General features: G+C 27.9%; 119 protein-coding genes, 2 pseudogenes and 1 other annotated feature (2 of these 122 only partly in view). Of the genes and pseudogenes, 109 read left to right on the top strand and 12 right to left on the bottom strand.

All coding sequences use genetic code 11. From position 1 onward, the window contains the following. The 19 genes from BN1711_RS04740 to BN1711_RS04830 all read left to right on the top strand — a co-directional run. Window positions 1-8, top strand: partial view of a calcium-translocating P-type ATPase, PMCA-type gene (locus tag BN1711_RS04740; protein ID WP_050607035.1) — the end only. The gene continues 2,542 nt to the left of window position 1, outside the view; 8 of the gene's 2,550 nt are visible here — the last part of the coding sequence; its start codon lies beyond the left edge, outside the window; the stop codon is at window positions 6-8. A gap of 46 nt (window positions 9-54) precedes the next feature. After that, window positions 55-1,254: a PQQ-dependent sugar dehydrogenase family protein gene (locus BN1711_RS04745; RefSeq protein WP_050607036.1), complete on the top strand. Its 1,200-nt coding sequence runs from the start codon at window positions 55-57 to the stop codon at window positions 1,252-1,254. Between the two features lie 21 nt (window positions 1,255-1,275). After that, on the top strand, window positions 1,276-1,992 hold the full coding sequence (locus tag BN1711_RS04750; protein ID WP_050607037.1) for a zinc dependent phospholipase C family protein: 717 nt from the start codon (window positions 1,276-1,278) through the stop codon (window positions 1,990-1,992). Between the two features lie 99 nt (window positions 1,993-2,091). Further along, entirely contained in the window at window positions 2,092-2,631 is a 540-nt protein-coding gene (locus BN1711_RS04755) for a hypothetical protein (protein ID WP_050608437.1), read from the top strand. Next, window positions 2,606-4,282 (top strand): B12-binding domain-containing radical SAM protein, encoded by a 1,677-nt coding sequence (locus tag BN1711_RS04760; RefSeq protein WP_050607038.1) that lies wholly within the window; start codon window positions 2,606-2,608, stop codon window positions 4,280-4,282. The genes BN1711_RS04755 and BN1711_RS04760 overlap by 26 nt, the downstream gene beginning before the upstream one ends. 152 nt (window positions 4,283-4,434) lie before the next feature. Further along, entirely contained in the window at window positions 4,435-4,761 is a 327-nt protein-coding gene (locus BN1711_RS04765) for an ATPase (protein WP_050607039.1), read from the top strand. Next, window positions 4,748-6,709 carry a V-type ATP synthase subunit I gene (locus tag BN1711_RS04770; RefSeq protein WP_050607040.1) on the top strand — a complete coding sequence of 654 codons (1,962 nt, stop codon included), beginning with the start codon at window positions 4,748-4,750 and terminating at the stop codon, window positions 6,707-6,709. Before BN1711_RS04765 ends, BN1711_RS04770 begins: the two co-directional genes overlap by 14 nt. Before the next feature lie 12 nt (window positions 6,710-6,721). Beyond that, window positions 6,722-7,195 carry a V-type ATP synthase subunit K gene (locus BN1711_RS04775; protein ID WP_050607041.1) on the top strand — a complete coding sequence of 158 codons (474 nt, stop codon included), beginning with the start codon at window positions 6,722-6,724 and terminating at the stop codon, window positions 7,193-7,195. A 37-nt stretch (window positions 7,196-7,232) separates the two neighbouring features. Further along, window positions 7,233-7,829, top strand: a complete 597-nt coding sequence (locus BN1711_RS04780; RefSeq protein WP_050607042.1) for a V-type ATP synthase subunit E — start codon at window positions 7,233-7,235, stop codon at window positions 7,827-7,829. Between the two features lie 15 nt (window positions 7,830-7,844). Further along, on the top strand, window positions 7,845-8,846 hold the full coding sequence (locus BN1711_RS04785) for a V-type ATP synthase subunit C (protein WP_050607043.1): 1,002 nt from the start codon (window positions 7,845-7,847) through the stop codon (window positions 8,844-8,846). After that, the gene (locus BN1711_RS04790; RefSeq protein WP_050608438.1) at window positions 8,839-9,147 is read left to right on the top strand and encodes a V-type ATP synthase subunit F; all 309 of its coding nucleotides are present in this window, start codon (window positions 8,839-8,841) and stop codon (window positions 9,145-9,147) included. Before BN1711_RS04785 ends, BN1711_RS04790 begins: the two co-directional genes overlap by 8 nt. 19 nt (window positions 9,148-9,166) lie before the next feature. Further along, on the top strand, window positions 9,167-10,939 hold the full coding sequence (locus tag BN1711_RS04795) for a V-type ATP synthase subunit A (protein ID WP_050608439.1): 1,773 nt from the start codon (window positions 9,167-9,169) through the stop codon (window positions 10,937-10,939). Continuing rightward, complete coding sequence (locus BN1711_RS04800) at window positions 10,932-12,320, top strand: V-type ATP synthase subunit B (RefSeq protein WP_050607044.1); 1,389 nt, start codon at window positions 10,932-10,934, stop codon at window positions 12,318-12,320. The genes BN1711_RS04795 and BN1711_RS04800 overlap by 8 nt, the downstream gene beginning before the upstream one ends. A 27-nt stretch (window positions 12,321-12,347) precedes the next feature. After that, window positions 12,348-12,995: a V-type ATP synthase subunit D gene (locus BN1711_RS04805; protein ID WP_050607045.1), complete on the top strand. Its 648-nt coding sequence runs from the start codon at window positions 12,348-12,350 to the stop codon at window positions 12,993-12,995. 192 nt (window positions 12,996-13,187) lie between these two features. Then, window positions 13,188-13,658, top strand: a complete 471-nt coding sequence (def, locus tag BN1711_RS04810) for a peptide deformylase (RefSeq protein ID WP_050607046.1) — start codon at window positions 13,188-13,190, stop codon at window positions 13,656-13,658. A gap of 47 nt (window positions 13,659-13,705) precedes the next feature. Further along, complete coding sequence (locus BN1711_RS04815; protein WP_050607047.1) at window positions 13,706-14,575, top strand: nucleoside hydrolase; 870 nt, start codon at window positions 13,706-13,708, stop codon at window positions 14,573-14,575. 519 nt (window positions 14,576-15,094) lie between these two features. After that, on the top strand, window positions 15,095-15,601 hold the full coding sequence (locus BN1711_RS04820) for a hypothetical protein (protein ID WP_050607048.1): 507 nt from the start codon (window positions 15,095-15,097) through the stop codon (window positions 15,599-15,601). 145 nt (window positions 15,602-15,746) lie between these two features. Beyond that, complete coding sequence (locus BN1711_RS04825; RefSeq protein WP_050607049.1) at window positions 15,747-16,919, top strand: FprA family A-type flavoprotein; 1,173 nt, start codon at window positions 15,747-15,749, stop codon at window positions 16,917-16,919. Window positions 16,920-17,019: 100 nt separating this feature from the next. Beyond that, window positions 17,020-17,343, top strand: a complete 324-nt coding sequence (locus BN1711_RS04830; RefSeq protein WP_050607050.1) for a hypothetical protein — start codon at window positions 17,020-17,022, stop codon at window positions 17,341-17,343. A 40-nt stretch (window positions 17,344-17,383) separates the two neighbouring features. Here BN1711_RS04830 and BN1711_RS04835 read toward each other — a convergent pair whose 3' ends face one another. After that, window positions 17,384-17,566 carry an aspartyl-phosphate phosphatase Spo0E family protein gene (locus BN1711_RS04835; protein WP_050607051.1) on the bottom strand — a complete coding sequence of 61 codons (183 nt, stop codon included), beginning with the start codon at window positions 17,564-17,566 and terminating at the stop codon, window positions 17,384-17,386. Window positions 17,567-18,016: 450 nt separating this feature from the next. On the opposite strand from BN1711_RS04835, the gene glpX reads away from it, so the two are divergent. The 11 genes from glpX (at window position 18,017) to BN1711_RS04890 (ending at window position 27,621) form a co-directional block, all read left to right on the top strand. Further along, complete coding sequence (glpX, locus tag BN1711_RS04840) at window positions 18,017-18,991, top strand: class II fructose-bisphosphatase (RefSeq protein ID WP_050607052.1); 975 nt, start codon at window positions 18,017-18,019, stop codon at window positions 18,989-18,991. A gap of 226 nt (window positions 18,992-19,217) precedes the next feature. Then, window positions 19,218-19,892 carry a TIGR04283 family arsenosugar biosynthesis glycosyltransferase gene (locus BN1711_RS04845; RefSeq protein WP_050607053.1) on the top strand — a complete coding sequence of 225 codons (675 nt, stop codon included), beginning with the start codon at window positions 19,218-19,220 and terminating at the stop codon, window positions 19,890-19,892. Next, on the top strand, window positions 19,892-20,587 hold the full coding sequence (locus tag BN1711_RS04850; RefSeq protein ID WP_050607054.1) for a TIGR04282 family arsenosugar biosynthesis glycosyltransferase: 696 nt from the start codon (window positions 19,892-19,894) through the stop codon (window positions 20,585-20,587). The genes BN1711_RS04845 and BN1711_RS04850 overlap by 1 nt, the downstream gene beginning before the upstream one ends. Continuing rightward, window positions 20,565-21,563 carry a phosphotransferase gene (locus tag BN1711_RS04855; RefSeq protein ID WP_050607055.1) on the top strand — a complete coding sequence of 333 codons (999 nt, stop codon included), beginning with the start codon at window positions 20,565-20,567 and terminating at the stop codon, window positions 21,561-21,563. Before BN1711_RS04850 ends, BN1711_RS04855 begins: the two co-directional genes overlap by 23 nt. Further along, window positions 21,563-22,702 (top strand): (Fe-S)-binding protein, encoded by a 1,140-nt coding sequence (locus BN1711_RS04860; protein ID WP_050607056.1) that lies wholly within the window; start codon window positions 21,563-21,565, stop codon window positions 22,700-22,702. The genes BN1711_RS04855 and BN1711_RS04860 overlap by 1 nt, the downstream gene beginning before the upstream one ends. Window positions 22,703-22,726: 24 nt before the next feature. Next, window positions 22,727-23,419 (top strand): TVP38/TMEM64 family protein, encoded by a 693-nt coding sequence (locus BN1711_RS12900; protein ID WP_050607057.1) that lies wholly within the window; start codon window positions 22,727-22,729, stop codon window positions 23,417-23,419. Beyond that, on the top strand, window positions 23,412-24,167 hold the full coding sequence (locus BN1711_RS04870; protein ID WP_050607058.1) for a VTT domain-containing protein: 756 nt from the start codon (window positions 23,412-23,414) through the stop codon (window positions 24,165-24,167). Before BN1711_RS12900 ends, BN1711_RS04870 begins: the two co-directional genes overlap by 8 nt. A gap of 236 nt (window positions 24,168-24,403) precedes the next feature. After that, on the top strand, window positions 24,404-24,592 hold the full coding sequence (locus BN1711_RS04875; protein ID WP_050607059.1) for a DUF896 domain-containing protein: 189 nt from the start codon (window positions 24,404-24,406) through the stop codon (window positions 24,590-24,592). Between the two features lie 29 nt (window positions 24,593-24,621). Next, window positions 24,622-25,536, top strand: coding sequence for an HPr(Ser) kinase/phosphatase (gene hprK, locus BN1711_RS04880; protein WP_050607060.1), 915 nt, complete (start codon window positions 24,622-24,624; stop codon window positions 25,534-25,536). A gap of 5 nt (window positions 25,537-25,541) precedes the next feature. Further along, window positions 25,542-26,093, top strand: coding sequence for a 5-formyltetrahydrofolate cyclo-ligase (locus BN1711_RS04885; RefSeq protein WP_050607061.1), 552 nt, complete (start codon window positions 25,542-25,544; stop codon window positions 26,091-26,093). A gap of 124 nt (window positions 26,094-26,217) precedes the next feature. Further along, window positions 26,218-27,621, top strand: coding sequence for an aminopeptidase (locus BN1711_RS04890; protein WP_050608440.1), 1,404 nt, complete (start codon window positions 26,218-26,220; stop codon window positions 27,619-27,621). A gap of 95 nt (window positions 27,622-27,716) precedes the next feature. Here the strand turns inward: BN1711_RS04890 and BN1711_RS04895 are convergent, their stop codons facing one another. Both BN1711_RS04895 and BN1711_RS04900 read right to left on the bottom strand, forming a co-directional pair. Next, a complete protein-coding gene (locus BN1711_RS04895) occupies window positions 27,717-28,556 on the bottom strand; it encodes a PHP domain-containing protein (RefSeq protein ID WP_050607062.1) in 840 nt (279 codons plus the stop codon). 81 nt (window positions 28,557-28,637) lie between these two features. Then, window positions 28,638-29,117 carry a DUF4883 family protein gene (locus BN1711_RS04900; RefSeq protein WP_050607063.1) on the bottom strand — a complete coding sequence of 160 codons (480 nt, stop codon included), beginning with the start codon at window positions 29,115-29,117 and terminating at the stop codon, window positions 28,638-28,640. Window positions 29,118-29,204: 87 nt separating this feature from the next. Here BN1711_RS04900 and BN1711_RS04905 point away from each other — a divergent pair, with 87 nt between their 5' ends. Both BN1711_RS04905 and BN1711_RS04910 read left to right on the top strand, forming a co-directional pair. Beyond that, on the top strand, window positions 29,205-30,029 hold the full coding sequence (locus tag BN1711_RS04905) for a Cof-type HAD-IIB family hydrolase (RefSeq protein ID WP_050607064.1): 825 nt from the start codon (window positions 29,205-29,207) through the stop codon (window positions 30,027-30,029). 74 nt (window positions 30,030-30,103) lie between these two features. Then, window positions 30,104-30,376 (top strand): metal-sensitive transcriptional regulator, encoded by a 273-nt coding sequence (locus BN1711_RS04910; RefSeq protein WP_050607065.1) that lies wholly within the window; start codon window positions 30,104-30,106, stop codon window positions 30,374-30,376. A 27-nt stretch (window positions 30,377-30,403) separates the two neighbouring features. Here BN1711_RS04910 and BN1711_RS12520 read toward each other — a convergent pair whose 3' ends face one another. The 3 genes from BN1711_RS12520 to BN1711_RS04920 form a co-directional block, all read right to left on the bottom strand. Further along, window positions 30,404-30,574: a hypothetical protein gene (locus BN1711_RS12520; RefSeq protein WP_163248302.1), complete on the bottom strand. Its 171-nt coding sequence runs from the start codon at window positions 30,572-30,574 to the stop codon at window positions 30,404-30,406. 81 nt (window positions 30,575-30,655) lie between these two features. Further along, window positions 30,656-31,099 (bottom strand): threonine/serine exporter family protein, encoded by a 444-nt coding sequence (locus BN1711_RS04915; RefSeq protein WP_050607066.1) that lies wholly within the window; start codon window positions 31,097-31,099, stop codon window positions 30,656-30,658. 14 nt (window positions 31,100-31,113) lie between these two features. After that, a complete protein-coding gene (locus tag BN1711_RS04920) occupies window positions 31,114-31,872 on the bottom strand; it encodes a threonine/serine exporter family protein (RefSeq protein WP_050607067.1) in 759 nt (252 codons plus the stop codon). Between the two features lie 165 nt (window positions 31,873-32,037). Between BN1711_RS04920 and BN1711_RS04925 the strand changes: the two genes are divergently transcribed. From BN1711_RS04925 to BN1711_RS04945, 5 genes are all read left to right on the top strand, one after another. Then, window positions 32,038-33,279: a serine hydroxymethyltransferase gene (locus BN1711_RS04925; RefSeq protein ID WP_050607068.1), complete on the top strand. Its 1,242-nt coding sequence runs from the start codon at window positions 32,038-32,040 to the stop codon at window positions 33,277-33,279. A 592-nt stretch (window positions 33,280-33,871) separates the two neighbouring features. Next, window positions 33,872-34,816: a carbamate kinase gene (gene arcC, locus BN1711_RS04930; RefSeq protein ID WP_050607069.1), complete on the top strand. Its 945-nt coding sequence runs from the start codon at window positions 33,872-33,874 to the stop codon at window positions 34,814-34,816. A 76-nt stretch (window positions 34,817-34,892) separates the two neighbouring features. Next, a complete protein-coding gene (gene argF / locus BN1711_RS04935) occupies window positions 34,893-35,894 on the top strand; it encodes an ornithine carbamoyltransferase (protein WP_050607070.1) in 1,002 nt (333 codons plus the stop codon). 139 nt (window positions 35,895-36,033) lie between these two features. After that, complete coding sequence (locus tag BN1711_RS04940; RefSeq protein ID WP_050607071.1) at window positions 36,034-39,789, top strand: phosphoribosylformylglycinamidine synthase; 3,756 nt, start codon at window positions 36,034-36,036, stop codon at window positions 39,787-39,789. Between the two features lie 178 nt (window positions 39,790-39,967). Continuing rightward, window positions 39,968-40,423: a stalk domain-containing protein gene (locus BN1711_RS04945; RefSeq protein WP_129582129.1), complete on the top strand. Its 456-nt coding sequence runs from the start codon at window positions 39,968-39,970 to the stop codon at window positions 40,421-40,423. 64 nt (window positions 40,424-40,487) lie between these two features. Here the strand turns inward: BN1711_RS04945 and BN1711_RS04950 are convergent, their stop codons facing one another. Next, window positions 40,488-41,144 (bottom strand): DUF4397 domain-containing protein, encoded by a 657-nt coding sequence (locus tag BN1711_RS04950; RefSeq protein ID WP_050607073.1) that lies wholly within the window; start codon window positions 41,142-41,144, stop codon window positions 40,488-40,490. 292 nt (window positions 41,145-41,436) lie between these two features. Here BN1711_RS04950 and BN1711_RS04955 point away from each other — a divergent pair, with 292 nt between their 5' ends. Then, window positions 41,437-42,426: an ornithine cyclodeaminase family protein gene (locus BN1711_RS04955; RefSeq protein WP_050607074.1), complete on the top strand. Its 990-nt coding sequence runs from the start codon at window positions 41,437-41,439 to the stop codon at window positions 42,424-42,426. 82 nt (window positions 42,427-42,508) lie between these two features. Here the strand turns inward: BN1711_RS04955 and yedF are convergent, their stop codons facing one another. Then, complete coding sequence (gene yedF, locus BN1711_RS04960; RefSeq protein ID WP_050607075.1) at window positions 42,509-43,093, bottom strand: sulfurtransferase-like selenium metabolism protein YedF; 585 nt, start codon at window positions 43,091-43,093, stop codon at window positions 42,509-42,511. A gap of 336 nt (window positions 43,094-43,429) precedes the next feature. Between yedF and BN1711_RS04965 the strand changes: the two genes are divergently transcribed. The 24 genes from BN1711_RS04965 to BN1711_RS05080 all read left to right on the top strand — a co-directional run bounded on the left by BN1711_RS04965 (window position 43,430) and on the right by BN1711_RS05080 (window position 67,959). Next, complete coding sequence (locus BN1711_RS04965; protein WP_050607076.1) at window positions 43,430-44,296, top strand: DegV family protein; 867 nt, start codon at window positions 43,430-43,432, stop codon at window positions 44,294-44,296. Between the two features lie 93 nt (window positions 44,297-44,389). Then, window positions 44,390-45,298, top strand: a complete 909-nt coding sequence (locus BN1711_RS04970) for an AEC family transporter (protein WP_050607077.1) — start codon at window positions 44,390-44,392, stop codon at window positions 45,296-45,298. A gap of 24 nt (window positions 45,299-45,322) precedes the next feature. Continuing rightward, window positions 45,323-46,096 carry a histidinol phosphate phosphatase gene (locus BN1711_RS04975; protein ID WP_050607078.1) on the top strand — a complete coding sequence of 258 codons (774 nt, stop codon included), beginning with the start codon at window positions 45,323-45,325 and terminating at the stop codon, window positions 46,094-46,096. A gap of 14 nt (window positions 46,097-46,110) precedes the next feature. Continuing rightward, window positions 46,111-47,382 carry a replication-associated recombination protein A gene (locus BN1711_RS04980; RefSeq protein ID WP_050607079.1) on the top strand — a complete coding sequence of 424 codons (1,272 nt, stop codon included), beginning with the start codon at window positions 46,111-46,113 and terminating at the stop codon, window positions 47,380-47,382. 170 nt (window positions 47,383-47,552) lie between these two features. Continuing rightward, window positions 47,553-47,999, top strand: coding sequence for an RrF2 family transcriptional regulator (locus BN1711_RS04985; protein WP_050607080.1), 447 nt, complete (start codon window positions 47,553-47,555; stop codon window positions 47,997-47,999). Next, window positions 47,992-49,185: a cysteine desulfurase NifS gene (nifS, locus tag BN1711_RS04990; protein WP_050607081.1), complete on the top strand. Its 1,194-nt coding sequence runs from the start codon at window positions 47,992-47,994 to the stop codon at window positions 49,183-49,185. Before BN1711_RS04985 ends, nifS begins: the two co-directional genes overlap by 8 nt. Window positions 49,186-49,188: 3 nt before the next feature. Beyond that, window positions 49,189-49,617: a Fe-S cluster assembly scaffold protein NifU gene (gene nifU, locus BN1711_RS04995; protein WP_050607082.1), complete on the top strand. Its 429-nt coding sequence runs from the start codon at window positions 49,189-49,191 to the stop codon at window positions 49,615-49,617. Window positions 49,618-49,693: 76 nt separating this feature from the next. Continuing rightward, on the top strand, window positions 49,694-50,212 hold the full coding sequence (locus BN1711_RS05000; RefSeq protein ID WP_050607083.1) for a PRC-barrel domain-containing protein: 519 nt from the start codon (window positions 49,694-49,696) through the stop codon (window positions 50,210-50,212). Further along, entirely contained in the window at window positions 50,196-51,224 is a 1,029-nt protein-coding gene (locus BN1711_RS05005) for an AI-2E family transporter (protein WP_050607084.1), read from the top strand. The genes BN1711_RS05000 and BN1711_RS05005 overlap by 17 nt, the downstream gene beginning before the upstream one ends. A 108-nt stretch (window positions 51,225-51,332) precedes the next feature. Continuing rightward, window positions 51,333-51,507, top strand: a binding site (T-box leader). Window positions 51,508-51,557: 50 nt separating this feature from the next. Beyond that, window positions 51,558-54,197, top strand: a complete 2,640-nt coding sequence (alaS, locus tag BN1711_RS05010) for an alanine--tRNA ligase (protein WP_050607085.1) — start codon at window positions 51,558-51,560, stop codon at window positions 54,195-54,197. Window positions 54,198-54,303: 106 nt separating this feature from the next. Then, a complete protein-coding gene (locus tag BN1711_RS05015; protein ID WP_050607086.1) occupies window positions 54,304-54,555 on the top strand; it encodes an IreB family regulatory phosphoprotein in 252 nt (83 codons plus the stop codon). Between the two features lie 100 nt (window positions 54,556-54,655). Further along, window positions 54,656-55,063 carry a Holliday junction resolvase RuvX gene (gene ruvX, locus BN1711_RS05020; protein ID WP_050607087.1) on the top strand — a complete coding sequence of 136 codons (408 nt, stop codon included), beginning with the start codon at window positions 54,656-54,658 and terminating at the stop codon, window positions 55,061-55,063. 42 nt (window positions 55,064-55,105) lie between these two features. Continuing rightward, on the top strand, window positions 55,106-55,360 hold the full coding sequence (locus BN1711_RS05025; RefSeq protein WP_050607088.1) for a DUF1292 domain-containing protein: 255 nt from the start codon (window positions 55,106-55,108) through the stop codon (window positions 55,358-55,360). Between the two features lie 142 nt (window positions 55,361-55,502). Continuing rightward, window positions 55,503-55,940, top strand: a complete 438-nt coding sequence (locus BN1711_RS05030; RefSeq protein ID WP_050608441.1) for a Fur family transcriptional regulator — start codon at window positions 55,503-55,505, stop codon at window positions 55,938-55,940. Window positions 55,941-55,956: 16 nt separating this feature from the next. After that, the gene (locus BN1711_RS05035) at window positions 55,957-57,651 is read left to right on the top strand and encodes a ribonuclease J (protein WP_050607089.1); all 1,695 of its coding nucleotides are present in this window, start codon (window positions 55,957-55,959) and stop codon (window positions 57,649-57,651) included. A gap of 333 nt (window positions 57,652-57,984) precedes the next feature. Further along, the gene (gene typA / locus BN1711_RS05040) at window positions 57,985-59,814 is read left to right on the top strand and encodes a translational GTPase TypA (protein WP_050607090.1); all 1,830 of its coding nucleotides are present in this window, start codon (window positions 57,985-57,987) and stop codon (window positions 59,812-59,814) included. Between the two features lie 72 nt (window positions 59,815-59,886). Continuing rightward, window positions 59,887-60,903 carry an endolytic transglycosylase MltG gene (gene mltG, locus BN1711_RS05045; RefSeq protein WP_050607091.1) on the top strand — a complete coding sequence of 339 codons (1,017 nt, stop codon included), beginning with the start codon at window positions 59,887-59,889 and terminating at the stop codon, window positions 60,901-60,903. A gap of 73 nt (window positions 60,904-60,976) precedes the next feature. Continuing rightward, on the top strand, window positions 60,977-61,636 hold the full coding sequence (locus BN1711_RS05050) for an O-methyltransferase (RefSeq protein WP_050607092.1): 660 nt from the start codon (window positions 60,977-60,979) through the stop codon (window positions 61,634-61,636). Continuing rightward, window positions 61,626-62,852 (top strand): peptidase U32 family protein, encoded by a 1,227-nt coding sequence (locus BN1711_RS05055; RefSeq protein ID WP_050607093.1) that lies wholly within the window; start codon window positions 61,626-61,628, stop codon window positions 62,850-62,852. Before BN1711_RS05050 ends, BN1711_RS05055 begins: the two co-directional genes overlap by 11 nt. Before the next feature lie 16 nt (window positions 62,853-62,868). Continuing rightward, window positions 62,869-63,492: a uridine kinase gene (udk, locus tag BN1711_RS05060; RefSeq protein ID WP_050607094.1), complete on the top strand. Its 624-nt coding sequence runs from the start codon at window positions 62,869-62,871 to the stop codon at window positions 63,490-63,492. Window positions 63,493-63,554: 62 nt separating this feature from the next. Then, complete coding sequence (locus BN1711_RS05065) at window positions 63,555-65,225, top strand: penicillin-binding transpeptidase domain-containing protein (RefSeq protein WP_082174128.1); 1,671 nt, start codon at window positions 63,555-63,557, stop codon at window positions 65,223-65,225. Window positions 65,226-65,310: 85 nt separating this feature from the next. Continuing rightward, window positions 65,311-66,018 carry an RNA polymerase sporulation sigma factor SigK gene (gene sigK / locus BN1711_RS05070; RefSeq protein WP_050607096.1) on the top strand — a complete coding sequence of 236 codons (708 nt, stop codon included), beginning with the start codon at window positions 65,311-65,313 and terminating at the stop codon, window positions 66,016-66,018. 107 nt (window positions 66,019-66,125) lie between these two features. Continuing rightward, complete coding sequence (gene aroE, locus BN1711_RS05075; protein WP_050607097.1) at window positions 66,126-66,920, top strand: shikimate dehydrogenase; 795 nt, start codon at window positions 66,126-66,128, stop codon at window positions 66,918-66,920. After that, window positions 66,880-67,959, top strand: a complete 1,080-nt coding sequence (locus tag BN1711_RS05080; RefSeq protein ID WP_129582131.1) for a type IV pilus twitching motility protein PilT — start codon at window positions 66,880-66,882, stop codon at window positions 67,957-67,959. The genes aroE and BN1711_RS05080 overlap by 41 nt, the downstream gene beginning before the upstream one ends. 24 nt (window positions 67,960-67,983) lie before the next feature. Here the strand turns inward: BN1711_RS05080 and BN1711_RS12810 are convergent, their stop codons facing one another. Further along, entirely contained in the window at window positions 67,984-68,115 is a 132-nt protein-coding gene (locus tag BN1711_RS12810; RefSeq protein ID WP_279233058.1) for a hypothetical protein, read from the bottom strand. Between the two features lie 421 nt (window positions 68,116-68,536). On the opposite strand from BN1711_RS12810, the gene BN1711_RS05085 reads away from it, so the two are divergent. The 37 genes and pseudogenes from BN1711_RS05085 (at window position 68,537) to spoVM (ending at window position 102,136) form a co-directional block, all read left to right on the top strand. Then, complete coding sequence (locus BN1711_RS05085) at window positions 68,537-69,811, top strand: glycosyltransferase family 2 protein (RefSeq protein WP_050607099.1); 1,275 nt, start codon at window positions 68,537-68,539, stop codon at window positions 69,809-69,811. 154 nt (window positions 69,812-69,965) lie between these two features. Then, window positions 69,966-71,222, top strand: coding sequence for a cell division protein FtsA (gene ftsA / locus BN1711_RS05090; protein WP_050607100.1), 1,257 nt, complete (start codon window positions 69,966-69,968; stop codon window positions 71,220-71,222). A 23-nt stretch (window positions 71,223-71,245) separates the two neighbouring features. Beyond that, on the top strand, window positions 71,246-72,358 hold the full coding sequence (gene ftsZ, locus BN1711_RS05095; protein ID WP_050607101.1) for a cell division protein FtsZ: 1,113 nt from the start codon (window positions 71,246-71,248) through the stop codon (window positions 72,356-72,358). Between the two features lie 190 nt (window positions 72,359-72,548). Beyond that, a complete protein-coding gene (gene spoIIGA, locus BN1711_RS05100; protein WP_050607102.1) occupies window positions 72,549-73,346 on the top strand; it encodes a sigma-E processing peptidase SpoIIGA in 798 nt (265 codons plus the stop codon). Window positions 73,347-73,360: 14 nt separating this feature from the next. Continuing rightward, entirely contained in the window at window positions 73,361-74,068 is a 708-nt protein-coding gene (gene sigE / locus BN1711_RS05105) for an RNA polymerase sporulation sigma factor SigE (RefSeq protein ID WP_050607103.1), read from the top strand. Window positions 74,069-74,142: 74 nt separating this feature from the next. Next, window positions 74,143-74,916, top strand: coding sequence for an RNA polymerase sporulation sigma factor SigG (gene sigG / locus BN1711_RS05110; protein ID WP_050607104.1), 774 nt, complete (start codon window positions 74,143-74,145; stop codon window positions 74,914-74,916). 122 nt (window positions 74,917-75,038) lie between these two features. Further along, window positions 75,039-75,302, top strand: coding sequence for a YlmC/YmxH family sporulation protein (locus BN1711_RS05115; RefSeq protein WP_050607105.1), 264 nt, complete (start codon window positions 75,039-75,041; stop codon window positions 75,300-75,302). Window positions 75,303-75,402: 100 nt separating this feature from the next. Next, window positions 75,403-75,864, top strand: a complete 462-nt coding sequence (gene nrdR / locus BN1711_RS05120) for a transcriptional regulator NrdR (protein ID WP_050607106.1) — start codon at window positions 75,403-75,405, stop codon at window positions 75,862-75,864. A 112-nt stretch (window positions 75,865-75,976) separates the two neighbouring features. Beyond that, window positions 75,977-76,696: a peptidoglycan editing factor PgeF gene (pgeF, locus tag BN1711_RS05125; RefSeq protein WP_050607107.1), complete on the top strand. Its 720-nt coding sequence runs from the start codon at window positions 75,977-75,979 to the stop codon at window positions 76,694-76,696. A 16-nt stretch (window positions 76,697-76,712) separates the two neighbouring features. After that, complete coding sequence (locus BN1711_RS05130) at window positions 76,713-77,411, top strand: response regulator transcription factor (protein ID WP_050607108.1); 699 nt, start codon at window positions 76,713-76,715, stop codon at window positions 77,409-77,411. 11 nt (window positions 77,412-77,422) lie between these two features. Continuing rightward, window positions 77,423-79,051: a two-component system histidine kinase PnpS gene (gene pnpS / locus BN1711_RS05135; RefSeq protein ID WP_050607109.1), complete on the top strand. Its 1,629-nt coding sequence runs from the start codon at window positions 77,423-77,425 to the stop codon at window positions 79,049-79,051. 160 nt (window positions 79,052-79,211) lie between these two features. Next, window positions 79,212-79,475, top strand: coding sequence for a hypothetical protein (locus tag BN1711_RS05140; protein ID WP_050607110.1), 264 nt, complete (start codon window positions 79,212-79,214; stop codon window positions 79,473-79,475). Between the two features lie 4 nt (window positions 79,476-79,479). Next, entirely contained in the window at window positions 79,480-79,662 is a 183-nt protein-coding gene (locus tag BN1711_RS05145; protein ID WP_050607111.1) for a hypothetical protein, read from the top strand. Window positions 79,663-79,674: 12 nt separating this feature from the next. Beyond that, window positions 79,675-80,319: pseudogene (locus BN1711_RS05150) on the top strand (phosphate ABC transporter ATP-binding protein). A 119-nt stretch (window positions 80,320-80,438) separates the two neighbouring features. After that, complete coding sequence (locus BN1711_RS05155; RefSeq protein WP_050607112.1) at window positions 80,439-81,773, top strand: DUF512 domain-containing protein; 1,335 nt, start codon at window positions 80,439-80,441, stop codon at window positions 81,771-81,773. 2 nt (window positions 81,774-81,775) lie between these two features. Further along, entirely contained in the window at window positions 81,776-83,092 is a 1,317-nt protein-coding gene (gene der / locus BN1711_RS05160) for a ribosome biogenesis GTPase Der (protein WP_050607113.1), read from the top strand. Between the two features lies 1 nt (window position 83,093). Next, window positions 83,094-84,092: an NAD(P)H-dependent glycerol-3-phosphate dehydrogenase gene (locus tag BN1711_RS05165; RefSeq protein WP_050607114.1), complete on the top strand. Its 999-nt coding sequence runs from the start codon at window positions 83,094-83,096 to the stop codon at window positions 84,090-84,092. A gap of 89 nt (window positions 84,093-84,181) precedes the next feature. Then, window positions 84,182-85,663 (top strand): stage IV sporulation protein A, encoded by a 1,482-nt coding sequence (gene spoIVA, locus BN1711_RS05170; protein ID WP_050607115.1) that lies wholly within the window; start codon window positions 84,182-84,184, stop codon window positions 85,661-85,663. 103 nt (window positions 85,664-85,766) lie between these two features. After that, window positions 85,767-86,768 (top strand): asparaginase, encoded by a 1,002-nt coding sequence (locus BN1711_RS05175; protein ID WP_050607116.1) that lies wholly within the window; start codon window positions 85,767-85,769, stop codon window positions 86,766-86,768. Between the two features lie 175 nt (window positions 86,769-86,943). Further along, entirely contained in the window at window positions 86,944-87,822 is an 879-nt protein-coding gene (locus BN1711_RS05180; protein WP_050607117.1) for a YicC/YloC family endoribonuclease, read from the top strand. Window positions 87,823-87,840: 18 nt separating this feature from the next. Next, window positions 87,841-88,113, top strand: coding sequence for an extracellular matrix/biofilm regulator RemA (remA, locus tag BN1711_RS05185; protein WP_050607118.1), 273 nt, complete (start codon window positions 87,841-87,843; stop codon window positions 88,111-88,113). Beyond that, window positions 88,113-88,742: a guanylate kinase gene (gene gmk, locus BN1711_RS05190; RefSeq protein WP_050607119.1), complete on the top strand. Its 630-nt coding sequence runs from the start codon at window positions 88,113-88,115 to the stop codon at window positions 88,740-88,742. The genes remA and gmk overlap by 1 nt, the downstream gene beginning before the upstream one ends. Then, window positions 88,723-88,941, top strand: a complete 219-nt coding sequence (rpoZ, locus tag BN1711_RS05195) for a DNA-directed RNA polymerase subunit omega (RefSeq protein WP_050607120.1) — start codon at window positions 88,723-88,725, stop codon at window positions 88,939-88,941. Before gmk ends, rpoZ begins: the two co-directional genes overlap by 20 nt. Window position 88,942: 1 nt before the next feature. Then, window positions 88,943-90,130: a bifunctional phosphopantothenoylcysteine decarboxylase/phosphopantothenate--cysteine ligase CoaBC gene (gene coaBC / locus BN1711_RS05200; protein WP_050607121.1), complete on the top strand. Its 1,188-nt coding sequence runs from the start codon at window positions 88,943-88,945 to the stop codon at window positions 90,128-90,130. A gap of 83 nt (window positions 90,131-90,213) precedes the next feature. Beyond that, window positions 90,214-92,415, top strand: coding sequence for a primosomal protein N' (gene priA / locus BN1711_RS05205; protein ID WP_050607122.1), 2,202 nt, complete (start codon window positions 90,214-90,216; stop codon window positions 92,413-92,415). Between the two features lie 20 nt (window positions 92,416-92,435). Beyond that, window positions 92,436-92,876, top strand: coding sequence for a peptide deformylase (gene def, locus BN1711_RS05210; protein WP_050607123.1), 441 nt, complete (start codon window positions 92,436-92,438; stop codon window positions 92,874-92,876). 39 nt (window positions 92,877-92,915) lie between these two features. Beyond that, window positions 92,916-93,830 (top strand): methionyl-tRNA formyltransferase, encoded by a 915-nt coding sequence (gene fmt / locus BN1711_RS05215; protein ID WP_050608442.1) that lies wholly within the window; start codon window positions 92,916-92,918, stop codon window positions 93,828-93,830. Window positions 93,831-93,861: 31 nt separating this feature from the next. Next, window positions 93,862-94,542 carry a zinc metallopeptidase gene (locus BN1711_RS05220; protein WP_050607124.1) on the top strand — a complete coding sequence of 227 codons (681 nt, stop codon included), beginning with the start codon at window positions 93,862-93,864 and terminating at the stop codon, window positions 94,540-94,542. A gap of 17 nt (window positions 94,543-94,559) precedes the next feature. After that, entirely contained in the window at window positions 94,560-95,888 is a 1,329-nt protein-coding gene (rsmB, locus tag BN1711_RS05225) for a 16S rRNA (cytosine(967)-C(5))-methyltransferase RsmB (RefSeq protein WP_050607125.1), read from the top strand. A 15-nt stretch (window positions 95,889-95,903) separates the two neighbouring features. Beyond that, window positions 95,904-96,932: a dual-specificity RNA methyltransferase RlmN gene (rlmN, locus tag BN1711_RS05230; RefSeq protein ID WP_050607126.1), complete on the top strand. Its 1,029-nt coding sequence runs from the start codon at window positions 95,904-95,906 to the stop codon at window positions 96,930-96,932. A 20-nt stretch (window positions 96,933-96,952) separates the two neighbouring features. Next, window positions 96,953-97,702 (top strand): Stp1/IreP family PP2C-type Ser/Thr phosphatase, encoded by a 750-nt coding sequence (locus tag BN1711_RS05235; protein ID WP_050607127.1) that lies wholly within the window; start codon window positions 96,953-96,955, stop codon window positions 97,700-97,702. Further along, on the top strand, window positions 97,680-99,572 hold the full coding sequence (gene pknB / locus BN1711_RS05240; RefSeq protein WP_050607128.1) for a Stk1 family PASTA domain-containing Ser/Thr kinase: 1,893 nt from the start codon (window positions 97,680-97,682) through the stop codon (window positions 99,570-99,572). Before BN1711_RS05235 ends, pknB begins: the two co-directional genes overlap by 23 nt. 36 nt (window positions 99,573-99,608) lie before the next feature. Further along, complete coding sequence (rsgA, locus tag BN1711_RS05245) at window positions 99,609-100,484, top strand: ribosome small subunit-dependent GTPase A (RefSeq protein ID WP_050607129.1); 876 nt, start codon at window positions 99,609-99,611, stop codon at window positions 100,482-100,484. Continuing rightward, window positions 100,478-101,128 carry a ribulose-phosphate 3-epimerase gene (gene rpe, locus BN1711_RS05250; protein WP_050607130.1) on the top strand — a complete coding sequence of 217 codons (651 nt, stop codon included), beginning with the start codon at window positions 100,478-100,480 and terminating at the stop codon, window positions 101,126-101,128. The genes rsgA and rpe overlap by 7 nt, the downstream gene beginning before the upstream one ends. A gap of 1 nt (window position 101,129) precedes the next feature. Further along, the gene (locus tag BN1711_RS05255; protein WP_050607131.1) at window positions 101,130-101,765 is read left to right on the top strand and encodes a thiamine diphosphokinase; all 636 of its coding nucleotides are present in this window, start codon (window positions 101,130-101,132) and stop codon (window positions 101,763-101,765) included. A gap of 120 nt (window positions 101,766-101,885) precedes the next feature. Beyond that, entirely contained in the window at window positions 101,886-102,041 is a 156-nt protein-coding gene (locus BN1711_RS12525) for a hypothetical protein (RefSeq protein WP_163248323.1), read from the top strand. 23 nt (window positions 102,042-102,064) lie between these two features. After that, window positions 102,065-102,136 (top strand): stage V sporulation protein SpoVM, encoded by a 72-nt coding sequence (gene spoVM / locus BN1711_RS12930; RefSeq protein WP_129582174.1) that lies wholly within the window; start codon window positions 102,065-102,067, stop codon window positions 102,134-102,136. A 44-nt stretch (window positions 102,137-102,180) separates the two neighbouring features. Here the strand turns inward: spoVM and rpmB are convergent, their stop codons facing one another. Next, window positions 102,181-102,372, bottom strand: a complete 192-nt coding sequence (gene rpmB, locus BN1711_RS05260; RefSeq protein WP_050607132.1) for a 50S ribosomal protein L28 — start codon at window positions 102,370-102,372, stop codon at window positions 102,181-102,183. A gap of 199 nt (window positions 102,373-102,571) precedes the next feature. On the opposite strand from rpmB, the gene BN1711_RS05265 reads away from it, so the two are divergent. The 6 genes from BN1711_RS05265 (at window position 102,572) to BN1711_RS05290 (ending at window position 108,383) form a co-directional block, all read left to right on the top strand. Beyond that, on the top strand, window positions 102,572-102,925 hold the full coding sequence (locus tag BN1711_RS05265; protein WP_050607133.1) for an Asp23/Gls24 family envelope stress response protein: 354 nt from the start codon (window positions 102,572-102,574) through the stop codon (window positions 102,923-102,925). Window positions 102,926-102,940: 15 nt separating this feature from the next. Further along, window positions 102,941-104,572, top strand: coding sequence for a DAK2 domain-containing protein (locus BN1711_RS05270; protein ID WP_050607134.1), 1,632 nt, complete (start codon window positions 102,941-102,943; stop codon window positions 104,570-104,572). A 54-nt stretch (window positions 104,573-104,626) separates the two neighbouring features. After that, window positions 104,627-106,666, top strand: a complete 2,040-nt coding sequence (gene recG, locus BN1711_RS05275) for an ATP-dependent DNA helicase RecG (RefSeq protein WP_050607135.1) — start codon at window positions 104,627-104,629, stop codon at window positions 106,664-106,666. Window positions 106,667-106,796: 130 nt separating this feature from the next. Then, window positions 106,797-107,354, top strand: coding sequence for a 16S rRNA (guanine(966)-N(2))-methyltransferase RsmD (gene rsmD, locus BN1711_RS05280; RefSeq protein ID WP_050607136.1), 558 nt, complete (start codon window positions 106,797-106,799; stop codon window positions 107,352-107,354). A gap of 1 nt (window position 107,355) precedes the next feature. Next, on the top strand, window positions 107,356-107,841 hold the full coding sequence (gene coaD, locus BN1711_RS05285) for a pantetheine-phosphate adenylyltransferase (RefSeq protein ID WP_050607137.1): 486 nt from the start codon (window positions 107,356-107,358) through the stop codon (window positions 107,839-107,841). 17 nt (window positions 107,842-107,858) lie between these two features. Beyond that, on the top strand, window positions 107,859-108,383 hold the full coding sequence (locus BN1711_RS05290; protein WP_050607138.1) for a hypothetical protein: 525 nt from the start codon (window positions 107,859-107,861) through the stop codon (window positions 108,381-108,383). Here the strand turns inward: BN1711_RS05290 and ylbJ are convergent, their stop codons facing one another. Next, on the bottom strand, window positions 108,384-109,547 hold the full coding sequence (ylbJ, locus tag BN1711_RS05295; RefSeq protein ID WP_050607139.1) for a sporulation integral membrane protein YlbJ: 1,164 nt from the start codon (window positions 109,545-109,547) through the stop codon (window positions 108,384-108,386). A 59-nt stretch (window positions 109,548-109,606) separates the two neighbouring features. Next, the gene (locus BN1711_RS05300) at window positions 109,607-110,827 is read right to left on the bottom strand and encodes a nucleotidyltransferase (RefSeq protein WP_050607140.1); all 1,221 of its coding nucleotides are present in this window, start codon (window positions 110,825-110,827) and stop codon (window positions 109,607-109,609) included. 132 nt (window positions 110,828-110,959) lie between these two features. Between BN1711_RS05300 and prdR the strand changes: the two genes are divergently transcribed. The 4 genes and pseudogenes from prdR to prdC (BN1711_RS05320) all read left to right on the top strand — a co-directional run. Continuing rightward, window positions 110,960-112,717 carry a sigma-54 dependent transcriptional regulator PrdR gene (prdR, locus tag BN1711_RS05305; protein ID WP_050607141.1) on the top strand — a complete coding sequence of 586 codons (1,758 nt, stop codon included), beginning with the start codon at window positions 110,960-110,962 and terminating at the stop codon, window positions 112,715-112,717. Between the two features lie 164 nt (window positions 112,718-112,881). Further along, window positions 112,882-114,195, top strand: coding sequence for a proline reductase-associated electron transfer protein PrdC (gene prdC, locus BN1711_RS05310; protein ID WP_050607142.1), 1,314 nt, complete (start codon window positions 112,882-112,884; stop codon window positions 114,193-114,195). A 38-nt stretch (window positions 114,196-114,233) separates the two neighbouring features. After that, window positions 114,234-114,653: pseudogene (locus BN1711_RS05315) on the top strand (sugar transporter); the annotation flags it as partial. 221 nt (window positions 114,654-114,874) lie between these two features. Then, a protein-coding gene (prdC, locus tag BN1711_RS05320; protein ID WP_050607144.1) for a proline reductase-associated electron transfer protein PrdC crosses the window boundary here: on the top strand, window positions 114,875-115,343 show its beginning. Its footprint extends 836 nt past the window's final position; 469 of the gene's 1,305 nt are visible here — the first part of the coding sequence; its start codon is at window positions 114,875-114,877; the stop codon falls past the right edge of the window.

The raw sequence follows: 115,343 nt of genomic DNA on the forward strand, positions 1-115,343 counted from the left end.
AAAGATAAAATTTAATAGAATTTCTTTTGTTTAGTATTCCTTTTGGAGGGTATTATGAAAAATATAATAAAAAGTATACTTTCAATTGGTATAATTGTAGTGATAAGTTTTTTAGTAACCAAAAGTTATTATAAAAATACAGAAGTTAATATATTAAATGAAAATATTAATTGTAAACTTAAATATAAAGGGCTTAAAAATGCAAGAGATTTTACTGTGGATTCTAGAGGAAACTACTATATAGCATATAAAAATACCATACAGGTTATAGAAAATAGCGGAAAAAGTTACGATGTGTTAAAGAAAAAAGACCTAAACATAAGTAGTATTGAGTATTATAAAGATTACTTATATATTGCATCTTCAGATAAAATTTATTCTTATAATTTAAGGAACAAAAGAATAAAAGTTATAGTAGAAGATATTCCGAATTTAGGGGATTATCCTCATAGTTTAATTAAGATAAAAAATGATTATTTATTTGTAACTATAGGATCCGCTACTAACTCTTCTGTAGTAGGTTCAGACAATTTATGGCTCAAGAAAACGCCTTTTTTCTGCGATGTTTCTCCTAAAAGATTAGTTTTATCTGGTCTTAATTTTGGGGATAAAAAAACAGCTCCATTTAGTAGCTATGGTACAAGAAATATAAGAGGTCAAGTAGTACCAGAGCATTTCCCAGGAAACTCCTCCATAGTTATTTATAATTTAAAGACAGGTAATACTGAGACCTTTGCTTATGGAATAAGAAATTTTAAGGGTATAGATTTTAATAGTAAGGGAAAAGTAATAGTATCTATAGGCGGTATGGAAGATAGAGGGGATAGACCTGTAAAAGGTGATACAGATTATATATATGAAATAAGTAAAGATAGATGGTATGGCTTTCCAGACTATTCTGGAGGTGATCCCGTAACATCTCCAAGATTTAAAGGTAAAAACAATAAACCTTTAAGTTTTGTATTAGATAAACATCCATCTACTAATCCTCCAGCACCTTTATATCAGCATAAAAAAATTAATAATCTTGGAACTCTAGCTGTGGATAAAAAAGGTGCTATATTAAGTAAGGATACTATATTTTTCTATGACAAATGTAAAAATAGTCTATATTCTTTAGATTTGTCTGGTGTATTAAAAGAAGAAATTAATTTTAATAAGGGAAATATAAAAAATGTTAAAATTGTTGGAAAAAATTTAATAGTACTAGACAACAACCAAGGATATTTATATATTATAAATAGAAGAATTTAATTTTTAGAAAGAGGGTCTCAAATGGTAAAAGCATTTGAAAAAACTTATGGTGGAGCTTTAAAGGGTATATTTTTCGCAGTTAATCCTTTAAAGAAAAGGATACTTAAGACTAATTGTACTGTACACAAGTATATAAATATGAAGGCTTTAGATCTTTTGAAAATTCAGGGATATAATGAAGAATATGAATTTTTTAAAAAATATATAAAAGAATTAAACGAAGGAGTTACTTGGGCAGATCAAGATTTTAAGAGCTCTAATCACTTTTTTCATGTTACTAAAGGAAGAGGGCTTTACGGATTTTCTAATGCATTAATTGAATGTACTAAGTATTCTAATATAGCAGCTAAAAGTTTTTCGTTAAATAGGACAAAAAAAGGTGTGTTTTATCTTGGGGCAGCTTGTCATTTGATTCAAGATGTTACAGTCCCTCAACATGTTAATAATAAGCTTTTAAGAAGTCATAGGAAATTCGAACTTTGGATAATAAGCAAACTTTTGTCAGATTTTTCTTTTGAAGCAAAGGATGGAATAGTTAAGTACAAAACTATAGAAGAATTTATAAAAAATAATGCTACTATGGCCAATAATACTTATTTAAAAAATATGAATATAAAAAATAAAGAACAGAGATATTACTCTATTGCTTCTACTATTATAAAGGAAGCTGAAAGAACTACAGCAGGATTTTTAATATTATTTTATAATAGTATGAAAATAAAAAAAATTCTTCCTTAATAAGGAGGAATTTTTTTTGAATTGTAGAATTTTTTTAAGTAGGGAATTATAATTTATTGTTATACAGAGGTGATAGATATTAAAGAAATTTTTATAAATATGGAAAAGGAAATTTTTAGGGGAAATTTGTTAGATATAGGTAGGGATAACTACGGTATAATATATAATATATACAAAAAATATAATGATGATATAAATTTAGAATATGTAACAGGAGAACAAGAAAAAGAAAATATAAAAGAAAACTATTATGATAATTGTATTTTACTCTTTTCTTTTAGCAATATTTTTCTAAAAAAGAATAAGACAAAAATTTTAGAAGATATTTATAAGTTTTTAAAGAAAGATGGATGTATTTATATTTGGGATATAGATAAAGGTATTAATAAAACTTTTAATTCTAAAGTAAAAATAGTAATACCAGATGGAAAAATTAAAGAAATCTTTATAAAAGATTTAAATTTATTTAAGGATAGTTCTAGTGATACTTGTGTTAAATTATTAGAAACTTATTTTAAAATAGAAGAATTTAAGAAATCTGATGGTATATATTACATAAAAGCAAGAAAAATAAACAACAATAAAGATATGACAGTAAGAAAGGAAGAAAAACATGAAAATAATTTTAGCTGCAATTAATTCTAAGTTTATTCATAGTAATTTAGCTGTAAGGTATTTAAAATCTTATACAGAGGATTTAAATTGTGTATCTGTTATAAAGGAATTTACTATAAATGATAGGGTAGATAATATATTAGAACAAATTATAGAAGAAAAAGCTCAAATAGTAGCTTTTTCTTGTTATATATGGAATATAGAATATGTAGTGGCCTTATCTAACTTAATAAAGCTTGTAGATCCATCTATAGAAATATTATATGGTGGTCCAGAAGTTACCTATGATTCTATAGAATTTCTAAAAAGCAATAAAGGAGAATATGTTATAGAAGGTGAGGGGGAAGAGACCTATAGAGAATTTGTTCAATGTAAGTTAAATAATTTAGATTTAACAAATGTAAAAGGTTTATATATTAAGACTTCTGAAGGTATATTATATGGAGGAAAAAGAAATAATATGGATATGGAAAAAATAGTTTTTCCATATACTAAAGGTGAGAGTCTTAAGAATAAGATAGTGTATTATGAGGCTTCAAGAGGATGTCCTTTTAATTGTAAGTATTGTCTATCTTCTACTTTGCATGGTGTTAGATTTCAAAATATAGATAGAGTAAAAAAAGAACTACAATTTTTAGTAGATAAAGGTGTAAAACTTATTAAATTTGTTGATAGAACTTTTAATTGTAGTCATAACTTTGCTATGGAGATATGGAGTTTTATTATAAATCTTAATACAGATGCTACCTTTCACTTTGAAATATCAGCAGATCTTTTAAAAAAGGAAGAAATTGAACTTTTAAAAAGGTCTCCTAAAGGAAGAATTCAATTTGAAGTAGGGGTACAAACTACTAATGATGAAGTTTTACAAAATATTAACAGATTCGTAAATTTTGAAGATATAAAACAAAAGGTTTTAGAGCTTAAAAGTATAAAAAATATAAAACAGCATTTAGATTTAATAGCAGGACTTCCTGGTGAAGATTATAACTCCTTTAAAAATTCTTTCAATGATGTGTATAGTATAGAACCAGAAGAAATTCAACTAGGATTTCTAAAGCTTTTAAAAGGCTCATCTATGAGGTATGAAGCACCTAAGTGGGGAATGGTGTATTCACCTTATCCACCATATGAAATTTTAAAAACGAAAGATATAAGTTATGATAAACTCTTAATCTTAAAAAAAGTAGAAGCTATGGTGGATAAATATTATAATTCAGGAAAGTTTAATAATATATTAAAATATTTTATAGATAAATTTCCTACTCCTTATGATTTTTATTACAAATTGGCTATGTTTGTTGATAGTAAGGGATATTTTAAGAGAAGTATATCTTCTTCTGAATATTATAAAATATTTTTAGACTTTCAGGAGGAATTCCTAAATAAAAATAGTAAATTTTTAAAGGAAATAATTAAATTTGATTATTTAAAATTTAATAAGAGACAATGGCTACCACCTTTTTTAAAAAGAGATATGGATAAAAAGGCTAAAAGAAAGTTAAAAGAAAATTTATTAGATAATAATTTTAATATATCTAATAATAGTCATATAGAGAAATTTTATGTGGATATAGAAGGGTTTATTAAGAATGGAGAAGAAAAAGAAAAAATATGTTATGCGATATTTGATGAAAAAGAGAGGGAACATATAGTTTTCTTAGAAAATGAATAATAACTACTATTTTTAAATATAAATTGTTTATAATAGCCAAATAATAACCATTGATATTTTGGTATAAATAATATTATACTTAAATAACAGTAAATATTGTATTTAATACTATATTAAATAGTATTAGAGATAAATGAATAGGGGGTGATTTTTTGGCAATAGAAGCTATAGAAAGTATAAGAATAGCAGAAAATAGGGCTAGCACTATTTTAAAACAGGCTAAAGACAAAAGTAAGGATATAGTTAAGAATTCTAATGAAGAAGCTAGGAAAAAATATGAAAAAATAATTAAAGATGCAGAAAAAGAAGCTAAGGATATCATTGAGAAAAGTATAGAAACAGCTAAAAAAGATTCAATACCTATATTAGATAAAGGTATTGAATCTGTAAAAAACATTCGTAATGTTTCACAGGATAATTTAAACAAAGCAATAAATATAGTGATTGAGAGGATAGTGAAGGTTAATGGGAATAGCTAAAATGAAAAAATTTACTTTATTAACCCTTGAATCACATAAGGAATCTCTTCTTGAAAATATTCAAAGTTTTCAGGAGGTACAGTTTGTTAGCCTTCAAGAAAAAAAGTCTGAAAATTTGGAATTTATGGAAAAGGATACTCAGTCTAATTTGGTATCAGATTTAGAAGGTAAACAAGCTAAGCTTAAATTTGCTTTAGAAGTTTTAGACAATCATATGGAAAAGGAAAAAGGATTAAAGGCCCTTATGAAGGGTAAAAAATCTATGAGCTATAATGAGTTAAAAAGATTAAGTAGTGATATAGATTGGAGTAGCATATATACGTATTTAAAAGAAAAGGATATGAAATTAAATTCTTTAAAAAATGATGTATCTAAACCTAAAGCAGAAATAAAAGCTTTAGAATCTTGGGTGAATTTTGACGCTAAACTTAGTGAAATGAAATTTAATAGTTCTGTTGCTTATTTAGGAATAATACCTTTAAATTTAAAAGATGATTTTAGAGAGGATTTTGATTCAAATATAAAAGCTTCTTATGTAGAGACTATTGGTGAATCTAAAGATGGTGTTAATCTATTTATAGTATTTCATAAAGATTATTTTGATGAGGCTACAGAAATTCTTAAAAAGTATGGATTCTCTAAAGTGGAATTTTTATATAACAATTCTCCGAAAGAATCCATAGAAAGTTTAAATAAAAATATAATCAATATAAAAAATCAACAAGAAAAAACAATAGAAAAAATAAAAGAATATATAAATAGGGTTGAAGATTTACAGATAGTATATGAATATATTAGCTTACAATTAAATAAAGCTAAAGCATCAGAAAATTTTTTAAGAAGCAATAAAATATTAGCTATAGAAGGATGGGTACCAGAGTATTCTATGGAGGATCTTGAAAAAGTAATTAGATCTTCAGAAGGGAATTATTATTACTTAGAATTTAATGATCCTATAGATGATGAGGAGGAAGAAGTGCCTATACTTTTAAAAAATAATGCTTTAGTAACACCATTTGAATCTATTACTTCAATGTACAGTCTTCCTAAATATAAGGAAATAGATCCTACACCAGCATTAGTACCTTTTTACTTAATATTTTTTGGTATGATGTTATCTGATGTTGGATATGGATTAATGATGCTCGTAGCAACGGGTTTGGCTTTAATAATTATTCCTTTGGATGAGGATAAACGTCAATTTGTTAAACTTTTATTTTATTTGAGTTTTCCGACTATATTTTGGGGAGTTATGTATGGTAGTTTCTTTACAGGGGCTATAGATATATCTCCTATATGGATGAAACCAGAAAATAGTGTAACAACGATATTAATTACATCTATGATTTTTGGTATAATACATCTTTATGTAGGATTAGGGGTAAAAGCTTATATTCTTATAAAACATAAGAAGTATTTAGAAGCTTTTTATGATGTAGGATTGTGGTATATAACTTTAACTACAGCAATGATATTATTAACAGCATCCTTTGCTCATATAAGTGCTTTAGAACCATATATATCTGTAAGCAAGTATTTAATGATTGCAGGCATGATAGGACTTGTATTAACACAAGGCAGAGAGAATAAATCTATAGGTGCAAAACTTGCAGCAGGATTATATGGATTATATGGTATAACAGGTTATGTTGGTGATATAGTATCGTATTCTAGACTTATGGCTTTAGGTCTTGCTACAGGATTTATTGGAGGAGCCTTTAATAAAATGATAGGTCTTTTGGGTAGTGGAGCTAAGGTGTGGATTTTTGGAACCCTAATATTCGTTATAGGTCATGTATTTAACTTACTTATAAATGCATTAGGTGCATATGTTCATACTTGTAGATTACAATATGTAGAATATTTTGGTAAGTTTTATGAAGGAGGAGGGAAACCATTTACTCCTTTCAAACCAGAAAATAAATATATAAACATCATAAAGGATTAGGAGGAATATATTATGGAAAATACATTTACTAACTTTTTAATACAAAATGGGGGTACTGTATTTGCAGCTATTGGTGTAGCTTTAGCTGCTATAATGCCAGGAATTGGCTCAGCAAGAGGTGTTGGTTTAGTTGGTGAAACTGCTTCAGGTCTTATTACAGAACAACCAGAAAAATTTGCAAAGGCCCTTATTCTTGAATTATTACCAGGTACTCAAGGTTTATATGGATTTATCATAGCATTAATGGCTTCAGGAAAAATAACTTCAGGATTAGATTTAAAAACTGGTATGTATATTTTTGCAGCGTGTCTTCCAATAGCTTTTACAGGTTGGAAATCAGCTATAGCACAAGCTAAGGTAGCTGCATCATCTATTTCAATACTTGCTAAAAGACCGGAACACAATACTAAAGGTATTATATTAACAGTTATGGTTGAAACTTATGCATTATTAGGATTCGTTATGTCAATTCTTATGTTAATATAATATCCCTATAAGATTATTACTAAGGGAGTGGTATATTGTGTCTAATTTAGATAATTTGACTTCGAAAATAATAGATGATGCTAATAAGAGAGCAGAAACTATAATTAAAGAAGCAAAACAAGAACAAGATAAAATTATAGGAAAACAAATAGAAAAGGCAAATAATGAAAAAATAAATATAATAGAAAGGGCTAAGTTAACTGCTAGGAGTAAGGCTGATAGAGTTATTTCTAATGCTCATTTAACTGTCAGAAATAAAAACTTAGAGGCTAAGCAAGAAGTTATGGATAAAGTTTTTACAGAAGCGTTATTAAAACTTGAAAGCCTTACAAAGGAACAATATTTAGAGTTTGTAAAGAATTCTATAATGAATATGAAAATAGATGGAGATGAGGAAATAATAGTTCCATCAAATGAAGAAAGAATAAATGAAGATTTTATAAATTCTTTAAATAAAGAGTTAAAAAGTTTAGGGAGAAGGGGAGAGTTAAAGTTATCATCAGAAAAAAGAGATATAAAAACTGGTTTTATAATTTATAAAAATGGTATAGAAATAAACAATTCTTTTGAAGCTTTAGTATCTTCCTTAAGGGATGAACTAGAACAAGATATTATAGGAGCTTTATTTGGGTAAACAAGGAGGATAGGTATGGATAATTTAAATTATGCTCATGCTGTAGGAAGACTTAGAGTACTTGAAACAAGACTCCTTGATAAAACAAAAATAGATAGGATGATAGATAGTTCATCTTCAAAAGATGTATTAAAGGTATTAGAAGAGACTGAGTATTCTAATTTTATGGCACATGTTAATAGACCGGAAGATTATGAAATTATGTTAAAACAGGCTTTAAATAATTTATATAAACTTATGTATGAAATAACTCCAGAAAAATTAGTAGTAGATGTTATGAGCGTGAGATATGATTATCATAATATAAAGGTGCTTATGAAGGCCAAGATTTTGGAGAAAAATTTAGATAGTTTATTAATACCTTTAGGAACTGTAAGTATAGGTGAAATCAAGGAGTACTTGTCTTCAAAGAAGGGTAATTATATAAATCCTATAATGGAAGAAGGAATAACAAAGGCACTAGGAGGTTTTGAGAAAGATAAGGATCCTCAAAAAATTGATATAGTATTGGATGCTTATATGTATAAAGATATGCTTTCAAAATGTATGAAATTAGATTATCAATTCTTGAAAGATTATATAACTATACAAATAGATCTTACTAATATTAAAACCTTAATTCGTGCTAAAAAACAAGAAAAGCAAAGAAGTTTTCTATATGACATAATTATAGATGGAGGAAATATAGATAAAGAAAAATATGTTCAATTATTAAATGAGCCTTATGAAAATGTTTGGAAAAAGTTAACGGGAAATCCTTATGAAGAAATCTTAAAAGAAGGTATTGAGGATTATATAAATACGGGCAAACTAAGTTATTTAGAAAAACTTTCAGATAACTTCCTTATGGAATATGTTAAGAAATCTAAATATGTAGCCTTTGGATTAGAACCTATTATAGGGTTTATTCTTGCAAAAGAAACCGAGATAAAAATATTAAGAATAATAATGGTAGGAAAACTAAATAAAGTATCACCGGAAGTTATAAGAGAAAGGCTGCGTGATATATATGTATAAAATAGGAGTTGTAGGAGATAAGGATTCTATTTTGGCATTTAAAGCTTTAGGCATAGATGTATATCCAGTAGTTGGTCCAGAAGAGGGAAGAAAATCTATAGATAAAATGGCTGCTAATCATTATGCGGTAATATTTGTTACAGAACAAATAGCGAAGGATTTAGATGAAACTATTGAAAGATATAATAAGGAAATACTTCCTGCCGTTATACTTATTCCAAGTAATCAAGGCTCTCTAAATATAGGCTTAAAGAGGATAAATGATAACGTGGAAAAAGCAGTTGGTGTTAATATTTTATAAGGAAGGTAGGTAGGTGAACTTGAAGACAGGACGTGTATTAAAAATATCTGGACCTTTAGTTGTAGCTGAAGGAATGGATGAAGCTAATATATATGACGTTGTAAAAGTTGGTGAAAAACGATTAATAGGTGAAATAATAGAAATGAGGGAAGATAGAGCTTCAATTCAGGTTTATGAAGAGACATCAGGACTTGCTCCAGGAGATCCGGTAGTAACTACAGGAGAACCTTTAAGTGTTGAGCTAGGTCCAGGGTTAATTGAGGCTATGTTCGATGGAATACAAAGACCTTTAAATGCTATAAAAGCTAAAGCTGGAGCTTTTATTACAAAGGGTGTAGAAGTCTTTTCTTTAGATAGAGAGAAAATTTGGCATTTTACTCCAACAAAAAAGGTTGGGGATGAAGTAAAACCAGGAGATACTATAGGTATAGTACAAGAAACTTCCATAGTAGAACACAAGATCATGGTGCCTTATGGAATAAAAGGTATAATAACATCTATTACAGAAGGAGATTATACCATAGTAGATAAAATTGGTGAAATTAAAGATGGAAATAAAACTCATGATTTAATTATGATGCAAAAATGGCCAGTAAGAAAAGGAAGACCTTATAGTAGAAAACTTAATCCAATAGAGCCTATGATAACAGGTCAAAGAGTTATAGATACATTTTTCCCAGTAGCTAAAGGTGGTACAGCTTGTGTTCCAGGCCCTTTTGGAAGTGGAAAAACTGTTGTTCAACACCAGCTTGCAAAATGGGCAGATGCAGAAATTGTTGTTTATATAGGTTGCGGGGAACGTGGTAATGAGATGACAGATGTTTTAAATGAATTCCCAGAACTTAAAGATCCTAAAACAGGAGAACCTTTAATGAAAAGAACAGTACTTATTGCTAATACATCTAATATGCCTGTTGCGGCAAGAGAAGCATCTATATATACTGGAATAAGTATAGGTGAATACTTTAGAGATATGGGATATTCAGTAGCTTTAATGGCAGATTCCACTTCTCGTTGGGCAGAAGCACTTCGTGAAATGTCTGGAAGACTTGAGGAAATGCCGGGTGATGAAGGTTATCCAGCTTACTTAGGTTCTAGGGCTGCAGACTTTTATGAAAGGGCAGGTAAGGTTATTTGTCTAGGGGATGAAGAAAGACAAGGAGCTTTAACTGTTATAGGTGCAGTATCTCCTCCAGGTGGAGATTTGTCAGAACCTGTAACACAAGCTACTTTAAGAATAGTTAAGGTGTTTTGGGGATTAGATGCTCAGCTTGCGTATAGAAGACATTTCCCAGCCATCAATTGGTTAAATTCCTATTCACTATATTTAGATAAAATAGGCACTTGGATGGATGAAAATGTGTCTAGAGATTGGACTAAACTTAGAACAAGGGCTATGTCCATTCTTCAAGAAGAAGCTAACTTACAAGAAATAGTAAGACTTGTAGGTATAGATGCTTTATCTGAAAATGACAGGTTAAAACTAGAAGTTGCAAAGTCTATAAGAGAAGATTATCTTCAACAAAATGCCTTCCATGATGTGGATACTTATGCATCTTTAAATAAACAATACAAAATGTTAAAGCTAGTTTTATACTTTTATGATGAAGGTATAAGAGCATTGGATGCGGGTGTATATTTAAAAGATATATTAAATTTGGAAGTTAGAGATAAAATTGCAAGATCTAAATATATAAATGAAAAAGAAATAGAAAAAGTTGATAGTATATTTAAAGAATTAGAAGAAGATATAGATAAGTTAATCAGCAAGGGAGGTATAATAGATGCTTAAAGAATATAGAACTGTTAAAGAAGTAGTAGGCCCACTTATGCTGGTTGATCAAGTTGAAGACATTAGTTTCGATGAATTAGTTGAAATAGAACTTCATAATGGAGAAAAAAGACGTGGAAGAGTGCTTGAAATTAATAAAGATAAAGCTTTAGTTCAATTATTTGAAGGTTCTTCTGGTATAAACATTAAAGGAGCTAAGGTTAAATTTTTAGGAAAACCTCTAGAGTTAGGGGTATCTGAAGATATGTTAGGAAGGGTATTTGATGGCCTTGGAAATCCTAAAGATGGAGGCCCTAAGATTATACCAGATAGAAAATTAGATATAAATGGTGTTCCTATAAATCCTGTAGCTAGAAATTATCCAGAGGAATTTATACAAACAGGAATTTCGGCTATAGATGGACTTAATACATTAGTTAGAGGACAAAAGCTACCTGTGTTTTCAGGATCAGGTCTTCCACATGCAGAGCTTGCAGCGCAAATTGCAAGGCAGGCAAAGGTCTTAAATTCTGATTCTAAGTTTGCTGTTGTATTTGCAGCTATAGGAACTACTTTCGAAGAAGCCCAATATTTTATTGATGACTTTACAAAAACTGGTGCTATAGATAGAGCTGTTTTATTTATAAATTTAGCCAATGATCCTGCAATAGAGAGAATTGCAACACCTAGAATGGCTCTTACAGCTGCTGAATATTTAGCTTTTCAAAAGGGAATGCACGTACTTGTTATAATGACAGATATGACTAACTATGCAGAAGCGCTTCGTGAGGTATCAGCAGCAAGAAAAGAAGTTCCAGGAAGACGTGGATACCCAGGATATTTATATACAGATCTTTCAACTATATATGAAAGAGCTGGAAGAATATTAGGAAGAGAGGGTTCTATAACTCAAATTCCTATACTTACAATGCCAGAGGATGATAAAACTCATCCAATTCCAGACTTAACAGGATATATTACAGAAGGTCAGATAATATTAAGTAGAGAATTATATAAAAAGGGTATAATGCCCCCAATAGACGTACTACCTTCATTATCAAGACTTAAAGATAAGGGTATTGGTAAGGATAAAACAAGAGAAGACCATGCAGACACTATGAATCAGTTGTTTTCAGCTTATGCTCAAGGTAAGCAGGCGAAAGAATTAGCTGTAATTCTTGGAGAATCTGCATTATCCGATACTGATAAATTATACGCAAAATTTGCAGAAGCTTTTGAGAATAAATATATAGCTCAAGGTTTTACTACAAATAGAAGTATAGAGGAAACTTTAAACCTTGGATGGGAATTGTTAACTATATTACCTAAAACAGAGCTCAAGAGAATTAGAGATGAGTATTTAGAAAAGTATTTGACCAAATTTAAAGAAAGTGAACAATAAGGTATTAAAAAGGATGAGTGATTCTTTATGAGATTAAATGTAAATCCTACTAGAATGGAGCTCACTAAATTAAAAAAGAGGTTAACAACAGCCACCAGGGGTCATAAGCTTTTAAAAGATAAGCAAGATGAGCTCATGAGAAGATTCATAGAACTTATCAAAGAGAATAATGAACTTAGAAAAGAAGTAGAGAAGGAACTAGAAGGTTCTTTTAAAGACTTTCTTATGGCAAGTGCTGTTATGTCACCAGAGTTTTTAGAAGAAGCAGTAGCTTATCCAAAAGAAAGTATATCTGTAGATGTAAAAAAGAAGAATATAATGAGTGTTAATGTTCCTATATTTGATTTTAAAAGAGAACTAGGAGGGGATAAAGGTAGTATATTTCCTTATGGTTTTGCCAATACATCTGCAGAATTAGATGAAGCTATAGAAAAGTTATATGGTATACTTCCAAAACTTTTAGAACTTGCTAAGGTGGAGAAGTCCTGCCAACTTATGGCTGATGAAATTGAAAAGACAAGAAGGAGAGTTAATGCTCTTGAATATATGACTATACCTCAATTACAAGAAACTATAAAATATATTCAAATGAAGTTAGACGAAAATGAAAGAGGTACAGTAACAAGACTTATGAAAATAAAGAGCATTATGAAAGAAAAAGAAAACATGGACTAAATGAAGATAAGGAGTAGTAGTGTCTACTCCTTTCTTTATTTTGAAAAGTTATTTATAAATAAATAATAAGGCTTATACATATTAATTATAGTATAGTAGAATGAAATTGAAGTATGTTATTATATTATGTATAATTTAGTTATACTATAATAAAGGAGGGACATTTAAAGTCTTTAGGCTTTAATAAGAAATATGGCAGTTAGAAGAATATTACAAGTAGGAGAAAAAGATTTAAAAAAGGTTAGCAAAAGAGTAGTTTCAATAGACGAAAATATTAGAAATTTAATTCAAGATTTAAAAGATACTTTATATGCTGGTTCAGGTATAGGACTTGCAGCACCTCAAATTGGAGTGTTAAAAAGAATTTTTATAATAGATTTTAAAGAAAATGAAAAAAAGAATCCTATAATTCTTATAAATCCTAAAATAATAAAAAAGGTAGGTAGAGATAAAAGTGTAGAAGGTTGTTTAAGCTACCCCGGTTATGAGGGAATAGTAATAAGACCAAGGAGAATAATAATAAGAGGATTAAATGAAAATGGAGAGGAAGTTACATACGAAGCCTCGGGACTTTTAAAAAATGCCTTTTGTCATGAAAATGATCATTTGGATGGGGTAGTTTATATAGATAAGGCTAAGAAAATCTATAAGGTAGATGAATAATATAAATGAATGATATAGTATTTTAATTAAAAAGGGGGAATTTGTCTATGTATAAGGTTCTATATGATTGTGATAATACTATGGGAATGTTAAATAAAGATGTAGACGACGGTTTAACGCTTATGTATCTTTTAGGCAGTAAGGAAGTAGAACTTATGGGTGTTACTTCTACTCATGGTAATAGTTCAGTAGAAAAAACTCATAGCAATACTTTAAAAATGATGAGCTATTTAGGTTTTGAAAATAGGCCTATTTTTAAAGGAGGAGACCTTAAAGTAGGCAGAGTTAGTGAGGCATCAAAGTTTTTAGCACTTACTACCAGCAGGTATCCTAAAGAAGTAACAGTTATAGCTACAGGTTCACTTACTAATTTATATGGAGCATATTTATGCGACGAAAATTTTTATGATAATATAGGTAAAATCATCATTATGGGAGGTATAACAAAACCATTAATTATAAATGGAGTTAAAATAAATGAACTTAATCTCTCTTGTGATTTTGAAGCATCTTATAGTGTTTTGACTTCGAACGCAGATATAACTATATTTAATGGTCATACTTCTCTACAAGCTTTATTTACGGAAAAAGAAATTAATAAATTAAAAAATAATAATGAAAAGATATACAGATATATTAATGAAAAAATTAAACCTTGGTATGAATTAATGGAAAAGGATATAGGGATAAAAGGATTTTGCAATTGGGATGCAACTACAGCCTTATATTTAACTCATAAAGAACTTTTTGAAGATGATTATATAAATATATGTCCTAACATAGAAAATTTAAAAAATGGTATAATAGATTTATGTGATGATAATAAAGGATATAAAGTGAATATGCCGACAAAAATAAAAGATTTAAATAGATTTAATGATATACTTATTAGTACTTGGGGAAATCTTTTTAGCTAATAAAAAACTGTCTTATAAATATAAGGCAGTTTTTTATTATGCAATTTAAGGTTAAATAAGAATGCCTTTTGATCCATAGATAGGACCTATAAAAGGTATTCTTAATTTTTGATATATAAGTATATCTTCTTTTAGTTTTAAGGATTTACTTATATATGCTTTTACACCATTATATTCAAGGAGTATAAAGTTTTTTTCATTAGGAACTTTATTTGAAATCTCAATACTAAGATTTTGAACTTCTTTGCTCCCGCCAACTCACCCACCACAGGTTGTTGTTAAAATGCTAACTATAAAATTTGAATTTCTTTTTTTACATTCTTTTAATGCTTTTTCTTCAATTTTAAAAATTTGAAACACCTCCATATACCCATATGGGGTATAATTTATATTAATATATTTTATAGGTTATGTCAATAAATATTAATTATAAATATAAAAATAATTTCTGTATTTACAAATAAAAAAAAGTTATATATACTAGTGTATATACACTAGTATATATAAGGGGATGTTTATATGAATAATTTAAAAAAATTAACCTATACAGGATTGTTAATTGCATTATCTATTACAATACCTTTAGTTTTTGGATTTTTAAAAATACAAATAGGACCTTTTAGTGCTACTTTAGCTTCTCATGTACCGCTATTTGTATCTATGTTTTTAAGCCCAGTATGTGCAGCTATGGTAGGATTAGGATCTGCTCTAGGATTTTTAATATCAACTCCACTAGTGGTAGCTTCAAGGGCTTTCATGCACACTTTTGTAGGTTTTATAGGTGGGTATTTAATAAAAAAAGGAGTTAGCTTTAAAAAAGTTATAATTGTAACTGCACCAGTACATGGACTTTTAGAAGCTATAGCTGTGATACCTTTTGGATTTACAGTATATAAAATACTTATAGTAGTGGGATTAGGTTCTATACTTCATCATATAACTGATGGAGTTATTACCTTAGTATTAATAAAAGCCCTGTCTAAAAATTCAAATAAAAATTTTAATAAATTATTTTTTCCAAAATAATTATGAATTTTTAATTAAGGATATCAAAGTTGGTAATAATAATGATAAAAATCATTTAAGATGGAAATTAAGTATGATAGAATAATTTAATAGAGAGTTTTTATTTTATAAAAATAAAAATTAATAAAGAGTAGGAGGGTGTTTTATGGGAAGTGTTAAGTTAAAAAATAATGTATATTGGGTAGGAGTAAAAGATTCAGAGTTAGAAGTTTTTGATATAATAATGAGAACAAAAAAAGGTACTACGTATAATGCATACCTTATAGATGATGAGAAGATAGCACTTATAGATTGTGTTAAAGATGGATTTTTTGAAGAATATATATCAAATATACAGGAAATAATTGGTGATAGAAAAGTTGACTATATAATAGTACAGCATACAGAACTTGATCATAGTGGTTCCCTGAAAAAATTATTAGAAATTTATCCAGAGGCTACAGTTATAGGTTCAAAAGCAGCTATTATATATAGCAGAGAAATAGTTAACAAAGACTTTAAAAATAAAACAGTAACTACAAGTTTAAGTCTTGGAAAGACTCAGCTTAAATTTATATCTGCTCCTAATCTACATTGGCCAGATACTATGTTCACTTATGTAGAAACAGAAAAAATATTATTTACTTGTGATTTTTTAGGATGTCACTATTGTCCCAAAGAATGTATTACAGATAGTTGTGGTGATGATTATTTAGAAGAAATGAAGTATTATTTTGATGTAATTATGGGACCTTTTAAAAAGTTTGTAATTATGGGATTAGACAAAATAAAGGATTTAGATATTGATATGATAGGTACTAGTCATGGACCTATTCATGTGAATGATATAGATAAGTATTTAAATTTATATAGAAAGTGGTCTAGTGTAGAAAGTGCAAAACAGAAGAATGTTCAGATATTTTACGTGTCTGCTTATGGAAATACAGAAAAAATGGCCAAATATTTAGAAGCAAAAATAAACCAGCAAGGTATTAAGGCAGAAAGTCATGAGATTACTTCTATGAATATAGATAATATTTTAGATTTGGTAGAGAATTGTAGTGGATTAATTATGGGATCGCCAACCATAAATCAAGATGCAGTTAAACCAGTTTGGGATGTTATGTCACAGGTATGTGTTATTACAAATAGAGGAAAAGCAGGAGCAGCTTTTGGATCTTATGGTTGGAGTGGGGAAGGTGTACCACTTATGACAGAAAGATTAAAGGGATTAAAGTTTAAAGTTCTTGAAAAGGGATTAAGGTTTAAATTTGTACCTAATGAAGAGAATTTTAAAATTGCTGATAATTTTATAGATGAATTTATTAAAATTATTTAAAAAGTTAATAAGTATTTCTATCCATTAAGTTCTTTATTGTATAATTTGCAGGTAAAAATAAATAATATATATAAAATATTAAAGTTATGGGAGGATAAAAGTGGATAGAGAAGAAATAATTAATTACTTAAATGATAATGGAATAGAACATATAGATGCTATACAGTATGATGAGGAAGTAGTATGTTTAAAGTTATATTACTATTTTAATGAAGAAGGTGAAGATAAACCATATTCTATTGATAAGGCAAGAGAGAGTATGGAAGAAATTATACAAGATATAAAGGAAGAATTCAATTTGGAGGCACAGTATATGTGCTATGATGATAAAATTTGTGAAGAAGGATTTGTTGAATTTATTATAGCTTTTTATGAGAAAGGAATTATATTAGATTTAGATCATATAATAAGTAGTGTAATGTAAAAATGAGCCACAGCAAAATTAATGCTGTGGCTTTATAAAATTATAAATAATAAATATTTTTTTCATTATGTTGATATTCATATTCTACAATAAGTTTATCTAATTCTTTACTACAGTTGACTACTTTAATATTTGTTAAATCATAATAGTCCATTAACCTATATAAATATTCTTTCATATAATAAATTTTAGTGTTTAATTTTTTTAAATTTTTGTTTTCCATTTTATCAACTCCAAATGTAGTTAAAATATTTAGTAAGGACTAATCACTTACTTTATTTTAACAAATTATAGAAAAAATATCATATTTTTCGTAAGTCAACTTTATACATGTATTAACATAAATAATCAAAAGAACTGTTGATAAGTTGTGCACTACTTTGTGGACAATGTGTGTAAAGTGTGTGGAGGGAATGTGGAAAAACATGGCAAATGTTGACATATAAAGGCTATAAGTAGATGGTAAAAATTGTATTTTAAGAAAAAAATGTCGTAAAGTTTTTAATTTTTTATTTAAAATGACAAAATCATTATAGTACTTGTCATATTTTTTTCATATGATATAATATTTATTATTAAAATATATAATATACTATATATATATATGTACTATTTAAATTCTATATTAAATACAAGTTATACATATTAATTAATATTTTAGGGGGAATAATATATGCTAAATACAGATATTGCTATGGGACTTACAAGAGTAACAGAAGCAGCAGCTTTAACTTCTGCAAAACTTATGGGTAGAGGAGATAAGATGGCCGCAGATCAAGCTGCAGTAGATGGTATGCATAAAGCTTTCGAGATGCTACCTATAAAGGGAAAGGTTGTTATTGGAGAAGGCGAATTGGATGAAGCCCCAATGCTTTATATAGGAGAAGAATTAGGAATAAGACAAGACAACATGCAAGAGATGGACATAGCAGTAGATCCATTGGATGGTACTAAGCTAATAGCTAAGGGATTGGATAATGCTATATCTGTAATAGCTATGGGACCTAAAGGAAGTTTATTTCATGCACCAGACATGTATATGAAAAAAATAGCAGTAGGTAAAGAAGCTAAAGGAGCTATAGACATAAATAAATCTCCAGAAGAGAACATATTAAATGTAGCTAAGGCTCTAAATAAAGACATATCAGAACTTACAGTTATAGTACAAGAAAGAGAGAGACATGATTACATAGTACAAGCGGCTATAAAAGTGGGAGCAAGGGTAAAACTTTTTGGCGAAGGAGATGTTGCTGCAGTGCTTGCTTGTGGTTTTGAAGATACTGGTGTAGATATAATGATGGGAATAGGTGGAGCACCAGAAGGAGTAATAGCTGCAGCAGCTATAAAATGTATGGGAGGAGAAATGCAAGGACAGCTTATACCTCATACAAAAGAGGAAAAAGAAAGATGTAAGTCTATGGGAATAGAAGATGTAAATAAAATTTTAACTATAGATGATTTAGTAAAAGGTGATGACGTATATTTTGCAGCTACTGCAGTAACAGATTGTGATTTACTAAAAGGAGTACTTTATAAGAAAAACGATAAGGCTATAACTAATTCTGTAGTTATGAGATCTAAAACAGAAACTATAAGATTTGTTAATACATATCACGATTTAAAAAAGAGTAGTCTAGTTATTAAATAATAATTTAAAATATAAAATAAAGACCTCAGGTATATGAGGTCTTTATTTTATATTTTTTATATTTAATCTATTATATAATTTATTTCTATAATAAATCAAAATAACTAAAAATTATAGGTTAAATTATATCTATAATAAATAATTATACATATGAAATTATTTATTATCATGTATTATAATAAAATAGAATTCTTATATAACATTATAAATAAATTGGAGAAATGAAATGGTATCTATAATTATTCCAGTATTAAATGAAGAAAAAACTATAGAAAATTTATTGAAAAATCTACAAAGATTAAAGGGAAATAAGGAAATAATAATAGTAGATGGGGGAAGCATAGATAATACCTTTTTTATTTGCCAAAAATATGGCAAACTTTTAAAAAGTAAAAAAGGAAGATCAAATCAGATGAATGTAGGAGCTAAAGTTGCTAAAGGAGATATTTTATGGTTTGTACATTCAGATTCCATAGTTAATAAAAATAGTATAGATATTATAGAGAAAACTATAAAATTAGGTTATATAGGAGGGGGATTTAATTTATACTTTTACGATTTAGGTAGCAAATTTATGGACTATATAAGAAAAACATCTAATTTAAGGGCTAAAAAATTAAAAATTTTTTATGGAGATCAAGGGATTTTTATAAAAAAGGAAGTTTTTCAAAGAATTGAAGGATATTCTAATTTAGAAATAATGGAGGATTTAGACTTATCAATAAGACTTAGAAAGATAGGAAATATGAAATTAGTATCGTGTACTATAGGCACATCAGCTAGAAGATTTAAAAACTATGGTGAATTTAAAACTCATATTTTAATGCATAAGTTAAGAATTCTATATTTTTTAGGAGTTTCTACAAAAAAATTGAGTAGAATTTACAGGGAGGCACGATGATGAATGCGCTAATAATTATGACTAGAATTCCTGTGGCTGGAAAAACAAAAACAAGACTTATGAAGATATTAACGGGAGAACAATGTGCATCTATACATAAAAGTTTTTTAATGGATATATTAAATACTACAAATTTTATGAAAAAAAATATGGATATATATTTAACCTATAGTGATGAAGGTCCTTTTTCTATTATAGAATCACTAATTCCAGAGTATATTAAGGCGTTTCCTCAAAGTGGTAAAATCCTTGGAGAAAAAATGAGAAATGCTATAGAAAATCTATTAGATAATGGATATGATAAGGTTGTTCTTATAGGTTCTGATATACCTGAAGTTCAGCCTAATAATATAGAAAAGGCATTTGAAATATTGGATGAAAAAGATGTATGTTTTGGTCCTACTATGGATGGAGGATATTATTTGGTAGGTATGAAAAAAATGCATCCAATAGTTTTTGAAAGTGATATAAAGTGGGGAAGTAAATATGTCTTTGATAATACCATGGGAATTTTAAATAAAGCTAATTTACAAGTAGGGTTTGTAGATAAATACGAAGATATAGACACAGAAGAAGATTTAAAAAAATTAATTAATAGAATTAATAATAAAAATTATACTGTAGAACCCGAAAGAACTAAAGATTTTTTAAATAATTGGTGGAGGAAGGTCTATGTTGAAAGATACACTAAGTAAACAAATAAAGAATTATATAAGTGAAACTGATGTACGTAAACATATTTCTTTAAATAAGGATTTTAAGATTAGTTTTTTAGCACAAGGAGAATATAATATAAATTTTATAGTAGAAGATTTTGAAAATAAGTATGTATTTAGGGTTAATACTAAAAGTCAGTTGGGACTTCAAAAACAAATAGAATATGAATACAATGCTTTAAGAAGATTAGAAAAAAGTGGAGTAACATCTAAGGTTTATTATGTGGATGGTAGCAAAAAGAATTTAGAATATGGTGTTCTTATAATGCAATACCTAAAGGGAAATCCATTAAATTATAGTAAGGATTTATATAAAGCTGCAAATATATTTGGGAAAATACATTCTATAGAAACTACGAAAGAAGATTTAAAAAATTTTATAGTAGAAGATAAATTATTTTCTTCAAGAATAGAAGAAGCATCTAAGTTACTAAGTAATTTCTGGGAAAATCCATTAATAGATAAACCAACAAAAGATTTTTTCTATAAGTTTATGAATTGGTGTAAAAAAAATTCCTATAAGGAGAAATATTTCATTGAAAATCCTTTAATGGTTATAAACAACACAGAGGTTAATTCTCATAATTTTATAATTGGAGAAAAAGATTACTATTTAATAGATTGGGAAAAGCCTGTGATAAGTGATCCTTGTCAGGATCTTACTCAATTTTTAGTACCTACTACTACATTATGGAAGACGGATTACGTATTAAATCAGGAAGAAATAAACAAGTTTTTTCATACTTATGAGAAGGTATTTCCAGGGAAAAATGTACGAGAAAGAGTAGATATGTATACACCTTATATATATTTAAGGGCATTAGGATGGTGTGCATATGCTTATTTAGAATATCAAAATCCTAATAAAGAAATTAAAAATGAAGATACTTATAAAAAAATAAAGCAGTATTTAGATATAGATTTTATGAAGAAATTATTAAATAGGTGGTTTTAATGAAGAATAAAAGTTTTTTAATAAATAATAAAGTTACTAAAGAAAAGATGGAATATATAATAAACAATTGTATAGAATGTAATTTATGTGTTAAGAATTGTGAAATGCTAAAATATTTTAAGGGGAATCCAAAAAGAATTTTTACAAGTATATTGGAAGAAGGAAAAGTAAACCCTATACTTCCTTATTCATGTACTTTATGCAAAAAATGTACAGAAGTTTGTCCTAAAAATTTAAAAACAGAAGAAGTTTTTATGGATATGAGGTGTGATATAGCAAGGGAAAATAATGGACAATCTCCTTTAAAAGGACATAATGCTATTCATATACATCAAAAATGGGGATTTTCTAAGTTGTTTACTAAATATGTTAAAAATCAAGACATTACTAAGGTTAAAAGGATATTTTTCCCAGGATGTAATGTTGCAGCCTATAGTCCAGAACTAGTTATAAAAACTTATGAGCATTTAAAAAATAATTTAGATGGTACAGCAATTCTTTTAGAGTGTTGTGGTAAGCCTACAGAATCTTTAGGGGAGAAAGAAAAGTTTAACAAATTATTTTCTAAGGTGGAAAATGATATAAAAGGTACTGGAGCTATTGAGGTAATAACAGCCTGCCAAAATTGTTATACTACCATGAAAAAATATAGCAGTAATTTAAAAGTTAGGTCTTTATGGGAGGTTTTAAGGGAAATAGGATTACCTAAAGAAGCTATAGGTATAGGAAATGATAGTGATGTAGTATTTTCTATACATGATTCTTGTCCAACACGATATGAAAAAGAAATACAAGAAAGCGTTAGATGGATAGTAGATGAGCTTGGCTATAAGATTGAAGAAAAGGATGAAATAATGGATAAAACCAATTGTTGCGGTACTGGTGGAATGATACATGTTGTAAATTCAGAGATTTCTAATAAATTTATAAGGAAAGCTACAAGTGCTATTAAAGGAGATTATATTATAACTTATTGTGCAGGATGTAGAGAGTCTATGATAAAAGGTGGAGTAAAATCACTACATATATTGGAACTTATATTTGGTGAAAAAATTATGGATAAGAATAAAGCTACTAATATAAATTCTTCTTTAAAATCTTGGGGAAATAGGTTTAAGCTTAAAGGTTTAATAAAATAGTTTAAGTTAAGTGGAGGAAAATCATTGAATAAATCTAAAAAGAAATTATTAAAAAATATGTTATTGATATTTGGATTATTGTGTTTAATTATAATTTTTAAAAAATCTTCAATATTTAAAAATTATAGTGCAACTTATATCAAAGATTACATCAATAGTTATGGTGCTATAGCGCCTATTGTTTATATAATAATATTTACTTTGGTAGCCCTTGTTATAATACCTAATTCTGTGGTAGCTATAGCAGGAGGAATGGCATTTGGTATTGTAAAAGGAACATTTTATACTGTTTTAGGAGCTTTAGGAGCTGCATCTTTGGCTTTTTTTGTAGCTAGATTTTTAGGAAGGTCTGTAGTAGAAAAATTAATGAAAGGTAAAGGAAAGTTATTTGAAGATGGTATAGAAAAAAACGGATTCTTAGTTATATTAATTCTAAGACTTATACCGTTAATTCCTTTTGACATTATAAGCTATGGAGCAGGACTTTCTAAAATTAAGTTCAAAGATCTTGTATTAGGTACACTTATAGGTGTAATTCCAGGTGTGTTGGTTTTTGTGAATATAGGTGATAAATCTTTAAATATAAAATCTAAAGGATTTATTATTTCTATATTACTTTTAATTGTTTTAATAATAGTTTCATGCATATTGAAGAAAAATATATCTTTTGATAAACTTCAAAAGGATATGATAAGGAATGGGGATAATAATGGATAATAAGAAAAAGAAAAGTTTGTTAATTAAATTAGGGGTACTTCTTGGATTTATACTATTATATTTTTCATTACCGGGATTTAGAAAAAGTATAAATAATATAGCATCTATGCTAGCAAGACTTGATATTGAAGAAGTGAAAAATTACATAAAGTCTTTTGGAGGATGGGCGCCTATAATTTCAATATTGCTTATGATGTTTCAGTCTATTGCGGCTCCGCTTCCAGCCTTTGTAATTACTTTTGCTAATGCGTGGATATTTGGTTGGGCTTTTGGTGCTTTTATATCTTGGACTGGCGCTATGTTTGGTGCAGCTATGTGCTTTTATATAAGCAAGTTTTATGGAAGACCAGTAGCAGAAAAAATAATTGGTAAGAAAGCATTGAATATGACAGATAAATTTTTTAAAAAATACGGAAACTACGCTATTTTAATTGCAAGATTATTACCATTTATATCTTTTGATGCTATAAGTTATGCTGCAGGTCTTACGGAAATGTCATTTTGGTCATTTTTTTGGGCTACAGGAATAGGACAATTGCCTGCAACTATAGTATATTCAATTCTAGGGCAAAATATAGGAAAGGTAGCTAAGTTAGGATTATGGGTAGTATGTGGAGTAGCAGCTTTAATTGTTTTAGCTATAGCTGTTAAAAAGTATGTTATAGATAAAAAGAAAAAAGAAGAAAATAATATTAAGGAATCTTTAAAGGAAGAAATTATGAAAGAAACTAGTATAGAGAATAAATAGATAAATACTAAAATAATAAATTAAAATGTATATTATATTAAAATGTATATTATATTAAAATAGGGTATTACAAAATTTTATTTTGCAATACCCTATTTTAAAAGGCATGAAGAGAATAAAAATAGGCAATATTTTTATTTATTGTTTTAATTTTTATAAATATAATGTAAAATAAAATATAAAATATATATAGAAAAAATACAGCAAAAAGTAGTAAAGAGGAGTTGTAGATTTATATGGATATGAAGAAATTAATAGAAAGAATAAATGCTTTATATAAGAAAAGTAAAGAAGAGGGACTTACTGAAAAAGAAAAATTAGAACAAGATAAATTAAGAAAAGAATATATAGATATAATAAAAGGTAATGTAAAAACTCAACTTAAGGGTGTCAAATATGAAGGAAATAAAAATATAAAACATTAGTATTTTAAATAATAGTTAAGGAGGGCTATATGCATAAAGTGGTTACTGTAGGGGATTTAATAAAAGATATGAATTTAGAAGTTCTAGTTGAGGGGATGGAAAATAATAAAATAGAATTAAGTGATATAAATAGACCAGGGCTTCAGTTTTCAGGATTTTATAATTATTTTGCAAATGAAAGAGTGCAGGTAGTTGGAAAGACTGAATGGAGTTTCTTAGATGTAATGAAAAGAGAAATTAGACTTAAAAGACTTAAAAAATTTTTTGAGTTTAAAACTCCTTGTATTATAGTAACCAGAAATCTTAACCCACATAAAGAATTTATAGAATGTGCCAAGGAAAAAGGTAGATGGATTCTTAGAACCGATGAAATATCTACAAGGTTTATAAGTTCTTTAATGAGTTATTTAGATGGGAAGTTAGCACCAGAGACAAGACTTCATGGCGTGCTTTTAGATGTATATGGTATTGGTATACTGATTACAGGAGAAAGTGGTATAGGTAAGACAGAAACAGCTTTAGAGCTTATAAAAAGAGGGCACAGATTAGTAGCAGATGATGCAGTGGATATAAAAGAAATAAATAGAGTGCTTAAAGGTTCCTCACCTTACATAACTTCAGGTATGATGGAAGTTAGAGGAATGGGCATAATAAATGTGGCTGCTTTATATGGATTAAGTTCTATATTGTGTGAGAAAAATATAGATTTAGTGGTTTATTTAGAGCAGTGGAGGCCAGATAAAAATTATGATAGGTTAGGAACAGATAAACAATATATAGATATATTAAATATTCCTGTACGAAAGATAGTACTTCCTATAAGACCTGGAAGAAATTTAGCTGTTATAATAGAAGCTGCTGCAGCAAATTATAGATATAATTTAAATTCAGATCATACAGCAGTAGATATAATAAATGAAAGAATTAGTAAGGGAGATATGTAATAGAAATGGATGTTAAAAAAGCTTTAAGAAAGAAAATGAAAGGAAAAAGGGCTTTTTTAAATGAATTAGATAAATTAAATAAGGATAATATAATAAAAGATAAATTTTTAAGTAGTGATTTTTATAAAAATTCTATAGGTATATTTATATATGTAAGTTTACAAAAAGAAGTTGATACACACAGCATAATAAAACAAGCTTTAAAGGATGAAAAAAGAGTTTTTGTTCCTAAAGTTATATCTTTAAATCAGGGAATGGTGGCAGTTGAGATAAAAGATTTTTCATGTCTTAAACAGTGTGGAACATATAAAATATTAGAACCTGTAGATTTTAATAAAAAGATAAACAAAGAGGATATAGATCTAGCTGTAGTTCCAGGAATTGCTTTTGACAGAAAAGGTGGTAGGCTTGGATATGGTGGTGGTTTTTATGATAGATTTTTTGTAGGATTAAATAAAAATGTACCTAAAATAGCTCTGGCCTATGATTTTCAAATAGTAGATGATGTACCTAAAAATAATCATGATATATGCGTACACAAAATTATAACAGACTAAAATAATATATAAACACAAACTATTATGACTAATTATACATGAAGTGTGATACTATATAATATATATAATAAGACTTGTTGGGAGGTGAATAAACTTAAGTTTTTAAGTGCTTAAGTTTTGTATTATGGGAAAAGATTTAGTAAAAAAATATGAATCAGCTTGGGAGAAATATTCTAAAGATGATTTAAAGGCGGTTTTTGATTTATCAGAAAGATATAAGAAATTTATTTCTAAATGTAAAACGGAAAGACAATGTGTAAATGAATTTATAAAGCTAGCAGAAGAAAATGGTTATAGAGATTTAGAAGAAATTATAAAAAACAATGAAAAATTAAAACCAGGTGAAAAAGTTTATGCAAACAATATGGGTAAAACTTTAGCTTTATTTATTATAGGAAAAGAATCAATGGATAAAGGCTTAAAAATCTTAGGAGCTCATATAGATTCACCAAGATTAGATTTAAAACAAAACCCATTATATGAAGATACAGATCTAGCTTTATTAGATACTCATTATTATGGAGGAATAAAAAAATATCAATGGGTTACTATTCCCTTAGCTATTCATGGGGTTATAGTTAAAAAGAATGGAATTAAAATTAATATATCCATAGGAGATGAAAAGGATGATCCTGTATTTGGTATATCTGATTTATTAATTCATCTAGCAGGAAATCAAATGGATAAAAAACTATCTAAGGGTATAGAAGGAGAAGACTTAAATATACTAGTAGGCAGTATTCCTATAGAGGATAAAGATGCTAAAGATAGAGTTAAGAGAAATATATTAAAGATTTTAAATGAAAAATATAATATAAAAGAAGAAGATTTTGTATCTGCTGAACTAGAAGTAGTTCCAGCAGGAGATGCAAGGGATTATGGTTTTGATAGGAGTATGGTTATGGCTTATGGACAAGATGATAGGGTTTGTTCATATACATCTTTTGAAGCTATGATGCAATTAAAAGAGTGCGATAAAACTTGTGTTACACTTCTTGTGGATAAAGAAGAAATAGGTAGTGTAGGAGCTACTGGAATGCAGTCAAAATTCTTTGAAAATACAGTAGCTGAAATTATAAATTTATCAGAGGATAGTTATAATGACTTAAAATTAAGAAGATGTCTTACAAATTCAAAAATGTTATCATCTGATGTATCGGCAGCTTTTGATCCTAATTACCCATCTGTTATGGAAAAGAAAAATTCAGCATATTTTGGGCATGGAATTGTATTTAATAAATACACAGGTTCAAGAGGAAAAGGTGGATCCAATGATGCTAGTGCAGAGTACATGGCAGAAATAAGAGCTATTATGGATAAACATAATGTAACTTGGCAAACAGCAGAGCTTGGTAAAGTAGACCAAGGTGGTGGAGGTACTATAGCATATATACTTGCTGAATATGGTATGAATGTTATAGATTGTGGAGTGGCTCTTCTAAATATGCATGCACCATGGGAAATAGCTAGTAAAGCAGATATTTATGAAACTATGAAAGGTTACTATGCTTTTTTACAAGAAGCTTAAATTTGAAAAAATATAATTAAAAGGGAATTTAGAATCAAAGATGATTGAGTAAATTTGATTCTAAATTCCTCTTTTTATTAGCTCATGAAGTTTATTTAAAGTGAATTTATTTTTTGTAATAGTATGTTTATATTTTCTCTATCTAATGTGGTTGCACCTATTTTTAGGGGATGACTTCCATCGGTTTTAGTGATGCCATGAAAATCTGAACCACCTGTTATAATTTTATTGTATTTTGAGGCTAACTTTTTAAATTTTAAAGTATCTTCTTTCTTGTTCATATAATAAACTGCTTCTATTCCTTTAAAGGGAAGCTTTAATAGTTTTTCTATATTTATATTCTTTATTAATATAGGATGGGCAAGAACAGGTAGGGCACCGGAATGTTCTAATAGTTTTATACCATCTTCTGTAGTTAATTTTTTATTAGGAACATAGGCTTTGCAATTTGATCCTATAAGGTTTTTAAATATATATTCCCAACTATAATTATATCCGGAATCTATTATAGCCTTAGCTATATGAGGTCTTGATATAATTCCCTTAGATTCTTTAACTATTTTGTCAAAGCTTATATGTATATTGTGTATATTATACAGGTTTTTTACTATTTTTTTTGCTCTTTCTAGTCTGCATTCTTTTTTTTCCTTTTCAAATATCTTTAGTTCTTTGTTGTTATAGTTTTTATCTTTAAAGTAACCTAATACATGGACATTGCTATCATTATATACTGTAGATAATTCTATGCCAGGAATTACTTTTACATTATATTGTTCTCCATAATGTATGGCTTCTTCTAGGGACTTAGTAGTATCATGATCAGTTATAGATATTATGGGTAAATTTTCGGATTTTGCTAATTTTATGATTTCTTTTGGAGAATATTTTCCATCAGAAGCATTGGTATGAACATGAAAGTCTCCTTTTATATAAATAAAATCACCTCCTCTATTTATAGGGTTGTTTTAAGTATATTTTACAGTACATTGTAAAAAAATAAAATATTAATGTTGATTTTAATAATTTTTGAATATATAGTTACAAAGGTTAAGTAAATTGTAAGCTGCAGGTATATCATATATATATATATAATCCATAGGATACTTTCCATCAAAGGGATATATAGATATATATTTTTCATTATATATGTTTATTATGTATTTATTATCTTTAAATTTAAAAAATATTTTATAAATAGGGTTTTTAGGTAAATCTTTTGGTTTATTTATAAAGTTTTTTTTGTTTAAGAGTTTTAAAAATTTTTCTATAATTATTTTATTTTCGTTTGAAAGCTCCTTTTCTTTGAAAAAATTACTCTCCATTGCAATACATTTATAATTTTTCTCTAATGTTATATTTTTTGCTAAAATATTGGTATAATAAAAATTATTAGGTTTATTTTTATTTAATAGCTCTAAAGGTATTTGTTTAACACATCCTATTAACATAAAACAACATATTAATATAATAAAAAATGAGCTTAATAGTTTTCTCATTTAACCACCCTTATTAAAATTATTATTTATAACTAAGATTATGATTTTAACATATGATTTATTACAATATTTATTGGAGGTTTTTATATGAAATATAAATTGATAGCAATAGACATGGATGGAACTTTGTTAAATGATGAAAAGGCTATTACAGATAAAAATTTATTTATGATAAATAAGGCAAAAGAGAATAATGTAAAAATAGTAATAGCTTCAGGTAGAGTTCCTGGAGGATTAAAATTTTATGAAAATACTATAGCCAAAGGGGAATCTATGATTTGCTCTAATGGTGGCATAGTACTTGATGATAATAAGAAAACCATTTTTAACAATGGAATTCCTAAAGATAAGCTTTTTAAAATTATAGATATTTTAAGAGAAAAGAAAGATACATATTATCATTTTTATCATAATGATATAATGTGTACTGAAAAATTAGAATTTGGTTCTTGTAAGTTTTATAATTTTAATAAAAATATAGATAGAAAATATAGAATGGAAATTAGAATAGTTCCTAATAGTAAGGAATATGTAAAAAAAATAGAGGAACCTATAAGTAAGATAGTTATAATGGATGAAGATTTTAATTATTTAAAAGAGCTAGAAGAAATGATAAATAGAGTATGCTCTGTAAGTATTACAAGATCTGATTTAAATAATTTAGAAATTACTAATGAAGGTATAGATAAGGGTCAGGGTCTTAGTATATTATCAGATTATTATAAAATTCCATTAAGTGAGTGTATAGCTATTGGTAATGATGAAAATGATATAAGTATGATTAAAAAAGCAGGTATAGGAGTAGTTATGAAAAATGCTAGGGATTATGTTAAGTCTTTTGGGGATTATACAACATTAAGGGATAATAATGAAGATGGTATAGCGGAAGTAATAGAAAAGTTTATATTTTAAGGTTCGTTGAATGCAATTTAAAAGGATGTTATAATATCTTGGATGAGTATTAAATAATTTAAGGAGCTTAATCTATGAAGAAAGATAAAGAAAAAGTCAAAAGGGATATACAAACAAGATTAAGAAAAATTGAAGGACAAGTAAAAGGTATAGAAAAGATGGTAGAAGGTGAATCCTGTTGTAGGGATATACTTATACAAATAGCAGCTATACGTTCAGCTACAAGTAAAGTAGGGGGAATTATTTTAGAGAACTATGCTAAAGAATGCCTTTTAAAAAATAAAGAAGAGTTAGATGATGAATCTATTGAAAAATTAGTTTCTACTTTTACTATGTTTATGAAATAAACTAAAAGCAGCTTTTTAAGCTGCTTTTTATTTAAATAATACATTTCCAAGGGAATTTCCCAATTCATATCCACAATTAAATATAGAGTTAACTATATTTCCTCCAGTATTTAATAGTAATAAAATAAATAATGCCGTAGTTAAAAAAATAAGAGTTTTTAGTAATTTATTCTGATCTAATATTTTTTTCCATTGCATATACAATATCTCCTCCAAGTTGAAAATTTTATTAAATGATTTACTTTTATTTAAATATTTAACTAAAAAATTTTGTATTAATTAGATTTTGATAAAAAGTTTTTCTTTAAATTTAAATATAATTTTAGTTATAGAAGATATGATAACTATACCTAAGGCTATGGAACCTGCTATAGATAGTGTATTTATACCCATATTTAAAGCACCATTTACATCACCTTCTATGCATTTTTGCATAGTGTAATACATTCCTCCACCAGGCACTAATGGGATTAATCCACATATAACAAAAGTTGTTACTGGGGTTTTTAAAAGTCTAGCTAAAATTTCTGAATAAATTCCTATAGCCAAAGATGCTGCAAAAAAACTAAGTACATTGGAATAGTTTAAGTGTAAAAATATTAAATAAACAGTCCAACTTAAACTTCCACACAAAGAGGCGTAGAAAAATTTTTTCCCTCTTATGTTAAAGATTCCTGCAAATCCAAGAGTGGCTATAAAAGCATATATAGAATTTAATATCATAAATCTTATACCTCCTATAAATGAGGAAACCATAATTTAAGAATTAAGCCAGTACCAACAGCTATAGCAATCGCAATTAGGAAAGCTTCTACTGCTCGCACTGTACCTGAAATTAAATCTCCTGCTATAGTATCACGTATAGCATTTACTATTGCTATACCAGGAACTAAAATCATGATAGAACCTATTATGATTTTGTCAATATTAATATTTTTTACAAATAAAGAGCTTAATATAGTTAGGGAGGCTACTGTAACTCCTCCTAACAAATTAGTGAAAAATGTATTAACACTTAAATAATTAGAAAAATTTAATACTAATTTTAAAGCGGCACCTATAACAAAAGCAATTAAGAAATCATTGAAGTTACCACCAAATAATAAGGTGAAAAAGGATGAAATAAAGCAAGAAAATAATATTCCTAGTTTATCATTATAATTTTCTCCTTTTTTAATTAAAGCTATTTCTTCTTCCACTTCATTAATAGATAAATTATAGGCTTTTATACTTCTAGATAAATTATTGATTTTATCAATTTTATCAAGATCTACAGTTCTATATTTAATTCTTCTGGACAAAGAAACAGGTTTTCCTGAATCATCGGTGGCAGATATCATTATTACAGTAGGAGTTACGTAATTATCCGAATCCTTAATATTATAAGTACTACAAATTTTAGACATGGTTTCTTCTGCTCTATAGGTTTCCCCGCCATTTTCTAGTATTACTTTTCCTGCCTCTAGGGCTACTCGTATAATTTTATTAACTTCCATATTATCACCGCTACTTTAAATTTTAAATAACCAAAAGTATTATAACATTAAATTTACCAATATTAAATATAAATTTGTTATGTTTATAACAGATTTATATTTGATATTGAATAATTATATTTTTAAACGTATAATTTATTATAAGATTTTTTTAGGAGTGATGATATGGATTTTAAAAGCTTAAGAAAAAACGATGAATCTGTATTTAATATCATTAAGAGAGAAGAGGAAAGACAAGAAAATAATATAGAACTTATTGCATCAGAAAACTTTACTAGCGAGTCAGTTATGGAGGCTATGGGTTCACTACTAACTAATAAATATGCAGAGGGATATCCTTCTAAAAGATATTATGGCGGATGTTATATAGTAGATGAAATAGAAAATCTAGCAATAGAAAGATTAAAAAAATTATTTAAAGCAGAACATGCAAATGTTCAACCTCATTCAGGATCACAAGCTAATATGGCAGTTTATATGTCAGTGTTAGAACCAGGTGATACTATACTCGGAATGGATTTGTCACATGGAGGACACTTAACACATGGAAGTCCTGTTAATTTCTCTGGTAAGCTGTATAAATTTCAGTCTTATGGTATAGATAAGAAAACAGAAAAAATTGACTATGAAATATTAAGAAACATAGCTTTAAGTGTAAAACCTAAAATGATAGTTTCTGGAGCTAGTGCCTATCCAAGAATAATAGATTTTAAAACTATAAGAGAAATATGTGATGAAGTAGGAGCTTATATGATGGTAGATATGGCACATATTGCAGGAATTGTAGCTGTTGGATCTCATCCATCACCAGTACCTTATGCAGACTTTGTAACAACTACTACTCATAAAACTTTAAGAGGTCCTAGGGGCGGTGCTATATTGTGTAAAGAAAAGTATAAAAAAGCAATAGATAAGAGTGTATTTCCCGGAATGCAAGGTGGTCCACTTATGCACATAATAGCTGCTAAGGCAGTATGTTTTGGAGAGGCACTTAAAGATGATTTTAAAGAATATATAAAACAAGTATTAATCAATGCTAAAGTGTTATCAGAAGAATTAATGAAATATAATTTTAAACTAATATCAAATGGTACAGATACTCACTTGATATTAATAGATTTAACTAACAAAAATATAACAGGAAAAGATGCAGAAAAACTTTTAGATTCTGTAGGTATTACTGTAAATAAAAATACTATACCATTTGAAACTTTAAGTCCTTTTATAACTAGTGGAATAAGAATAGGAACTCCTGCCGTAACTACTAGAGGATTTAAAACAGAAGAAATGAAGAAGATAGCATACTTCATAAATTATGTTATAGATCATAGAGAAGAGGACCTTTCAAAAATAAAAGAAGAAGTAATTAATTTATGCAGAAAATATAGCCTTTACAATGAGATATAATTTTTATTTAAAGTAAATAGCTAAGTTAAAAATGCAATAAAAATTCTAATGCGATCTTATAAGGAAAAAAACAAGTATAAGCTCGCATTGTTATAATATATGCAAAGAAAGCAAAAAAAAGTAGGAAAATCGTACTTTTATGGGGAAATAATAGGTAGACAAATTTCAAATTATTATGTAAAATAATAATGATGTTGTGAAAACGTTTTTAAAACATTTGTAAGATAAAATGTTGACAATTAAAATTAAATGGTGGATATTATTGTTATTTTTAAAAAAATAATAATATTTTGCATCTTTTAGAAGGAATTTTAAATAAAATATAGAATAGTAAAATATAGGTCAGTGTACACTTAAAAATTACTTATAATTTTTTATTATATTATTAATATTAAGGCTATTTAAATTTTTAAATAGCGTTTTATTATGAATGTGTTTGTTACAAGTTTAACTAATATTTTACATTAATAATGGATAATAAGTAACTATTTACCTTAAGATAAATGAGTATAAATTATTGTAAATAAACTAAGCTAAGTATAATAGGAAAAATATTTTAATATAAATTATAATAATTTCTGGAGGTGCTTTTATGAAAATAGTATTAGCTTTAGGAGGAAATGCCCTACAATCAGATCCAAAGGACAAAACACCAGAAAGCCAACTTAAAACTTGTAAAGAAACAGCAAAATCTATTGTAGATTTAATACAAGAAGGTCATACAGTTTCAATAGTTCATGGTAATGGACCACAAGTAGGCCAAATATTGGCTTCAGTTGAAGCAGGATATAAAGCAAACCCATCAAATGTATTATTTCCATTTGATGTTTGTGGAGCATTTTCACAAGGATACATAGGATATCATCTTCAAAATGCTATAGAAGAAGAATTAAAAAATAGAAATATAACTAAAACAGTAGGAACAGTAGTTACACAAGTTTTAGTTAATAAAGATGATGAAGGATTTAAAAATCCTACAAAACCAATAGGGTCTTTCTATAGTGAAGAAGAAGCTAAAAAGTTAGAAGAAGAAAAAGGTTATGTAATGAAAGAGGATGCAGGAAGAGGATATAGAAGAGTGGTTGCATCACCAAAGCCAATAGATGTTATAGAAAAAGATATGATAAAACAATTAGTTGACTCAGGTGCTATAGTAATTTCTTGTGGTGGTGGAGGAATACCAGTTATCAATGAAAATGGAATGGTAAAAGGTGTTCCAGCAGTTATAGACAAAGATTTTGCTGCTGAAAAATTAGCTGAAATAATAGATGCAGATATGCTTTTAATTCTTACAGCTGTAGATAAGGTTGCTATAAACTTTAATAAACCAGATCAAAAAGAATTAGATAAAGTTACTTTAGAAGAAGTTGATAAATACATAGCAGAAGGTCAATTTGCTCCAGGTAGTATGCTTCCAAAAGTTGAAGCTTGCAAAAAATTTGTTATGAACAATAACGACAAAACTGCTTTAATAGCTTCTCTTAAAAAAGCTAAAGAAGCTATAGCTGGAACTTCAGGTACTAGAATAGTTAAATAATTATTCAATAGCTTGATATGATTACAATAAATGTAATCTTAAATATAAAATAAGATGCACAATAGGAGGAATACTTATGTTTAACTTAAAAAACAGAAACTTTTTAACTTTAATGGATTTTTCACCAAAGGAAATTAATTATTTCTTAGATTTAGCTAGAGATTTAAAGAGAGCTAAATATACAGGAACAGAAGTTCAAAGATTAAAAGGAAAGAATATAGCATTAATATTTGAAAAAGCATCAACTAGAACAAGATGCGCATTTGAAGTAGGAGCAAAAGATCAAGGTGCTCATGTAACATACTTAGGACCTACAGGAAGCCATATTGGTAAGAAAGAATCAGCTGCTGATACAGCTAGAGTTTTAGGAAGAATGTATGATGGTATAGAATATAGAGGATTCTCACAAAAGATAGTTGAAACATTAGCTGAATATTCAGGAGTACCAGTTTGGAACGGATTAACTGATGAAGATCATCCAACTCAAATATTAGCTGACTTTTTAACAATAAGAGAACATTTCAATAAGCCATTAAATGAAATAAAATTTGCATATGTTGGAGACGGTGCTAACAATATGGCTAATGCTCTTATGATAGGTGCTGCTAAAATGGGAATGGACTTTAGAATAGTTTCTCCAAAAGAAATACCAACTGATGCTGCATTAGTTGAAAAATGCAAGGAAATAGCAAAATCTACAGGCGCTAAAATAACTATAACTGATAATATAGATGAAGGCGTTAAAGGTTGTGACGTTTTATATACAGATGTTTGGGTATCTATGGGAGAACCAGATGAAGTATGGGCAAGCAGAATAAAATTATTAGCTCCATATCAAGTAAACATGGATATGATAAAGAAGACTGGAAATCCAGATGTTAAATTCATGCACTGCTTACCAGCATTCCATGATGAAGAAACTAAAGTAGGCAAAGAAATAAAGGAAAAATTCGGAATAGGGGAAATGGAAGTTTCTCATGAATTATTCGAAAGCGAATATTCAATAGTATTTGATGAAGCTGAAAACAGAATGCATACTATAAAAGCTGTTATGGTTGCTACATTAGGAGATCAATAAAATTTAAAAAAAGAGCGCTATTTAAGCGCTCTTTTTATTTTGCTTTAGTTTCCCTATAAATTTTTTAAATATTATGTTATAATATAAATACGAATTATATTTATAAATTAAATAAAAATATTCGGAAAGAGGGATAATAGTGGGGAAAAATATAAAAAGAATATTCGTTGAAAAAAAAGGGGAATTTGCAGTAGAAAGAAAAAAATTATTGCAAGATTTAAAGTTAAGTTTAAATATTAAGAACATAGAAGATTTAAGACTTATAAATAGGTATGACATAGAAGGATTAACAGAAGAAGAACTTAATAGAGCAAAATATACTATATTTTCTGAACCAACAGTAGATAATTTATATGAAAATGAATTATCTATAGATACAGGGGATATAGTTTTTGCTGTTGAATATTTGCCAGGACAATACGATCAAAGAGCAGATTCTGCCAAACAATGTATAGAAATACTTACAGGAAAAGAAAATTGCTTTATTAATTTTTCAAAGGTATTTGTGATAAAAGGTAATGTTTCAAAAGAGGAAATAAATAAAATAAAGAATTATTGTATTAATAAGGTGGATTCAAGAGAAGCATTACTTGAAAAACCTACTACTTTATTAAAGTCTCAATTAAATCCTGAAAATGTAGAGGAAATAAAAGATTTTATAAACTTTAAAGATAGGGAGCTAAAAGAATTTTTAAGTTATAGAAATTTAGCTATGACTTTAGAAGATTTAAAGTTTTGTAGAGATTATTTTAAAAATGAAGAAAAAAGAAATCCTACTATAACAGAAATAAAGGTTATAGATACTTATTGGTCAGATCATTGTAGACATACTACTTTTATGACAGAAATTACAGATGTTATTATAGAAAAAGGAAAGTATTCAAAAGCTATTGAAGAAACTTATAAGGATTACATAGATTTAAAGAAATTTGTTTATGCAAAGGAAAGAGCAACTTGTCTTATGGATTTAGCTACCATTGCATCTAAAGAATTAAGAAAGAAGGGATTGTTGCAAGATTTAGATATATCTAAGGAGATAAATGCTTGTAGTATTGTAGTTGATGTAGATATAAATGGAACATTAGAGAAATGGTTAGTAATGTTTAAAAATGAAACGCATAATCATCCCACTGAAATAGAACCTTTTGGAGGAGCGGCAACTTGTCTTGGAGGAGCTATAAGGGATCCTCTATCTGGAAGAGTATATGTATACCAAGCAATGAGAGTTACGGGTAGTGCAGATCCAAGAAGAAAAATAGAGGATACCTTAGAAGGAAAACTTTCTCAAAAGAAAATTACAAAGAAGGCAGCATTAGGTTATAGTTCTTATGGAAATCAAATAGGATTAGCTACAGGTCAAGTAGCGGAGATATATGACGAAGGTTATATGGCAAAAAGACTGGAAATAGGAGCAGTTGTAGGTGCAGCTCCTATGGAAAATGTAATAAGGGATGAACCTAAGGCATCAGATGTTATTATATTATTAGGTGGTAGAACTGGAAGAGACGGTATAGGTGGAGCTACAGGGTCTTCTAAAAAACACACTGAAAATTCCATAGAAGATTGTGGTTCAGAAGTTCAAAAGGGCAATCCTCCCATAGAAAGAAAAATGCAAAGATTATTTAGAAATAAAGAAGTTACTACTATGATAAAAAGATGTAATGATTTTGGGGCTGGTGGAGTTTCTGTAGCTATAGGTGAGCTTACACAAGGTCTTTTTATAGACTTAAATAAAGTTCCTAAAAAATATGAGGGATTAGATGGAACAGAGATTGCCATTTCGGAATCTCAAGAAAGAATGGCAGTAGTTTTATCAAAGGAAAATGCAGAAAAATTTATAAGGTTATCTAAAGAAGAAAATTTAGAAGCTACAATTGTGGCGGAAGTTACAGAAGAAAAAAGACTTAAAATGTTTTGGAAAGACAAAATCATTGTAGACTTAAGCAGAGATTTTTTAAATACCAATGGAGTTGTACAAAAAAATAAAGTTTATATAAATGCACCTAAAGAAAAAAGTTATTTTGATATTAATAACAGTTGTGAAAATATTAGGGAAGGGTGGGTAAATAATTTAAAGGATTTAAATATATGCAGTCAAAAAGGACTTATAGAAATGTTTGACAGTACTGTAGGAGCTGGTACTGTAATTATGCCTTTAGGTGGTAAATACCAAAGTTCACCACAAGAAGGGATGGCCGCTAAATTGCCGGTTATGACTCAAAACACTAAAACAGCTACAGTTATGACTTATGGATTTAATCCTAATATATCTAAATGGAGTCCATATCATGGAGCTTTATATGCAGTATTAGAATCTGTTACAAAGGCTGTAGCTATGGGGGTAGACTATAGAAAAATCAGATTAACTTTTCAAGAATATTTTGAAAGGTTAGAAAAAAATCCAGAAAAGTGGGGAAAACCTTTTTCAGCATTATTAGGAGCTTTAAAAGTTCAAAAAGAATTTAATATTGCAGCTATTGGAGGAAAAGATAGCATGTCTGGAACTTTTAAAGATATGAATGTACCTCCAACTCTAGTATCTTTTGCTTTAGGTGTTACAGATGTAGATAGAATAATAAGTGCAGAGTTTAAAAAATATAATAGTCATATAGTATATATAAAGGCTTTAAAGGATCAAAATAATATACCATGTTTTAATAAAATAAAAGAGAATTTTGCAAGAATCTATGAAGCTATAAGTACGGGAGAAGTTTTATCATCTTCTACAGTAAAACAAGGCGGACTAGCTGAAAGTATAAGTAAGATGTGTTTTGGAAATAGAGTAGGTGTTACTTTAGATAATATAAAAAGAGAAGAGATTTTTTCCAAAGATTATGGTTCTGTAATATTAGAAGTTTCTCCTGATTTTGATTTTAGTATATTAAAGGGAATAGATTATAAAATAATAGGTAAGACTAAAAAAGATTATTATGTAGATGTATTAGGAGAAACTATAAGTATTCAAGAATGTTTTGAAGTTTTTGAAAAGCCCCTAGAGGATACATTTGAAACAAAATTAAAGGTTGATGATAAAAAGCATATAGATATACCTTATTATAATGGGAAAAAAAGAAAATCCCTATCCGTAAAATTACCAAAACCAAGAGTGCTTATACCAGTTTTCCCTGGTACTAACTGTGAATATGATTCTAAAAGAGCTTTTGAAAGAGCAGGGGCTTTAGTAGATCTTATGGTGTTTAATAATATGTCATCTAATAATATAAAAGATTCTATTAATTTGTTAGAAAAAAAAATAAAGGATTCTAATATAGTTATGCTTCCAGGTGGTTTTAGTGCAGGAGATGAACCAGAAGGTTCTGGAAAATTTATAGCTACTATATTTAGGAATGATAAAATTAAAGAATCAGTAATGGAATTTTTAAAGAATGAAGATGGATTAATGCTAGGCATATGCAATGGATTCCAGGCTTTGATAAAATTAGGACTTGTTCCTTTTGGAGAAATAATAAATATAAATGAAAATTGTCCAACACTTACTTATAATGATATAGGAAGACATCAATCTAAAATAGTATATACAAAAGTTGTATCTAATTTATCTCCATGGTTTAATAATGTAAGTTTAGGGGATATTCATGCAATTCCAATATCTCATGGAGAAGGTAAGTTTTATGCATCTAATAAAATTATGGATGATCTAATTAAAAATGGTCAAATAGCTACCCAATATGTAGATGAAGTGGGAAAAGCAACTTTGGACATAAATTATAACCCTAATGGTTCAATCTGGGCAGTAGAATCTATATGCAGTAAAGACGGAAGAATACTTGGAAAAATGGCTCATTCAGAAAGAATAGGAGAGGGAACTTTAAAAAATATTCCAGGATGTAAGGATCAAAAAATATTTGAAGCAGGAGTTAAATACTTTAAATAAATATATTTTAAAATTGTAAATTTTCTTAAAATATAAAATTTTTTTGCTTTAAGATTGACAAAACAATAACTAAAATATTATAATTAATATATGGAGAAATAGTTTTTAATACTATTTTATGAGTTATATTTCATTATAATTATGAGGTGATAGGGTGAAAATATTGATTCATATATTAATGTTATTTATAGTATTTGCTATAGTAACTTTTTCTGTCACTGTAATAAAGTTTATATATCATCATAGGTATGGAAAAGCAGTTTTTAAGATAAGTTCTAATAAATTTAGAAAAAGCAGTATATCAAAGAAAGAATATAATATGAATGTAGAGCCTTTTAAAGATCAGTTTGAAAATATATACTTACCTTTAAAATATGTGGTTTATTCTTTGGGCGGAAATTTTTATTCTAGTGAAGGTTATAAATTAGCAATAAAAATTTTAGATAAAGACATAAAAATAAATAATAAAAATTCTATATTAGTTAAAAGTAAATCTTTAGGAAGTTTTTATAGACTGGAAAATAAAATTAAAATAGTTAATGATGAAATTATGCTATCTCATAAATATATAAAAGATATCTTTGAGGTAGCAGTGGATTGGAATAAAGATACTGGAGAAATTATATTAAGATAGAGTTATTTATAAAATTTAACAAAGCAAAAGAGTGATAAAAGTTATTTATCACTCTTTTGCTTTATTAAAATTTTATATATGAGTTTCCATCTAATGGAATTAATAACTGAAGACCGGGATTTCTATTTGCAAAACCTACTAGATAAACAGAATAGTATCTATTAGGAGTTAGGTTTGCATTTGGCACTGTAAGTATTGTTTTATTAGTACCAGCTAATTTTAAGTCTATAGTGTAGTTATTAGGAGGTATTGATAAATATTGTGTAATATTTTCATAACTTATATTTCTAAAAGCTATTTGATCATTAAAGTAAACATCTATTGTTGGGGTATTGGGGGATAAATGAATAACTTTAACATAAACCTTTGTAGGATTAGTATAGTCAAGTCTCTTATCTAATATAGGCATTAAGCCAATGTCTTCTAAAAGTCCATATATAGCTATTGTATATATACCTTTTGGTGGAAAAAATAAATTTTCATTTATAACTGGAGTTGTAGTATTACCAGTAGGAAATACTTTTAGGTTATAAGTTCCTGAATTTAAAGGCATATATTCTGTAAATTCTTTATAAGTTATATTTTTAGCTTTAGGTTCATTATTTATATATACATCCACATTAGGTGCATTGGGGGATGCGTGGAGTATTCTTATATAAGATTGATCATTAATAGTTCTAAATTTAACACCGTTTTCATCAAAACTTGGTAAATCAAACATAAAAAACCTCTTAAAAATTTTTACACTATTATTATATAAATATATAGTGCTATTTGTTACAAAATAATCTTACATATTATATGAGATTATTATAGTAGAAGTTAAACATTCAGTACAATAAGAATTTCTAGCTATATTTAGTGTACTTAGATACTCTATGTATGTTAGGAGATTTGCTGATTTATAATATATATGTTGAATTTATAAAGTTATATAAAAACTATTTAAATATATTCCATAATGTAATAATATATATATAAAGTTTATATTACATTATGGAGGTATTTTATTTATGCTTGTTTTAAATAAAGAACATATAAAAAAGGTATTTACTATGAGGGAAGCTATTGAGGCAGATAAGGAAGCATTTTCTTTTTATTCGCAAAAAAAAGCTGTAGTTCCATTAAGAACTAATATAAATGTGCCAAAATATAATGCATCTAGTCTTTTTATGCCTGGGTATATAGAGGAATTAGATACTTTAGGAATAAAAATAGTTTCTGTGTTTCCAGAAAATTTAAAATTAGGGAAGCCAGTAGTACCTGCACAAATGTTACTTTTGGATGGAAATACAGGAGAGGTTTGCTGCATTATGGATGGAACTTATTTAACTCAATTAAGAACAGGAGCAGCTTCTGGGGCAGCTACAGATTTATTAGCAGTAGAAAATGCTAAATTAGGAGCTTTAATAGGCACAGGAGGACAGGCAATGTGTCAATTAGAAGCTATGCTAGCTTCAAGAAATTTAGAAATCGTGAAAGTGTATAGTAGAAATGAAAAAAACGTAACAGATTTTGTAGAGAAAGCTAAGTGTACATTAAAACACTATAAAACAGAAATAGTGGCATCTAAAAGTTCTGATGAAGCCATAGAAAATGCAGATGTAATAACTGTAGCAACCACTTCTACAAAGCCTGTATTTGATGGTAGAAAAGTTAAAAAAGGGGTACATATAAATGGAGTAGGATCTTATATGCCACATATGCAAGAAATAGATGAATATACTATGGCTAATGCAGATAAGATTTTTGTAGATTCAAAAGAGGCAGTGTTAAGTGAAGCTGGCGACTTTATAATTCCACTAGAGAAAAATATTATAGATGAAAATAAAATAACTGGGGAATTAGGAGACGTAGTTTCTCAAAAAATAAAAGGAAGAGAAAATTGTGATGATATAACAGTATTTAAATCTGTAGGTATATCTGTTCAAGATGTAACTACAGCTTATAAAATATATAAGAAAGCTATAGAATTAGGTATAGGTACTGAAGTTAAGATATAAAAAAACACCTGCGTTAGCAGGTGTTTTGTATAACACTTATAACTGAGAGTGTGGGTTTAATTATAAGTTATACAAATCTTTATTATAGGAATATAGTATTATTTCCTGAAGTCATTTTTTCTACTATAGTATACATATTTGTTATTTCTCCAACTTTAAGCTTGTCCTTTATACCGTAAAAATCAAGACAAGTTCCGCAACTTAATATGTTAACTCCTTTATTTTTAAGAGTTTGTATAGTTTCTAAACAATCAGAACCTTCTACAGTAAGTTTAACACCACCATTTAAGAATAATAAATCTGATGGGATTTTATCACTTTCAGATAAGGCATATAAATAACTTTTCATTAAAGCTGATCCTAATTTATCATCTCCTGATCCAAGAGTGTTTTTAGAAATAACCATAACTAGTTTTTTTTCATCTAAATTTATATCTTGGCAACAAGAACATGCTTCTTTTGTTATTTCTATATAATGTAGGGAATCTTTTTCCTCAGATTTTACATTATAACCATTATTTTCAGAAAACTTACAAATATTATTTTTAGCTACTTCATTATCTACAATAACAATAGCTTGACCTTCCTCTATAGAGTCAAAATATTTTTTAGTATTTATAACGGGTTGAGGACATTTCAGTCCTTTGCAATCAATTATATTAGACATTGTTAAAGCCTCCCAACAAATAAAATAAATGTTTGTTACAATTTAAATTATATCATAAATAATACTTCCTACCTATAAGTAATAATAATAATTAAATAAACGTCTATATATATTATTAATAAATAATATAGTTTTAAAAATATTAAGAATTTTAAAAACAGGTTTTTATGGATAATTAGCCATATACAAGAATAGTATAATGATGATATAATTAATAAGAATTTAATGTAACGTGTAAATTTATGCTATTTAGAGGAATTCTATATAATTTATAGAACTATAAGTATATTGGATTCCTTATAAAAGTTATGAAAATAACCATAAAGGAGTGATAGAATGCGTCCAATTATTTTTACTGATGCCAGTTGTGACATGCCGAGAAGTTTTATAGAGGAAAATAACATTCCATTTTTAGGACTTATGTGTCATTTTCAAGAAAGAGATTATGAAGATGACTTCGGTAAGACATTACCATATAAGCAGTTTTATGATACTTTAAAAGAAGGTGAGATGCCTTATACAAGTCAGATAAACGAATATAGATTTGTAGAAAAATTTAAGGAGCTTATAAAAGAAAAAAGACCTATAATATATATAGCTATGTCCTCAGGATTAAGTGGTACAGTAAATAGTGCTAAGCTTGCAAGGAAGGAAATAATTTCACAAAATAAAGATGCGGATATAACGATAATAGATACAAAATGTTCTTCTATAGGACAAGGACTATTGGTTTACGAAGCGGTGGAGATGGTTAAATCAGGCGCATCTAAAGAAGACATAGTAAATTGGTTAAATGAAAATAAAGATAAAATGAATCACTGGTTTATAGTGGAGAACTTAAGTCATCTAAGAAGAGGTGGAAGGATATCAGGAACTTCTGCTACAATTGGAACTTTATTAAATATAAAACCAATTATTCATATAGAAAATGATGGAACACTAAAGAATATAGCCAATATTAGAGGAAAAAAGAAAGCTATGAAATATCTTTTAGACAAATTTAAAGAAAATGCAATTAATTATGAGGATACTGTAGTAGGAATAACTCATGCGGATTGTTTAGAAGACGCTGAACATCTAAAAGATATGGTTATAGAGGAATTCAATGTTAAGAAAGTTATAATAAGTGAGCTAGGTATAGGAATGGGAACTCATTGTGGTGATGGTATGCTTGCACTATGTTTTTTAGGAAAGAAAAAATAAAAAATAATTAATTTATTTTAAACTTTCTCCTCTTTTATATTATAATTTGAAAGAGGGGAATTTTATTTTGTTAAATTTATAGGGAGGTTTATTTTGGAGAATAATATTATCAATCAAGTTTTAATTCTTTTTATAATAATGCTAGTAGGAGTTGTTTGTAGAAAAAAAGAAATTTTAAATAACAGTATTAATAAAAAACTTTCTGAGTTCCTAGTTAAAGTTACATTACCATGTCTTATAGTTTCTTCATTTAATTATAAATTTACTAATGATATGATAGATAAATGTAAAATGATTTTATTTTACTCTATTATGATACATATTATTATTATTCCACTTAGTAATTTGATTTTTAGAAGATTTAATGATAAATCTAATAAAGTTTTAAGATTTGCAAGTGTATTTTCTAATAGCGCTTTTATGGGATATCCCGTATTACAAGCTTTGTACGGAAATTTAGGTGTGTTTTATGGATCTATTTTTGGAATACCATATAATATAATTATGTTATCTGTAGGAATCGAAATTTATACGGGAAAAAGAAGTAAAGAAAGCTTTAAAAATATATTAAAGCAACCAGGAATTATAGCTACACTAGTGGGTATTTTAATTATAACGTTTTCTATAAGAATTCCTATGCCATTAAGTAAAGCATTGAATTCTATAGGTTCCATGACTACCCCTTTATCTATGATAGTATTAGGAGTTATGTTATCGGATATAAATGTAAAGAGTATGTTTTCTACCTTAGAGCCTTACTATGCTTCTTTAGTAAGACTTATGATTATGCCTTTTGTTACTTATTTATTACTTTATTTATTAAAGGCAGATCAATTTCTATTAGAAATTTGCGTTATACTAGAAGCTATGCCCACTGCTGTTTTATGTTCAGTATTAGCAGAGGAATATGATGCTGATTCAGTATTAGCAGCAAAATGTGTTTTTATGACTACATTATTGTCTATAATTACTATACCTATAATAGTTTCTGTAATTACATAATATTTAATTATAAGGAGTGATACTATGTTTGATACTCATTTACATACAAAATTTTCAACAGATTCAAAAATGTCTATAGATGAGGCTTTAAAAGCATCTATAGAAAATAATATGGGAATAATAATTACAGAACATATGGATTTAGCTTTTAAATCCGAAGGGAAATTTTGTTTCGATCCAAAATCTTACTTTGAAAAATATATGAGTTATAGAAATGAAAATTTGTTATTAGGAATAGAATTAGGTATGGAAAAAGAAAGAGTTAAAGAGGCAGAGGAGATAATTAAGAATAATCCCTTTGACTATGTTATAGGTTCTATACATACTATTTTAGAAATGGATTTATATTTTGATAAATTTTATGATGGTAAGACTAAAGAGGAAAGTTATAGGGAATATTTTAATCATATGATTTATAATTTAGGTAAATATGATTTTATAGATAGTTTAGCTCATATAGATTATGTTGCTAGATATAATAAATATACGGATAGTGAAATATATTATGAAGAATTTAGTTACATGATAGATGAAGTTTTAAGGATTTTAGCTAAAAAGGAAAAATCTATGGAGATAAATACAAGAAGATTAAAAGATAAAAAGGCTTTGAAAAATTTAGTAAAAATATATAAAAGGTTTTATGAGTTAGGTGGCAAAACTGTAACTATAGGTTCAGATGCACATAACCCATCAGATATAGGAAAAAATTTTAAGACAGCAAAAGAAATAGCTGAATTTTGCAAATTAAAAGTTGTTTATTATAAAGATAGAAAAGTATTCTATGATAAAAATATTTAAGGAAGGTGTGTTTTATGAACAAACCTTTATCAGAATTATTAAGACCTACTACCGTAGATGAGGTGGTAGGTCAAGAACATCTTATAGGTAAAGGGAAAATATTATATAATGTAATAAAAAGTAATAATATACCCAATATGATATTTTATGGTCCACCAGGAGTGGGAAAGACTACTTTAGCTAATATTATTGCTAGAAATACAGATAAACAATTTTATAAATTAAATGCTACAAATGCATCTATAAATGATATAAAAAATATAATAGAAAATTCAAATGGACTTTTAGGAATTAAGGGCATAGTGCTTTATTTAGATGAAATACAAAATTTTAATAAAAAACAACAACAGTGTTTATTAGAGTATACAGAGAATGGAAGGATAACATTGATTTCTAGTACTACGGAAAATCCTTATTTTTATGTATATAACGCTCTTTTAAGTAGGTGTATGGTTTTTGAATTTAAACCTATAAGTTTAAAGTGTATGATATTAGGTATAAAAAATGCTATAAAAACCATAGAAAATAAATTCAACTTAGATATAGATATAAATGAAAATATTATTAAGTATATTGCAGAAACCTCAATGGGGGATTTAAGAAGGGCCTTAAATGTATTAGAGCTTATAGTTTTAACTACGCCTAAAAATCAATTAGGTCATATAGTTGTTTCCCAAGATATAGTTAGTCAATGTATAAATAAAGGTAATATAAAATATGATAAAAATGGAGATAATCATTATGATATTTTAAGTGCTTTTCAAAAGTCTATAAGAGGTAGTGATGTAAATGCAGCACTTCATTATTTAGCGAGGCTTGTAAAAGTAGGAGATTTGATTTCTATTTGTAGAAGGCTTTTGGTTATAGCTTCAGAGGATATAGGACTTGCGTACCCCAATGCTATAACTATAGTTAAAAGTTGTGTGGATTCTGCTATGCAGCTTGGATTCCCAGAGGCAAGAATACCACTTTCAGAGGCAACAATACTTCTTTCAAACTCTCCTAAATCTAATTCTGCCTATAAGGCTATAGAAAAAGCACTTTTTGAGCTTGATAGCAAGGATGTAGGGGAGATACCAAGCTGTATAAGAGATGGTCATTATAATGGGGCCGAAAAATTAGGTAGAATGCTGGATTATAAATATCCTCATGACTATAAGAATAATTATGTAAGTCAACAATACATGCCTAATAATATAAAAAATTCTATATATTACATACCACAAAACAATAAGATGGAAAGGTCTATGAGTAATTATATAGATACTATAAAGAATAATAAATAATTAGCCTGATAAAATTAATTATACAGCTTTAAAGATAAAATATATAAATAAGATAAAATTTCAAAATTTTAGACATAAATTTTACAATTTATACTTGACAGCTTTACTCGGGTTTGCTATTATAAAAATAAATCATAGTAAAGTGGTCAACATTAAAAGGATGTGATTAAATGAAGCTGTCAACTAAGGGTAGATACGGAGTAAAAGCTATGGTAGATTTGGCTATTAACTATGGTAATGAACCGGTTTCTATAAAGAGCATATCAGAAAGACAACATATATCAGAATATTATTTGGAGCAGTTATTTGCACCTCTTAGGAAGGCTAAATTAATAAAAAGCATAAGAGGAGCTCAAGGGGGATACATCTTAAATAAAAGTCCTGAAGATATAACAGTATTAGACATAATGGAAGTTTTAGAAGGACCTATAGAAATATCCGATTGTGTAGAAGAAGAAAATAGCTGTAGCAATATAGGTTGTTGTGCTACTAGAATTTTATGGGTTCGTATAAAGGAATGTTTAGATGAAATAATGCAATCAACTACGCTTAAAGACATGGTAGATGATTATGAAACAATAAACTCGGCAAATAAAAGGAGTGAAAATAATGAGTAAAAAAATTTATATGGATTATGCAGCTACAACATATACAAAACCAGAAGTGTTAGAGGAAATGATACCATATTTTACTGAAGGTTTTGGTAATCCATCTTCACTTTATTCATTGTCTAATGATACTAAGAAAGCAATAGATTCAAGTAGAGAAAAAGTAGCAAAGGCTATAGGTGCTGACAAAAGTGAAATATTTTTCACAAGTGGTGGTTCAGAGTCTGATAACTGGGCACTAAAAGGAATTGCTTTTGCTAATAAAAATAAAGGAAATCATATAATAACTACTAAAATAGAGCATCATGCTATACTTCATACTACTAAGTTTTTAGAAAAACAAGGTTTTGAAGTAACGTATTTACCAGTAGATGAAGAAGGTTTTATAAGCTTAGAAGATTTAAAAAATGCTATAACAGATAAAACTATATTGGTATCAGTAATGTTTGCAAATAATGAAATAGGAACTATAGAGCCAATAAAGGAAATAGGTAAGATATGTAGAGAACGTAACATATATTTTCATACTGATGCAGTTCAAGCTGTAGGTCATGTTCCAATAGATGTAAAAGAAATGAATATAGATTTACTTTCTATGTCAGCTCATAAATTCTATGGTCCTAAAGGTATAGGAGCATTATATATTAGAAAAGGTGTAAGAATAGAAAACTTGATACACGGTGGTGGACAAGAAAAAGGAAGAAGAGCTAGTACAGAAAATATAGCAGGTATAGTTGGTATTGGAAAAGCTATAGAATTAGCTATAGATAATTTAGAAGAACATAATAAAAAACTTTGCAATATTAGAGAATTGCTTATGAAAGGTATAGAAGAAAGAATACCGGATGCTAAGCTAAATGGTCCTAAAGACTTGAGCAAAAGACTTCCTGGGAATGTTAATTTTAGTTTTATAGGAATAGAGGGGGAAACTCTTTTATTAGATTTAGATATGGATGGAATTTATGCATCTACAGGCAGTGCCTGTGCATCAGCATCTTTAGATCCATCCCATGTACTTTTATCAATAGGTCTTCCTCATGAAGTTGCTCATGGTTCACTAAGACTAAGTTTAGGAGAAGGAAACAGTAAAGAGGATGTAGCTTACGTTTTGGAAGTACTTCCTAAAATCGTAAAAACAAGAAGAGAAATGTCACCCCTTTGGGAAGATTATTTAAAAAACAAGGAGGAGAAGTAGTTTATGTATAGTGAAAAAGTAATGGATCATTTTAGAAATCCAAGAAACGTGGGAGAATTAGAAGATGCAAATGGTGTAGGAGAAGTTGGAAATCCTAAGTGTGGAGACATAATGAAGATTTATATAAAAGTTGAAGATAACATAATAAAAGATGTAACATTTAAAACTTTTGGATGTGCATCTGCCATAGCTTCATCTAGCATGGCTACAGAACTTATAAAAGGAAAAACTCTAGAAGAAGCATGGGATCTTACAAATAAAGCAGTAGCAGATGCCCTAGAAGGACTTCCACCAGTTAAAATGCATTGTTCAGTGCTTGCAGAAGAGGGAATCCATAAGGCAATAAATGATTATAGAAAATCTGTAGGACTAGAACCTTGGGAAATAAAAAATCATTCTGAAACAATTCATGAACATGTTCATGGTCATTAAAAATTACCCCTTTGGGGTAATTTTTTTTTGCTTTTTAGGGAAAATAAGTAGTATATACTTAAGGAAGGGAGAAAATATGTATAGAAGCAAGGATTTTCAGTATATGGATGTATTTAACATAAAGGGCAAAAAAATAGGCTTTGTAAAAGATATAGTTTTGGATTTTCATAAAGGAAACATGCTAGGATTTTATGTAAATAGTTATAAAATATTTAATAAAAATAATAATGTACTTTTAAAAGATATTGTATATCTAAATAAGAATATTGTAATTAAAAAAAATTCCAAGGGAAATTTTTTAAGATTTAAAGACATAAAACATATGGATGTTATAGATTTAGAAAATAATATATTAGGAATTTTAGATGACTTAATAATAGATGAAAAAACTTTTAAAATAACTGCAATAGTAGTATCTACAGGCTTCTTAAATAATTTTATACAAGGTAAAAAAATTATAGCTTTAGATGATGTTATATTAGGAGAGGATAACCTATTATATTTTAATAACAAAAATAACAATATTAATTTGGTAATGAAAGTAAGAAATATAGATTATTATAATCAGGAGAATAAAAATGAAAATAGAAAATAAATTTAAGAATTATAAATATATTATTATAATACCTTTAATATTAATATTATTATATTTAATATTAAAAAATGAAATAGTAGCTAGCATACTGAATTTAATATTTATTTCTTTTTTTATTTATTATTTTATAAAACCCATACATAGATTTTTAAAAAATAAAGGAGTAGGGAACAAATTAGGAGCTATTATTTTGATACTATCTTTAATTTCATTAATAACTTTAATAGTAACCTCTTTTGTTCCTGCTGTATTTAAAGAAAGTTTAAATATAAATAAAGTTATTATCAATATAGAACAATATATAGAGAAGTTTTATGATGAAGTTAAAATTTTAAAAAATAATAAAAGTAGCTATGTAATTTTAGACAAATTAGGTGAGAAGTTTAATAGTTCTGTTATTGAATTTGAAAATAAATTTTTTAAATCTCTATTAAATATAGGGGCAAATATATTAGATATAGCAGTGGTACCTATTATAGTTTATTATTTTTTAGCAGAAGGTGAAAGCATAAGAAATAAAATACTTATAGTGTTTCCTGTAAAATTTAGAGAGTTAGTTAAAAATATATTTGAAGATATTGATAAAGTTATTGGAAGATATATAGTAAGTCAAGTTTTATTATCTTTAATAATAGGTGTGGCTACTTTTATAATATTGGTAATTTTAAAAATAGACTTTCCTATATTACTGTCTTTTTTAAATGCATTTTTTAATATAATACCTTATTTTGGACCTATAATAGGTTCGCTACCAGCTATATTAATAGCACTTATGAAATCTTATAAAAGCGCATTATGGACTTTATGTTTACTATATTTACTTCAACAAATAGAGGGAAACATAATAGCACCTAAAGTTACAGGAGATAGCATAGATATGCACCCTTTAACAATCATATTTCTTTTAACAATAGGGGGAAAATTATATGGATTTATCGGTATGGTAATAGCTATACCAATAGGAGTAGTTTTAAAAGTAATTTATGAAGATTTAAATTATTACTTGTTTTAAGTATGGCTAATTCTATAGAGTATAATATGTTTTATAATTAGAATATAAAACTTTTATTTATTGACATAAATGAAAATTTTGCTTATAATTTGAACATAATAATATATAACTATAGCAATGATTAAAAGGAGTAAGCATAATTATTTTATAAAGAGAGGAAGTGGTAGGTGAAAACTTCTTAAAATGTGTGCTGAAGCTGTTTAGGAGCTATATTTTTAGAGCGTAAATGTAACTTTACATTTAAATTAGGGTGGTACCGCGGAATATGACTTTCGTCCCTTTGGGGATTGAGAGTTTTTTTTATTGAAATAAATATTAAAAGGAGAGATACATATGGATAAAATGGGATTGAATGATATTAGAGAAGCATATCTTAAATTTTTTGAAAGTAAGGAACATTTGAGATTACCTAGCTTTTCATTAGTTCCTAAAAACGATAAAAGTTTACTTTTAATTAATGCAGGTATGGCGCCTTTAAAGCCATATTTTACAGGACTTCAAACTCCACCAAGTAAAAGAGTTACTACTTGTCAAAAGTGTGTAAGAACTGGAGATATAGAGAATGTAGGTAAAACATCAAGACATGGTACCTTCTTTGAAATGCTTGGTAATTTTTCTTTTGGAGATTATTTTAAAAATGAAGTTATTCCATGGGCTTGGGAATTTACTACAGAAGTTTTAAAGTTACCTAAAGATAAGCTATATGTAACTATTTATTTAGATGATGATGAAGCTTATAATATATGGACAAATAAAACAGATATAAATCCAGAAAGAATATTTAGATTAGGAAAAGAAGATAATTTTTGGGAACATGGAGCAGGTCCTTGTGGTCCTTGTTCTGAAATACATTTTGATAAAGCAGGTGTTAATGCTAAAACTGCAGAAGAGTTTGTAAAATTTAGTGATGAAGATAAGATAGTAGAATTTTGGAACTTAGTTTTTACACAATTTGATAAGGATGAAGAAGAAAATTATTCTAAATTAGATCATCCTAATATAGACACAGGTATGGGTCTTGAAAGAATGGCAACAATACTTCAGGGAGTAGATAGTATATTTGAAGTAGATACTATAAAGGCCATTTTAAATGAGGTTTCAAAGAAGTCTAATGTAGAGTACAAAAAAGATAAGAACGTAGATATATCTTTAAGAATAATTACAGATCATATAAGAAGTATTACATTTATGATAAGTGATGGAATATTACCTTCTAATGAAGGGAGAGGTTATGTTTTAAGAAGACTTCTAAGAAGAGCTGCAAGGCATGGAAAAACTTTAGGAATAAAAAAATCATTCTTATGTGATCTTGCAGATATAGTTATAGAAAATTCTTATAGAGGTTATCCTGAACTTAAAGAAAAAAGCGATTATATAAAAAAAGTTATAAAACTTGAAGAAGAGAGATTTGATGAAACTATAGATTCTGGTATACAAATATTAAATGAATATATAGATGAAATTAAGAAAGAAAATAAAAATATGCTTTCAGGAGAAAAAGCATTTAAATTATATGATACTTATGGATTCCCAGTAGAGCTTACAGAGGAAATATTAGAGGAAAAGGGAATAAAAGTTAATAAAGAAGATTTTAATAAGGAAATGAAAAAACAAAGAGAAAGAGCAAGAGCAGCAAGAGAAGAAACCAATTATATGGGAGCTGAAGATACTATCTTAAATAAAATAGATTTAAGTATAAATACTGAATTTGATGGTTATGATAAATTACAGCTAGATTCAAAAATAGAAGTTTTAGTTAAGGATGAGGAATTTAAAAATAGTTTAGAAAAAGGCGATGAAGGTGTTATAGTAGTTTCAAAAACTCCATTTTATGCAGAAATGGGCGGACAAATAGGAGACAATGGAATTATATATAATAGTAGTTTTAAAGCAAAAGTTTTAGATTGTAAGAAGAATATATCGGGAAAAGTACTTCATTTTGTAAAAATGATAGAAGGAAAAGTTTCTATGAATGAAGAAGTTACTTTAAAAGTAGATGAAGAAAGAAGAAATAATATAAGAAAAAATCATACAGCTACTCATATACTTCATGAAGCATTAAGAAAGGTATTAGGAGAACATGTACATCAATCTGGTTCTTATGTAGATGAAGAAAGATTAAGATTTGACTTTAATCATTTTGAATCTGTAAGTGAAGAAGATTTAAAACAAATTGAAATGATTGTAAATAGGGAAATAATGAAAGCCAATACTGTAAATACAAAAGTTATGGATATTGAAGAGGCAAGAAAAGAAGGAGCCATAGCTTTATTTGATAATAAATATAAAGATGATGTTAGAGTAGTAGCAATAGGTGATTTTAGTAAAGAACTATGTGGAGGAACTCATGCATTTAATACTGGAGAAATAGGAATATTTAAGATAATATCTGAAACAGGTATAGCAGCAGGAATAAGAAGAATAGAAGCAGTTACAGGTATTAAGGCTATAGAATATATAGAGTACAAAAATAACATATTAAAAGAAGTAGCTAAAACATTAAAATGTAATGAAAAAGATGTAATAGCTAGATTAGATAATCAAGTATTAGAATTAAGGGAAAAAGAGAGGGAAATAGAATCCTTAAAATCTAAATTAGCTAGTGGCGCGGAAGACGAAATATTAAATAATTTAAAAGAAATAAAAGGTATTAAAGTAGTATCTGGAAAATTAAAAGACGTAGATGGAAATGCCTTAAGAGATCTAGGAGATAAAATAAAAAATAAGATACAAGAAGGATTAGTAGTTTTAGGTAGTGAATGTAATGGTAAGGTTTTATTTGTAGCCATGGCTACTAAAGAAACTGTAGAAAAGGGAGTTCATTGTGGAAAGATAATTAAAGAAGTATCAAAGATCGCTGACGGTGGTGGCGGTGGAAGACCAGACATGGCTCAAGCAGGAGGAAAGAATCCTGAGATGTTAGATGAGGCATTAAAAGCAGTTGGAAACATTATTGAAACTTTAGTAAAGTAGTATACTTTTTATTAAATATGTTCTATAATATATATATATAACATCGCTTACTTAAACTACTTGAGATATTACAAGTCTCAGAAGGATTATAAGTGAGGTGAATAAAATGAGTGATGATAAAACAATACAATTCAATCCAGTAGAAAATAAGAAGGCCTTAACTAAAGAGATATTAAGTAAAGTTTATGATGCATTGTTAAAAAAAGGCTATAATCCAGTAAATCAGTTAGTAGGATATTTAATTTCAGGAGATCCTACATATATTACCAATTATAATGGAGCAAGAGCTTTACTTAGAAAATTAGAAAGAGATGAGATTTTAGAGGAAGTTTTAAAATCCTATTTAGGGATAAATTAAAAAATAAAAATGCCCTTTAGGGCATTTTTATTTTAAATATGGAAATAATATAAGTATAATCTTATAATTTATAATAAATTACATATCTAGGAGATTTTTTATGAGAATATTAGGACTTGATATAGGAGATAGAACTATAGGAGTAGCTATAAGTGATCCTTTAGGATTTACAGCGCAAGGTGTTACCACTATAAAAAGAACAAGTGAAGAAAGGGATATAGAAGAATTAAAAAAAATATGTGAAGAATATAAAGTTGATACTATAGTATCAGGACTTCCTAAAAATATGAACGGAACTTTGGGACCACAGAGTGAAAAGGTTATTAGTTTTTGTGATTTAATTAAAAGTCATATAGATATACCTATAAAAATGTGGGATGAAAGATTAACTACTGTAGCAGCTACAAGAGCTATGTTAGAAGCAGACTTATCAAGAGCTAAAAGAAAGAAAATAGTTGATAAAGTAGCAGCTACATACATATTACAAGGATATTTAGATAGTATATAATTTACATAAGCTAAAAAAATGCATTGAAAAGGAGTATGTATTATGGATAATTATTTAGAGGCAATAACTTTAACAGATGAAGAAGGAAAAGAAACAGAATTTGAAGTGATAACAAAATTAGACATAGAAGAAAATGAATATGTTATAGTGGTACCTAAGAATGAAGAAGTAGATGAAGCTATAGCTCTTAAGATAGATAAAAATCAAGAAGGGGAAAATTTATTTATTCCTGTAGATGATGAAGAAGAATTCAATATGGTAGCTGAAGCATACGAATTATTATTTTCAGAGGAATAATAATTCATGAATTTTACTTGATTTCTATGAGGTTTTTATTTAAATAAAATTTATCAATTGATAATCAAATGATTGAACATTAAATAAAAGTAAAAAGTAGTTAAAGGTGGAATGAAAAGTGTTAGGTTTTATACAACAAGAAATGAATAACTTAAAGGAAAATCTTAAAGCTAAAGGTTACAAATTAACCCCTCAAAGAAGGGCTATTTTAAACATAATAGTAAAAAATGAAGGCAGCCATCTAACTACAGAGGAATTATATGATTTAGTAAAAATAGAATGTCCAGAAATAGGTCTTGCTACAGTGTATAGAACAGTACAACTTCTAGAAGAAATGGGTGTAGTATCGAAAATAGATTTGGATGATGGTTGTAGTAGATATGAGCTAGTAAATAGAGATGAAAATCATCAACATCATCATTTAATTTGTAGTGAATGTAGTAAGATTATAGAAGTTAAAGATGATCTTTTAGAAGAGTTGGAGCAAAATATAGAAAAAGAATATAATTTTAAAATAAAGAACCATAGTTTAAAGTTCTATGGTATATGTGATCAGTGCCAAAAGAAAAATAAATCATAATTTAAAAGGAGGGAAAATGTTGCGCAAAGAAATAGACAAGGTAAAAGATAGAGAAAAAGATAAAGTAAAAATTATTCCATTAGGCGGCGTAAATGAAATAGGTAAAAATCTAACTGCTATAGAGTACAAAAATGATATAGTTGTAATAGACTGTGGACTTAAATTTCCAGATGAAGACATGTTAGGTATAGATGTGGTAATACCGGATATTACTTATTTAAAGAAAAATATAGATAAAGTTAGGGGAATATTTTTAACTCATGGGCATGAAGACCATATAGGTGCACTGCCTTATGTGTTAAAAGAAATAAATGTACCTGTATATGGAACGAAACTTACCCTTGGTATAGTAGAAACAAAGCTAAAAGAACATGGACTTTTAAGTTCTGTTGCTTTAAAGCGCATAAAGCCAAGAGATGTAATACGACTTAAAGATGTTTCAGTAGAATTTATAAGAACTAGCCATAGTATAGCTGATGCAGTAGCAATAGCTATACATACACCAATAGGTATTGTTCTTCATACAGGAGATTTTAAAATAGATTATACACCTATAGATGGACATGTGGCAGATTTGGCGAGGTTTACAGAGCTTGGTAAACGTGGTGTAATTGTAATGATGGCAGATAGCACTAACGTAGAAAGACCGGGCTATACTATGTCAGAAAGTACTGTAGGAGAAGCATTTTTAAATATTTTTGCTAATGCTAAAGGAAGAATTGTTATAGCTACTTTTGCTTCTAATATACACAGAATACAACAAGTAGTTAGGGCAGCAGAGAAGTATGGAAGAAAAGTTGCAGTTTCAGGAAGAAGCATGGAAAATATATTAGAGGTAGCTATGAAACTTGGATATATAAAGGCTGGAAAAGATGTATTTATAGGTATTGATGCTGTAGATAAGTATCCTAATGATAAGGTTGTTATCGTAACTACAGGCAGCCAAGGAGAACCTATGTCAGCTCTTTCAAGAATGGCAGCTTCAGAACATAAAAAGGTTAATATAATACCTGGTGATACAGTAGTTATTTCAGCTACACCTATACCAGGAAATGAAAAGTTAGTTTCAAGAGTAATAAATCAATTATTTAAAAAAGGCGCTGATGTTATATATGAGGCACTAGCAGATATTCATGTATCTGGTCATGCGTGCCAAGAAGAACTTAAACTTATGCATACATTAGTAAAACCAAAATTCTTTATGCCAGTTCATGGGGAATATAGACACTTAAAACAACATGCAGAACTTGCTTGTAAATTAGGACTTTCACATAATAATGTAGTAATATCTGATATAGGAGATATAGTAGAAGTAACTAGAGATAACATAAGAAAAAGTGGATCTGTAATTTCAGGTCAAGTATTTGTAGATGGACTTGGTGTAGGAGATGTAGGGAATATTGTATTGAGAGATAGAAAACACTTATCTCAAGATGGTATACTTACAGTAGTAGTTACTATAGAAAAAGATACAGGAGCAGTAATAGCTGGACCTGATATAATTTCAAGAGGTTTTGTATATGTAAGGGAATCAGAAGATTTAATGGAAGAAGCTAAAGAGCTTGTAAGAGAAGCACTTCAAAAATGTGAAGAAAAACATATAACAGAGTGGGCAACTATAAAGTCTAATATAAAAGATGTACTTCGTGGTTTCCTTTATGAAAAAACTAAGAGAAAACCAATGATATTGCCGATTATAATGGAAATATAATATTAATGGAGGACATTAAACTAAGAAAATAGTTTAATGTTCTCTTTTAAAATTAACGGAATAAAGTAGAGTATTCAAAAAATTAATTTAAATGTTATAAAGTTACATATGAATAATTTTTAAAACATAAGTTATAATTAATATTACATAAGTTGACTTTTTATGAGTATAATATTAAAATAATATGGTGAACTTAATTGGATACTATATGAGTATCCAATTTTTTTGAGGAATTAGATTTTATTTTAGTTTAGTAATTTTAGTATTATAATTATTAAATTTTACATAAAATAGTTAACTAATTTTTTAATTTAATAAATTGGAGGAAATAGTATGGGTTTATTTGTAAGAAATGACATAAGGAATGTGGCTATAATAGCGCACGTTGACCATGGTAAAACAACCTTAGTAGATGCTTTGCTTAGACAAAGCCATGTATTTAGAGATAATGAAAAGGTGCAAGAAAGAGTCATGGATTCTAATGATATAGAAAAAGAAAGAGGAATAACTATATTGTCTAAAAACACTGCAGTAAATTATAATGGTGTTAAAATAAATATAGTAGATACTCCAGGACATGCGGATTTTGGTGGAGAAGTTGAGCGTGTACTTAAAATGGTAGATAGTGTTATATTAGTTGTGGATTCTTATGAAGGTCCTATGCCACAAACTAAGTTTGTTACTAAAAAGGCATTAGAATTAAATTTACAACCAATAGTAGTTATAAACAAGATAGATAAGCCAGATGCAAGACCAGAAGAAGTTTTAGATGAAGTATTTGATTTATTTGTAGAACTTGGAGCAAATGACGAACAATTAGATTTCCCAGTAATTTATGCTTCAGCTAGAGATGGCGTAGCTAAAAGAGAAGTAGAAGATGAAGCTGTAGATATGGAACCTTTATTTGATGCTATAGTAAAAAATGTTAAAGCACCAGAAGGAGAATTGGATATGCCTCTTCAAATGCTTGTAACTACTATAGATTACAATGAATATGTAGGTAAAATAGGTATAGGTAAGATAGAAAGAGGAACGATTAAAAAGAATCAACAAGTAGCATTAATAAGAAAAGGTGGGGAAATAGATAACGTAAAAATTTCTTCATTATATGTTTATGATGGACTTAATAAAGTAGAAACTGAAGAAGCTAAACTTGGAGATATTATAGCTGTAGCAGGTATACCAGATATAAATATAGGGGAAACTGTAGCAGATTCAGCTAATCCAGAAGCACTTCCTTTTGTAGAAATAGACGAACCTACACTAAGCATGAACTTCATGGTTAATAATTCACCTTTTGCAGGTAAGGATGGAAAATTTGTTACATCTAGACACTTAAGAGACAGACTTATAAAAGAATTAGAAACAAACGTAAGTTTAAAAGTAGAAGAAACAGATTCTGCAGAGTGTTTTAAGGTAAGCGGAAGAGGAGAACTACATCTTTCTGTTTTAATAGAAACTATGAGAAGACAAGGATATGAGTTCCAAGTTTCAAAACCAATGGTTATATTTAAAGAAGAAAATGGTAAAAAATTAGAGCCTATTGAAAGATTAACTATAGATGTACCAGAAGAATTTATGGGAGTAGTTATGGAAAAGTTAGGACCTAGAAAAGCAGAAATGGTTAATATGACTTCTGCTATAAATGGTTATACTAGATTAGAATTTAAAATACCAGCAAGAGGACTAATAGGATTTAGAAATGAGTTCATGACAGATACAAAAGGTAATGGAATCATGAATCATGTGCTTGAAGACTATGAAGCATATAAAGGAGAAATACCTGAAAGATCAAGAGGATCTTTAGTTGCTTTTGAATCGGGTGATGCTATAACTTATGGTTTATTTAATGCTCAAGAAAGAGGTATATTGTTTATAGAAGCAGGTACTCCAGTTTATGAAGGAATGATAGTAGGACAATGTTCTAGAACTGGTGATATAGATGTAAATGTATGTAAGAAGAAACATTTATCAAATACAAGATCTTCAGGTGCAGATGATGCATTAAAATTAGTACCTATAACTCAAATGACATTAGAGCAATGTCTTGAATTTATAGCTTCTGATGAGTTAGTAGAAGTTACACCTAATAATATAAGAATGAGAAAGAAAATATTAGATTCAGATTTAAGAAGAAAAGCTACTATAAGAAAAAATAAATAACAAAAGATTAATTTAAACAACTGGCTTTCGCTAGTTGTTTATCTATATAATAAACCACTGGTGGTGATTTGTGTGAAGAAAAAAAGTATAATTATTTCAAGTATTTCTATTGTATTAATAATTATTATAGGTTCTTTATTTGTACAAAGAAGAACTATAATAAAACCATTAAAAAGTAGTGAGAAAAAGGTACAGGTTGTAGTTAATAAAAATGAAAATTTAAATGATATAGTAGATAAATTAAGTTCGGAAAAAAAGCTTAGAGGCAAGATTTTTATAAAAAAATATATAGCTAAAAAAAATATTTCTCAAAAAACAGTAGCAGGAAAGTATACTTTTTCTAACAAAATTTCATTAAATAACTTTCTATTAGATTTAAATAAAGGTATATTTGATGAAACACCAGTAAGAGTTACTATTCCTGAGGGATATAGTATAGAACAAATAGGAAATAAATTAGAGCAGCAGGGTATAATAAAAAAAGAAGATTTTATAGAAACGGTAAAAAAATATAAAACACCTTCTTATATAAAAAAAGATTCTAAAAGGAAATATTCTTTAGAAGGCTATTTATTCCCAGATACTTATGAATTTTTTAAAGGTATGGAAGGAAAAGTTATTGTGGATAAGATGTTGAGTAGATTTCAATATGTAATTTCCCAAATAGAGAAAGAGAAGAATCTAAAAATAGATGAAAATGATATGGATAATATTATTAATATGGCATCAGTTATAGAAAAAGAAGCCCAAAAATCTATTGAAAGGGATAAGATATCTTCTGTTTTTTATAATAGATTAGAAAAAAATATGAAATTAGAATCTTGTGCTACAGTTCTTTATGCTTTAGGACAACATAAAAATAAATTATATTATAAGGATTTAAAAACAAAATCAGATTATAATACTTATCTACATAAAGGCTTGCCTATAGGGCCTATATGTTCTCCAGGAAAAAACTCTATAGTAGCAGCGTTAAAACCAGAAAAAACTAATTATTTGTATTTTGTGTCTAAAAATGATGGTACCCATTTTTTTACTAATAATTATAATGAATTTTTAAAGGTCAAAAAAGAGACTCAAGGAGATTAATAAATTTAAAGATGACCTAATATTTAAGGTCATCTTTTGTTATAATGTTATTATTCTATAAATGGAGGAGATTATGAGTAAAATAGCCTATGATTATATGGAAGATTATATAAGATCTTTAATACCTGAACATACAGGAGAGATAAAGGAATTAGAAAACTATGCAAAGGAAAATTTGGTACCTATAGTACATAAAGAAGTAGCTAATTTTTTAGAGTTAATGATAAATATAAAAAAACCTTCTAAAATTCTTGAGTTAGGTACAGCTATTGGATATTCATCTATATTAATGAATATGAGTTCTAAAGGTGAAAGTAACATTGTAACCATTGAAAGAGATAAAAATATGGTGAATATAGCAAAGGAAAACTTTAAGAAGTTTAAAGTAGAAGAAAAAATACGTATAATAGAAGGAGATTGTATTGAAATTCTTAAAAGTTTAGATGATAAATATGATTTAATATTTATGGATGCAGGAAAGGGGCATTATAATGAGTTTTTACCTTATTGTTTAAATCTTTTAAGTAAAGATGGAATTATAATAGCAGATAATGTACTTTTTAGAGGCATGGTAGCTTGTGATGAATTAGTTATAAGAAGAAAAATAACTATTGTAAAAAGAATGAGAAAATATATGGATATGATAAGTGATAAAGATAAGTTTATCACCTCTGTTATACCTATGGGAGATGGTATAGCCATAACCAAAAGGAGGAAAGAATATGATCTTTAAGAAAAAACCGGAACTTTTAGCTCCAGCGGGGAATTTAGAAAAATTAAAAACTGCTATAAACTTTGGAGCGGACGCAGTATATTTAGGAGGAAGTAAATTAAACCTAAGGGCTTTTGCAGATAATTTTACAGATGAGGATTTAAAAGAAGGAATAGAATACGCTCATAATAGAGGGAAAAAGGTTCATGTAACAGTAAATGTTTTTCCTCATAATGGGGATTTAGATGGATTAGAGGATTACTTAAAAAAATTATATGAATTAAAAGTTGATGCTATTATAGTATCAGATCCAGGAATTATTATGACAGCTAGAGAGGTAGTTCCAGATTTAGAGTTACATATAAGTACACAAGCTAGCACAGTTAATTGGAAAAGTGCTATGTTTTGGCACAAACAAGGTGCCCAAAGAGTTGTTTTAGCAAGAGAATTATCTTTAGATGAGATTAAAGATATAAAAAAGAAAGTGTCTAAAGATTGTGAAATAGAAGCTTTTATTCATGGATCTATGTGTATGTCTTATTCAGGTAGATGTGTACTATCTAATTATATGACAGGAAGAGATTCTAATAGAGGAGCTTGTGCTCAACCTTGTAGATATAAATATTATTTAATGGAAGAAAAAAGACCAGGTCAATACTTCCCAGTATTTGAAGATGAAAGAGGAGCTTATATAATGAACTCTAAGGATTTATGTATGATACACCATATACCAGAACTTATGGAAAGCGGAATAGATTCTTTTAAAATAGAAGGAAGAATGAAAAGTTCCTTTTATGTAGCTACTGTAGTTAAAGCATATAGAGAAGCTATAGATTCATATTTTGAAAAAGGCCAAGATTATAAATTTCAAGATAGATGGATGGATTATCTATCAAAGGCAAGTCATAGAGAATATTGTACAGGATTTTATTTTAATGAAGAGAATAAACAATGTTTTCAGTCTTCAGCTTATATAAGAAATTGTGATATTATAGGGATAGTTAAATCTTTTGATGAGAAAACTAATATAGCAGTAGTAGAACAAAAAAATAAAGTACTAGATAATGATGAAATAGAAGTTTTAACTCCAGATGAGGAAATCTTTAAAATAACTATTAAAAATATGGTAGATCATAATGATAAAAAGATAGAATCCGCTCCAAGGGCTCAAATGATATTTAAATTTATAAGTGATAAGAAATTAAAAGTAAATGATATTTTAGTAAAAAACAAATAAATTAGGGGGGAAATAAATGAAGCGCCCAGTATTAATAGGAATAACAGGAGGAACGGGTTCTGGAAAAAGTACCGTTGCAAAAGAAATTTATAAAAAATTTGATGAGGATTGTATTGCTATGATTGAACAAGATTCTTATTATAAGGATCAAAGTAATACACCTATAGAAGATAGAAGTAAGAAAAATTATGATCATCCAGATGCTTTTGATAATGATTTACTTATAGAGCATTTAAATGATTTATTAAATCTTAAAACTATAAAAAAGCCTATATATGATTTTGAAATACATAATAGAAAAGAAGAAACTATAAAAGTAGAGCCTAGAGATATAATAATAGTTGAGGGTATATTAGTTCTTCAAGATGAAAAGTTAAGAGATTTACTAGATATAAAGATATATGTAGATACAGATGCAGACGTTAGAATAATAAGAAGACTTGTAAGGGATATAAATGAAAGAGGAAGAACTGTAGATTCTGTTATAAACCAATACTTAAATGTAGTAAGACCTATGCATATGCAATTTATAGAACCAACTAAAAGATATGCAGATATTATTATACCTGAAGGTGGACATAATAAGGTAGCTATTGATATGATGGTGGCTAATATAAAACATTTATTAAAAACATATTAATTTTCGAATAAAATACTTCATTTTGGCTATAATTTTAGCTAAGATGAGGTGTTTTTTTTATGATAAAATATGGAAACAAAAAAAGAATTTATAACTTATTTATATTATTTGTAATTATATTTGTAATTTTAATATACAGAATTTTTAAGTTTCAATTTTTTGATGCTAAAAAGCTTAGTGTAATGGCAGAATCTCAGTATACTTATATGGAATCTACAAGAGAGAATAAATGGTTGCTTTTAGATTCTAAGGGAAGAGATCTTTTAAAATATAAGGATAAATATTATGCTGTTATAGTACCAGATTCTTTTAAAGAAAATCAACAAGATAAAAATGAAGAAAAAATTTTATCTATAATATACACTTTAAGAAATTATAATAAAGATTATGATATAACTAAGATGCAATCTTTAGATAAAAGTGGGAAAATATATTATGAAATAGATAAAAATACTTATGAAAAGTTAGAAAAAATGAAAGATATAAAGGGATTTTATGTCTATAAAAAAAAGGTTGTAGATAAAGGTAATACTGAAAAAAAGGAATATTGGAAATTAGAAAATATGTTATTAAATCCTTATAAAAATGACGGTAAAACTTTAAAGGATAAAAATACTTTAGAAATGAATATATATGATAAGGTAAAAAATAATGAAAACCCTAAAATTATATATAAAAAGGATTTATCAGGTAAAATTATATCTGCTGAAATGAAAAATACTAAAAATAATATAAATCCAAAACTAACATTAGATTATGATATTCAAGAAAAAATAAAAAAAGTTTTATTAAAGGATGAATATAAATCTTTTGATCAAATAGGTGTTATATTAATGGAAAGTAACACAGGTAAGATAAAATCTATGATACAAAAGGATGAAACTCTACCTAATATAAATATTGCAGCAGCTACTAAAAATGGTTTTCCTCCAGGATCTATTTTTAAAGTTTTGGTAGAGGAGGCAGGTATTGAAAAAGATATAATATCTACTAATGATAAATTTACTTGTACATCAGAATTTGAAAAAAATCATAAAAGTAATCACGGAACTTTATCTGTAAGAGATGCGTTTATAGTTTCTTGTAATCATATATTTTCTCAAATAGGAATGAAAGTGGGATTTGAAAATATAAACTCTATGATAAAAAAACATGGACTATATGACAAGGTGTTGAATTTACAACAGGAACAAAAAGGTAATCTAGAATTAAAAGGGAATAAACAGCCTAATATATCTGATGGAACATTACCTTTATTATCTTTTGGCCAGTTAATAAGAATTACTCCTATAGAATCTATAGCTATGGTGAATACAGTGGTTAATGATGGGATATATGTAAAACCGTATATATTAGAAGGATATGTTAATGACAATAATGAAGTTATAGAAAAATTAAATACAGAAGAAGAAAGAATTATCACAAGAAATACAGCTAATATTATGAAAAATCAAATGTTAGATGTAGTTAAACATGGTACAGCTAAAGGAACTTATGACAATAATATGGAGATTGGTGGCAAAACTGGTACTAATCAAAGAAGTCAAGTAAATAAGGATAATAAATTACAAAATTATTCTGATGGATGGTTCATAGGTTTTTTTAACAGTCGTGGGGTGTATTATTCTATGGTAGTTTTTGTACCTAATATTAATGCAAAGGAGCAAAGCGCAGGTTCTACAGCAGTACCTATTTTTTATGACATAGTAAAAAATATAAAAGATTCAATTTAAATTAAGGATATTTTATATGTACATGCACTTTTTATTTAATAAGCACATAGTATATTAATAAGCACTATTAGGAGGGACTAGAAGATTGTTTTTAGTAGGTGGCTTATTGGATATATTAAGTAGCATGATATTTTTAACAGGTTATGTTACTGGAAATAATTCTTTCCCAAAACCTTTAAATGAAAAAGAGGAAAAGTATTATTTAGAAAAATTAAAACAGGGAGATAAATCAGCTAAAAACATATTAGTGGAAAGGAATTTAAGATTAGTAGCTCATATTGTAAAAAAATATTCCTATCCTGGTAAAGACATAGATGATTTAATATCCATAGGCACAGTAGGGCTTATAAAAGCAATAGATTCCTTTGATAATTCAAAAGGAACGAGACTTGCAACCTATGCAGCTAAGTGTATAGAAAATGAAATATTAATGCTTATAAGGAACAACAAAAAAACTAAGGGAGAGGTATATCTTCAAGATCCTATAGGGGTTGATAAGGAAGGTAATGAAATTTCCCTTATAGATATACTAAGTAGTGATGAAGATTCAGTAATAGAAATAGTAGAAAATAAAATACAAGTGAAAAAATTGTATTCTAAAATTGATGTTTGTTTAAAGGGAAGAGAAAAAAGTGTAATTCAAATGAGATATGGGTTAAAAGATGGAAGTCCTAAAACCCAAAGGGAAATAGCAGGAATTTTAAATATATCAAGATCTTATGTATCAAGAATAGAGAAAAAAGCTCTGAAAAAATTAAATAAGGAATTAAATAAAGAAGTTAAAAGTAAATAATTTAGTAAAGAATTAAGAATTTGTAATACATAAACCATAATTCTTAATTCTTTTTAGTTTATATACAAGTTATAGAGTATAATATACTTGATGGGAGGTAGTATTGTATGTACTTTACAGGTTTATTAGGAAGAAATATAGGTTACTCTAGATCACCAGAAATACACAATACATATTATAAAAAACATAACATTCCATTTTTATATAAAATATATGATATACAAGAGAAAGACTTGGAGATTTTTATAAAAAATTTAAATTTAAATAATATAGTAGGATTTAATGTAACTATACCTTATAAAGAAACTATAATTAAATATTTAGATGAGTTAGCTTATCCAGCAAATAAAATAGGAGCAGTAAACACAGTAGTAGTTAAGGATAATAAACTTATAGGATATAATACAGATTACATAGGATTTAAGGAAAGTTTAGAATGCAATAATATAAATATAGAGGGTGCTAGTATATTAATAATAGGTACTGGAGGAGCAGCAAAGTGTGTTTATAGAGTTTTAAAAGATTTAAATGCTGGTACTATAGATGTTTTGAGTAGAAATCCAGAAAAAGCAAAAGTAAAATTTACCCAGAATATTAAGATTTTAAACATAGGTAACGAAAATAACTTTAAGGAGTATGATATTATTATAAATTGTACTCCTTTAGGGGGAGCAAATTATAAAGATATGACTCCCATTAAGTTACAAGATATTAGAAAGGAATGTATAGTATATGATTTAAACTATGAACCTAAGGAATCGAAGTTTTTAAAGAAATCAAAGCTTTTAGGAGCCGTTACAATAAATGGAGAAGATATGTTGAAGTTGCAGGCGTATGCATCTATAAATTTATGGAAAATACATGTTTTTGAAAGGGGAAAAAAAATTGATATTACTAAATAATTTACTGGAATCAACTATTAAGCATAACGCATCAGATTTACATTTATCAGTAGGTGTACCACCTACTGTAAGAATAAATGGTCAGCTTACAAGAATTTTTACAGAAAAACTCAATCCACAAGATACAGAAAGTTATGCTAAAGAAATATTAAAAGATTTATACGAGGAATATTTACAAAAAGGAGAAATTGATACTTCTTTTTCAGCATCAGGTATAGGAAGATTTAGAGTAAATGTATTTAAACAAAGAGGAAGTACTTCTATATCTTTAAGAGTTGTAAATTTAAAAACCCCTACTTTAAATTCGTTAAAGTTTCCAGAAGTAATTAAGGATCTTACTAATAAAAAAAGAGGACTAGTATTAGTAACTGGCGCTACGGGATCGGGTAAAAGTACTACTTTAGCTGCTATGATTAATGAAATTAACTTAACTCATGCAAGTCATGTAATCACTTTGGAAGATCCTATAGAATTTTTACATAAGCATAATAAATCTATTATAGATCAAAGGGAAATCGGAAGAGATACTTTGAACTATAAAAGTGCATTAAAAGCAGCTCTAAGAGAGGATCCAGATGTCATACTAGTTGGAGAAATTAGAGATTTAGAGAGTATTTCTATAGCTCTTACAGCTGCAGAAACAGGACATTTAGTCTTATCTACATTACATACTATAAGTGCAGCAAAGACCATAGAGAGAATAATAAATGTTTTTCCACCACACCAACAACAACAAATTAGAATGCAACTTGCAACGGTAACGGAAGGAATAATAAGTCAACAATTAATACCAAGAGTTGATGGTGAAGGTAGAATAGCAGCATTAGAAGTAATGATAGGAACTAATGCAGTAAAGAACTTAATTAGAGAAGGAAAAACGTATCAAATAGAATCTTGTATGCAAACTGGAGCAAAATATGGTATGAAAACTATGGATATGTCTTTATCGGAGCTTTATAAGAAAGGATTAATTTCTTATGAGTCAGCTATAAATTATGCAGTAGATAAAGAATTATTATCAAAAATTATAAATCTATAAAAAAAGAACCCCAAAGGGTTCTTTTTAAAATATCATATAATCTGTTATTTTTATAGAAATTTTATTCTCATTTTTATTTATCCTCTTAGAATTTATGTTAGTGTTTTTCTTTTCACTTAAATCTGTAGAACTTAGTTTAATGGTTGTTTTTTTCATATTAAATCCTCCCAATAATATTAAATTTAATCTAATTAAATTATAATCTGAGAGAACTTATCCAAATGACTCATCTTTTTTGTGAAGCCTACTAAGGTTTAGAAAAAAGATTTTTTCGTAGCGCCACATGAGGCTAACTACCTCCCTTTTAAAACAATATTAATTGTTATTATTTTTAATTGTATGATATCATATATATAGTTTAAACTCAAATTTAAAAAAATAGAGCATATACTTAATATAGATATTAAATATTTATACATGAAAATTATATTGAAGTATTGTTTTTATGCTTTTATTTTCTTACAAAGATATTTAGATTCAATACAATTTTAATAATTTTACTACAAAAATATATATTATTCTAGTAATTAAGTTTTATTTATGCTAAAATATCTTTGAACTTTAAGGGGGGAGACAAGTGGATTTTATAAATGGAATAATACATTGTAGCTCAAAAGTTATAACATATATGGTATATTTTATATCCATGTATTATCTGATAATATCCTTTTTTGGAATTTATAGAAAGAAAGATAATGAAAATTTTGAAGATAAAACTAAATTTGCGCTTGTAGTAGCTGCACATAATGAAGAAAGAGTTATTGCTAATATAGTAAAAAATTTGAAAAATATAAACTATGATAGTAGCTTATATGATATATTTGTTATTGCAGATAACTGTACGGATAAAACTGCTGAAATAGCAAAAAAAGAAGGCGCTCTTGTATATGAAAGATTTAATAAAGATAAAAGAGGAAAAGGATATGCACTAGAATGGATGTTTAGTAAATTATTTAAGATGAGAACTAAATATAATGCAGTAACAGTGTTTGATGCAGATAATTTGGTTCATAAAAATTTCTTAAAAGAAATGAATAAAAAGATGTGTAAGGGATACAAAGTTGTTCAAGGATATCTAGATAGTAAAAATCCAGAAGATACGTGGATAACAGGAAGTTATTCTATAGCCTTTTGGAGTTGTAATAGAATGTTTCAACTTGCAAGATATAATTTAGGTTTATCAAGCCAACTTGGTGGTACAGGATTTTGTATAGATATGGATATACTTAAGAAGTTAGGTTGGGGAGCTACTTGTCTTACAGAAGACTTAGAATTTTCCTGTAAGTTAGTTTTGAACGGATATAAAGTAGGTTGGGCTCATAATGCTATAATATATGATGAGAAGCCTCTAACTTTAGCCCAATCTTGGAATCAAAGAAAAAGGTGGATGCAGGGATTTGCGGATGTGGCATCTAGATACTTTTTTAAACTTATGAAAAGGGCTATTACAAAACTCGATTTTACTGCATTTGACTGTGCTTTATATAGCATACAGCCTATAGCAGCCATATTATTAGGGGTTTCTGCTATAGTTAGTTTTGTACAATACATTATGAAAGCTGCTAATATAATAAATAATATTAATGGTGTAGTATATTCAATAAACTTTAATTGGGTTACACTACTTATAGCTGCTTTTTCACTATTTCAAATGATTTATATCCCATTAATACTTTTAATTGAAAAAAAACTAAATTTAAAAGTATTGTTATACTATATAGTTTATCCACTTTATGCCATAACATGGTTTCCTATTTCTATACAAGGGATAATACATAAGGATTCTAAAGAATGGAACCATACAGTACACACAAGGGATATAAATATAGAAGAATTAGAAAAAGTAAATTAATGTTAAATATTAGATGGATTAGTCTTTCTAAATTTACTTCTTATAAATTTAGAAAGACTCTGTTTTTTTATTAAATTGAATAAAAATAAAAGGAAATAAGACATTTTTGTTGAATATATATTTTAATGGTTGTGTATAGGGGGGAAAGATCTAAATGGATGACTACATAGTAGGCTTGGATATAGGTTCCTCAAAAATATGTGCCTCAGTAGGAAAATACAATAAATATGGTCAATTACAGATAAAAGGTGTTACATCTGTAACTTGTAATGGAATGAAAAATGGCATAATAATAGATATAGATTCTACAGCTAAAGCCATAAAAGAGTGTATAACTAGATTAGAGACTATGGTAGATATAAGTATAAGTGGTTTTTATATATCTATACCTAATAGGATAGCTTCTTTAGTTTCTAGTGAAGGTATAGTGGCAGTAGCTTCAGAAAATGGAGAAATAACAAAAAAAGATGTAAAAAGAGTAATAAACGCTTCTAAAATAATGAAGGTGCCATCTGATAAAGAAATCATAGGTGTTATACCTAAACAATATATAATAGATGGTTATGATAAAATAAAAGATCCTGTAGGAATGAGTGCTTCAAGATTAGAAGTGGAAGCGTATGTAATACTTGCAGAAAGTGCAGTAATAAATAATTTACTAAAATCTGTAGAAAAGTCAGGATATAAAATATTAGGCATGGTTTTTCAACCTATAGCAGATGCTAAGGCAGTATTGATAACTGAGGAAATGGATTTAGGTTGTGCTTTAATTAATGTAGGTGGAGATTCTATAGATATGTCTATATATAGGGGAGGAAAAATAACCCATATAGATTATATACCTTTAGGGGGTAATAATATAACCAATGATATATCTATATGTCTTAAGATACCTTTTTCTGAAGCAGAAAAACTTAAAATTAAATATGCTGCTGTAGGAAAAAATAAATTTTCTTTAGAAGAACAAATAAAAGTAAATTTAGGTCATAGTGAAACTATAAAATTAGATTCAAATATACTAATGGAGGTAATAGAGGCTAGAGTAGAGGAATTATTATTATTATTAAAAAGGAAATTAAAAGAAAGTGGACATTATGAAGAAATATCAAGTATAGTCATAGTTGGTGGAGGACTTTCATTAATAAAAGGTATAGAAGACTTTGGTAGAGAAGTATTTAGTAAGCCTTTTAGAGTAGGAACTCCTGAATATGTAGGTGCAGCTAATCCTATATATGTATCTTCAGTAGGTGTAGTAAAAGATGTGTTTAGTACTATGCAAAATAAGAGTTTTGATTTAAAACAGAAGGAGACAGCCATGACTTATGAAGATATATTAGATAATGATAATGAAGAGAAACAAGAAAAAGGAGTATTGTCTAAAATAAAAGAATTTTTAACAGAATTTTTCTAAATAATAGGTAAGGAGGTATTATTGTGCTAGATTTCGATGTAGATGTTCAGCAATTCGCTCAAATAAAGGTTATTGGATGTGGCGGCGGAGGAAATAATGCTGTAAATAGAATGATTGTGGAAGGTTTAAAAAACGTAGAATTTATCGCTATAAATACAGATAAACAAGCTTTAATGTTATCTCAAGCATCACAAAAAATACAAATAGGAGATAAATTAACAAAAGGTTTAGGAGCAGGTGCAAATCCTGAAATAGGAAAAAAAGCCGCTGAAGAAAGTAAAGAGGAAATTTCTCAAGCTATAAAAGGTGCTGATATGGTATTTATAACAGCAGGAATGGGTGGAGGAACTGGTACAGGTGCAGCTCCAGTAATTGCAGAAATAGCTAAATCTATGGGAATACTTACAGTAGGAGTAGTTACAAAGCCGTTTCCTTTTGAAGGAAGAAAAAGAATGCTTCATGCAGAAATGGGTATAAATACCTTGAAGGAAAGAGTAGATACACTAGTTACAATACCAAATGAGAGATTATTAAGTATTGTAGATAAAAAAACAACTTTAATGGATTCCTTTAAGCTTGCGGATGATGTACTAAGACAAGGTGTACAAGGTATTTCCGACCTTATAACAATACCAGGTCTTGTTAACTTAGACTTTGCTGATGTAAGAACTATAATGATAGATAAAGGATTAGCGCATATGGGTGTAGGTAGAGGCAGTGGAGATAATAGAGCACAAGAAGCTGCAAAACAAGCTATTTCAAGTCCACTACTTGAAACTTCCATTGTAGGTGCTACAGGTGTTTTATTAAATATAACTGGTGGAGATGACTTAGGATTATTAGAAATAAATGAAGCAGCAGAAATAGTTCAAGAAGCAGCAGATCCAGATGCTAACATAATTTTTGGTGCGGTAATAGATGAAAGCTTAAAAGAGGAATTAAGAATTACTGTTATAGCAACAGGTTTTGAAACTGATAGAATACAAAAGAGAGAACAAGAAGAATCTGATGTAGAAAAGCCTTTAAGAGAAAATTTAACACAAAATGAAGATGAAGCAGCAGTGGCTTCAGAGTATGATAGTGTTAATAGAAATGATTTAGAAATACCGGCCTTCCTTAGAAGACAAAGAAAGTAAAGTTATATGGCGTATTGCCATGTAGCTTTTTTTTATGCTTAAATACTGTATTTAAAAGATTTCTACTCAGAAAATGGAATATTTTAAAATATAAAAACATAATTTCAATATAAGATGTGACAAAATTTTAAAGCAAAAAGTTGTATAATAGTAAATAAATGTAAGTGATAATAAGTTTGGGGTGGTTCTATTGGTGGTATATATAGATTTAGTTATTTTAGAGAATTTTATAGTTAATTTTTTTCTCCTGTTTTTAACGTCTCAAAGTTTAAAAATAAGTACAAGAATTATAAGAAATGTTATAGCAGCATTTTTAGGTAGTTTATATGTTATGGTGTTTATTTATCCTTCTTTAAGATTTTTAAATAATATTATAGTTAAAATCTTTATAGCATTTATTATGGAATATATAGCTTTTGGACAAAAAGATATAGTATTTAATATAAAAGCTACTGTTATGTATATAGTATATTCTATGGTTGTGGCAGGAATTTGTATGTTTATGGAATGCAATATTAATAATTTTAGTAGTGAGTTATATATTAAAAATTTTTCTTATAAAAAGCTTATGATAGCTATGATGATAATTTATATTATTGGGAATAGACTTGTATGGTATATAAAGGACAGAAAAGAAATAAAAAATTTTATATATGATGTGGATATAGTAGTAGGAGATCATTGTACCAAGGTTAGGGGATTTTTAGATACAGGTAATGAACTTGTAGAGCCTGTTACTAATTTACCAGTACTTATAGTAGAAGAGGAGATATTTAGAAGTGTAAATTTAAAACAACAAGATAAGTATTATATACCCTATAAGGTCATAAATGGATCCTTAGGAAATCTTAAGGGGTTCAGACCTAATTATATTCAAATATATAATGGAGATAAAAAAGAAAGAAAAGAAGCAATAATAGCATTTTCAAAACAAAAATTAAGCAATCTAAAAGATTATGAGGCACTGTTATCTAGAGGAATTATATAGTAGGGAGGAGTTATATGTTTAATTTAAAAGTACTACTTAACAGGTTACTAATAAAATTTAAATTTTTATTCAATAACCTTTATTACATAGGGGGTAGTGATGCACTTCCACCGCCACTTTCTAAGGAAGAAGAGGAAAATTTAGTAACACGGCTTATTGAAGGGGACGAAAATGTAAGGTCAATTTTAATAGAAAGAAATTTAAGGCTGGTTGTTTATATAGCAAGAAAATTTGAAAATACAGGCATATGTATAGAAGATTTAGTATCTGTAGGTACTATAGGATTAATTAAAGCTGTAAATACTTTTAAACCAGATAAAAAAATAAAATTAGCTACGTATGCATCTAGATGTATAGAAAATGAAATATTAATGTATTTAAGAAGAAACAGTAAGGTGAAATCTGAAATATCTTTTTATGAACCTTTAAATATTGATTGGGATGGAAATGAACTGTTATTATCAGATATATTAGGTACAGATAATGATGTAGTATATAATTTAATAGAAGATGAGGTGGACAAACAATTATTACTATTAGCTATGAAAAAATTAAGTGAAAGAGAAAAGGAAATAGTAAAACTAAGGTTTGGACTTAATGGAAAAGGAGAAAAGACTCAAAAGGAGGTAGCAGATATGTTAGGAATATCTCAATCATATATATCAAGGCTAGAAAAAAGAATAATTAAGAGATTAAAAAAAGAAATAAATAAAATGGTATAGTTTGTCTGTAGTATAAAAAAAAGCTCCTTTGGGTACAATTAAAATGCAATCATTCTAAAGGGGCTGATGACTTTATGATTACTAATAAAGTTGAAATTTGTGGAGTAAATACCGCTAAATTACCTGTATTAAAAGAAGCAACTATGAAGGATCTATTAACGAGAATGAGAGAAGGAGAAGAAGGTTGTAGAGAAAAAATCATAAAGGGTAATTTAAGACTTGTTCTAAGTGTAATAAAAAGATTTAACAATCGTGGAGAAAACGTAGATGACCTTTTTCAAGTAGGATGTGTAGGGTTAATTAAAGCTATTGATAATTTTGACTTAAGTCAAAATGTAAAGTTTTCAACTTATGCAGTACCTATGATTATAGGGGAAATAAGGAGATATTTAAGAGATAACAATTCCATAAGAGTTAGTAGATCTTTAAGAGATATCGCCTATAAAGCCCTTCAGGTAAGGGATAAGTTAGTAAACAAAAATAATAAAGAACCTACATTATCTCAAATAGCTAAAGAATTAGATATACCAAGAGAGGAAGTAGTATTTGCATTAGATGCTATACAAGATCCAGTATCTTTATTTGAACCTATATATCATGATGGTGGAGATGCTATATATGTAATGGATCAAATAAGTGATAATAAAAATGTGGATGAAAACTGGATAGAAAATATATCTATAAAAGAGGCTATGAAGAAATTGAATAATAGGGAAAAGCTAATTCTTAATTTAAGATTCTTTGATGGAAGAACACAAATGGAGGTAGCAGATGAGATAGGTATATCTCAAGCACAAGTTTCACGATTGGAAAAAACAGCATTAAAACATATGAGAAAATATATATAATTAATAAAAACTGAGAATAAAAAGTATTCTCAGTTTTTATTAATTATATAATAGATATGTTATCATATAGTATTTTTAATAACATATAATTTAATAATTATATATGTATAGGGGGATTTAAAATGGAAGAAATGGGATTATACTCTATAGGAAACTTAAGAAGTATGGAGGTTATAGACATAAATACAGGAAGCAAGCTTGGATACATAAAGGATTTAGTTATAGATTGTGATGAATATAAAATAGTTTCTATAATAATTCCTTCAAAAAAACTTTCCTTGTTTAGTAAAAAAGATGATATAGAAATAGGATGGGACAAAATAAAAAAATTAGGGGTAGATGTAATCTTAGTAGAAGGCGATGAGTACATGATGGGAGATAATTAATTATTAAATAAATTTAAGATTTTAATAAGATAAATATAGAAAAGCTGTTAAAACAGTGTATAATATAATATATATTATAAGGAAAAGGGTGTGTGTAGCATTGAGATGCCCATATTGTGCATATGAAGAAAGTAAAGTAGTAGACTCCAGATCAACAGAAGATGGAGAAGCTATAAGAAGAAGAAGAGAATGTTTAAAATGCAATAAAAGATATACTACTTATGAAAAAGTAGAAAATATTCCTGTTTTAGTTATTAAAAAGAACATGAGTAGGGAATATTTTGATAGATCTAAAATAATAAATGGACTTATAAAGGCATGTCAAAAAAGACCAGTATCTCGAAAACAAATTGAATTTGTAGCAGATGAGGTAGAAAGAAAAATAAGTAATACAATGGTTACAGAAATAAAATCAGAAGATATAGGAGAGCTTATAATGGAGAAGTTAAAGGAAATAGATGAGGTATCCTATGTAAGATTTGCTTCTGTATATAGACAGTTTAAGGATATAAATACCTTTATGGAAGAAATTAAAAATTTAATGGAGAAAAGTAATAGCTGACGCGATTAGCCGTCAGTTTTTTTATAATAATATTAAATTAAAGACATGTAATATTTAATGTTAAAAATAAATTAATCTGATGGTAAAATAGTAAAGAGAGGAGAATGATAATATGAATTTTGAAAAAATTAATATCGGACAGTATACTTTTTTAAAATTTAACTATAAAAGAGCTTCTTTTGTTTTTTCTACTGGTGAAGGTAATTTAAAATTTAATAGAGGTACAAAAGAAGGATTAGATAATTTACGCAATATTAAAGAATGGTTTAATTTAAAAAATGTGGGGTATTTAAATCAAATACATAGTAATATAATTTGTGAATTTAAAGAAGATATACATGAAGAAGGGGACGGAATTATGACGGATAAATCTTCTACAGCTATAGGTGTCTTTACAGCAGATTGTGTTCCAATTCTTTTATATGATAGTATAAACAATGCTATAGCATCAGTGCATAGTGGTTGGAGAGGTACTTATAATCATATAGTTATAGAGTCTTTAAAGAACATGAATAAAAAATATAATACTAATGCTGAGGATGTAGTTGTATGTATAGGTCCCCATATTGGTCAATGTTGCTATGAGGTTAGTTACGATTTAATACAAAAATTTAAAGAAGATAAGACTTATGGACATTATAAAATATCTAATGAGAAAAATTATTTGAATTTACAAGAATGTATAAAGGCTCAGTTGTTAAAATCAGGTGTAAGGAAAGAAAATATATTAACTATAAATATGTGTACATTTTGTAGTAAGGGGTATAAATTTAATTCCTATAGAAAAACAAAAAATACTGCAGGCCAATTTTCCTTTGTATATATAAATTAATATGGGGAGGGATAATATGACAAAGGGAAAAGTACTTATAGTAGATGATGAGGAGCATATCTGTGAATTAATAAAGTTTAATTTACAAAAAGATGGATATGAATGTATATGTGTATTTAATGGATTAGATGCTTTAAAAAAAGCTAGAGAAGAAAAACCAGATATTATATTGTTAGATTTAATGTTACCTGGATTAGATGGATATGATGTTTGTAGGAAAATAAGAAAAGATGAAGTAATACATTCTATACCTATAATAATGCTTACAGCCAAAGGAGAAGAATTAGATAAAATTTTAGGTCTGGAATTAGGAGCAGATGATTATATAACAAAGCCTTTTTCTGTACGAGAAATGGTGGCGAGAGTAAAAGCTATTCTTAGAAGGACTGTTTCAATCCATAAAGACGATAATTATTATAAATTTGGAAATATAGAAATTAATTTTGAAAAGCATAGCATAAAAAAATCTGGTGAGAAGGTAGAGCTTACTTTAAAGGAGTTTGAACTTTTAGAAGTATTAATTAGAAATAAGGGTAATGTAATGACTAGAGATTTTCTTTTGGACAATATATGGGGTTATGAATATGTAGGAGAAACCAGAACAGTAGATGTCCATATAAGACATTTAAGAAAAAAAATAGAGGAAGATGATAAAAACCCGAAATATATTGAAACTATAAGAGGTATAGGTTATAGATTTACTACAGATTTATAAGAGGAGAATATATGAGAAAAAAATTAATTATTTCTAGTTTAATAATTTTAATCTTTACGTTAACTATAGTTTCATCTTTATTTTTTATAATTATTAATTATCAATATCAAGAAAATGAGGAAAATAAATTAAAAAATAATAATACTACTATAGTTAATATAATAAATAATGAAAATATAAAAGATATACCTAGTTTTATAAAAAGAAATTTTTATAATGGAGATATTAAAGTAACACTATTAGATAAAAATAGAAATTTAGTAATAGAATCTAAAAAAAAAGAAGAAAATTTAGGATGTATATATTATGAAACAAAAATAAAACAGGGTTATATAATTAGAAGTTCTATAGATATTACAAAAGCATCTGTATTGGATAAAAAATATTATAGATATTATATATATATAATTTTATTTTCCTTTTTAATATCTTTTTTACTTTCTTCAAGACTATCTCAAGCTATGATAAAGCCTATTAAGGATTTAGAGTTTGTAACTTCTAGAATAGCTCAGGGAGAATTTGATATAAGGGTTAGGATTACGTCGGAAGACGAAATAGGTGAACTTGGAAAAACCTTTAATAATATGGGAAATAAGCTTGAAGATATGTTAAAAGAAGTCAAAGATAAACAAAATAAATTAGAATCTATATTAAAAAGTATGGATAGTGGAGTTATAGCAGTAGATAAAGAGTTTAAGATTATAATGATAAATCCTTATGCAAAGAAATTGTTTCAAATTGAAAAAGATATTATAGGAGAAAATTTAAAGGATAGTATAGGAGATTTTCACCTAGAAACCTTATTTAAACATAAAAAGAATGAATATAATGAAATTACTATTTGTTGTCCTGAAAAAAAGATTTTAAGGGTAAAGACTGCAAATATAATAAGCAAATATGATTTAATAGGAACTGTGGCTGTAGTTCAAGATGTAACAGATATTAAAAAATTAGAAAATATGAGGGCACAGTTTGTAGCAAATGTATCTCATGAGCTTAAAACACCATTAACGTCTATAAAAGGTTTTGCAGAAACTTTAAAGTATGTAGATGATATTGAAACTAGAAATAAATTTCTAAAGATAATAGATGATGAAGCTGAAAGACTTACAAGACTTATAAATGATATCTTAGTTCTTTCTGACATAGAAAAGGATAAAAAAGATATTGTAATGCAGAGCATCAATTTAAATAAAACTATAGAAGATGTGTGTTATTTGGTAAATAAATCAGCTATAGATAAGAATATTATTATATCTGTAATAGGTGATAAGATTCCTAATATAAAAGGTGTAGAAGATTTATATAAACAAATGATTATAAATTTAGTAGATAATGCTATAAAGTATACAGAACCTAAAGGTAAAGTAACTATAGGTACAAAGCTTAAAGATAATAAAATAATTTTATGGATAGAAGATACTGGTGTAGGTATGGAAAGAGAACATTTAGATAGAATATTTGAGAGGTTTTATAGAGTGGATAAGGCCAGATCTAGAGCTGAGGGAGGCACAGGTTTAGGGCTTGCTATAGTGAAGCATATTGTAATAGGCATAAAAGGTAAGATAGATGTGCAAAGCAAAGTAGGGGAAGGTAGCAAGTTTATTATAGAAATTCCATTAAAACAAGATATGTTATAAAAGGTTTTCGTTAAAATACGAAAACTTTTTATTTTTATAACCTATATTATTATTAATGTTAAATAGAATTAACCTTAATATAATAAAGTTTTAACCTAAATAGGTTATTGTAATAACTATAATAGATAAAAATTCACTTTTGGGGTTAGGGTCAATAGTAATGGGAAAACATATATTAAAATCTATTATGATAAGCATGGTTATAATTATCACTATAGTGTTAATTATAGGATGTGATGATAAATCTACAGAAGATTCTAAAAAAGGAATATTACTTTCTGTTAGTTTGGAGATATTAACAGATATAATTTTAGCGGTAGGTAGAATATTGGGTGAAACAGCAACTCTTTTATATACAGCAGGTATGAGTGCAACTCCCTTAAAGTTTACAGCTAATATAACATCAAAATTTTTTTCCATTTAACTTAATGAGACCTACAGAAAGATTATCAGTATACATATGGCAGATAAATTCAGAATCTACCGTAAAGGATGCATCTAGGATAGCTGATGGTGCTGTTGCTATGCTTATAATAATGGTAATTTTATTTAATATATTGACAAGAGTAATAGGAAAGAACATATATAGAATATATACCGGAACTAATTAGGGAGGTAAGGATATGGGAAGGATAAGAACCGAAAATTTAAATTTATACTATGGTAGTAGAAAAGTATTAAAAAACATAAATATATTCATAAATGAAAATGCGGTCACAGCATTTATAGGACCTTCTGGTTGTGAAAAACCTTCATTTTTAAAAACTTTAAATAGAATGAATGATTTTGTAGGTTTAGTTAAAATATATGGAAATATATATTTTGAAAGTAAAAATATATACAAGGAATTTGATGAAATCGAACTTAGAAAAAGGATTGGTATGGTGTTTCAAAGTCTTAACCCTTTTCCTATGTCTATATATGATAATATAGCCTATGATCCTAAGATTCACGGAATAAAAAGCAAAAGTAGGTTAGATGAAATTAATTAAAAAAAGTTTGAGAGGAGCTGCTCTTTGGGAAGAGGTAAAAGATAGATTAAAAAAGAATGATTTAGGTTTGTCTGGTGGTTAGCACCAAAGACTTTGCATAGCTAGAACTTTATCTGTAGAGCCAAAGGTAGTTTTAATGGATGAACCTACTTCTGCATTAGGTCCCATATCTACATTAAAAATAGAGAAATAATAGAGTATAATAATACAAAAGGTATATTGAATAACCCAATTGATAAAAGAACTATGGATTATATAAATGGACAATTTGGTTAAAATATATTTTCATTAAAAGCCTTGTAATACAAGGTTTTCTTTACATTATATTATTGACTAAATAATTATATTAATGTATTATAACATAATGATACAACTATAAAATTGGAGTTGAAATTATGAAAAAGGAAATAATAAAGGTAGAGAGAGGGAGCATAGCAGAAGAATTAGAAATAGAGCCAGGAGATTTTTTAGTTAATATAAATGGTAAAGAAGTAAAGGATATTATAGATTATAAATTTTTGATTGTTGATGAATATTTGGAAGTGGAAATAGAAAAGAAAAACGGAGAAATATGGGAACTTGAAATAGAGAAAGAGTATGATGAGAATTTAGGTATAGAATTTAAAGAAGCAATATTAGATAAACCCCAAAGTTGTCATAATAAATGTTTATTTTGTTTTATAGATCAACTTCCTAAAGGTATGAGAAAAACTTTATATTTTAAAGATGATGATTCTAGATTATCTTTTCTTCAAGGTAATTTTCTTACATTAACTAATATGAGTGATGAGGATATAGACAGAATAATAAAGTATAGAATAAGTCCTATAAATATATCTGTACATACTACTAATCCAGAACTTAGAGTTAAGCTTTTAAACAATAGATTTGCAGGCAATCTATATAAAAGAATGCAAAAACTTGCTAAAGCAGGTATTAAAATGGACTGTCAGGTAGTTTTATGTCCAGAACTTAATAATGGAGAGGAATTAAAAAGAACTATAGAGGATTTATACAAATTATATCCTGCTGTAGAAAATTTAGCAGTGGTTCCCATAGGAGTTACTAAATTTAGAAAGGGACTTTATCAATTTACTTTATTTAATAAAAAAACTGCAAGAGAAGAACTTAATATGGTAGAAGTTTATCAAAAAAAGTTTATGAATGAAATAGGTAAACCTTTTGTAAGAATGTCCGATGAGTTTTATGTTATAGCGGATAGAGATGTTCCTACAGAGGAATTTTATCAAGGCTTTAAACAATTAGAAGATGGTGTTGGAGTTATAAGAATGTTTAGGAATAACATAGAAAATAATTTATATAAAATTCCTAAAGATATACACAAAAGTTTTACATTTTTAACTGGTGCATCTGCTTATAATGAAATACTAAAAGCTGGGAATAAAATTATGGATTATAATCCAAAACTACATATAGATGTAATTAAAATATTTAATGAATTTTTTGGTACTACAATTACTGTAGCGGGTCTTATTACAGGTCATGATATAATAAATCAAACTAAAGAAAAAAAACTTGGGGATTATGTTATAATTCCTGATGTAATGCTTAGAAAAGGTTATGAGCCAGCTAATGATGATGAAAAAATATTTTTAGATGATATAACTTTAGAACAATTGGAAAAAGCTATTAATAGAAAAATTCTAGTATGTGATTATACAGGAGAAGATTTAATAGATATAATAATTGAGTACAGTAAGGAGGAATAAAAATGGGAAAACCAGTAGTTGCAATAGTGGGAAGACCTAATGTAGGAAAATCAACATTGTTTAATAAATTAGCAGGAAAGAGGATTTCAATAGTACAGGATACTCCAGGAGTTACAAGAGATAGAATTTATGCGGAGGCAGAGTGGTTAAAGTATAATTTTACTATAATAGATACTGGTGGTATAGAGCCTAAAAGTGATGATATAATATTATCTCAGATGAGAAGGCAAGCCAAAATGGCTATAGAAATGGCTACAGTAATTATATTTTTAGTAGATGGGAAGGAAGGTATAACACCAGCAGATAGAGAAGTAGCTCAAATGCTTAGAAAAAGCAAAAAACCTGTGGTTTTAGTGGTAAATAAAGTAGACAGAGTAAAAGAAGAAGATAATGCTTATGAATTTTATAATTTAGGAATAGGAGATCCTATAACTATATCAGCATCTCAAGCTTTAGGACTTGGTGATATGTTAGATAGAGTTGTAGAATATTTTAAAGATGATAAGGATGCATTAGAGAAAGAAGAAAGAATAAATATTGCTTTTGTAGGTAAACCAAATGTAGGAAAATCTTCTCTTATAAATAAGTTATTAGGGGAGAATAGGGTTATAGTAAGTGATATTCCAGGAACTACAAGAGATTCTATAGACAGCTATTTAGACACAGATGAAGGAAAATTTGTTCTTATAGATACAGCAGGTCTTAGAAGAAAAAGCAAAGTAAAAGAAGAAATTGAAAGATATAGTGTAATAAGAACCTATGCGTCTATCGAGAGAGCGGATATATGTATATTAATGATAGATGCTACAGAAGGGATTTCCGAGCAAGATGAAAAAATAATAGGATATGCTCATGATTTAAATAAAGCAATATTAGTCATAGTAAATAAATGGGATCTTATAGAAAAAGATGATAAGACCATGAGTGAGTTTAAAAAGGACTTAGGTTTTAATCTTTCTTTTATGCCTTATGCTAAATATTTATTTATTTCAGCTAGAACAGGTCAAAGAGTTCATAAAGTTTTAAGTTTAGCTAAAGAATGTTATGATAATTATACAAAGAGAGTAAAAACAGGGGTTTTAAATGATGTAGTAAGCAATGCTATAATGATGACAGAACCACCTATAATAGGTACTAAGAGATTAAAAGTATATTATGTAACTCAAATAGGAGTTAAACCACCAACTTTTATATTTTTTGTAAATGATCCAGCTTGTGTGCATTTTTCTTATAGAAGATATTTAGAAAATCAATTAAGACAAAATTTTGATTTTACGGGAACAGGTATAAAATTAGAGTTTAGGGAAAGGAAGGAATAAAATGAGTTCATGTGTAGCCTTCATAGGAGCAGGAAGTTTTGGAACTTCATTAGCTATAATGCTTTCCAAAAAAGGATTAAATGTTAATATATGGGCAAGAAAACATGAAATTGTAGAAGATATAAATGTAAAAAGAGAAAACATAAAATATTTACCTAAAGTAGTTATTCCGTCAGGAATAACTGCTTATACTGATATGAATAAGTCCATAGAAAATTGTGATTTTATAGTTTTAGCAGTACCATCTCATGTAATAAGAAAGATTTGTAAGGACATAAAACCTTTCATAAGAGAGAATCAGGTAATAATTAATATAGCAAAAGGTATTGAAGAAGATACAGGAAAAATATTATCTGAAGTTATACAAGAAGAGCTTCCATTAAATAAAGTAGTAGTACTTTCAGGGCCTAGTCATGCAGAAGAAGTAGCTTTAGATATTCCAACTACCGTAGTAGTTTCTTCTAAAGATATGAAATGCGCACAAAAGGTCCAAGATTTATTTATGACCAATAAATTTAGAGTATATACTAATGGGGATTTACTAGGTGTGGAAATAGGAGGAGCTGTAAAAAATATTATAGCTCTTGCAGCTGGTGTATCCGATGGTATAGGTTATGGAGATAATACTAAAGCTGCACTTATGACAAGAGGTATGAGTGAAATTAAGAGAATAGGTATAAAATTAGGTGGCAAAAATGAAACTTTTTCAGGACTTACAGGTATGGGAGATTTAATTGTTACTTGTACTAGTATGCATAGTAGAAATAGAAGAGCAGGTATACTTATAGGTAAAGGACATTCTACAGAAAAGGTTATAGATGAAATAGGTATGGTAGTAGAAGGTATAAAGGCTTGTAGAGCTTTTTATAATTTAAAGGAAAGACTAAATGTGGAAATGCCTATAACAGATATATTATATAAGGTGTTATTTCAAGGTAAAGATCCTAAATATGGAGTATATGAGCTAATGACAAGAGACAAAAAAAGTGAAATATATTAATTAATTTTATTAAGTAAATATTTAGTAATAATTTTTATACCCACTAAATATATATATATTGTTAATATTATATAGCTGGGGGGTATACTTTGGATAACTTTGATATATATAAAGATATAGCAGAAAGAACCCAAGGAGACATTTATGTCGGCGTAGTAGGTCCTGTTAGAACAGGAAAATCTACTTTTATAAAAAAATTTATGGAGATTATGGTCATACCTAAGATAGAGAACTCCTATAAGAAACAAAGGGCAAAAGATGAGCTTCCACAAAGCTCTTCAGGAAAGTCTATCCATACTACAGAACCTAAATTTGTTCCAAACGAAGCCATAGAAGTAAATTTAGGAGAGGATATTAAATTTAAAGTAAGAATGGTAGATTGTGTAGGTTATATTGTACAACAAGCTTTGGGATATATGGAGGACGAAGGTAAACCTAAAATGGTTACAACTCCATGGTATGATTATGAAATACCTTTCGAAGAAGCTGCAGAGATAGGAACTAAAAAAGTTATAAATGAGCATTCTACTATAGGACTTTTGATTACTACAGATGGCTCCATTACAGATATTGATAGACAAGAATATGTAAAGGTAGAGGAAAGGGTTGTAGGTGAGTTAAAATCTATAAATAAGCCTTTTATAATAGTTTTAAATTCAGCTCATCCTTATGCACCAGAAACCATAGAATTAAAAAAGAATTTAGAAGAAAAATATGATGTACCTGTACAAATTATGGATGTAATTAATATGAAGGAAGAAGACATAACTGATGTATTTCATAGAGTACTTAAAGAGTTCCCTATAAAGGAAATAAATATTTTTATGCCAACTTGGATAGAACAACTAAAAAGAGAACATTGGTTAAAGACAGATTTTCTAAATGTAGTAAAAGATATAGCAAAGGATATATATAAAGTAAGGGATATAAAAGGTATTGTAGATGGAATGGATGAATATGAATTTTTAGAAAACTGTGATTTGGATGAAATGAATATGGGGGAAGGTACTGCCAAGGTAAAACTAATGCCTAAAGAGGGATTGTTTTACAAAATTATAGGTGAAGTATGCAGTGAAGATATATCAAATGAAAATGACTTATTAAAAATAGTAGAACAGATGCATAAGGCTAAGTTAGAGTATGACAAGGTTGCTAAGGCATTAGAGGATGTAAAGGAAACGGGATATGGTCTTGTGGCACCTCAACTTACCGAAATGAAATTAGAGGAGCCTGAAATAGTTAAACAAGGTAATCGCTACGGTGTTAAATTAAAGGCTAGTGCACCATCTCTACACTTTATAAAGGCAGATATTGAAACAGAAGTGTCACCTATAATGGGCACTGAAAAAGAAAGTGAAGAAATGTTAAAATCTCTTTTAGAAGAATTTGAGAATGATCCTTCGAAAATATGGCAAAGTAATATGTTTGGAAAATCTTTAGAGGTTTTAGTTAAGGAAGGGTTACAAAACAAATTATATAGAATGCCAGAAGATGTACAGATTAAGATTCAAAAAACTCTGCAGAAAATTATAAACGAAGGTAATGGCGGATTAATTTGTATTATATTGTAATAAATCTAAAATCCTATTAGATAACCTAATAGGATTTTATTTTACCTATAAATAAAATAATGATATATTTAAATAAGAAAATAATATAAAGGGGACAGGTAGTATGAAAAAAGTTGCAGTAGTATTTAATGGTGGTACTATATCTATGAAAGTAGATCCAAGAATAAAGGCGGCGGTGCCAAGCCTTTCAGGTGAGGAAATAATGGCTATGGTTACAGGTATAGAAAAGTATGCGCAAATAGAATGTCATGACTTTTCTAACGTTCCAAGTCCATATGTAACTCCTGAAGATATGATGAATTTATCAGAATATATAAAAAAGTTATTAAAAAAAGAGGACATATGTGGGGTAGTAGTAACTCATGGAACAGATTCTTTAGAAGAAACTGCTTACTTATTAGATTTAACTATAAAATCTAATAAACCTATAATAGTTACTGGAGCTATGAGAAGTAGTTCAGAATTAGGTTATGATGGCCCAGCTAATTTATCTGCATCTATTTGCACAGCTATATCTAACGAGGCCATAGGAAAAGGTGTATTAGTTTGTTTAAATGATGAGCTAAATTGTGCAAGTGAGGTTACAAAATCTAATTCTACAGCATTAAATGCTTTTAGAAGCCCTGTATTTGGACCTATAGGTATAGTGGATAATAATCAAGTCATATTCTATAGAGAAAAATTAAAAAAACAACATATAGAAGTTGAAAAAATAGAAAATAATGTAAGTCTAATAAAATGCGTTTCTGGAATGAATTCAGGTTTAATAGACTTTTGTATAGATAAAGGAGATAAAGGTATAGTTATAGAAGCCATGGGAAGAGGCAATATACCACCTCAAATGGTAGATGGAGTTAAAAGGGCTATAGATAAAGGAGTAGCAGTAGTTGTAGTTTCAAGATGTTTTGAAGGAAGAGTATTAGATACTTATGGTTATTATGGTGGTGGAAAAAAACTTAGAGAAATGGGAGTTATATTTGGAGATTGTCTACCAGGACAAAAGGCGAGAATAAAGTTGATGCTAGCTCTAAAGAAATCAGAATATAATATAGATAAAATAAGACGAATTTTTGAAGAAGGACTTTATAATTATATTACTTATTAATAGTGATTTTAAAGAATTTAAATTAATGTGATAAAAGTTTGTTTATAGGGTTAATTTTATGATATAATTTTTTTAATAAAACTAAGCAAGTTTAAGAAAATACGGCTTGTGTTGTAAAGTTTATTTAATTTATGTATAATTATCATATCTGAGGGTATGTGGAAGGATGAAAATAATGATTAAAAGTATGACAGGGTTTGGTAGGGGCACTATTGAACAACAAAATAAAGTTTTTACGGTAGAAATAAGAAGTGTTAATCACAGATATTGTGATATAAATATCAAGATGCCTAAATCATTTATGCCTTTAGAAGAACATATAAGAAAGATTCTTCGTACAAAAGTTCATAGAGGTAAAATAGATGTATACATAACTTTTAATACATATGATAAAGATGATGTAGAACTTATATTCAATGAAACTTTAGCAGATAGTTATCATAAATGTCTCAAAAATATAAGTAAGAGATATGAAGTTAAAAATGATATGTCAGTATCTTTAATTGCTAGATTTCCTGAAGTAATATCTATGAAGCCTAAAAAGGAAGATTTAGATGAAATATGGAATATGTTAAATAATCCATTAAATGAAGCAGTAAATGATTTGGTAAATATGAGGGAAAGGGAGGGCAGTAAGCTTTACCAAGATATAAACACTAAATGTGAAAATATAAAAGTCATGGTAGGGAAAATCGAGAAAAGGCTTCCTTTAGTAGTTAAAGATTATAATAAAAAGGTTAATGAAAGAGTAAGAGAACTTTTAGAAAACTCAGAAGTTGATGAAAATAGAATTGCTATGGAAGTTGCCTTATTTGTAGATAAGTCTTCTATAGATGAAGAAATAGTAAGGCTTAATAGTCATATAAATCAGCTAAAAGAAACTTTAAATTTACAAGAGCCAATAGGAAGAAAACTCGATTTTATAGTTCAAGAGATGAATAGAGAAGCTAACACTATAGCATCTAAAACCACAGATCTTGAAACAGTAAACTTAATATTAAATATAAAAAACGAAATAGAAAAAATTAGAGAACAAGTACAAAACATAGAATAAAATATTAGGAGGATTTTTATGGGTATAAAATTAATAAATATAGGTTTTGGAAATATAGTATCAGCAAATAGATTGGTAGCTATAGTAAGCCCAGAGTCAGCACCTATAAAAAGAATAATTCAGGAAGCAAGAGATAGAGGAATGCTTATAGATGCAACTTATGGAAGAAGAACAAGAGCAGTTATTATAACAGATAGTGACCATGTTATACTTTCAGCGGTACAACCGGAAACAGTGGCGCATAGATTATCATCAAAAGATGAAGAAATGGCAAATGAGGTTGATGAATAATGGCTAAAAAGGGACTACTTATAGTAATATCAGGACCATCTGGTGCTGGTAAAGGAACTATATGTAAAGAACTTATAATGCGAGAAAAATTATGGGTTTCAGTATCTGCTACTACGAGATCTCCGAGACAAGGTGAAGAGCATGGAATAAATTATTACTTTTTGACTAGAGAAGATTTTGAAGAAAAAATAGAATCAGGAGATTTTTTAGAGCATGCTGAGGTTTATGGAAATTTATACGGAACTCCTAAATCTAAAGTATTAGAAAAAATAAATAATGGGCATAATGTAATATTAGAAATAGATATTCAAGGTGCCTTAAAAGTGAAAGAAACTTATCCAGAAGGTGTGTTTATATTTGTATTGCCTCCTTCAATGGAAGAACTTAAAAGAAGAATAATAGGTAGAGGTAGTGAAACAGCAGAATCTTTAATGACAAGATTTAAATCTGCTTATAAAGAAATAAATTATGTGTCAAAATATAATTATGCTGTAGTAAATGATGAAGTTGAAAAGGCAGTAAAAAAAATAAAAGGTATAATTGTAGCAGAAAGCTGCAGAGTAGATAGAATTAAAGATACAATATTAGCTTCAAAGGAGGAATTTATTCATGAGCAGTTCTATGATTAATCCATCAATAGTAGATTTAATGGAAAAGGTAGATAATAGATACGCATTAATAGTTATAACATCAAAAAGAGCAAGACAAATTATAGATGGGAAAGAACCATTAGTAGATATGGATTCTACTAAGCCTGTTACTTTAGCTATAAATGAAATTAATGAGGGAAAAATAAGCTACAAAACACTTAAAGAAGGAATAAAATAATATGAATAAAAAATCTGTAGTTATAGGAGTAACTGGAGGTATTGCATGTTATAAGACTTTAGATATAGTAAGTAGATTAAAAAAGAAGAACTATGAAGTAAATGTAATTATGACAAGTTCAGCATTAAAGTTTATAAATCCACTTCCTTTTCAGAGTCTAAGTCAAAATTTTGTGGTTAAAGATATGTTTGAAGAACCAAAGGCCTTTGAAATACAACATATATCTTTAGCTAAAAAAGCTGATTTAATATTAGTAGCTCCAGCTACGGCAAATATTATTGGTAAAGTTGCTAATGGTATAGCAGATGATATGCTATCTACTACTATAATGGCAGCTAAGTGTCCCATAATTTTTGCTCCAGCTATGAATACAAATATGTATAGAAATCCTATAGTACAAGATAATATGAAAAAATTAGAATATCATGGTTATAGCTTTATAAATCCCATCTCAGGAAAACTTGCCTGTGGTGATGTAGGAGAAGGAAAAATGGAGGATACTGAAACTATAGTAGAAATGGTGGATAGTATGCTTTATCCTATAAAGGACTTAATAGGTAAAAATGTATTAGTTACTGCAGGACCTACTATAGCTCCTATAGATCCAGTAAGGTTTATAACTAATAGATCTTCAGGAAAGATGGGTTATGCTATAGCAAAAGAGGCTAGAGATAGGGGAGCAAACGTGACTTTAATATCAGGACCTACTAATCTAAAAGATCCTATAGGAGTAAATCTTATAAGAGTAAAAACTAATGAAGAAATGTTGAATGCCGTAAAGGATAATTTTAATAATAAACATATAGTAATAAAATCTGCAGCTGTTGCAGACTATAAACCTAAAGAGTACTGTAATCATAAGATAAAGAAAGCAGGAGAAAATTTAAATTTAGAACTTATTAAAGATACGGATATATTAAAGGAATTAGGACTTATAAAAAATAATCAAATATTAGTAGGATTTGCTGCAGAGAGTAAAGATCTTTTAGAAAATGCAAAGGTTAAATTACATAATAAAAACTTAGATTTTATAGTGGCGAATAACATATTGTCTAAGGATACGGGATTTTCCTCAGAAGATAATTTAGTTACTATTTTATCAAAGGATGGTAATGTTATTGCTTTAGAAAAAATGACTAAAAGAGAAATTGCAAATAAATTATTTGATGTTATATTAAATAAAATGTAATAATTATACAAAAGGGGCAGTAACCTAAGTAAGTTAAGGCCTCTTTTGTTATTAAATTATATTTTCCTTAAAAGGGTGATAAAGTGTTTAAATATGCAGGTATTGTAGTAAATAACTCTTCTATAAAATTAGATAAATTATTTACTTACGCAATTCCAGAAAAAATAATAGATAAAATAAAAATAGGTCATAGAGTAAAGGTGCCTTTTGGAAAAGGAAATAAAAAGATATATGGGTTTATTTTAGAACTTTATGAGGATATAGAAGAAAAGGTAGAAGTAAAATCTATTGTAAGTTTATGTGAGGAAGAACCAATCCTTACATTAAATGATATAAAACTTATAATGGAAATGAAAAAAAAATATCTTTGTACATATTTAGAATGTATAAAGGTTATGATACCGCCGGGAATTAATAAGGGTACAAAAACTAAAATAGAGAATTTTATATTTAAGGGTCAGCCATTAAAGGATAAGTATAAAAAAGAAAATTACATGAAAATTTATAATTGTGTAAGAGAAAATAATGGAGTTTATAATAAAAATTCTTTGAGTAATAAGTTTAACTTTTCCCTATCCTCTATAAATACTTTAATAAAACATGGATTTTTACTTCAGAAACCATTGGTAGTAAATAGGTATAACAATAAAAATTATAAAGATTATGAAGAAAAAATATTGAATTCGGATCAAAGTTTAGCTTTATATAAAATATTAAATTCTAAGAATAAGGTTTCTTTAATTCATGGAGTTACTGGTAGTGGAAAAACAGAAATTTATATGCATCTTGTAAAGCATATGATAAGAAAAGGAAAAGATTCTATTATATTAGTACCTGAAATATCTTTAACCCCACAAATGGTAGAAAGATTTAAAGGAAGGTTTGGAAAAGATATAAGTGTATTTCATAGTAAATTATCTGATGGAGAAAGATTTGACGAATGGAGAAGAATTAAAAATAAAGAAGTAAAGGTAGCTATAGGAGCAAGATCCGCAGTATTTTTGCCTTTTAATAATTTAGGGCTTATAGTTATAGATGAAGAACATGAAACTAGTTATAAATCTGATAGTAATCCTAAATATAATGCTAAGGAAATTGCTTATATGAGATGTTTTAATGAAAATTGCAAGCTAATATTAGGGTCAGCAACACCTTCTTTAGATACATATTATTTCTCTAAGAATAACATGATAAATTTAATAAATATGGATAAAAGAATAGATGGAGCATCTATGCCTAATGTTAAAATAGTAGATATGAGAGAAGAATTAATAAAGGGTAATAAATCCATATTTAGTAATGATTTGTATCAAAGTATAAAAGAAAGTCTTTCTAAAAAAGAACAGGTGATTTTGTTTTTGAATAGGAGAGGATTTTCTACTTTTGTATCTTGTAGGCAATGTGGTTATGTATTTAAGTGCAATAATTGTGATATATCTTTAACTTATCACAGTAGTGATAGATTTTTAAAATGTCATTATTGTGGTAGTAGGGCAAAAGTTCCTCACAAATGTCCTAATTGTGGTAGTAAATATGTGAAATATTTTGGAGTAGGTACAGAAAAAGTAGAAGAAGAAATAAAAAAATATTTTAGTGAAGCAAGAGTATTAAGAATGGATTTAGATACTACAAGAGCTAAAGATTCTTACGAGAATATATACAGGATTTTTAAAGAAGGTAGAGCAGATATTTTAGTAGGAACTCAAATGATAGCTAAAGGATTAGATTTTCCTAATGTAACTTTAGTAGGAATTATAGCAGCAGATATATCTTTAAATTTACCAGATTATAGAGCAGAAGAGAGGACATTTCAGCTTATAACTCAAGTATCAGGAAGAGCTGGAAGGGGTAATAAAGAAGGAAAAGTTATAGTTCAAACTTATAATCCAGATAATGACAGTATAATTTCTGCAGCAAATGGAGATTATGAAGGCTTTTATAATAAAGAAATAACGGTAAGAGAGAATATGAATTATCCACCATTTTCAAAAATATTACTTATAAATTTAAGTAGTAAATATGAACACAAATTAATAAAAAATATACAAAATGTTGGGATAATTTTAGAGAAAAATTTATCAAAATATGATAATTTAAATATACTAGGTCCATGTCCCTGCCCGTTGTCAAAAATAAAGGAAATGTATAGGTGGCAAATAGTTATTAAGGGAAGTATAGATAATAATTTAGCAAAAAAAATAAAAAAAGTGGTTTATACTTTGTTAGAACCTGTTTATAATGATATAAGGGTAAGTTTAGATATAAATCCTAGTAGCTTATTATAATTTAAATGGAGGGAATAATTATGGCTTTAAGAAATATAAGAGAAAATGGAGACGGATTATTAAGAAAAAAAAGTAGAAAAGTAGAAAAGATTGATGAAAGAATATTAACTTTAATAGATGATATGGTAGAAACTATGTATGAAGCTGATGGAGTAGGACTTGCAGCTCCACAAGTTGGTATTTTAAAAAGAGTTGTAGTTATAGATGTAGGAGAAGGAATATTAAAACTTATAAATCCAGAAATAATAGAAAAAGAAGGAGCTTATACAGATGTAGAGGGCTGCTTAAGTGTACCTGGTATACAAAAGAAAGTTGAAAGACCTTATAAGGTAAAGGTTAAAGCTTTAAATGAAAAAGGAGAAGAAATAGTGGTAGAAGGTGAAGAACTTCTAGCAAGAGCACTATGTCATGAAATAGATCACTTAGAAGGAATTTTGTTTATAGATAAAGCAATAAATTAGAGGGGAGATGTAAATTTGAAAGATGTAAGTATAGTTTTCATGGGAACTCCAGAGTTTGCAGTACCTTCTTTAAAAATATTAATAGATGAATTTAATGTAGAGGCAGTATTTACACAACCAGATAGACCTAAAGGAAGAGGAAAAAAGCTAGCTATATCTCCTATAAAAGAAGTAGCTTTGGAAAATAACATACCAGTTTATCAACCTTTAAAATTAAAGAATGATGAAGAATGTATAAAAAAGTTAAAAGAAATTAAACCTGATTTTATAATAGTAGTAGCTTTCGGACAAATACTTTCAAAAGAAGTATTAGATATACCTAAGGTAGGATGTATAAATTTACATGCTTCTCTTTTACCTAAGTATAGAGGTGCAGCTCCAATAAATTGGGCTATAATAAATGGAGAAAAACAAACTGGAAATACCACTATGTTTATGGATGTGGGATTAGATACAGGAGATATGCTTTTGAAAAGTTATGTAGATGTAACTGAGGATATGACTGCAGGTGATCTTCATGATATTCTAAAAGAGGATGGAGCAAACCTTTTAGTTGAAACTATTAAGGGATTAAAGGATAATTTAATAAAAAGACAAAAACAAGAAGATAGTAAAAGTATGTATGCTTCAATGCTTAATAAAGCTATGGCTAAAATTGATTGGAATAAAAACAGTGAGGATATAAATCTTTTAGTTAGAGGTTTAAATCCATGGCCTGTTGCATATACTCAATATGAAAATAAATTAATGAAAATTTATAAAACTAAAATTATTAATGAAAATTCTGATGAAATTCCAGGCACAATTATAGGTGTATCAAAGGAAGGAATAAAAGTATCTACTAAAAATGGAGTTTTATTGCTTCAGGTTATTCAATTTCCTGGTAAAAAACCTATGGAAGTATCAGAATATATAAAAGGACACAATATAATAGAGAATACTTTATTAGGTTAAAAATTAAAATGGTAAGGTAAGGAGGATAATTATGTTTTATTATGATAGCACTATGCTTATTTTAATACCTGCTCTTTTAATATCAGTTTGGGCTCAATTTAAAGTTTCCTCTTCTTTTGATAAATATTCTAGAATGTCTACTATGAATGGATATACAGGTGCACAAGTTGCTAGAATGCTTTTAGATTCTAAGGGACTTTATAATGTGCCTGTAGAACTTATAGGAGGAAAGCTTACAGATCATTATGATCCTACAAGAAGAGTTATGAGATTATCTAAAGAAGTTTATTATGGAAAGTCTGTAGCATCTATAGGTGTAGCAGCCCATGAAACTGGTCATGCTATACAACATTTGGAAAGTTATTCTCCGCTTATGATAAGAAATTCTATAGTACCAGTAGTTAATTTTAGCTCTAGTGCTTCTTGGATTTTGTTTTTTATAGGTATATTATTTCAAGTCCCAAGCCTTACTAGATTTGGAATTGTTTTATTTACTGCGGTAGTATTATTTCAACTAATAACTCTACCAGTAGAATTTAATGCTTCTAGTAGAGCTTTAATGCTTTTAAAAAATCAAGGTATACTTTATGAAAATGAAGTAAATGGGGCTAAAAAAGTATTACAGGCAGCAGCAATGACCTATGTAGCAGCAGCTATGACAGCTATATCACAACTTTTAAGACTTATAATTTTAAGCAGAAATAATGATTAAGGGAAGGTTAAGATATAATGAAAACACCTAGAAAAGTAGCAGTGGACATACTAAATTCTGTAATATATAATAAGGCTTATTCTAATATAGTACTAGGACAAGAGCTTAATAAATCTAATTTGGATAGTAAAGATAAGGCTTTAGTTACAGAAATAGTTTATGGAACTTTAAAATATAAACTAACATTAGATACTATAATACAAAGTTATGTTAGAAATAATATAAATAAAATGGATAAGAGTATTTCAAATATATTAAGAATGAGCATATATCAATTAAGATATTTAGATAAAATACCGGAATTTGCAGCAGTAAATGAGGCTGTTAATATAGCAAAATCTATTTCTATAAAGCATTCTAAATTGGTAAATGGAGTGCTTAGAAATTATATAAGAACTGATGAAAATAAGAAATATTATGATGAAGAAAACAAAATAGAATATTTAAAATTTAAATATTCTTATCCAAATTGGATAACAAAAATGTTTATAAATCAGTATGGAGAAGAACTAGCAGAAAAAATACTACAAGGATTAAACGAAACTCCAGATTTAACTGTAAGGGTGAATAATTTAAAAGAGGATTATGAAAACATATGGGAATTTTTACATCAATATGGGTATAATATACAAGAAGGGGTTATATGCCCAGAGGCCATAAAAATATTAAAAGGTAAAAATATAGAAAACAACCCCCTATTTGTAAAAGGTGATATTACTGTACAAGATGAAAGTGCTATGCTTGTTGCACCATCTATGGAACTTAAAGAGGGCATGAAAGTTATAGATCTTTGTAGTGCACCAGGTGGTAAAACAACTCATATGGCAGAAGTAATGAACAATAAAGGCAAAATTTATGCCTGTGATGTGCATGAAAATAAATTAACTTTAATAAAACAAAATGCTCAACGATTAGGAATTAGTATTATAGAAACTAAAGTTAAAGATGCTACAGTCTATGATAAAAATTTTAAAGAGGAATTAGATAGAGTTTTAATAGATGTTCCTTGTTCTGGACTTGGAATAATAAGAAAAAAGCCAGAGATAAAATGGACTAAAAATACTAAAGATATAAAAAATATAATAAAAATTCAAAAAAATATAATGGAAAATGCCTGTCTTTATTTAAAAAAAGATGGAATAATGTTATATTCTACTTGTACTATAAATAAAGAAGAAAATGAGAAAAATGTATTAAGTTTTTTACAAAAGCATAAAGAGTTTAAAGTGGAACCTTTATATTTTGGAAGTGTAGAAAATATAGTTTATCATAAGGAAGGGTTTGTAACTATATTACCAAATAAAAATATGGATGGATTTTTTATAGCTAAATTGAGAAAATGTTAGTAGGTGTATATTATTATGAAAAATATATTAGATTTTTCATTAGAGGAATTAAAAGAATGTATAGTTAAAAATAAAGAAAGTGGATTTAGAGCCAAACAAGTATTTAATTGGATATATAATAGTTTTGTATGGGATTTCAATGAAATGAAGAATTTACCCAAATCTACCAAGGAAAAGCTTTCACAAGAATTTTATATAGGAATTCCTAAAATAGTTAAGAAATTAGAGTCACAAGATAAAAATACTTATAAATTCTTGTTTGAATATAAAGACGGAAATGTAATAGAATCTGTAGTAATGAAATATAAACATGGAAACTCTATTTGTGTATCTACTCAAGTGGGTTGTAGAATGGGCTGTAAATTTTGTGCGTCTACTTTAGAGGGAGTTATAAGAAATTTAACTGCGGGGGAAATAATAGCACAAGTATTAGCAGCACAAAAGGAAATAGGTGAAAGAATTTCTAATATAGTTTTAATGGGAAGTGGAGAGCCTTTAGATAATTATGATAATGTAGTTAAGTTTTTAAAGTTAGTAACAGCTGAATATACATTAAATGTAGGACAAAGACATATAACATTATCAACTTGTGGTATAGTACCAAAAATAAAGGAGTTAGCGGATACTAATTTAAATATAACTTTAGCCATATCACTCCATGCACCTTATGATAACTTAAGAAAAGAAATGATGCCTATAGCTAATAAATATTCTATAAAAGAACTTATAGAAATTTGTAAGTATTATATTGATAAAACTAATAGAAGAGTAACCTTTGAATATGCCCTAGTAAGTGGTAAAAATGACACATTAGAATGTGCGAATAAACTAAGTAATTTATTAAATGGACTTTTATGTCATATCAATTTAATTCCCGTAAATGAAATAAAGGAGAATAATTACAAAAAATCCTCATTAAAAAATATTGAAGTATTTAGTAATATGCTAAAAGAAAGGGGCATAGAAACTACTATAAGAAGAGAAATGGGTTCAGATATAAATGCAGCCTGTGGACAGCTTAGAAGAAGTTATATTTCACAATAAAACAAAAGGGGTGTGAAACTATGTTGGGGATGCTATCTGATATAGGTAATGTAAGAAAAATAAATGAAGACTATGTAGGACATTTTCAAGGAAATAAAATTAAATTATATATAGTAGCAGATGGTATGGGAGGACATAATGCAGGAGAAGTGGCCAGTAAAATGGCTGTAGAGTCTACTATAGATTATGTAAAAGCTAATCCTCAGTGTGAAAATCTTGAAAAGCTATTGGTAGAAGGTATTGAATTTGCAAATTCTAGAATTTATAAAACAGCTAAAGATCACAAAAAAATGCTAGGTATGGGTACTACTATTACTGCTTGTATAGTAGATGATGGAGAAGATTTAATAGTAGCCAATGTTGGAGATAGTAGTTGCTACATATTAAAAAATAATGGAGTATTCAAAATTACTAAAGATCATTCCTATGTGCAACAGTTAATAGATGAAGGAACTATTACTAAGGAGGAAGCAAACACTCACCCTAATAAAAATGTTATCACTAGAGCCTTAGGAACTAATGTATCGGTAAATGTGGATACCTTTAGGGTTAATATGGATAAAGTCTATAAAATAATCTTGTGTACAGATGGATTAACTAACTATGTAAATGAGAATGAAATGTATGATATAATAACAAAAAATAAACAAAATAATGAAGCTGCTTGCAGACAACTTGTAGATCTTAGCAAATTAAAGGGAGGAAAAGATAATATATCCGTTATCTTGTTTGAAGGAGAGTGTGAGTATGATAGGAACCATGTTGGGTAATAGGTACGAGTTATTAGAAAAAGTAGGAGAAGGAGGCATGGCCGTAGTTTATAAGGCTAAGTGTCATTCTCTAAATCGTTTTGTTGCAATTAAAATATTGAAAAAACAATTTTCAAATGATAAGGATTTTGTAAGAAAGTTTACTGTGGAAGCTACTTCAGTAGCTAGTTTATTAGATAATAATATTGTAAATATATATGATGTAGGGTCTGAAAACAATATACACTATATAGTAATGGAATATGTAAAGGGAAAAACTTTAAAAGAATTAATTAATGAAAAAGGTAAGTTAGGTGCTAAGGAAACAGTAAGAATATCTATTCAAATAGCTAATGCACTATCCTGTGCCCATAAAAATAACATTATACATAGGGACATAAAACCTCATAATATACTAGTTACAGATGAAGGAGTAATAAAGGTTACAGACTTTGGTATAGCTAAAGCTTCTAATTCTGCTACTATAACAAACTCAAGTAAGGTTATGGGATCTGCGCATTACTTTTCACCAGAGCAGGCAAAGGGTAGTGTAGTGGATGCAAGAACGGATATATATTCTTTAGGAATTGTAATGTATGAAATGATTACAGGAAAAGTTCCTTTTGACGCAGAGAGTCCAGTGTCTGTTGCATTAAAACACATACAGGAATCTGTAATTCCACCTAATAAAATAAATAAGGATATTCCTGAAAGTTTAAATAAAGTAGTATTAAAGTGTTTAGAAAAACAACCTATAAAGAGATATCAAAGTATAAAAGATTTATTAGAAGATTTATTGAAAATACAAAACAATGAAGATATATCAACTGATGACAATTTATCAGAAAATGATATGACAAGGGTTATGGATACTGCTATAATAAATGATAAATTAAAAGAAAGTTTATATAATGAAAATGAAGATGATGAAGAAGATGATGAAGGTGATGATTATGAAGAAGATGATGAGAAAAATGTGGGCCTCTTAAATAAAAAGTCTTCTGGTAGAAAAATAAACAAAAGGTTAATAGGCGGAGCAATAGCTGTACTTATTGTGGTTATAGGAGCTGTTTCTGCATTCTTGGCCCATGGAAAACTAGGGGGATCAGAAGTTGCCGTACCTAATATTGTAGGAATGTCTAAAGAACAAGCGGAAAAAGTGTTAAAGGATAAAAAGTTAAAATTAACTGTTGCTCAAAAGGTGAAAAGTGATAAAGAAGAAGGTACAATTATAGAATGTTATCCACCGATTGGAACTAAAGTTAAGGTTAATTCTGAAGTTAGGGTTAGTATAAGTGGAGGAAATATTCTAACAGTTCCAAATTTAAAAAGTATGGATTTAGAAACGGCTAAAAAAATAATATCTGATAGTAAATTAAAATTAGTAAATATAGATTATCAGTATAATGACTATGTAGCAAGAGGAAATGTTATAAGTCAAACACCAGATCCAGATTCAGAAGTAAAGGAAGGATCAGAAATAAAATTAGTTATAAGTAAGGGTCCTGAGGTTAAATATGTAAAAGTTCCAAATGTAGTAGGAAGAGCTTTAGGAGAAGCTCAAGGAGCTTTATCAAATGCAGGCTTATCTGTAGGAGGATCTAAAATTATTTATACAGAGGATCAATCTCAAGATGGAAAAGTTGCATCTCAAAGTATAGGAGCATCAGAAAGTGTTAAACAAGGAACTTCTGTAAGTTTAACTTACTATAAATATAAGCAACCAGAACAAAAACAGGAACAGAAACCTCAAGTTAAACCAGAGAAAGAACCAGAGAAAAAGCCAGAAGTTAAGCCAGAACCAAAGCCAGAACCAAAGCCAGAACCAAAACCAGAACCAAAACCAGAGCAAAAGCCACAACCAGAGTCACCAGCTCCAAAAGAGGAATAAATATTAATAATATTAAAGTTAAAACATGGAGGTATTATGAAAGGAACTATAATTAAGGGTATAGGTGGATTTTATTACGTTAAAATAAATGATTCAGATGAAATAATAGAGTGTAAAGCAAGGGGTAAGTTCAGGCACACTGAACTTACCCCTATGATTGGTGATAATGTAGATATTACTGTAGAAAATAATAAAGGAATTATAGATAACATATATAAGAGAAAAACAGAACTTATAAGACCAGCAGTAGCTAATGTTACTCAGGCGTTGGTGGTTTTTTCCCTTAAAAATCCTAATATAAATATAGATTTATTAAATAAGTTCTTAATATTATGTGAATATAATAATTTAAGGGCTATAGTTTGTTTTAATAAAGTTGATTTAGTAGATGAAAAGGATTATAAAAAAGTAACAGATATAATAGAAAAAGCTAATTATGATATAATATTTTTAAATGCAAAAGAAGGATTAGGTATAGATAAAATAAAAGAAAAGATAAAAGGAAATATTACTGTACTTTGTGGTCCTTCAGGTGTAGGAAAGTCTACTATATTAAATAAAATTACAGGCAAGGAAACTATGGCTACAGGGGACATAAGTGAAAAGCTAAAAAGAGGTAAACATACAACTCGTCATAGCGAGCTTATATATGCAGATGAAGGATTAATAGTGGATACTCCCGGATTTTCCTCACTAAATATAAATTTTATACAAAAGGATGAATTACAATATTGTATGCCTGAATTTAAAGAGTTTATAGGTAATTGTAAATATATATCTTGTGTTCATCATAAAGAACCTTCTTGTGCTATCAAAGAGGCAGTAGAACATGGTATAATACATGAGGAAAGATATAAATTTTATATAAAAACTTTAGAAGAAACTATGATTAGGGGGAATAAAAAATGGTAAGAATAGCACCTTCAATACTTTCCGCGGATTTTTCTAGATTAGGGGAAGATATAAAAACTATAGAAAAGTTTGGAGCAGATGTGGTTCATATAGATGTAATGGATGGTATGTTTGTTCCTAATATTTCTTTTGGTGTACCAGTTATGAAAAGTATAAGAGGATTAACTAATATGCCTTTTGATGTACATCTTATGATAGAAGAACCAGGAAGATATGTAGAACAATTTGCAAAAGCTGGTGCAGATATTATAACAGTGCATTATGAATCAGACAGACATGTAGATAGGACCATAAATTATATAAAAAGTTTAGGAGTTAAGGCTGCTATAGCTTTAAATCCAGGTACACCTGTAAGCCTAATAAAAGACTTGATAAGTAGTCTTGATATGGTACTTATAATGTCTGTAAATCCTGGATTCGGAGGTCAAAAGTACATAAATTATTCTTTAGATAAGATTAAAGAAGTAAAAGCATTAAGTGAAAAATATAATCCAAATTTACTTATTGAGGTAGATGGAGGAATAAATAAAGAGAATATTAAAGAAGTAGTAGATGCAGGAGCTAATGTAATAGTAGCAGGTTCCTCTGTATTTAAAAATGGAGAAGTAGAAAAGAATATAAAACTTTTAAAAGAGGCATTTTAATATGAAAATAGTTGTAATAGGTGGAGGAGATGAACCTTCTGAATCTATTTTAAAAGAAGAGATAAAAAATTCAAAATATATTGTATGTGCTGATAGTGGTGCCAATTGCTTATATAAGTATCATATAATTCCCGACTATATTATGGGGGATTTTGATTCTATAGATAAATCAGTATTAAATTATTTTAAAAATAAGAATGTAATTGTAGAAGATTTCCCTAAAGACAAAGATTTTACAGACGGATGTTTAGCAGTTGAAAAAGCCATAGAACTTAAGGCTACAGAAGTTGTTTTATTAGGATGTACAGGCAATAGGGTAGATCACGTACTGGGAAATTTAGGATTGCTTGGTATATGTCTTGAAAATAATATTAGGGCTTATATGAGAGATAATAATAATAAAATAATGTTAACTAATAAAAGTTTAATATTGAAGTCTAATAGCAATAAATATTTTTCACTTCAAGCTTATGGTGAAGTAGTTAAGGGTGTAACATTGACAAATGCTAAGTTTCCTTTAAAAGATTACAATTTAAAAATGGGAGATACACTAACTACATCTAATGAATTTACAAAAGAAGATTTACACATAGATTTTAAATCTGGAATTCTTATGATAATAATAAGTAATGATTAAAAACCTTATATTAATAAAGATTTTAAGCAAAAGACTTTAAAGTGACTAAGGCTTTTGCTTTGTCACTTTTTTGATATCATTAACATATTATAGTATATAACATATAAAGGGGGGGCTTCTATGGGAAGAAGAAGAAATAGGAAATTTGGAATTGTGCTTGGATCTATCGGAATTGGAATTGTAGCTGCAGTTATACTACCTATATGGGGATGGCTTCTAGCTGTAGGAGCTGGGCTTATATATCTAGGTTGGTGGATATTAGGTAGGTGTAGGTAAAATTAATATATAGGAGTGTTTAAATGAAAATAGTAGCCATTAAGTTACCTAAGTTTTTATCTAATATAATTAAGAGGATAAGAAAAAAAAAATAATATAAAATAAAAAATGCAATTGTTAAACAACTGCATTTTTTATTTTATATGGCACGTTGTACTTTTCCAGAACGAAGACATCTAGTACAAACATGAATTCTCTTTGGAGTTCCATCAACTATAGCCTTAACTCTTTTTATGTTAGGAGCAAAGGATCTTTTTGATTGACGGTGTGAGTGACTATATTGTACACCAAAAGTAACACCTTTACCGCATATTTCACACTTTCTTGACATTCAAAACACCTCCCTAAAATTGTGAAGTTAAACTTCTCAATTCAAACATTAATAATTTTAACACAGAATATATATATTATGCAAGCAAAATAATTAGTAATATACTAAAAAAAACATAAATAATAATATATTTCCTTGAATAAATCTTTTATTTAATATAAAATAAACTATATGATATGATATTAAGGAGGTTTCTTTAATGATAGGGAATATAACCAACGAATATGGATATATAGATTATGCGGAAGATGTAGTTGCAAATATTGTAGGAGTGTCTACTATGGAATGTTATGGAGTAGTAGGTATGGCTTCTAAAAATGCTACAGATGGTTTTTGGGAATTAATAAAAGGTGGAAGTTTTAACAAGGGAGTTAAAATACACAAGAATGAGGATAACAAATTAAATATAGAATTGTTCATAATAGTAGAATATGGAACAAAAATTTCAGTAATAGCCAATAACATAATACAAAAGATAAAATATAATGTAGAAAACTATACAGGTATTAAGGTTTCTAGTATTACTGTAAATGTTCAGGGTGTTAGAGTTTAGGGAGGTAATTCATAGATGGAACATATAAATATAACTGGTGAAGATTTTTACAATATGATAGTAAATGGAAGTAATAGTTTAGAAAGACAAAAGGATTTTGTAAATTCTTTAAATGTTTTTCCGGTACCAGATGGTGATACAGGAACTAACATGTCAATGACTTTTAGGTCTGCAGTTACAGAAATGGATTCTTTTAATGGAAGAAATATAGGTGATATAGCTAAGAAAGTAGCAAAAGGAGCTCTTATGGGAGCTAGGGGAAATTCAGGAGTTATTTTATCACAAATATTTAGAGGAATTTCAAAAGGGTTAGAAGGAAAAGAAAAAGTGGATGCGGCTGAGTTTGCAAATGCTCTATTAGAAGGTTCAAAATCTGCTTATAAAGCAGTAATGAGACCTACGGAAGGAACAATTTTAACTATAATAAGAGCAGCAGCAGAAAGTGCAATTAGATTTGAAGGTGAAGATGTAGCAAGTTTAATGAAAGAAGTATGTGAATATAGTGAAAATATTTTAAATAAAACACCAGAAATGCTTCCGGTACTTAAAAAAGCTAAGGTAGTAGATGCAGGCGGTATGGGACTTCTTATAATACTAAAGGGGATGTATGAGGTCTTAGATAAAGATTTAAAAGTTAAACTACAAGGTGAAATGAGCTCTAGCACTACAAAAACAGCAGTTCAACAATGTAATGAAGAAATAAAATATGGTTATTGTACTGAATTTTTTATATTAACAGATAAGATAGATGTAGATTCTTTTAGAGCGGAATTAGAAACTTTAGGAGATTCTATGATAGTAGTTGCGGATGAAGATTTAGTAAAGGTTCATATACACACTAATGATCCAGGATACATATTATCAAAAGCTGTAAAACTTGGACCACTTTCAAAAATAAAAATAGATAATATGAGAGAACAACATAACCATATAATAGATATGGAAAACAATGATAAATATAAAAGTGAAAATCAAGAAGAAGAGGAAACTAAAAGGTATGGGTTTATATCTGTAGCATTAGGAGAAGGTATAAATGCTATATTTAAGGATTTAGGTGTAGATGAAGTTATAGAAGGCGGTCAAACTATGAATCCTAGTACGGAGGATATAGTAAAAGCTATAGATAAAATAAATGCAGAAAATATATTTATTTTCCCTAATAATAAGAATATAATAATGGCGGCTACTCAAGCTGTAGATATTGTAGATAAGAATGTAGTTGTAATTCCAACTAAAACTATACCAGAAGGAATAACTGCTATAACAATGTTTAATTCAGAGGCAGATGTATCTGAAAATGAGAAACAAATGAAAGAAGCTATGGAAACTGTAGCTACAGGATCCATAACTTATGCAGTAAGAGATACAGAAATAGATGAAAAAATCATACATGAGGGAGATATATTAGGCTTAGTACAAGGTAAAATTAAAGAAGTAGGTAATGATATATTTGATGTATGTAGTAATATAATAAAAAGTATGGTAAATGAGGATAGTGAACTTATAAGTGTATTCTATGGTAAGGATTGTGATTCTAATAAGGTTGAAGAATTTATAGATAAGTTAGAAGAAGAATATGAAGATATAGATGTACAATGTTATGAGGGAAAACAACCTTTATATTATTTTATAGTATCTGTAGAGTAAAAAAAGCCTAAGGGCTTTTTTTATTGTATGGAATTAATTTGTAGGAGGAAAAATATGAATGTATATAGTCCTATAACTGTGTTAAAAGGAGTAGGTCCTAAAACTAGTAAAGAATTAGAAAAATGTATGATATTCAATATTATGGATTTACTTTTATATTTTCCAAGGGAATATGAATTTATAGATCATTATAATAATAAAAATTCCCCAGGAAAAAAAGTAATGATAAAGGTTAATGTAGATAGTATAAATAAAGATAGAAAAACTAAAACAGGTAAGGTATTAACCACTATAAGTTTTAATGATGGAGAAAGAAAAATAATAGGTACTTGGTTTAATCAGCCCTATATGAAAAGAATGTTTATTATAGGGGAGAAGTATTTACTCCAGGGAACTTTAAAAGAATATAAAGGAGTCTTAACCTTAACTAGTGGAAAAATATTAAAGGATGTAACTATTAAAAATGTAGAAAAAAAGAAAATAATACCTAAATATTCTCTTAAAGCAGGACTAAACAATAATTTATTTATAAAATTAATAAGTAATGTACTTTCTAATATATCTATAGAGGAAAATTTGCCTTCTTATATTATAAATAAATATAAATTATGTTCTCTAGATAAGGCAGTTAGAAATATTCATAATCCTGAAAGTAATGAAATGTTAGAAGAAGCTAAGAGAAGATTGAAATTTCAAGAACTTCTATCTTATTGTTTAAAAATAGACTTACTTAAAGATAAGATAAAGTATAAAGCACAAGGAATTTCATTTAAAATATCTGAAGAACTTGAATTATTAAAAGAAAAATTGCCTTTTAATCTTACAGAAGCTCAAAATAAAGTTCTACGAGAAATATTTAAAGATGAAAAAAGCATCAAACCTATGAATAGGCTTCTTCAAGGAGATGTAGGCAGTGGAAAAACTATAGTAGCTTTGATAGCTTTATTCAATGTTATAAAAAATGGTTATCAAGGAACACTTATGGTTCCTACAGAAATATTAGCTTTTCAGCATTTTGAGGAGGCAAAAAAACTATTTCAAGATTTTGATGTTAATGTAGAACTTTTAGTAGGTAGTGTAAAAGTTTCAAAAAAGATAGAGATTAAGGAAAAACTAAAAAAAGGAGAAATAGATTTAATTATAGGAACACATGCTCTTATTGAGGAAGATGTAGAGTTTGAAAATTTAGGTATGGTAATAACAGATGAACAACATAGATTTGGAGTTATGCAAAGAAATAAGTTATTAAATAAGGGTAGAAATGTAGACACTTTAGTTATGAGTGCCACCCCAATTCCAAGGACATTAACTTTAACTTTATATGGCGATCTGGATGTATCTATAATAGATAAATTACCACCAGGTAGGCAAAAAATTGATACTCATTATGTTAACGAAAATTATAGACAAAGATTATATAATTTTGCATTGAAAGAAATAAAAGGCGGGAGACAGGTATATATTGTATGTCCGTTAGTAGAAGACAGTGAAGAGTTAAAATTAAACTCAGTAGAAAAGTTATTTGATGAACTAAAAACTACTTATTTTAAAGACGTGCAAATTGCTATGCTTCATGGAAAAATGTCACCTAAAGAAAAAGAGAATATTATGCAACAGTTTAAAGAGGGAAACATAAAAGCGCTTATATCCACTACAGTAATAGAAGTTGGGGTAAATGTACCTAATGCTACTATTATGATAATAGAAAATGCAGAACGTTTTGGACTTGCTCAGCTTCACCAATTGAGGGGAAGAGTAGGTAGAGGACAATATAAATCTTATTGTATATTGGTAGCTAATGTAAAAAATGATGTTATAAGAAAAAGAATGAATATCATGAAAAGTAGTAATGATGGTTTTCTTATTGCAGAAGAAGATTTGAAATTAAGAGGAACTGGAGAATTATTTGGATTTAAGCAACATGGTTCAGATAATTTACTATTAGCTGATATAGTAGAGGATATACATATCTTAAAAATTGCTAGCATGGAGAGTAAAAAAATATTAAAGAGTGAAGACAAAGAGTCTATAAAAATTAAAGAGGAAATAGAAACTAAAATTAAAAATAATTCCAAACTTATATGCTTTAATTGATATTTTATAAAATAAAACAAAATTCTACATTGTAGTTATAAAATATTTTGTATGGAAACATTATATATGATAAAATATTATAATGATAATAAAATTATTAGGTTAAGGATGAATTTTAAGGAGGATTATAATGAGAATTATCTCAGGAAGCGCTAAGGGAAGAAAACTTTTATCACCTAAAAGTGGCATTACAAGACCCACACTAGATAGAATTAAGGAATCTATGTTTGATATGATTCAAAACAGAGTGTATGGTTCTAAAGTTTTAGATGTGTTTGCAGGAACAGGAAGCTTAGGATTAGAATCTGCTAGTAGAGGAGCTAAAGAATGCTATTTAATAGATAGAAGTGATGAAACATATCCACTTTTAAGAGAGAATATTAGTAATTTAAAATTTGAAAATATATGTAAAAGCTTTAATATGGACTCCTATGAAGCTTTAAGAAACTTTGGAAAAAGGTCTTTAGTATTTGATCTAATATTTATAGATCCACCTTATGCTAAGGAAATGATTCCACCAGCTATAGATATAATACAGCAGGAAGGGCTTTTACATAAGGAAGGTCTAATTGTAACAAAGATAGATTCAAAAGAAGAAATATATGAAGGTACAGATAAAATAGTTTTAATAAGACATAGAAGGTACGGAAATACTACAGTTTGTTTTTATCATTTTAAGGAGGACTAAAATGAAAATAGGAGTTTACCCAGGAAGTTTTGATCCAGTGACTAATGGGCATTTAGATATAATCGAAAGAGCCTCAAAGGTATTTGATAAATTGATAGTAGGAGTTTTAGTAAATCCAGAAAAAAAAGGACTTTTTTCAGTAGAGGAAAGAGTAGAGATTATAAAAAAGGTTGTTAAAGATTATGATAATGTAGAGGTAGAAGCTTTCAGTGGTCTTTTAATAAATTTTTTAAAGGAAAAACAATCTAAAATTATTGTTAAAGGACTTAGAACAGTTTCCGATTTCGAATATGAATTTAAAATGGCTCTTATGAATAATAAGCTAGATCCCTCTATAGAAACGGTATTTATGATGACTAGTGCAAAGTATTCTTATGTAAGCTCTTCCTCTGTAAAACAAGTGGCCATGTTTGGCGGATGTATAAAGGAGCTTGTACCAGATGAAATAATACCAGATATTATTAATAAATTACATAAAAGATTTTAAAAGTGGGGGGGAAACTAATGGATGTTATTAAACTTTTAGAGTATTTTAATGAGGTTATAGACTCTGCATCACCAATACCACTAACGGGAAAGGTAGCTATAAATAAAAAAGAGGCGCTAGAAGTTATAGAAAAGATAATAAATTGTTTACCAGATGAATTAAAGAAAGCTAAATGGATATGTGGAGAAAAAGAAAGAATATTAAAGGATGCTATGGAAGAAGCGGAAAATATTAAAAGAGAAAATTTAATTCTTTTAAAAAGTCAAATAGAGAATCATAATATAACTAGGGCAGCCACTGTGAAGGCAGAAGAAATAATACAAAATGCTAATGCAGAAGCTAGATTTATGAAAATCAGCGCAAGGGATTACGCAGATGAACTACTATCACAATTGGATATGGAAATAGAGGAAAAATCTAACGCTATGCTAAATTTATTACAAAAAAATTCAGAAGCTTTTTTAGCTTCTTTAGAAGAAAGTATAGATTTAAAAACTGATGTTATAAGGGAAAATATAAAGGAACTTAGAAATATGAAGTAACTAATATTTGTTATGCCTTTTTACATTAAAAAATATTAAAGGGGCAATCAATAAAAATAATAATAGTATAAATAAGATATTATTATAATAATATAAGAAGTTATTATTTTCTATAAAGGTGTTTAAGGTCAAATTAAATAAAGGAATTTTATATAATATTATAGAAACTAAAGAAGCTAATATTCCTTGTAAGAATTTTAGTTTAATGTATCTTTTCATATTTATATTATGTTTATAAGTGAAGGAGTATACTTGTGATATTATAGATAGTCCACTAAAGGATAGAAGAAAACTTATTAAAATAATTTTTAAACTTAAGTTAACAGAGCTTTTAGATATTAAGTAACATCCATTAGTCATTTCTAGGATGCCTAAAATGAATCCTTCTATTAGATTTTTATCTAAATTAAATGTGGAGGAAAGCTGATTTAAAATCAACTGAAAAAATAGATTATTTTTTATTATACTAAGTAGTACAGAAAAAAGTATTACAAAACCTCCTACATTTAAACAAGTCTTTATAGAATTATCTACACTAGATTTTAACACCTCTCCTATATTGGGAATTTTATAAGGGGTGTTTTTTGAAAATCCTCTGTATTTAAATCTTTTTCTAGGTAATAATATACCCATTAATATACAAGATATATAGTTAGACAAAAGAAGTGTGTACCCTGCATAAGTATTTGAAAGCATAGAGGTACCTACAGAACCTATAATAAATAAAGGGCCAGCATTAGAGGCTATATTTATTAATCTCTCACAACTTTCAAAAGTTATATCTTTATTTTCATATAGATCACAAGAATATTTAGCTCCTAAAGGATAGCCACAAATAGCACTAATAACTATAGGTAAACTACATTTTTTATCTAATTTTAAAGGAGGGCATAATATTTTACCAAATATTTTTGAATATATATGTACTCCATTGTAACTTATAATTACATTTGTAAAAATTAAAAAAGTAAATAGTGAAGGGAAAACTTTATAAAAAAATAAATTAGCACCAGATAACGTAGCATTTATACAAGCTTTTGGAGATATTATTATATATACTATTAATAAGGAGGATACAAAAGCTATTAATATACTTTTGTTTTTAAATAACATAAATAATAAAATTACTATAATTATTATTAAAATATTAAATAATAAATTCAAAATTAATCTCCTTATATTACTTTAATATAAGTATATTTTTTTAGGGGATTATTATTACATTATTTTATAATTATAGGGCTTTTTAAATAATCCTCATTAAAGCTTAAGTTAGAATTTATTAAACTATAAATTCGTGTGCTTTGTATATCTATTTTTAATGTATCTTCATTTATAGATTTTGGAATTTTAGTATAAAGATTTATATTTGAATTTTTCTTTATCTTATTTAGAATTTCAGCACCTTTCCTATTAAAACCTAGTATTCTAGCATAACTAGGGGGTTCTTTTCTCAAATTTAAAATATCATAATACTCAAAACCTATAAAATATTGACATAAAATTCTACTAATGCGGGAATATATATATCTTTTGCTTTTTATAGAAAGTACAGTTTCATTGAAATTTAAGTTTTGTTCTAAAAATTTGTATATTCTATTATCTAATCCTTCAGACACATCCGGGATATTGCCTATATTTTTCTCTCCTAAGGCATATTTATATCTTATATGTTTTATCATAGAATCTTCTAAAGAAAAACTAAAGCATTTATCTTTTAAACTTTTTAACTCATCAAAGCACTCATAGGGAAGGTGATTTGAAAGTTCATTTATATCATTTGTTTTTTTTAGAAATTTTCTTATAGAAGAGGCACTGGAATATTTACTATGAAGTTGCTCATCTTTATAATCTGCCCCTTCTCTTTTAATAGTATAAGGTTTTATGCAGCTGTTTAGTTTTAATAAGGATTTAATATATTCTATACCTAATATATTATTAGAAGAATTTAATAATGTATCTATTGGCAAGTTAAGAAAATTAAATTTATTATTAAAATCTTTTAAAGCCATATTCCTAGCTTTGGCATAGGAAACTCCTTGATGTAGATACCTTTTTAACAATATTTTATATTCATAAGGCTCATCTATAAGAATTTGTGATAGTTTTATTAAATTTTCTGTACTACCTATTTCACTACCAAAACAAATATTATCTACTACATTTAAGCTATTTAAAATATTTATGGCACCAAAAGAAAAAAATTCTGCTGAAGATAGACTATATAATGTAGGTAATTCTATAACTAAATCAACACCATTTAATAAAGCTATCTTAGCTTTAGTCCATTTATCTAAGATAGAAGGTAATCCTCTTTGTACAAAGTTACCGCTCATAATTGCTATTAATCCATCACAATTTGTTATTTTTTTGGTTTCATTAATATGTTTTAAGTGGCCATTATGCATGGGGTTATATTCCACTATAATTCCTGTTATATTCATTTCAATCATTCCTTTTGTAGATTTATTTATATAAGATTATAAATGTGATAAAATATATTATATAGATATTAACATGATACCATAAACTTTATTTATTATATATAAAGTTTATGGTATGTTGGAGGAATTACAATGAATGGCGGTATAGAACTTATTTATACAGTTAAAAGTATTATGAGAAAAGACTTTGTTAAAATAACATCAAAAGAACAGGTTTCTAAGGCTATTTTAAATATAGATAAATGTGGAAAAGATGAACTAATTGTAGTAGATGAAAAAGATGAATTTATAGGCATACTTACTAAAGATCATTTATATAAGATACAAAGAAAAGAAAAAAATAGCGATAAAATAGTAGAAAATTATATAAACAAAAAATATGTAACAATTTTTTTAGAAGAATCTATTATTTCTGCTAAGGAGATAATGAGAAAAAACAAAATACATATATTGCCCGTATTAAATAAAAACAAACAAGTTATAGGAATTGTAAGATTAGATGATTTGAATAATGAATTATATTTCAGCATAAAAGAACTATATAATCTACAAGATAAAATTCTTGAAAATATGCATGAAGCTGTTTGTATAACTAATGATAAAGGTGTCGTTATATATTGGAACAAAAGTTCTGAAGAGTTATATGGAGTAAAAAGGGAAGATATTATAAAGAAACCTATACACAAGGTATTTCCTAATCCTTTAATTTACAAGGTATTAAAAAATCCTAGAAAGATAACTAATGTATATAATGAGCCTTTTCCAGGAAAAACTGTAATATTAAGTACAGTACCTATATTTAATAGTAAAAATAAATTAGTAGCAGTAGTTTCTACGGATAGAGATATTACAGAAGTTATTTCTCTGTCAAAAGAACTTATGAAAGAGAAAAATAAAGTGGAGTTTTTTGAAAGTGCTTATAAAAAGGAAATAGCTTCAAATTATAATTTTTCTTCTATTATAGGTAGAAGTGCAAAAATTATTGAAAATATTATTATAGCTAAAAAAGTAGCTCCTACTTCAGCCAGCGTTTTAGTTACAGGTGAAAGTGGTACAGGTAAAGAGGTATTTGCAAAAGCTATTCATAAAGCTAGTGGAAGAACTGGAAATTTTGTTGCTATAAATTGTAGTGCTATACCGGAAAATTTATTTGAAAGTGAATTATTTGGTTATACAGGAGGAACATTTACAGGTTCATTAAAGGAAGGTAAAATAGGTAAATTTGAGTTTGCCAATAATGGAACATTGTTTCTTGATGAAATTGGAGATATGCCTTTGAGTATGCAGGCTAAATTGTTAAGAGTTTTGCAAGATGGTATGGTATACAGAATAGGAAGCCAAAAAGGTGTAAAAGTAAACTGTAGAATTATAGCTGCAACTAATAGGGATTTGCCTTCTATGATAAAGAAAAATACTTTTAGAGAAGACTTATTTTATAGATTTGCTGTAGTTCAGATAGAATTACCTCCTTTAAGGGAGAGACAAGAAGATATAAAGGAATTTGTGGATTTATTTATAAGTCAAGTATGTGAAAAGGAAGGAATAAATATAAGTAATATAGATAAAGAAGTATATAAAGTTTTAACAGAGTATAAATGGGAAGGAAATATAAGAGAACTTAAAAATGTAGTGGAGAGAATGGTTGTTTTATCTACAGATGGAGAAGTTACATTAAAATCTGTTCCTGTCTATATAAGAGATTATGTAAGTGATATAGAAAGAGATACTTTTTATAAATATGATTTAAATCAAGTTGTTAAGAGTACAGAAAGGAAAATAATAAGAGAGGTTATGGCACTTACTAAAGGAAATAAGAAAAAAGCAGCAGAAATACTCAATATAAAAAGAAGTACTTTATATTATAAATTAAATCAATATGAACTTATATAATAAATTAATGCCTTAGGGATAAAATTATTACATTTAAAGTATAATAAATATGACTAATATATGAATTACTTTATATCAGATATTTTTATTAGTATATTCTTTTATTGTTACATCACATAAATTATGTTATTATAATAAATAGGAATTTCCTAAGGAGTGGTAAAATGTCAAATATATACAGATTTTATCTAAAAATGCACGTGGGGGTTCCGAGTAGTCCTATAGTAAACATAGGACAAAAAGTAAAAAGAGGAGAATGTATAGCAGAGCCAATTAAAGGCTTAGGAGCTAAAATTCATACTAGTGTATCTGGAATTGTAAAAAATATTACAGAAGATGAAGTAATAATAGAAAAGGACAAACTAGATAAAGAAGATTTTATAAAAATAAAAAAATGTGAAAGTATAATAGATACGGTTTATGAAGCAGGAGTAGTGGGAGCAGGTGGAGCAGGTTTTCCAACTCATATAAAATTAAAGTCTAAAATACCAGATGGTTATATAATAGCTAATTGTGCAGAATGTGAACCATCCTTTCATCATAATATATATTTAGCAGAAAATTATCCTAATCTTATTATAAAAGGTATAAAATATGCTATGGAAGCTACTGATGCTCCAAAATCTTATATAGGTATAAAAGGAAAACATAAGAAAGCTATAAAATCTTTAAAAGAAACTATAAAACAAGAAGATAATATAGAAATAAAAGAAGTTTTAGACATATATCCAGCAGGAGAAGAAAGAGCATTAATTCACTCTATATTTGATGAATGGTTAGCGCCAACACAACTACCTATAGAAGCCAATTGTGTAGTTTTAAATGTAGAAACTTTAGCGAATATAACAAGAGCAATAGAATATGGAAAACCAGTTATAGATAAAGATTTAACTATTATGGGTAAGTTAAAGAATGGTATAGGTCCCTATATATTTTTACAAATGCCTATAGGAAAATCTATGGAAGATATTTTACATGAATGCGGCGGAATTTCAAATAATTATGGAGAAATTATAATAGGAGGTCCTTATACAGGAGTATCAAAACCTCTTGAAGAGTCTTTTATAACTAAAATATCTGGTGGTGCTATAGTAACTATTGAATTGCCACAGTATAAAGGACCTATAGGTCTTTTAATATGCGCTTGTGCAGGACATGAGGAAAGACTTGAAGATATAGCAAGTAAGATGGGATCTAAGGTTGTAGCTATAGCTAGGTGTAAAAACTTAGTAGATATTAAAGGAAACTATAAATGTAAGACTCCAGGGAAGTGTCCAGGTCAAGCTGCGGCTGTAATGTATTTAAAGAATAAGGGTGCAGAAAGGATTATTGTATCTAATTGTAGTGATTGTACCAATACAGTAATGGGGATAGCGCCTAAATTAAAATTACCAATTTATCATGAAACAGACCATGTGTTCAGAACGTTAAATTATAAGTTAACAAGGAGACTTCCAAAAGAGAAGCTCCATAAATAAAAAATATTTAATATTTTAAATTTAGGAGGTATTTTATTATGTCAATGACAGCAGAACACGCAGAAGAATTAAAAAATGAACCAGCAGTTGTATGTTGTAGAACAGAAGAAGGAACTATATTAGGAGCAGAAAATTTAGAAGATCCAGATATATTCCCAGACATGGTTGATTCTGGTTTATTAACTATTCCAGATAATAATCTAAAAGTAGGTCAAGTAATAGGAGCTAAGTTACTAAAAACTATTGATTCATTATCTCCATTAACTACAGATATAGTAGAAGGATACAAAGAAATAGGCGGAGAAGATGATAAAAAAGAAGAGTCTAAATTAGAAGCGGTAGAAGAAGTAGCAGAAGAAGTTGAAGAATGCTGCGAAGACGCTACAGCTTATGTAGAAGGCGGAGTACTTAAGATCAAAATAGAAGAAGGTACAGGAATAGATATAGAATTACCTCTATAATATTTCCTGAAAGCAAAGGCCAAAAGCCTTTGCTTTTTTATTTTTTCTTCTAATAATGTTTGTTAAAAATATTTAAAATTTTTACAAGAGCTATAAGCTTATTTTATAGATCTCTCAAAGCTTTATAGAATAAATTAATATAAGCTTTTTTTAGTAGTAAATAGTTCAATTTGTTTTTATAATGAATATGAGAGAATAAAATTTAGGAGGTATTATACATGGAAAAAATATACAAGTTTCCTTTAAAAATGCATGTAGGAGCACCAGATAAACCATGTATTAAGGAAGGACAAAAAGTAAAAAGAGGGGAATGTATAGCAGAGCCAACTGGCTTAGGAGCAAAGATACATACTAGTATGTCAGGAATAGTTGATAAGATAACAGATACTGAAATAATAGTAAAAGCTGACGAAAATCAATCAAAAGATTTTGTTAAAATAAAAAAATGCGATAATATTTTAGATACAATATTTGAAGCAGGAATAGTAGGAGCGGGTGGAGCAGGTTTTCCAACTCACATTAAGTTAAAAGCTAATATACCAGATGGATATATTATAGCTAATTGTGTAGAATGCGAGCCAGCATTACATCATAATATAGAATTTATAGAAGAAAATCCACAAGTTTTGATAAATGGTATAAAATACGCAATGGAAGCTACTAAAGCACCAAAGGCTTTTATAGCTA

It is taken from the genome of Clostridium niameyense, assembly GCF_001243045.1.
Lineage (GTDB): Bacteria > Bacillota > Clostridia > Clostridiales > Clostridiaceae > Clostridium_F > Clostridium_F niameyense.

What these genes read in the sequence shown, in the direction of transcription:
- BN1711_RS04745 (WP_050607036.1), top strand. Translation starts at nt 55, where the DNA reads ATGAAAAATATAATAAAAAGTATACTTTCAATTGGTATAATTGTAGTG.
- BN1711_RS04750 (WP_050607037.1), top strand. Translation starts at nt 1,276, where the DNA reads ATGGTAAAAGCATTTGAAAAAACTTATGGTGGAGCTTTAAAGGGTATA.
- BN1711_RS04755 (WP_050608437.1), top strand. Translation starts at nt 2,092, where the DNA reads ATGGAAAAGGAAATTTTTAGGGGAAATTTGTTAGATATAGGTAGGGAT.
- BN1711_RS04760 (WP_050607038.1), top strand. Translation starts at nt 2,606, where the DNA reads ATGAAAATAATTTTAGCTGCAATTAATTCTAAGTTTATTCATAGTAAT.
- BN1711_RS04770 (WP_050607040.1), top strand. Translation starts at nt 4,748, where the DNA reads ATGGGAATAGCTAAAATGAAAAAATTTACTTTATTAACCCTTGAATCA.
- BN1711_RS04775 (WP_050607041.1), top strand. Translation starts at nt 6,722, where the DNA reads ATGGAAAATACATTTACTAACTTTTTAATACAAAATGGGGGTACTGTA.
- BN1711_RS04785 (WP_050607043.1), top strand. Translation starts at nt 7,845, where the DNA reads ATGGATAATTTAAATTATGCTCATGCTGTAGGAAGACTTAGAGTACTT.
- BN1711_RS04790 (WP_050608438.1), top strand. Translation starts at nt 8,839, where the DNA reads ATGTATAAAATAGGAGTTGTAGGAGATAAGGATTCTATTTTGGCATTT.
- BN1711_RS04800 (WP_050607044.1), top strand. Translation starts at nt 10,932, where the DNA reads ATGCTTAAAGAATATAGAACTGTTAAAGAAGTAGTAGGCCCACTTATG.
- BN1711_RS04805 (WP_050607045.1), top strand. Translation starts at nt 12,348, where the DNA reads ATGAGATTAAATGTAAATCCTACTAGAATGGAGCTCACTAAATTAAAA.
- def (WP_050607046.1), top strand. Translation starts at nt 13,188, where the DNA reads ATGGCAGTTAGAAGAATATTACAAGTAGGAGAAAAAGATTTAAAAAAG.
- BN1711_RS04815 (WP_050607047.1), top strand. Translation starts at nt 13,706, where the DNA reads ATGTATAAGGTTCTATATGATTGTGATAATACTATGGGAATGTTAAAT.
- BN1711_RS04820 (WP_050607048.1), top strand. Translation starts at nt 15,095, where the DNA reads ATGAATAATTTAAAAAAATTAACCTATACAGGATTGTTAATTGCATTA.
- BN1711_RS04825 (WP_050607049.1), top strand. Translation starts at nt 15,747, where the DNA reads ATGGGAAGTGTTAAGTTAAAAAATAATGTATATTGGGTAGGAGTAAAA.
- BN1711_RS04835 (WP_050607051.1), bottom strand. Translation starts at nt 17,566, where the DNA reads ATGGAAAACAAAAATTTAAAAAAATTAAACACTAAAATTTATTATATG.
- glpX (WP_050607052.1), top strand. Translation starts at nt 18,017, where the DNA reads ATGCTAAATACAGATATTGCTATGGGACTTACAAGAGTAACAGAAGCA.
- BN1711_RS04845 (WP_050607053.1), top strand. Translation starts at nt 19,218, where the DNA reads ATGGTATCTATAATTATTCCAGTATTAAATGAAGAAAAAACTATAGAA.
- BN1711_RS04850 (WP_050607054.1), top strand. Translation starts at nt 19,892, where the DNA reads ATGAATGCGCTAATAATTATGACTAGAATTCCTGTGGCTGGAAAAACA.
- BN1711_RS04855 (WP_050607055.1), top strand. Translation starts at nt 20,565, where the DNA reads ATGTTGAAAGATACACTAAGTAAACAAATAAAGAATTATATAAGTGAA.
- BN1711_RS04860 (WP_050607056.1), top strand. Translation starts at nt 21,563, where the DNA reads ATGAAGAATAAAAGTTTTTTAATAAATAATAAAGTTACTAAAGAAAAG.
- BN1711_RS04870 (WP_050607058.1), top strand. Translation starts at nt 23,412, where the DNA reads ATGGATAATAAGAAAAAGAAAAGTTTGTTAATTAAATTAGGGGTACTT.
- BN1711_RS04875 (WP_050607059.1), top strand. Translation starts at nt 24,404, where the DNA reads ATGGATATGAAGAAATTAATAGAAAGAATAAATGCTTTATATAAGAAA.
- hprK (WP_050607060.1), top strand. Translation starts at nt 24,622, where the DNA reads ATGCATAAAGTGGTTACTGTAGGGGATTTAATAAAAGATATGAATTTA.
- BN1711_RS04885 (WP_050607061.1), top strand. Translation starts at nt 25,542, where the DNA reads ATGGATGTTAAAAAAGCTTTAAGAAAGAAAATGAAAGGAAAAAGGGCT.
- BN1711_RS04890 (WP_050608440.1), top strand. Translation starts at nt 26,218, where the DNA reads ATGGGAAAAGATTTAGTAAAAAAATATGAATCAGCTTGGGAGAAATAT.
- BN1711_RS04900 (WP_050607063.1), bottom strand. Translation starts at nt 29,117, where the DNA reads ATGAGAAAACTATTAAGCTCATTTTTTATTATATTAATATGTTGTTTT.
- BN1711_RS04905 (WP_050607064.1), top strand. Translation starts at nt 29,205, where the DNA reads ATGAAATATAAATTGATAGCAATAGACATGGATGGAACTTTGTTAAAT.
- BN1711_RS04910 (WP_050607065.1), top strand. Translation starts at nt 30,104, where the DNA reads ATGAAGAAAGATAAAGAAAAAGTCAAAAGGGATATACAAACAAGATTA.
- BN1711_RS12520 (WP_163248302.1), bottom strand. Translation starts at nt 30,574, where the DNA reads ATGCAATGGAAAAAAATATTAGATCAGAATAAATTACTAAAAACTCTT.
- BN1711_RS04915 (WP_050607066.1), bottom strand. Translation starts at nt 31,099, where the DNA reads ATGATATTAAATTCTATATATGCTTTTATAGCCACTCTTGGATTTGCA.
- BN1711_RS04920 (WP_050607067.1), bottom strand. Translation starts at nt 31,872, where the DNA reads ATGGAAGTTAATAAAATTATACGAGTAGCCCTAGAGGCAGGAAAAGTA.
- BN1711_RS04925 (WP_050607068.1), top strand. Translation starts at nt 32,038, where the DNA reads ATGGATTTTAAAAGCTTAAGAAAAAACGATGAATCTGTATTTAATATC.
- arcC (WP_050607069.1), top strand. Translation starts at nt 33,872, where the DNA reads ATGAAAATAGTATTAGCTTTAGGAGGAAATGCCCTACAATCAGATCCA.
- argF (WP_050607070.1), top strand. Translation starts at nt 34,893, where the DNA reads ATGTTTAACTTAAAAAACAGAAACTTTTTAACTTTAATGGATTTTTCA.
- BN1711_RS04945 (WP_129582129.1), top strand. Translation starts at nt 39,968, where the DNA reads ATGTTATTTATAGTATTTGCTATAGTAACTTTTTCTGTCACTGTAATA.
- BN1711_RS04950 (WP_050607073.1), bottom strand. Translation starts at nt 41,144, where the DNA reads ATGTTTGATTTACCAAGTTTTGATGAAAACGGTGTTAAATTTAGAACT.
- BN1711_RS04955 (WP_050607074.1), top strand. Translation starts at nt 41,437, where the DNA reads ATGCTTGTTTTAAATAAAGAACATATAAAAAAGGTATTTACTATGAGG.
- yedF (WP_050607075.1), bottom strand. Translation starts at nt 43,093, where the DNA reads ATGTCTAATATAATTGATTGCAAAGGACTGAAATGTCCTCAACCCGTT.
- BN1711_RS04965 (WP_050607076.1), top strand. Translation starts at nt 43,430, where the DNA reads ATGCGTCCAATTATTTTTACTGATGCCAGTTGTGACATGCCGAGAAGT.
- BN1711_RS04975 (WP_050607078.1), top strand. Translation starts at nt 45,323, where the DNA reads ATGTTTGATACTCATTTACATACAAAATTTTCAACAGATTCAAAAATG.
- BN1711_RS04980 (WP_050607079.1), top strand. Translation starts at nt 46,111, where the DNA reads ATGAACAAACCTTTATCAGAATTATTAAGACCTACTACCGTAGATGAG.
- BN1711_RS04985 (WP_050607080.1), top strand. Translation starts at nt 47,553, where the DNA reads ATGAAGCTGTCAACTAAGGGTAGATACGGAGTAAAAGCTATGGTAGAT.
- nifS (WP_050607081.1), top strand. Translation starts at nt 47,992, where the DNA reads ATGAGTAAAAAAATTTATATGGATTATGCAGCTACAACATATACAAAA.
- nifU (WP_050607082.1), top strand. Translation starts at nt 49,189, where the DNA reads ATGTATAGTGAAAAAGTAATGGATCATTTTAGAAATCCAAGAAACGTG.
- BN1711_RS05000 (WP_050607083.1), top strand. Translation starts at nt 49,694, where the DNA reads ATGTATAGAAGCAAGGATTTTCAGTATATGGATGTATTTAACATAAAG.
- BN1711_RS05005 (WP_050607084.1), top strand. Translation starts at nt 50,196, where the DNA reads ATGAAAATAGAAAATAAATTTAAGAATTATAAATATATTATTATAATA.
- alaS (WP_050607085.1), top strand. Translation starts at nt 51,558, where the DNA reads ATGGATAAAATGGGATTGAATGATATTAGAGAAGCATATCTTAAATTT.
- BN1711_RS05015 (WP_050607086.1), top strand. Translation starts at nt 54,304, where the DNA reads ATGAGTGATGATAAAACAATACAATTCAATCCAGTAGAAAATAAGAAG.
- ruvX (WP_050607087.1), top strand. Translation starts at nt 54,656, where the DNA reads ATGAGAATATTAGGACTTGATATAGGAGATAGAACTATAGGAGTAGCT.
- BN1711_RS05025 (WP_050607088.1), top strand. Translation starts at nt 55,106, where the DNA reads ATGGATAATTATTTAGAGGCAATAACTTTAACAGATGAAGAAGGAAAA.
- BN1711_RS05030 (WP_050608441.1), top strand. Translation starts at nt 55,503, where the DNA reads ATGAATAACTTAAAGGAAAATCTTAAAGCTAAAGGTTACAAATTAACC.
- BN1711_RS05035 (WP_050607089.1), top strand. Translation starts at nt 55,957, where the DNA reads ATGTTGCGCAAAGAAATAGACAAGGTAAAAGATAGAGAAAAAGATAAA.
- typA (WP_050607090.1), top strand. Translation starts at nt 57,985, where the DNA reads ATGGGTTTATTTGTAAGAAATGACATAAGGAATGTGGCTATAATAGCG.
- BN1711_RS05050 (WP_050607092.1), top strand. Translation starts at nt 60,977, where the DNA reads ATGAGTAAAATAGCCTATGATTATATGGAAGATTATATAAGATCTTTA.
- BN1711_RS05055 (WP_050607093.1), top strand. Translation starts at nt 61,626, where the DNA reads ATGATCTTTAAGAAAAAACCGGAACTTTTAGCTCCAGCGGGGAATTTA.
- udk (WP_050607094.1), top strand. Translation starts at nt 62,869, where the DNA reads ATGAAGCGCCCAGTATTAATAGGAATAACAGGAGGAACGGGTTCTGGA.
- aroE (WP_050607097.1), top strand. Translation starts at nt 66,126, where the DNA reads ATGTACTTTACAGGTTTATTAGGAAGAAATATAGGTTACTCTAGATCA.
- BN1711_RS05080 (WP_129582131.1), top strand. Translation starts at nt 66,880, where the DNA reads ATGTTTTTGAAAGGGGAAAAAAAATTGATATTACTAAATAATTTACTG.
- BN1711_RS12810 (WP_279233058.1), bottom strand. Translation starts at nt 68,115, where the DNA reads ATGAAAAAAACAACCATTAAACTAAGTTCTACAGATTTAAGTGAAAAG.
- ftsA (WP_050607100.1), top strand. Translation starts at nt 69,966, where the DNA reads ATGGATGACTACATAGTAGGCTTGGATATAGGTTCCTCAAAAATATGT.
- sigE (WP_050607103.1), top strand. Translation starts at nt 73,361, where the DNA reads ATGTTTAATTTAAAAGTACTACTTAACAGGTTACTAATAAAATTTAAA.
- sigG (WP_050607104.1), top strand. Translation starts at nt 74,143, where the DNA reads ATGATTACTAATAAAGTTGAAATTTGTGGAGTAAATACCGCTAAATTA.
- BN1711_RS05115 (WP_050607105.1), top strand. Translation starts at nt 75,039, where the DNA reads ATGGAAGAAATGGGATTATACTCTATAGGAAACTTAAGAAGTATGGAG.
- pgeF (WP_050607107.1), top strand. Translation starts at nt 75,977, where the DNA reads ATGAATTTTGAAAAAATTAATATCGGACAGTATACTTTTTTAAAATTT.
- BN1711_RS05130 (WP_050607108.1), top strand. Translation starts at nt 76,713, where the DNA reads ATGACAAAGGGAAAAGTACTTATAGTAGATGATGAGGAGCATATCTGT.
- pnpS (WP_050607109.1), top strand. Translation starts at nt 77,423, where the DNA reads ATGAGAAAAAAATTAATTATTTCTAGTTTAATAATTTTAATCTTTACG.
- BN1711_RS05140 (WP_050607110.1), top strand. Translation starts at nt 79,212, where the DNA reads ATGGGAAAACATATATTAAAATCTATTATGATAAGCATGGTTATAATT.
- BN1711_RS05145 (WP_050607111.1), top strand. Translation starts at nt 79,480, where the DNA reads ATGAGACCTACAGAAAGATTATCAGTATACATATGGCAGATAAATTCA.
- BN1711_RS05155 (WP_050607112.1), top strand. Translation starts at nt 80,439, where the DNA reads ATGAAAAAGGAAATAATAAAGGTAGAGAGAGGGAGCATAGCAGAAGAA.
- der (WP_050607113.1), top strand. Translation starts at nt 81,776, where the DNA reads ATGGGAAAACCAGTAGTTGCAATAGTGGGAAGACCTAATGTAGGAAAA.
- BN1711_RS05165 (WP_050607114.1), top strand. Translation starts at nt 83,094, where the DNA reads ATGAGTTCATGTGTAGCCTTCATAGGAGCAGGAAGTTTTGGAACTTCA.
- BN1711_RS05175 (WP_050607116.1), top strand. Translation starts at nt 85,767, where the DNA reads ATGAAAAAAGTTGCAGTAGTATTTAATGGTGGTACTATATCTATGAAA.
- BN1711_RS05180 (WP_050607117.1), top strand. Translation starts at nt 86,944, where the DNA reads ATGATTAAAAGTATGACAGGGTTTGGTAGGGGCACTATTGAACAACAA.
- remA (WP_050607118.1), top strand. Translation starts at nt 87,841, where the DNA reads ATGGGTATAAAATTAATAAATATAGGTTTTGGAAATATAGTATCAGCA.
- gmk (WP_050607119.1), top strand. Translation starts at nt 88,113, where the DNA reads ATGGCTAAAAAGGGACTACTTATAGTAATATCAGGACCATCTGGTGCT.
- rpoZ (WP_050607120.1), top strand. Translation starts at nt 88,723, where the DNA reads ATGAGCAGTTCTATGATTAATCCATCAATAGTAGATTTAATGGAAAAG.
- coaBC (WP_050607121.1), top strand. Translation starts at nt 88,943, where the DNA reads ATGAATAAAAAATCTGTAGTTATAGGAGTAACTGGAGGTATTGCATGT.
- def (WP_050607123.1), top strand. Translation starts at nt 92,436, where the DNA reads ATGGCTTTAAGAAATATAAGAGAAAATGGAGACGGATTATTAAGAAAA.
- fmt (WP_050608442.1), top strand. Translation starts at nt 92,916, where the DNA reads ATGGGAACTCCAGAGTTTGCAGTACCTTCTTTAAAAATATTAATAGAT.
- BN1711_RS05220 (WP_050607124.1), top strand. Translation starts at nt 93,862, where the DNA reads ATGTTTTATTATGATAGCACTATGCTTATTTTAATACCTGCTCTTTTA.
- rsmB (WP_050607125.1), top strand. Translation starts at nt 94,560, where the DNA reads ATGAAAACACCTAGAAAAGTAGCAGTGGACATACTAAATTCTGTAATA.
- rlmN (WP_050607126.1), top strand. Translation starts at nt 95,904, where the DNA reads ATGAAAAATATATTAGATTTTTCATTAGAGGAATTAAAAGAATGTATA.
- BN1711_RS05235 (WP_050607127.1), top strand. Translation starts at nt 96,953, where the DNA reads ATGTTGGGGATGCTATCTGATATAGGTAATGTAAGAAAAATAAATGAA.
- pknB (WP_050607128.1), top strand. Translation starts at nt 97,680, where the DNA reads ATGATAGGAACCATGTTGGGTAATAGGTACGAGTTATTAGAAAAAGTA.
- rsgA (WP_050607129.1), top strand. Translation starts at nt 99,609, where the DNA reads ATGAAAGGAACTATAATTAAGGGTATAGGTGGATTTTATTACGTTAAA.
- rpe (WP_050607130.1), top strand. Translation starts at nt 100,478, where the DNA reads ATGGTAAGAATAGCACCTTCAATACTTTCCGCGGATTTTTCTAGATTA.
- BN1711_RS05255 (WP_050607131.1), top strand. Translation starts at nt 101,130, where the DNA reads ATGAAAATAGTTGTAATAGGTGGAGGAGATGAACCTTCTGAATCTATT.
- BN1711_RS12525 (WP_163248323.1), top strand. Translation starts at nt 101,886, where the DNA reads ATGGGAAGAAGAAGAAATAGGAAATTTGGAATTGTGCTTGGATCTATC.
- rpmB (WP_050607132.1), bottom strand. Translation starts at nt 102,372, where the DNA reads ATGTCAAGAAAGTGTGAAATATGCGGTAAAGGTGTTACTTTTGGTGTA.
- BN1711_RS05265 (WP_050607133.1), top strand. Translation starts at nt 102,572, where the DNA reads ATGATAGGGAATATAACCAACGAATATGGATATATAGATTATGCGGAA.
- BN1711_RS05270 (WP_050607134.1), top strand. Translation starts at nt 102,941, where the DNA reads ATGGAACATATAAATATAACTGGTGAAGATTTTTACAATATGATAGTA.
- recG (WP_050607135.1), top strand. Translation starts at nt 104,627, where the DNA reads ATGAATGTATATAGTCCTATAACTGTGTTAAAAGGAGTAGGTCCTAAA.
- rsmD (WP_050607136.1), top strand. Translation starts at nt 106,797, where the DNA reads ATGAGAATTATCTCAGGAAGCGCTAAGGGAAGAAAACTTTTATCACCT.
- coaD (WP_050607137.1), top strand. Translation starts at nt 107,356, where the DNA reads ATGAAAATAGGAGTTTACCCAGGAAGTTTTGATCCAGTGACTAATGGG.
- BN1711_RS05290 (WP_050607138.1), top strand. Translation starts at nt 107,859, where the DNA reads ATGGATGTTATTAAACTTTTAGAGTATTTTAATGAGGTTATAGACTCT.
- BN1711_RS05300 (WP_050607140.1), bottom strand. Translation starts at nt 110,827, where the DNA reads ATGAATATAACAGGAATTATAGTGGAATATAACCCCATGCATAATGGC.
- prdR (WP_050607141.1), top strand. Translation starts at nt 110,960, where the DNA reads ATGAATGGCGGTATAGAACTTATTTATACAGTTAAAAGTATTATGAGA.
- prdC (WP_050607142.1), top strand. Translation starts at nt 112,882, where the DNA reads ATGTCAAATATATACAGATTTTATCTAAAAATGCACGTGGGGGTTCCG.